Below are 101,721 nucleotides of genomic sequence, written 5' to 3'. Positions count from 1 at the left end.
CCGGGCCGTTGGGGTTGGGGTGTGGGACGTAAAGCGAAGCAGTCCCACACCCCTACCCCTCCGGCCCGTCACTGCACCCGACAGCCCCGCGCAGCGGCACCGCCCGCCGTAGGCGAAACGGCGAGAAACCACCACGATGGGAGAGCCAAAAACGTGGGGCGAACGCCGGCCGCCAGGCCACGGTGGGAAAGCCAACAACGTGGGGGGAACGCCGGCCGCCAAGGCCACGGTCAGCCGAACACGTGGGAGGTCGGACTCTCCGCGCGTCCCGCGCCCGGCGGCATTGCCGGATGGGTGCCGATCAGGACGATGCCGGAGACGATGGCCACGATCCCGGCCGCCTCCCAGGCCAGCGCCCCGGGCGTCACCTGTAGCTGGTCGCCGAGGAAGCCCACGCCGCAGGCGATGCCGGCGAGTGGTTGGGCGGCGGTCAGCGCGGGGAGCGAGAGCCGCAGCGGTGCCGACTCGAAGGCGCTCTGCACCAGCACCAGGGCCAGCACCCCGAGGACGACGATGGCGTACGGCTGCCAGCTGGCGAGCAGGGCGGACCAGCCGCCCTGCCCGAAGTGCTCGCCGCTGATCCGGGTCAGGGCGTCCTGGAGCCCGTAGAGCAGGCCCGCCGCGACGCCGAGCAGGGCGGCCTCCAGGCTCACGTGTACCTGCTCCCGTTTGGCGACGGCGGCCAGCAGCAGGGCGGTGCCCAGCACCATCCCCATGATCAGCCACTGCCACAGGTGGTCGGTGCTCCGGCTGCCGCCCTGCGGGCGCCCGGCCACGATGAAGGCCGTCACCCCACCGGCCAGCAGCCACAGCCCGCCCCATCCGGTGCGGCCGAGCCGCTGCCGGGTCAGCCGCCGTGACAGCGCCATCGCGAACAGCAGATTGGTCGCCAGCAACGGCTCCACGAGGGTGATGTCGCCCATCCCCAGCGCCACCGCACCGAGCGCCATGCCCACCACCATCAGGGCGATACCGGCCAACCACTGCGGCACCCGCACCAGGTCGAGCAGCAGCCGCAGCGAGAGGTAGTCCTTCATCGGCGCGTGCTGTGCGGCGGCCTGTTGCAGTACGAAGCCGAGCCCCAGACAGCAGGCCGCTCCGAGGGCGAGCAGTATCACCGTCACGTCGCACACCTCGTATCGTGCGTGGGCGGGGCTGCGCCCGAGAACAGCCGTCCGACGGCGGGCGCGGGGCCACGCCCGCGGCTCGGCCCCGGTCACCCCCATTCTCTCGCGCGCCCTTGCGTACTGCGCGGTAATCAGACGGTTGACGCGGCAGTCGGGTGCGCTGAGGATCGTGCTCCACGGCGGCCGGCGCGCGCCGGCGTGCCCCGGTGAGGAGAGGCGAAATGGCGTACGACGCTGATGTGATCGTGATCGGAGCGGGGCTCGCGGGCCTGGCCGCCACCGCCGAGCTGGTGGACGCCGGGCGCACGGTGATCCTGCTCGACCAGGAGCCCGAGCAGTCCCTGGGCGGGCAGGCGCACTGGTCCTTCGGCGGCCTCTTCCTGGTGGACTCCCCCGAGCAGCGCCGGCTGCGGATCCGCGACAGCCACGCGCTGGCCTGGCAGGACTGGCTGGGCACGGCAGGGTTCGACCGGCCCGAGGACCACTGGCCGCGCAAGTGGGCCGAGGCGTACGTGGACTTCGCGGCCGGGGAGAAGCGCTCCTGGCTGCACCGGCAGGGCGTCCGGTTCTTCCCCGTCGTCGGCTGGGCGGAGCGCGGCGGCTACGACGCCACCGGCCACGGCAACTCCGTCCCGCGCTTCCACATCACCTGGGGCACCGGGCCCGGCCTGGTAGCGCCGTTCGAGCGCCGGGTGCGGGCCGGCGTGGCCCGCGGCCTGGTGGACCTGCGCTTCCGGCATCGCGTCACCGGGCTGTCGGGCAGCGCGGGCAGTGTGGACACGGTCAGCGGCGAGGTCCTCGAGCCCTCGGACGTGGCCCGCGGCAGGCCCAGCAGCCGCGAGGTGAGCGGCGCCTTCGAGCTGCGGGCCCAGGCCGTGATCGTCACCTCCGGCGGCATCGGCGGCAACCACGAGCTGGTGCGCGCCAACTGGCCCGCCCGGCTGGGCGAGCCGCCCCGGAGGATGCTGTCCGGGGTGCCGGCGCACGTGGACGGCAAGATGCTCGGCATCGCCGAGGCGGCCGGCGGCCGGATCATCAACCGGGACCGGATGTGGCACTACACCGAGGGCATCGAGAACTGGAACCCGATCTGGCCGCAGCACGGCATACGGATCCTGTCCGGCCCGTCGCCGCTGTGGCTGGACGCCCGCGGCAGGCGGCTGCCGGTGCCGCTCTTCCCCGGCTTCGACACCCTGGGCACGCTCGCGCACATCATGCGGACCGGCCACGACCACACCTGGTTCGTGCTCACCCGGAAGATCATCGAGAAGGAGTTCACCCTCTCCGGCTCGGAGCAGAACCCCGATCTGACCGGCAAGAGCATCCGCGAGGTACTGGGCCGGGCCCGGGCGGGTGCCCCCGGGCCGGTGCAGGCGTTCATGGACCACGGCGCGGACTTCATCGTCGAACGCTCCCTGTCCGACCTCGTACGGCGGATGAACGAGCTGACCGAGGAGCCGCTGATCGACGAGGCCGCGCTGCGCGACGAGATCGTGGCGCGGGACCGCGAGATCAGCCACCCCTTCACCAAGGACCTCCAGGTGACCGCGGTGCGCGGGGCCCGGAAGTACCTCGGCGACCGGCTGATACGCACCGCCGCCCCGCACCGGCTGCTCGACCCCCAGGCCGGCCCGCTGATAGCCGTGCGGCTGAGCATCCTCACCCGCAAGACCCTCGGCGGGCTGGAGACCGACCTGGCCTCCCGGGTGCTGACCGAGGGCGGGGCGCCCCTGCCCGGCGTCTACGCCGCGGGCGAGGCGGCCGGGTTCGGCGGCGGCGGGGTGCACGGCTACCGTTCGTTGGAGGGCACCTTCCTCGGGGGCTGCCTCTTCTCCGGGCGCACCGCCGGCCGGGCGGCGGCCCGGGCGGTGGGCTGAGCGGCCCGCGGGGCGGGCCGGGCGATGGGCCCGAAGGGGCCCGCGGGGCGGGCCGGGCGACGGCCTGGAGGGACCGGCGGGGTGGGCCGGGGGAGTGGCGTGGCGGACCGCGCGGAGCGCGCCAGGTGACGGCCCAACCCCGTTCAACGGCAGGCGAGTTGACGGATCCAGCCATTCCTTTTGGCGCCTTGACGCGGAGCTCTGCGTAGCGCTTTGCTGTCCGTGATGACTGGTGCGGTCCAGTCCGTCACCCTCTGCAGCGGCGCGCGCAGGCCCGGCGCCACCCCACCAGGACGACGGGGCGGTGCCCGGACCGTGCGGCGCGCCTTGGAGCCCCCGGACCCGTGATATCCCTCTTCCCTTCACCCGTGCCGCCACCACCAACCCTCCGACGCGCCCGCCACCCCGGCGCCCCGTCCCTCGCCCCCGCCCTGGACGACTCCGAACTGGCCATCGCCGCCGACGCCCTGGCGCTCGGCCAGTGGGCCCGGGTGCGCGCCCTGCTCGCCGAGACCGGCACGGACTGGGACCGGCGCGGCCACCGATTGGCGGTCCTGGCCGTCTGCCCCGGCAGCGCCGCCTGGGCCGGCGACTGGCAGTTCGCCGAACCGGACAGCGGCGACGCCGCCACCCTGCTGGCCCTCGCCACCGTCCGGGACGCCCTGCACGGCGAGCGCAGCGCGGACGCCGCCGCCGAGGCCTGCGAGGCCGCCGCCCGGATGCTGCCCGACGACCCCACGCCCTGGCTCGCCGCGCTGATCCTGGCCCGCCGCATCGGCACCCCCGACGCCCGCGCGCACGCCTTCCGGCAGATCCTGGCCCGCCACCCCGACCACCACCACGCGCACCACCTGATGACCGCGTGCCTGGCCGACCAACACCCAGACAGCGCCGACGACCCCCGGCACCCCGCCCATGAATTCGCCGCCCGGGTCGCGGCCGGCGCCCCCGCCGACTCCCCGCTCGCCCTGCTGCCCGTCGTCGCCCACGCCGAGCGCTACCGCGTACGGGCCGCCGCCGGCCTCGCGCCCCCCGACCCCGCCGACTCCGGCCACTGGTCCACCCGGCACGCCCACCAGCTCCTCCAGGCCGCCGTCGACTGGTGGCTGGAGTGGGAGGGCGAGGACCACCCGCGCGGCAAGATCGACCTCAACTTCCTCGCCCACGCCACGTTCCACGAGGGCCGGACCGCCGAGGCCGCCGCCCTCTTCCAGCGCATCGGCCCGTACCCCACCCGGGCCCCGTGGTCGTACGCGGGCCGCGACGCCGAAGGCGCCTTCCGGGCCGCCAGGGACGCCGTGCTCCGCCGGGTCCGGGACCGTCCGGAGGGCCAGGTGACGAAAGTCTGACGTCGGGGCCCGGACGCTGGCCACGCCGCCCGCACGGTGTTCGAATCGAAGGGTGACCAAGGACCCGAACCCGGCCCGCGCGGCGGGCGGCGGCGAGGACGGGCGCGGCACCCCGGTGGGGCGCCGCGTGGTGCTCGGCATGCTCGCCGCCGGTGCCGCCGGCGTCGCCGCGGCCCCCTTCCTCCAGCGCGCCTGGGACGACACCGTCGGCGCCGTCGCCCAGAAGGACCCCACCGGCCTGTCCGGACTGCTCCCGGCCGGCGGCGGCTTCCGCTACTACTCGGTGACCGGCTCCGTCCCGCACAAGGACGAGCACAGCTACCGCCTCACCGTCGACGGCCTGGTGCGCCACCGCGCCTCCTACCGCCTCGCCGACCTGCGCGCCATGCCGCAGACCCGGCTCGTCCGCGACGTCCAGTGCGTCACCGGCTGGCGGGTGCCCCGCACCCCCTTCGAAGGCGTGCGCCTCGCCGACCTGCTCGACGCGGTCGGCGTCCGCCCCGAGGCCCGAGCCGTCCGCTTCACCTGCTTCGACGGCGCCTACAGCGAATCCCTCACCCTCGAACAGGCCCGCCGCGACGACGTCCTGGTCGCCCTGCGGATGCAGGACCGGCCGCTCGGCCACGACCACGGCGGACCGGTACGCCTCTACGTCGCGCCCATGTACTTCTACAAGTCGGCGAAGTGGCTCTCCGGCATCACCCTCACCGACCACGTCCAGCCCGGATACTGGGAGAACCTCGGTTATGACGTCGACGCCTGGGTCGGCCGGTCGAACGGACGCGACGATGTCCCGACCACCTGAGTGGGCCGCGGCCCGCGGGCGGGTGCCGCGCTTCACCCGCGCCGAACACCGGGTGCACCGCGCCACCGCCACCCTGATGGCCGTCTGCGTGCTCACCGCGGGCTGCCTCTACCTCCCCTTCCTCGCCGAACTCGTCGGCCGCCGCGCCCTGATGGTCACCGTCCACGAGTGGTCCGGCATCCTGCTGCCCGTCCCGCTCCTGCTCGGCCTCGCCTCCCGCGCCCTGCGCGCCGACCTCCGCCGTCTCAACCGCTTCGGCCCGCACGACCGCCGCTGGCTGCGCGCCGCGCTGCGCCGCAAGGGGGGCCGCCCGGCCGGCAAGTTCAACGCCGGCCAGAAGCTCTACGCCGCCTGGATCGCCGGCGCCGTGCTGGTGATGGCCGGCACCGGCCTGTTGATGTGGTTCACCCACCTCGCCCCCCTGGTGTGGCGGACCGGCGCCACCTTCGTCCACGACTGGCTCGCCCTCGCCGTGGTCCTCGTCGTCGCCGGCCACATCGGGAAGGCCTACGCCGACCCCGAGTCCCGCCGCGGGATGCGCACCGGCTCGGTGGACGCCCGGTGGGCCCGGCGCGAGCATCCGCTGTGGGAGCACGGTGACGAGGACGCCACGTCCCGCTGACGGGCGCCGCGTTGGCGCGCCCAGCAGCACGCCCGGAATGCAGAGACCTCTTTGCAGAGAAACCTGTGCAGAGAAACCTGTGCAGAGAAACCTGTGCAGAGAAACCTGTGCAGAGAAGTCTCTGCAATCCTATGCTGACGCCCCATGAGCGATGCCTCCGAGCAGCACCCCGCCCCGCCGTCGCCGGCCGCCCGCCCCGTACGCCGCATGGACGCCCGCAGTCTGCGGGGCCTGGCCCACCCCCTGCGGATGCGCATCCTGGACCTGCTGACCCTCGACGGCCCGGACACCGCCACCGGACTCGGCCGCCGCCTCGGCGAGAACACCGGCACCGTCAGCTGGCACCTGCGCCACCTCGCCGACCACGGCTTCATCGAGGAGGACACCGGCCGCGGCACGAAACGGGAACGCTGGTGGCAGGCCGTCCAGGCCTCCCGCCGCCTCGACACCAACGACTTCCGCGACGACCCCGACAGCCGCGGCGCCCTCTCGGTCTACCTGCACGAAACCGTCCAACGCGACTTCGAGCAGGTCACCACCTACCTCGCCGAGGACTGGGACCCGCGGTGGCGGGACGCCGGAACCCTCCTCCGGCGCGGCGACCTCCATCTCACACCACACCAACTCACGGCCCTCAACGCCGAGTTGGAGCAGGTCATCGACCGCTACCGCAGCCCCGCCGGCGACCCGTTGGCCGACCCGGACGCCCGCCCGGTCCTCGTCCAACTCCAGTCCTTCCCGCGCCGGGAACGGGGCGCGCGATGAGCGGACTGCTGCGCCGCCACCGCGACTTCCGCCTGCTGTGGTGCGGTGAGACCGCCGGCAAGTTCGGGGCCGCGGTCACCACCGTCACCCTGCCGCTGGTGGCCGTCACCACCCTGCGCGCCGACCCCTTCGCCGTCGGACTGCTCAGCGCCAGCAGCTGGCTCCCCTGGCTGCTGATCGGCCTCCCGGTCGGGGTCTGGGTCGACCGGCTGCGCCGCCGCCCCCTGATGGTGGGCTCCGCCGCGGCGTCCCTGCTGCTGTTCACCGCCGTACCGGTCCTCGCCCGCAGCGGAGCGCTCGACCTCGGCCTGCTCACCACCGTGGCCCTGCTCACCGGCGCCGCCGCGGTGCTCTTCCAGACCGCCTACAGCGCCTACCTCCCCACCCTCCTCACCCCCGACGACCAGGCCGAGGGCAACGCGAAACTGCACGGCAGCGCCTCCGCGGCGCAGATCGCCGGCCAGGGCGCGGGCGGCCTCCTCGCCCAACTCGCCGGCGCCGTCAACGGGCTGCTCGCCAACGCCGCCACCTTCCTCGTCGCGCTGCTGTGCCTGCTCGGCATCCGCCACCGCGAACCGCGGCCCACGACCCCCGCCCGCGCCCGGCGCTCCCTCGGCGCGGAGATCGCCGAAGGGCTCCGCCTGGTCGCCGGTGACCGGTGGCTGCGCTCCCTGACCCTCTTCGGCGCCACCTCCAACCTCGCCCTGATGGGCTACCAGTCCCTGCTCACCGTCTTCCTGGTCCGCGAGGTCGGCCTGGCACCCGGCGCCGTCGGCGGACTGCTGGCACTGGCCGGCACCGGCGGCATCGCGGGCGCCCTCGCCGTCCGCCGGACCGCCGCCCGCCTCGGCACCGCCCGGGCGATGCTGCTGTACGAACTGGCCGTACCGGCCACCGCCCTGCTCATCCCGCTCACCACCCGCGGCCCCGGAACCCTGCTGTTCGTCGTGGGCGGCTTCGGCGTCAGCGCCGGCGTGGTGGCCGGCAACATCCTCAAGGTCGGCTTCCAGCAGCGCTACTGCCCGCCGCCGCTGCTCGGCCGGCTCGTCGCCAGCAGCGCCTTCCTCAACTACGGCACCCTGCCGCTCGGCGCCCTCCTCGGCGGCGCACTCGGCTCCGCCCTCGGCGTCCGCACCGCCCTGTGGATCACCACCGCCGGCGTTCCACTGGCCGCCCTCATCCTGCTCTGCTCCCCGGTCCGGACCGTCCGCGACCTGCCGGCGCGCCCCACGGACCGCACGACGGACCGCACCGCGACGGCTCAGCCCGCCGGCAGCTCCTCGTGAGCCGCGCCCGGTGCCTCCGCCGCCGGCAGCGCCACCTCGAAGCGACAACCCGCGCCCGCGTTCCGCACCGTGGCCCGCCCCTGGTGCGCCTCCACGATGCCCCGCACGATCGCCAGGCCCAGCCCCGCCCCACCCCGGCCGTCGGCCCGCGGCGTCCGGGCAGCTCCGCCCCGCCACCCGGTGTCGAACACCCGCGGCAGATCCTCCGGCGGGATGCCGCCGCAGCCGTCCTGCACCGCGACCACCACCCGCCCCTCGACCTGCCGCGCACTGACCGCGACGGTGCCGTCGGCCGGCGTCGCACGGATCGCATTGACCAGCAGATTGCCCAGCACGCGGGTGATCTGCTGGGCGTCCACCCGCACCGGCAGCGGCACCACCCCGCCGTCCACCAGCCGCACCCCGCTCGCCCTCGCCAACGGTCCGGCCCCCGCCAGCGCCTCGTCCACCAGGTCGTACACCGACACCCGCGAGAGCGTCAGCGCCAGCGCCCCGGCCTGGATGCGCGACAGCTCGAACAGGTCGTCGACCATCGCCGCCAGCCGGTCCACCTCGATCCGCATCCGGGCGTGGTAGCGCCCGGCGTCCTCGGCGACACCGTCCTCCAGTGCCTCCGCCATCGCCCGCAGCCCGGCGAGCGGCGTCCGCAGATCGTGCGAGATCCCCGCGATCAACTCCCGTCGGGAGGCGTCCAGCGCCCGCTCCCGCTCCCGCGCCTCCGCCAGCTGCGCGCTGGTCTCCTCCAACGCCCGTGACAGCGCCGCCAGTTCGGCCGTCGGCGGCTCGGCGGGCGCCACGAACCCGCCCTCGCTGCCGACCGTACGGGCCGAGCGGGCCAGCTCCCGGCTGCCCGCCGCGATCCGCCGTCCGAACAGCAGCGCCGCCGCCAGCGACACCACCCCGGACACTGCGACCACCGCCATCACCACGCCCAGGTCGTGCCCCGACAGGAACATCGCCTGGGCGACCGCCACCGTGCCCGCCGCCATCGCGGCCACCGCCAGCGCCGCCACCGCGAACAGCGACAGCGCCACCGAACGCCGCCGCAGCGCCCGGACCGCGGGCGCGGCGAGCAGCCCCGCCAGCGCCGCGCCGAGCGCCGCCAGCGCCACGATCACCAGGAAGTCCGTCATGCCCGGTACCCGCCTTCCGGCAGCGGCCCGCCGCCCGGGCGCGACCCGTCGGCGGGGGAGGCACCGCCGCCCGCGCGGTCGACCTCGTCCGCCGGGGCGACGTCGTCGGCCGGGTCGAAGCGGTAGCCGGCGCCCCACACCGTCGTCACCAGCCGCGGCGCCGCCGGATCCGCCTCGATCTTCTCCCGCAGCCGCCGCACATGCACCGTCACCGTCGACAGATCGCCGAACTCCCAGCCCCACACCCGGTGCAGCAGCTCCTCCCGGGAGAAGACCCGCCCCGGGTTGCGCATCAGGAAGACCAGCAGGTCGAACTCGCGGGCGGTCAGGGAGAGTTCCCGCCCGGCGCGGTCGGCCCGTCGGCCGCCGGGGTCGGCGCGGAGGTCACCGGCGCGCAGCACGGGCGAGGGCGCCGCGGCCGGCGGGGCGGACTCCGCGCGGCGCAGCACCGAGCCGATCCGCAGCACCAGCTCCCGCGGACTGAACGGCTTGGTCACATAGTCGTCCGCGCCCAGCTCCAGCCCCAGGATGCGGTCCGCCTCCTCACCGCGCGCCGTCAGCATCACCACCGGGACCGCAGGCCCGCCGTCCGCGCCCCGCAGCCGGCGGCACACCTCCAGGCCGTCGATGCCGGGCAGCATCAGGTCCAGGACGACCAGGTGCGGGCGGAACACCGCGGCCTGGTCGAGCGCGGCGAAGCCGTCGGCGACGTGCTCGGTGGCGTAGCCGGCGCGCGCGAGGTAGCCGGTGACGACCTCGGCGACGGTCGGATCGTCCTCGACCACCAGGACACGGCGCGGCGGCCCCGGCACGGATGGGGGTCCCCCCTGGCCGAGCGGAGTCGAGGGCTTGGGGGCGGCAGGCGGCACGGAGGGCGGCGTGGCACGGTGCACGGGGTCAACGCACCCTTCGGGGCAGGAACGTCATGCCCCCAGCCAACACCAGTCGGCACCGCGGTGCGCGCCCGGGCTCCCTTCCGTAAGAATCCGGTAACCGGTTCCGCGGGGATCCGGGCCACCCCGCCCGCGCGGGCGCTCGGCGCCCGTCAGCCCGTCAGCCCCTCCCGCACCCGCCGCGACACCGTGATCGCGTACAGGTCGAGCACCCCCGGCGGCTCCGCGAGGCCCGGCCCGCCGGCCCGGATCCAGGCCGCGATGTCCGCCAGCGCCTCGTCGTCGTTGACCAGCCCCAGCCACACCGGGCGCCCGCCCGCGGCCCGGCCCGCCGCCGACGGCTGCACCACCACCACGTTCGCCTGGTCGCACACGTCCAGGCACTCCGAGGCCCGCACCGGCGCCGCCCCGTCCAGCGCGGCCCGCAGCCGCGGTATCTGCCCCTGGTGGTCGACACCCGGAATCTTCGCCGGATCGCCGCAGCAGCAGCCACGGCACACCGTGACCCGGCACGGGGCCGCCGCGGAGCCCGCCCGGCCAGCACGCTCGTTGATCATCCGGCCCATGGTACGCGGGCCACCCGAGGCGGATTCCGGCCGCACCGTGGCATGGGAACGGGCCCCGACGGGATAGAGATCCCAGCATGTCCCTAACCGAGTCCCACCCCCAGCCCGGCTCCGTGGCCCGGACGCACATCCCCGGCCCGACTGGCCTGCCCCTGCTCGGCTCGATGCTCGACCTGCGGCACGACTCCCTCGCCACCTTCCTCCGCGCCCAGCGCGCCCACGGCGACGTGATACGCCTCCAGGCAGGCCCGCCCGGGCTGCGCAGCGTCTTCCACGCCGTCTTCTCCCCCGAGGGCGTCCAGCAGATCCTCGCCTCCCAGGCCGCCAACTTCCGCAAGGACCACCCGCTCTACGAGGAGGTCCGGCAGTCCTTCGGCAACGGCCTGCTCACCAGCCAGGACGACGACTACCTCCGACAACGCCGCCTGGTGCAGCCGCTGTTCACCAAGCGCCGGGTGGACGGCTACGCCTCCGCCGTGACGACCGAGGCCGCCACCCTCGCCGAGCGCTGGCGCACCGCCCGCGACGGCACCGTCGACCTGGTCCCCGAGATGAACCGCCTCGCGCTGCGCACCGTCGCCCGGATCCTGTTCGGCCTGGACGCCGAGGAGGCCGTGGACGCCATCCACCGCTGCGCCCCGGTCATCAACGCCTACGTAGTCCAGCGCGGCTACGTCCCCGTGAAGCTCCCGCGCCACTGGCCCACGCCCGGCAACCTGCGTGCGCGGGCCGCCACCGACGAGCTGAACGCCCTGTGCGACCGGATCATCGCGGACCGCCGGGCCGCGTCCCGGCCGGCCGACGACCCGGTCGGCGACCCGGCCGACCCGCACGGCGACGACCTGCTGTCCTTGCTGTCCGCCGCCGGCAACGACGAGGACGGCACCCTGGACGCCACCGAGCTCCGCGAACAGGTCCTGATCTTCCTGCTCGCCGGGCACGAGACCACCGCCACCTCACTCGCCTTCACCCTCCACCTCCTCGCCCGGCACCCCGACGAACAGGCCACCGTCCGCGCGGAGATCGACCGCGTCCTCGCCGACCGCACCCCCACCGCCGCCGACCTCGACCGGCTGCCGTACCTGACGCAGGCGCTGAAGGAGTCCATGCGGCTGTACCCGGCGGCCCCGGTCGTCAGCCGCCGGGCGGTGGCCGCCACCGAGATCGGCGGGTACCACATCCCGGCCGGCGCCGACGTGGTCGTCGCCTCGTGGGTCACCCACCGCAACCCGGCGCTCTGGGAGGACCCGGAGCGCTTCGACCCGCGGCGCTTCGCACCCGAGCGGGAGGCCGAACGGCACCGCTACGCCTGGTTCCCGTTCGGCGGCGGCCCGCGGGCCTGCATCGGCCAGCACTTCTCGATGCTGGAGTCGGTCCTGGCACTGGCCACCCTGCTCCGCGCCTACGAACTGGAGGCCGTCGACCAGGAGGTGTCGGTGGCCGCCGGGATCACCCTCCAGGCCACCGGCCCGGCCCGGGTACGGCTGCGGCCGCGCGACGGGGCGGGGGAGTAGGACGGGGGCGGGCGGCCCGCCGGCGGTAGTGAACCGATCGCGCCGGGCCGCCCCGCCCACCCGAAGCCCACGCCCCCTCACTCAAACGCAACGAAAATAGCGTTTGCATTTCGGCGGTGCCTCCTCTACGGTCATCACCGGTCCCACCGCCGCCGATTGGAGAAGGCCGTTGCTCTTCTGAGGTCTTGAGACACCGCGCCCGCGCATGCCCCGCATCGCGCGGCCCTGTCTGCGACCTCGGAGTGCCGCACGGCATACCCGGCGAGCCTCGACGTCCCCACCGCGGTGTCTCTGCGCAGCCCCACACCCACCCACGCGCCCAGGAGACCCGTATGTCACAGCCCACCACGCCCGCCGCCGGCCGCTCCCTCGTCTGCACCGGCCTCGGCTTCACCTGGCCCGACGGCACCCCCGTCCTCGACGACTTCCACCTCACCGTCGGCCCCGGCCGCACCGGCCTCATCGGCCTCAACGGATCAGGAAAATCAACCCTGTTGAAACTGATCGCCGGCGAACTCACCCCCACCGCAGGCAGCATCAAGGTCACCGGCGACATCGGCTACCTCCCCCAGCACGCCCCCCTCGACACCCACCTCCGCGTCGACCAGGCCCTCGGCATCGCCCACATCCGCGCCGCCCTGCACGCCATCGAGAACGGCGACGCCGCCGAAGAACACTTCACCACCCTCGGCGACGACTGGGACGTCGAGGAACGCGCCCGCGCCACCCTCGACCAGCTCGGACTGACCGGCATCGACCTCGACCGCACCGTCGGCGACGTCTCCGGCGGCGAATCCGTCCTGCTGCGCCTCGCCGCCCTGCTGCTGCGCCGCCCCGACGTCCTCCTCCTCGACGAACCCACCAACAACCTCGACCGACCCGCCCGGCAACGACTCCACGCAGCCGTCGCCGGCTGGCACGGCATCCTCGTCGTCGTCAGCCACGACCGTGAACTCCTCCAACTCGTCGACCGGATCGCCGACCTCCGCAACGGAGAGATCCACTGGTACGGCGGCAACTTCAGCGCCTACGAGGACGCCCTCGCCATCGAGCAGGAAGCCGCCGAGCGCACCGTCCGCGCCGCCGAGGCCGACGTCCAACGACAGAAACGCGAACTCGCCGACGCCCACGTCAAACTGGCCCGCCGAGTCCGCTACGGCAACAAGATGTACGCCACCAAACGCGAACCCAAGATCGTCATGAACGCCCGCAAACGAGAAGCACAGGTATCCGCCGGCAAACACCGCAACCTGCACACCGAACGCCTCAAAGAAGCCCGCGAACGCCTCGACCAGGCCACCGAAGCGGTCCGCGACGACGACGAGATCCGCATCGACCTCCCGCACACCGCCGTCCCGCCCGGCCGCACCGTCCTCACCCTGCAAGCCCTACGGACCCGCCACGGCACCCACGCCGAGCTGGAGGTCCGCGGCCCCGAACGGATCGCACTCACCGGCCGCAACGGCTCCGGCAAGACCACCCTGCTGCGCACCCTCGCCGGCGATCTCCCCCCACGGAACGGAACGGCACACACCCACGTCCCGCACCGCTACCTCCCCCAGCGGCTGGACATCCTCGACGACACCCGCACCGTCGTCGAGAACGTCGCCCGCTTCGCCCCCGACGCCACCAACAACCGCATCCGGGCCCGGCTCGCCCGCTTCCTGTTCACCGGCGCCCGCGCCGACCAACCCGCCGGCACCCTCTCCGGCGGCGAACGCTTCCGCGCCTCCCTCGCCGCCCTGATGCTCGCCGAACCCGCCCCGCAACTCCTGATGCTCGACGAACCCACCAACAACCTCGACATGGCCTCGGTCCGCCGCCTGGTCACCGCCCTGGAGTCCTACGAGGGCGCCCTCCTCGTCGTCAGCCACGACCTGCCGTTCCTGAAGGAACTCGGCATCACCCGCTGGCTCGCCCTCCACGACGGTGAACTGACCGACACCGAACCGCAGTAACCACCGCCCGGCGGTGCCGGCCGGCACCGGCACCGCCTACCCACCCGACACAAACGACCCGAACAGCGCCAGACTCTCCGCACACTGCGAATGCAACGGCACCGGCAACGCGTCCGGCGCACACCACACCAGCGCATCGAACTTCTCCGGCTCCCCGATCCGCACCCCACCCGGATCCACCCGCACCGCGAACACCACCGCGACCCAGTGCGACTCCACCGGGTCCCCGCGCAGCACATTGCGCACCCCGATCTGCTCGACATCGAGCGGCCGCACCCCGTACTCCTCCTGCACCTCCCGCACCACGGCCGCCTCGAACGTCTCACCGAACTCCAGCGCCCCGGCACCGCAGTCCCACGTCCCCGGCTCGTCCCGAGCCCCCGCGGCCCGCCGCGCCAGCAAGACCCGCCCCGCACCGTCATGACACACGAACACGCACGACACCTTCGGCCGCACACCCACCTCCACCACGACGCTCCCCTCGACCGACCACCCGACTCAGAAGCGCTTCGACTCAGAAGTGCTTCAGCAACTCCCCGAACGCCGACAGCCGCAACACCCCGGCGTCCTTGGGATCGACCTCGGCGTGCTCCAGCACCCACGTGTGGTCATGCGGAATGAACACCGCATTGAGACCCGCCGAACGCGCCGGCAAAATATCCGACTTGGGGGAGTTCCCGATCATCCACGCCGACGACGGCACCACGTCATAGGCCCGCACCAGCTCCTCATACGTGGCCACGTTCTTCTCCGCCACGATGTGCACCCCACGGAAGTTCCCGGCCAGCCCCGACGCCGCCACCTTCCGCTCCTGCTCCGCCACGTCCCCCTTGGTCAACAACACCAACGCGTGTCGCCGCGCCAACTCCGCCAGCGTCTGCGCCACCCCCGCGATCAGCTCCACCCCATCCCCCTCGAAGGCCGCCGCCCACCCGGAGATCCGCGCCGCCTCCCCGGCCGTCACCGCCCGCCCCCGCAACCGCTCCACACACTCCCGCAGACTGTGCAGGAACACCCTGCTGCCGTACCCGAGCGTCACCGCGTTCGCCGCCTCGATCCCGTCGAGCACCTCCCGCACCCCCGCCCGATCGAGCCCCGGACCCGCCATCCAGTCCAGGAACTCGTCGATGACCCGCTCGAAGATCACGTTGTTCTCCCACAACGTGTCATCCGCATCGAAGATCAACATCGGACCGCACCCCTCCCACACACCGACGACCCGCGCACCCTACGCACCCACCCCTCCCACCCGCACCGCAAATACCGCGGGGGGAGACCCCCAGCACCCCCACCTCAGGCCACCGGCCCGCCCTCCCACGCCGCCAACCGCCGCGCACTCTCGAACCGCCGCACCCGCCCGTCCAACGGATCGGTGAACTCCAACACCCTCGCCAACAACTGCAACGGCGCCGAGAAGTCCTCCGACCCACCAGCCCCCGCCACCGCACCCGCCGGATACAGCGGATCATGAAGGATCGGCAGCCCCAGCCCACTCATGTGCACCCGCAGCTGATGCGTCCGCCCCGTCACCGGCACCAGCCGGAACCGCCCCAACCCGCCCCGCCGCGCCACCAACTCCACCCGGCTCTCCGCATTCACCGCCCCCGCCACCTCCCGCGCCGCCGGCACCCCCCGCTCCTTCACGATCCGACTGCGCACCGTCACCGGCAGCGCCGCCGCCCCGTTGTACGCCGCCACCGCCTCGTACTCCTTGCGCACCCGCCGCCCCGCGAACAGCCCCTGATACGCCCCCCGGTCCTCCGGCCGCACCACGAACAGGACCAACCCCGCCGTCAACCGGTCCAACCGGTGCGCCGGCTGCAACGTCGGCACCCCCAACTCCTGCCGCAGCCGCGCCAGCGCCGTCTGCGTCACATGCCGCCCCCGTGGAATCGTCGCCAGGAAGTGCGGCTTGTCGGCGACCACGATCCGCTCGTCCCGATACACCACCCCCACCTCGAACGGCACCACGACCTCCGGCGCGAAATCCCGGTGGAACCACACAAACCGCCCCGCCGCATACGGCTCGCGCCCACTCAGCACCCCGTCCGCCCCGACGAACCGCCCCTCCGCCAACATCTCCGCCACCCGGCCGGCCCCCACCGCCCCCCGGAACCGGTCCACCAGGTGATCCCCCACCGTCCCCCACACCCCACCCGGATCCGCAGGCAACCGCACCCGCACCGGATCCACCCCCGCACGCTGCGGAAGCGGAGCCGACGGAACGGGGGATCTACGTCTCATGGCGGTGGCACACCTCGGCTCGGGCGGCGATCTCTCGGGCAACGGCCTCCGGGCCCGGCGGTGCCCTCACGCCCCGCCCGGAGCACAAACCGCCAAATGCCCGCCTGGGCGGGGCCTAGGCGGGCATCTGGTGATGAAAAGTGTCCGAGGGGGGACTTGAACCCCCACGCCCGATAAAGGGCACTAGCACCTCAAGCTAGCGCGTCTGCCATTCCGCCACCCGGACAAGGTGTCTGCCGATCCGGCCTGCGCCGTTCCGACGTGGAAAACAATAGCAAACCTTCGGCGGTGGTCGATCACCCGCACGCCCGGCCCGGGAAACGCCTGTGACCAGGGCATGTCGGCAACATTGCGGCCTTGGGCACAGCGCCCGGCGGGTGGAGGATGGCAGTGGACCCCCCCGCCGCGGACCGCGCCCCCCCGGCGCGCGACGCGGCCGTGAACCAAGAGGAGGCAGTGTGAGCGAGTCGCAGCCGGCCCGTACGGTCACCGGCGAGGACGAGGTGGTCGACCTGTGCCGGGACCTCATCAGGATCGACACCAGCAACTACGGCGACCACTCCGGCCCGGGAGAGCGGGCCGCCGCCGAGTACGTCGCCGAGAAGCTCGCCGAGGTCGGCCTGGAACCGAAGATCTTCGAATCCCACAAGGGCCGCGCCTCGACCGTCGCCCGGATCGCGGGCGAGGACCCCACACGCCCCGCCCTCCTCATCCACGGCCACACCGACGTCGTCCCGGCCAACGCCGACGACTGGACCCACCACCCCTTCTCGGGAGAGATCGCCGACGGGTGCGTCTGGGGCCGCGGCGCGGTCGACATGAAGGACATGGACGCCATGACGCTGGCCGTCGTCCGGGACCGGCTGCGCACCGGGCGCAAGCCACCGCGCGACATCGTCCTGGCGTTCCTCGCCGACGAGGAGGCGGGCGGCACCTACGGCGCGCGCTACCTCGTCGACAACCACCCGGAGCTGTTCGAGGGCGTCACCGAAGCGATCAGCGAGGTCGGCGGCTTCTCGTTCACGGTCAACGAACAACTGCGGCTGTACCTCATCGAGACCGCCCAGAAGGGCATGCACTGGATGAAGCTGACCGTGGACGGATCCGCCGGACACGGTTCGATGATCCACAAGGACAACGCGATCACCGAACTCTCCGAAGCCGTCGGACGGTTGGGCCGCCACCAGTTCCCGGTACGCGTGACCAAGACGCTCCGGGGCTTCCTGGACGAGCTCGGCGACGCCCTGGGCACCGAACTCGACCCCGAGAACATGGACGACACCCTCGCCAAACTCGGCGGCATCGCCAAACTGATCGGCGCCTCGCTGCGCAACACCGCCAACCCGACCCAACTCGGCGCCGGCTACAAGGTCAACGTGATCCCCGGACAGGCCACCGCCCACGTCGACGGACGGTTCCTGCCCGGCTACGAAGAGGAGTTCCTGGCCGACCTGGACCGCATCCTCGGCCCCCGCGTCAAGCGCGAGGACGTGCACGCCGACAAGGCGCTGGAGACGACCTTCGACGGGGCCCTCGTGGACGCGATGCAGTCCGCACTCCAGGCCGAGGACCCCATCGCACGGGCCGTCCCGTACATGCTCTCGGCCGGCACGGACGCCAAGTCGTTCGACGACCTGGGCATCCGCGGATTCGGCTTCGCCCCGCTGAAGCTGCCGCCGGAGCTGGACTTCGCCGGAATGTTCCACGGCGTCGACGAGCGGGTTCCGGTGGACGGACTGAAGTTCGGCGTGCGGGTCCTCGACCGGTTCATCGACCAGAGCTGACGCCCGCGGTGGCACCCGCAGATCCCCTCAACACGTGCCCCCGGCCCACGGCGCGGGCCCGACCCGTGGCGCGGGCCCAAACCGGCGTGGATTTCCTGCCGTTCGCGCCGGCTTCGCCGAAAAGGATGAACACTCTGATGTGTTCGTAGCTTCAAAGGCCTTTTCCTCGTTGCAGGGTGTGCGGTCCGCGGCATGGGACCGCTTGTGCCCACAAGGAGGAACAATGATCAAGAAGATCGTCGCTGCGGTGACGGTCGCCGGCGGCCTCACGCTCGCCGGCGCCGGTCTGGCCGTTGCCGACGCGGGTGCCCAGGGTGCTGCCGTGCACTCTCCCGGCATCGCGTCGGGCAACGTCGTCCAGGCCCCGGTCCACGTACCGGTGAACGTCTGCGGCAACACGATCTCCGTGGTCGGGCTGCTCAACCCCACCTTCGGCAACACCTGCACCAACAAGTGACTTCTGACGTCAGGTGACGTCGTCATCGCACCCGTAAGGGTCTGATCCGGTTCGGCTCCGAAATGCATGCCATGCATTCCGGAGCCGCTGGGTATTTCGGTGGACGGGTGGCCCCCGTGGACTCACCACGGGCCTCACCACCCGCACGCATTCCTGTAACGCACGAGGCAGGGGAACTACCTATGAGACAGGTCGCACGCAAGGGCCTGATCACCATGGCGGCAGCAGGCGGCGTACTCGCCGCGGCCGCAGGCTACGCACACGCGGACGCCAGGGCCGCCGGAAGCGCGGTCGACTCGCCCGGAGTGGCCTCCGGCAACAACGTCCAGGCCCCGGTCGACGTACCGGTCAACGTCTGCGGCAACACCGTCAACGTCGTCGGGCTGCTCAACCCCACGTTCGGCAACCGCTGCGCCAACGACGCCGGCGGTCACCACCACGGGGGCCACCAGGGGGGACACCAAGGGGGACATCAGAACCACGGTGGGAACCACGGCGGTTCCGGCGCCACCGGCAGCACAGCCCACTCACCCGGCATCGCCTCCGGCAACAACATCCAGGCCCCGGTCCACGTACCGGTCAACGTCTGCGGCAACACCGTCGACGTCGTGGGACTGCTCAACCCCACGTCCGACAACGGCTGCGCCAACGGCTCGCCGGCCACCCCGGGCCACCAGCACCACCCCGGCCACCCGGGTCACCCGGGTCACCCCGGGCACCCCGGGCACCCGGGCCAGCCGGGCACTCCCCACCACCCCGGTACGTCACCCCACTCGGGGAAGGCCCACCACCCGGACACCCCGCACCACGGTGACCGGCAGAACACCCAGCACACCCAGAACACCCCGGGAGTGCGGCCACAGACCGCGCCGCACGCCCAGGCCGCAACGCCCCACGCACCGGGCGCGCAGCTCGCGCACACCGGAGCCGGAGCGCTCGGCTACGCAGTCCCGGCCAGTGCCGGACTGCTGCTCGGCGGCGCGGTGCTCTACCGCAAGGCACGCATCGCCCGCCGATGATCAGCCGCACCTAGCGTGCTGATCACGACACACAGCGCACCCGCGCACCACAGAGCGGGCCCCGTCCCAACGGGGCCCGCTCTTCCCTGCTCACACGCCTGACCGCACGCTCGACCGCACGCCCGTGTGACCACACCCCCGCGCACCTGACCGCAGGCCCATTGAACTCCGCTCACCGCCGAACACCGCTCACACGCCGGAGGCACTCACCACGTGGCGCGCAGTTGGCGGATGATCCGGCGACGCAGCCGCACCTTGCGGCTACCGTCCGGATTCAGGCGCAGTCGGTCCAACTCCCAGTGTCCGTACTCGGCATGGTCGGTCAGCAGGCGAGTGGCGGCCTTCCGGGAAACCCCCCGGGGCACGTACACATCGCAGAATTCGTATTCCGGCATCGCATCTATTGTGCGGGACCGGCCCCGGTACGGATAGCGTCTGCACTATGTCTGATGCTGCGCAGCCCTCCGCTGCCGAGGTACGTGCCGCCGCCGAAGCGGTCAAAGCCGCGCTGGACCGTCACCTCGACGCGGTCGAACGCCGCTCGGGGCAGGACGACCCGGCCGTCTACGCCGCGTTCGACGAGCTCGCCGCGGCCGCCGAGCTCTACGACGAGCTGCTCTACGACACCTACGACGAGGTCACCCCCTTCGAGATCCCCGGGAGCGACACCCTGCCCGCCTACGCGGGCCCCGAGGAACCGAGTGCCCTGAGCGTGCTGATCCGGCGCGACTACACCGTCGCGGAACCGCAGCGGCTACTGCACCAGGCCCAGCGCATCGCCGACCTCGACCCGGACGCCGCCGACGGCGCCGTGGGCAACGGCGCCGATGCCGCCGCGGTCGTCGGCAGCAGCGTGCATGCGGCGCTCGGCGTCCTGTTCGGCGAGTTCGAACCGGACGAGATCGCCTCCCGGCACAAGGAGTTCGGCCTGGAGGAGGGCGACTCCACGCTGTGGGTGGCGGCCACCGACGACCCGGCCGAGCCCGGGGAGTGGCTGTCGGCACCGTTCGATCAGGCGGATCCCCAGCGGGTGGTGTGCCGTTTCGACGTCAGCGCAGTCTTCGACGAGGAACTCGGCGACGACGTGTTGGAGCCGCTCGACCACGAGGGGTGAGGGTCGGTCGCGAGGGGAGAAGGGACGGCGGAGTCTGGGGCTGAGTGATCAGTTCCGGGCTCCGGGTTCCGCGTTTGGGGCTTCGACTCTGTGCTCCGGGCCGGAACCACGAACTCTCGAACTCTGAACCCCGAACTCTGAACTTCGGGCTCACGCCTTGGAATCCTGTACTTCGGGCTCCGGGCTGGGAGTCCCGAGCGCGCGGCCTGTGGCTGGGGGCGGTGTGGGGGCGGTGCCCCTGCACCGCCCCCAGTGTTGTTGAGGCCCTGGCCGACCTCGCCGACCTCGTCGACCTGGCCGACCGGGTCGACCTGTCCGGCATACCCGGGCTGCCCGACTCGGTGCGGCCTCGGGCAGGGGCGGGTGGAGCGGGGTGGGCGTGGTTGGCCTGTGGGGCGCCGCGGTTCCTTATTACGGCAACGATTACGGAGAGTTATTAGTTCCGGGCCTGTTGTTGCCGTCTGTAGTTTGGGTGGGTGAGTGGGTGAGTGGGTGAGTGGATGAGCGGATGAGCGGGTGGGGCGGAGTTATGGGGTTGGTTCGGGGTGGGGGGTTTGGTGCTGGAGGAGGGTGCGCAGGCGGGTGGTGCGTTCCTTGGCGGGGACTTCGGCGACGGCGCGCGGTAGTGCCTGGTCGGCGCCCTGGACGACGGAGAGGTGGCGCTCGCCGCGGCTGAAGGCCGTGTAGACCCAGGCCCGGGTCAGGCCGCCGGCCGCGTCGCCGGGGAGGACGACCACGGCCGCCGGCCAGCGTGTGCCGGCCGCTTGGTGGGCGGTGAGTGCCCAACCGTGGCGTACGGCTCCTGCTCCCACCTGCTCGCGGGGTACGACGACGGCTGAGCCGGCGCAGTCCAGATGGAGACCCGAGGCGTCGGCGCCGGTGACCGTGCCGGGGATCGTACGGCCGGGGGCCGGGGTGTAGGCGATGCGGTCGCCGGGGTCGAAGCCGCCGAAGCGGCCGGGGCCGGGGTTGAGGCGTTCCTTCAGGGCGGTGTTGAGAGCGCGGGTACCGGCCGCGCCGCCGTGGCCGACCGTGATGACCTGGGTCTGGTCGGCGGGGATGCCGAGCGCCCGGGGCACGGAGTCGGCGACCAGTTGGGCGGTGCGGTGCACCGCCTCGCCGGCGTCCCGCACCGGGACGATCACCACTTCCTTGCCGGGCGCCTCGACCTCGCTGAGTTCGCCGATGCCGATGCCCGAGACCAGTTCGCCGATCGGGCCGAAGTCCGGCGTGCGGGAGGAGACCTGGGGGCAGAAGCGCGCCGTGAGGAGGTCGGCGAAGAGCCGGCCGGGGCCGGCGGACCACAGGACGCCGGGGTCGCCGCTGAGGACCAGGCGGGTGCTGTCGGTCAGCGATTCGACGAGCAGCGCGGCGGTTTCCAGGTCGAGTTGTGGGGCGTCCAGCACCACCAGGAGGTCGAGGGCGAGGGCGCCGTCCGCGTCCCGGCCGGGGCCCTGCCGGCCGGAGAGCAGGCCCGATACGGTCACGGCTGCCGCGTCGAGGTCCTCGGCGGGTTCGTTCGGTGCGCTCTCGGTGAGGTGGGCGGCCAGGCGCCGGCGGCCGTCGTCGGTGTGGGCGGCGCCGTAAGCCCGCAGGCCCAGTGAACGGGCCGCGGCGATCAGTGCGGCGGGTTCGGCGCGGGCCGCCTCGGCGCCCGTGTGGGTCACCAGTCCGCTGTGGGCGGCGGCGCGGATCAGCTCTGCGGCGGACGGCGAGGGCGCGGCGACGGCCGCGGCCTCCCAGTCGGCGGCGGAGGGGGAGGGGCGCATGGGGGAGCGGGCGGTGTCCTCATCGGCGTCCGGGGCGTGGATCGCGTCGGCGCCGGCCGGCCCTTCGGCGTTGCCGGTTCCGTCCCCGGCGTTTCCGTCACCGTCCTGGGGGCTGGTGTCCCCGTCCTCGCCGTCGCCGTCCCTGTCCTCGGCGTCGCCGGTGTCGTCGTGGGCGTCGCCGGTGTCGTCGTCGGCGCCCGTGGCGGGGGCCGTCCCCGCGGTCGTGGACGGTTCGGGGGCGGTGGCGGGATCGAAGGTCTCGGAGGGCTCGAAATCGACGGACTCGGAGGGTTCGAAGGTGTTGAGCAGCCGGGCCAGGCCGTCGGCGACGCTCTCCTCGGCCATGGCGTAGCGGTCCAGGCCGAGGAGGACCCGAACCGGCTGTTCCTCGTCCTCGTCGTCGGGTGTGGTGGGGCGGGCCCGGCCCGGTTCGTCGATGGCGTCCTGGAAGACCAGCACCGAGCCGTCCGTGATCGCGGTCTGTAGGGCCTCGTCGGGGTCGGGCACCGAGCGCTGGGCGAGGGCGGCGCGGAGCGCGGCCGCTTCCAGGGCGGAGTGTCCGGCGAGGGCGGCCTGTTCCAGCAGCCAGCCGACCAACGCCTGTGCGCGCCGTTCGTCGCCCGGTCCGGCCGCGGCGCCGAGCAGCGCCCGGGCGAAGCCGTCGGCCTGTTCGGGGCGGACTCCGGGAACGGCGAGCAGCTGCCAGGGGTCTTCGCCGAGGGCCTCGGCGGCCCGCTCCCCGAGCACCTCGGCGGTCCGCTCGGCCAGCGACTCGGGGGCGCCGCCCGCGGCGAGGACCTGCCGTACGCCGTCGAGGCCGGGGGCCGTGGGGCGGGGTGGGGGAGCGGTCGCCGGGACGCCGGCCGGAGTGGTGCCGGCGGGCCCGGGAGCGGTGGCGTCCGGCGCGGAGGGGCGGGCCGGGCCCTCGCCGGCGTCGGTGGCGTGGGCCGGGCGCTGCCGGGTCACCTGCGGTGTGGTCGCGGCGGGCCCGGCCTGCGGTGCGGGGTGGCCACCGGCCGGGGCGTTACCGGCGGGGCCGGCGGCGGGGCCGGCCGGCCGGGTGGGGCGGGGGGCCTCGGTGAAGAAGGAGGCCGCCGAGCGCTCACCGCTCTCCACGGCGCGTACGGCCGCCGCCAGCGCCGCCGCGCTCGCCTTGGCCGGTGCGGGCTGCGTGGTCTGCTCGTTCCCCGCCGCGGCATCCGCGCTGCGGGCGTCCGCGGTCCCGGCCGCGCCCTCCTGCTCGGGCGGGGTTTCGCCGGCGAGGCGGTCGGTACTCACAGCGTGCTCCAGTCGTGATCGGGGTAGCGGTGCACCGGAGCCGACACATCGTCCAGCGCCCGGCAGATTTCGTCAGGAAGACTAAGGGTCTCCACTGACAATGCCGCTCTGAGCTGCTGCGCCGTGCGCGCTCCCAGGATCGGGGCGGTCACTCCGGGGCGGTCGCGGACCCAGGACAGCGCGACCTGGAGGGGGGTGACGGCCAGTCCGTCGGCGGCGGTCGCCACCGCCTCGACGACCCGGCCCGCCGTCTCGTCGAGGTACGGCGCGACGAACGCCGCCAGGTGGTCCGAGGCGCCGCGCGAGTCCGCCGGGGTGGCGTGGCGGTACTTGCCGGTGAGCACGCCCCTGCCGAGGGGGGAGGACGGCAGTACGCCGATGCCGAGGTCGAGCGCCGCGGGCAGCACCTCGCGTTCGATGCCGCGCTGGAGCAGGGAGTACTCCATCTGTGTGCCGGCCAGCCGATTGCGTATGCCGGGCGCGGCGAGCTGCCAGGTCGCGGCCTTGGCGAGCTGCCAGCCGGAGAAGTTCGCCGCCCCGACGTAGCGTGCGCGGCCGCTGGTGACGGCGAGGTCGAGGGCCTGGAGCGTCTCGTCCAGGGGCGTGTGCGGGTCGTGGGCGTGCAGCTGCCACAGGTCGACGTAGTCGGTGCCGAGCCGTTCCAGGGACGCGTCCAGGGCGGCGAGGAGATGGCGCCGGGAGCCGTCGACGCGGCGGTCCGCCTCCAGGACGCTGCCGGCCTTGGTGACGATCACCAGGTCGTCGCGGGGGACGAGGCTCTCCGTGAGCCGGCCCAGGAGGTATTCGGCGCCGCCGTCGGCGTAGATGTCGGCGGTGTCCACGAGGGTGCCGCCGGCCTCCCAGAACGCCTTGAGCTGGTCGGCGGCTTCCTGCTCGTCCGTGTCGCGGGCCCAGTTCAGGGTGCCGAGCCCGAGCCGGGACACGCGAAGGCCCGTTCGGCCGAGGTGCCTTTGCTCCATGGGGCCTGAGATTACGCGCCGTGGCCCGGGATCAGGGGACCTGTGGACAACCCGCCGGTGACGGCTCGCGGCGGTGCGCGCTACAGTCCCCCGCGACAACGACGTTACTGATCGGTAAGGGGAGCGGCATGAGGCTTGGCATCAACCTCGGCTACTGGGGCGCCGGGATGGACTCCGACAATCTCGCGGTGGCGCAGGAGGCCGACCGCCTCGGCTACGCCGTCTGCTGGGCCGCCGAGGCCTACGGTTCCGACGCCGCCACCGTGCTCTCCTGGGTCGCCGCCCAGACCGAGCGGATCGACATCGGCTCGGCGATCTTCCAGATCCCGGCGCGTACCCCCGCGATGACCGCGATGACCGCCGCGACCCTGGACTCCCTCTCCAGGGGCCGGTTTCGGCTCGGCCTCGGCGTCTCCGGGCCGCAGGTCTCCGAGGGCTGGTACGGCGTCAGGTTCGACAAGCCGCTGGCCCGCACCCGCGAGTACGTGGACATCGTCCGCAAGGCGATGAGCCGCGAGCGGCTGTCCTACGAGGGCGAGCACTGGACGCTGCCGCTGCCCGGCGGCCCCGGCAAGCCGCTCAAGCTCACCGTCCACCCCGAGCGCCCGCACATCCCGCTCTACATCGCCGCGATCGGCCCCAAGAACCTGGAGCAGACCGGCGAGATCGCCGACGGCGCACTGCTGATCTTCCCGTCCGCGGACCACCTGGAGGAGACCGCCGTCGCGCACCTGCGCGCCGGCCGGGAGAAGGCGGGCCGGACGCTCGACGGCTTCGACATCTGCCCGACGCTGCCGCTGGCCGTCGGCCCCGGGAACGGTGACGGGGACATCGGCGCGCTCGCCGACATGTTCCGCCCGTACACCGCGCTGTACGTCGGCGGGATGGGCAGCCGGAAGCAGAACTTCTACAACCGGCTCGCCCAGCGCATGGGCTACGAGAAGGAAGCCGCCGAGATCCAGGACAAGTACCTGTCCGGCGACAGGGACGGCGCCGCCGCCGCCATCCCGGAGCGGCTGATCGACCAGACCACGCTGCTCGGCTCCGTCGCGCGGATCGCCGACCGGATGCAGGCCTACGCGGCGGCCGGCGTGACCACCCTGACGCTGGCGCCGGCCGGCTTCACCCTGGAGGAGCGGCTGGCCTCGCTGCGGGCCGGAGTGGAGGCCCTGGAGCGCGCCGGACTGGCGTAGTCGAGGACGGGCCGCAGGGAGCCCGTGGGTGGGCCGGGAGGGCCTGCGGGACCAACAAGGAGGGCCCGGCGCCCGGAGCGCCGGGCCCGGCGGACCCGCGGCCGTGGTGGGGGCTCGGGGGATCCTCCCCGCCACGGCCGTCGGGCTGCACAACGCCACGGTGCGCGGCGGGTTACGCCCCGCCACCGGTCCCGCCTCGTTCCAACGGACGAACGGGCGCCCCCTCCAGTTGCCGCGAACAGCACACACCACTTGACTTTTTCTTTACGGGTGTGTGCATTCGGAGGTGGCTCAGATGTTCTCGGCCCGAAGCCTGTTCCAGGAGATCGTCGACAACGACAACTCCTACCGTCTGTTCTGTTCCATCGCGGCCAGCGGCGAGGCCCAGGGTGGCTGGGAGAACGGCCGGATCGCCGCACTGCTGCCCGCGTCCATGCGCGATCTGGCGCCCAAGGTCACCCGGCACGGCGCCGACGAGGACAAGCACGGACGGATCTTCCAGGCCCTGATGCGCCGCCGCGGACTGACCCCCACCCACGTCCCCGAAGCGACCGACTACACCATGCTGCTGGAGCGCCGGGGCATCGGCCTGGCGCACGACAAGCTGCGCCGCGACGAGCCGCTCACCGAGCTCGACATCATCACCTACCTCGCGCACAGCCGGGTCACCGAGCAGCGCGCCGCCGACCAGATGGTGATGCTCAAGAGGCACTTCGGCGACCACCCCGAGGTGGGCAAGGCGATCAGGATGATCTCCCACGACGAGGACAACCACCTCGCCTACTGCCACGAGGAGCTGCTGCGACTGGCCCGCGCCGGACACGGCCGCACCATCCAGCGGATCCTGCACGACTGCGCACGCGCCGAGATCGCCGTCTACCGGGACGTCAGCCTGGCCGTGATGGACCACATGGGACGCATCCTGCACTGGCCGAAGCCGAAGTCCGCGGTGCTCGCCGCCGCGATCCGGGCGATGTACAGCTACGAGCGGCTGGTCGGCTGGCGGCGGATGGTCACCCTCCGGATGCCCGAGCGGCGCAACGCGCTGGGCGGCCCGACCACCTCCGCACCCGAGTTCGCCTGAGCCGCCGCACCCCCAGAGGCGGTGCGCCGCGCGGGGTCACAGCCAGCCGCGGCGCTTGAACAACCGGTACAGCGACACCTCGATGAGCACCATCAGCACCAGGATCGCCGGATACCCCAGATGCCACTTGAGCTCCGGCATGAAGGTGAAGTTCATGCCGTAGACCCCGGCGATCAGGGTGGGGACGGCCGCCAGCGCCGCCCAGGCCGAGATCTTGCGCATGTCGTCGTTCTGCCGCACGCCCATCTGCGCCAGATGGGCGGAGAGAATGTCCGAGAGCAGTCGGTCCAGACCCTCGACCGACTCGTTGGCGCGGGTGAGATGGTCCTCGACGTCGCGGAAGAACGGCCGCGCGTGGTCGTGGATGAACGGCACCCCCGGGTTCTGCAGGCGCGCCATCGGCTCCGCCAACGGACCCGTCGCCCGCCGGAACTCCATCACCTCACGCTTGAAGACGTAGATCTCGGCGGCGGTGTTCCGGGTGTCCCGCCCCCGTACCGGAGCGAACACCTCCGCCTCCAACTCCTCCAGGTCCAGCTGGAGTTCGGCGGCCACCTCGATGTAGTGGTCGACCACCGCGTCACTGACCGCGTACAGCACCGCGCCCGGGCCGTGCCGCAGGATCTCCGGGTGCTCCTCCAGCCGGTGCCGCACCGCGCGCAGCGGACTGGCCTCCCCGTGCCGCACCGTCACCACGAACGAGTCGCCCACGAAGACCATCAGCTCCGACGCGGTCACCGTGTCGGCCTGCACGTCGTAGGTGATCGGCTTCAGCACCACGAACAGCGAGTCGTCGTAGACCTCCAGCTTCGGCCGCTGGTGCGCCTTGAGCGCGTCCTCGACCGCCAGCGGATGCAGCGCGAACTCGCTGCTGACGAGCGCGAACTCGTCCTCCGTCGGCTCGTGCATGCCCAGCCACATGAAGGAGTGGCCCTCGGCCCGCGCCGCCTCCAGGGCGTCCGAGAAGTCCGTCGCGCACTCCGCGCGGCGGCCCTCCCGGTAGATGGCGCAGTCCACGATCACACCAGGCATTCTCGCGCGTACCCCCGCCACCTGCCAGGAAGACGACCCCGAACGTAGGCTGGCGGTCATGCCCACGCTGATCCTGGTGCGGCACGGCCGCTCCACCGCCAACACCGCCGGCGTGCTCGCCGGACGGACCCCCGGCGTCGCCCTCGACGAACGCGGCGCCGCCCAGTCCGCCGCGCTGCCCGCCCGGCTGGCACGGGTGCCGCTGGCCGCCGTCGTCTCCAGCCCGCTGCAACGCTGCCGGGAGACCGTGCAGCCCCTGCTGGACGCCCGTCCCCGGCTGACGCTGCACATCGAGGACCGGATCACCGAATGCGACTACGGCGACTGGTCCGGCCGCAAACTCGCCGAGCTCAACGACGAGCCGCTGATGGAGGTCGTCCAGCAGCACGCCTCCGCGGCCGCCTTCCCCGGCGGCGAGACGATGCGGGCCATGCAGGCCCGCGCGGTGGACGCGGTACGCGACTGGAACACCCGCGTCGAGGAGACGCACGGCCCCGAAGCGACCTACGCCATGTGCTCCCACGGCGACATCATCAAGGCGCTGGTAGCCGACGCACTCGGCCTGCACCTCGACCTCTTCCAGCGGATCTCCGTCGAGCCCTGCTCGATCACCGTGATCCGCTACACCCGGCTGCGCCCCTACCTCGTGCGGCTGGGCGACACCGGCGACTTCGGCTCCCTGGTGCCCCGGGAGGACGGCGGCAGCGCCGCGGACGCCCGGGACGCGGCCGTCGGCGGTGGTGCGGGCGCAGCGTGATCAGTCCGCGCAGTAGGGTGGTGCGACGGCGCTGCCCGCCACGCCCCTGCCCTCCGCAGGACGTGCAGCGACCGCAGTGACCCCGCAGTCGAGCAATCGGAGCAGGACCTTGTCCCGTCAGGTGTTCTTCTACGACGCGCCGGACCGCTTCGTGGCCGGTACGGTCGGGCTGCCTGGCCGCCGCACCTTCTACCTCCAGGCCACCGCGGCCGGCCGCACCACCAGCGTCGCCCTGGAGAAGACGCAGGTCGCGGCCCTCGCCGAACGCATCGACGAACTGCTCGACGAGGTCGTACGACGCAGCGGCGGCAACGCCCCGGTGCCCGCCGTCTCGCCCACCGAGCTCACCGACACCGCCCCGCTGGAGACCCCCGTCGAGGAGGAGTTCCGGGTCGGCACCATGGCACTGGCCTGGGACGGCGAGGACGAGCGGATGATCGTCGAGGCGCAGGCCCTGGTCGAGCTGGACGCCGACAGCGAGGAGGACCTCGCCGACGCCGAGGAGCGGCTCCTCCAGGACGACGAGCACGGCCCCCCGATGCTGCGGGTGCGCCTCACCGGAACCATGGCCAGGGCGTTCGCCAAGCGGGCGCTGGACGTCGTCAACGCCGGCCGCCCCCCGTGCCCGCTGTGCAGCCTGCCGCTCGACCCGGAGGGACACGTATGTCCGCGCCAGAACGGATACCGACGGGACGCCTGAGCGCCACGGAGCCCGCCGTGGAGCCGGCCGGACCGCCGCCCGACCCCGCGGACCCCCAGGACGCCCCGACGACGGCACCAGAGCCCGCCACGGGCCTGTCCGCCGCCTTCCTCACCGAAGGTGAGCTGACCGTACGCGGCCGCATCCAGGAGGCGTCCAACGCCGTGCTGCTCTGCACGATCGCGTACGACGGCCACACCGCCACCTGCGTCTACAAGCCGGTCGCCGGCGAGCGGCCGCTGTGGGACTTCCCCGACGGCACCCTCGCCCAGCGCGAGGTCGCCGCCTACGAGGTCTCCCGCGCCTGCGGCTGGGACCTCATCCCGCCGACCGTGCTGCGCGACGGCCCGTACGGCACCGGCATGGTCCAGGAGTGGATCGACCCTCCGGAGAACAGCGACGAGGTCCCCGAGCTGCTGGCACTGGTGGAGGGCGACGAACCGGGGCCCGACTGGAAGGCGGTCGGCCACGCCCAGCTCGACGCGGACCGCACCGCGCTGCTGGTGCACGCCGACCACCCGCGGCTGCGGCGCCTGGCGGTGCTCGACGCCGTGATCAACAACGGCGACCGCAAGGGCGGCCACCTGCTACCCGGTGCCGGCGGACGGTTCTACGCCATCGACCACGGCGTGACCTTCCACGCCGACGACAAGCTGCGCACGCTCCTGTGGGGCTGGGCGGGGGAGCCGCTGACCCCGGAGGCGCTAGAGGTCCTGCGAGGCCTCCGGGCGGCGCTTCAGGACGCGGCGGAGCTCTCCGTCCGACTGGCCGACCTCCTCACGGACACCGAGATCGACGCACTGCGGGCACGGGTGGCCGGGCTGCTGCGCAGCGGTCGGCACCCCGAGCCGAGCGGCGAGTGGCCCGCCATCCCCTGGCCGCCGGTCTGATCTCGCGGACGTGCAAAGGCCACCCCGTCCGCGCACCCCTTGCACGTCCGCCTGTCAAACGCAAGACCGCCTTTCCGGCCAAGACCCCTGGTCCGGTTCGTATGCGGAACATCCGTCCGGTTACGCTCAAGGCATGCATGCATGGCCCGCTTCTGAGGTCCCCGCCCTGCCTGGTCAGGGCCGCGACCTGAGGATCCACGACACCGCGACCGGCGGACGGGTAACCCTCGACCCCGGTCCCGTCGCCCGTATCTACGTCTGCGGCATCACGCCCTACGACGCCACCCACATGGGGCACGCGGCGACCTACAACGCGTTCGACCTGGTCCAACGCGTGTGGCTCGACACGAAGCGTCAGGTGCACTACGTGCAGAACGTCACCGACGTGGACGACCCGCTGCTGGTGCGGGCGCAGGCGACCGGCGACGACTGGACCGCGCTCGCCGAACGCGAGACCGCCCTGTTCCGCGAGGACATGACGGCCCTGCGGATGCTGCCGCCCCGCCACTACATAGGCGCGGTCGAGTCGATACCCGGCATCGTCCCGCTGGTGGAGCGGCTCCGTGACGCCGGCGCCGCCTACGAGCTGGACGGCGACATCTACTTCTCCGTCGAGTCCGACCCGCACTTCGGCGAGGTCTCCCGCCTGGACGCCGAAACGATGCGGCTGCTGTCCGCCGAGCGCGGCGGCGACCCGGAACGCGAAGGCAAGAAGAACCCGCTCGACCCGATGCTGTGGATGGCCGCCCGCGACGGCGAACCGAGTTGGGACGGCGGCTCGCTGGGCCGCGGCCGACCCGGCTGGCACATCGAGTGCGTCGCCATCGCCCTGGACCACCTCGGCATGGGCTTCGACGTCCAGGGCGGCGGCTCCGACCTCGCCTTCCCGCACCACGAGATGGGCGCCTCGCACGCCCAGGCGCTCACCGGCCGGCACCCGTTCGCCAAGGCGTATGTGCACGCCGGGATGGTGGCCCTGCACGGCGAGAAGATGTCCAAGTCGAAGGGCAACCTCGTCTTCGTCTCCGCGGTGCGACGGGCCGGCACCGACCCGGCCGCGATCCGACTGGCGCTCCTCGCGCACCACTACCGCGCCGACTGGGAGTGGACCGACGCGGTGCTGGAGGAGGCCGAGCAACGGCTGGCGCGCTGGCGGGCCGCGGTCTCCCGCCCCGACGGCCCGTCAGCCGACGCCCTGCTGGAGCAGATCCGCACGGCGCTCGCCGACGACCTGGACTCCCCGGCCGCCCTCGCGGCCGTGGACGCATGGGCCGCCGCCCAGGAGGCCGACGGGGGGACGGACGAGGGGGCACCGGGGCTGGTGTCGCGGGCCGTCGATGCGTTGTTGGGCGTGGCCCTATAGCCCCACGTCTTTGTCTGCGGCGCCGCGCTTCGTCTCGCCGTTTCGCCTGCGGCGGGCGTTGTGTGTCGGGTGCGGTGCCGCTCCTCCGGACTTCGTCCTGCGGAGCGGCCCCTCCCGTGAGTGGGGGTGACTGATTGTGGGGGCTGGTGCGGTCCGTCCACTGTGCGCAGGTGACCACCGGCGTTCACCCCTACGGTCTTCTTCCCACCCCTCAACGGGAGGGGACGGGCCGGAGGGGTAGGGGTGTGGGACGTAAAGCGAAGCAGTCCCACACCCCTACCCCTCCGGCCCGTCACCGCACCCGACAGCCCCGCGCAGCGGCACAGCCCGCCGCAGGCGCCACGGCGAGAAACCACCACGGTGGGAGAGCCAAAAACGTGGGGCGAACGCCGGCCGCCAGGCCGCGGCGGGACAGCCGACAACGTGGGGGGAGCGCCGGCCGCCAAGGCCCCGGCGGGAGGCCGCAGACGAAAACGTAGGAGGGCTTACCCCTCCTCGGGGTCCTCGTCCTCCGGACGGTTCGGTTCCTTGGGGAGGGGGCGGGGCGGTCGGGTGCGGCCACTGCTCGTGTCGCGGAGGAACGAGCTGTCGGTGAGCCCGCCCTCGGAGGCGACGCCGGGGCCGGCCTGCGGGTCGCGGCGGCGCAGGTAGCGCTCGAACTCGCGGGCGATGGCCTCGCCGGAGGCCTCCGGAAGGTCCGCGGTGTCCCGTGCCTCCTCCAGCGACTGCACGTACTCGGCGACCTCGCTGTCCTCGGCCGCCAGCTGGTCCACGCCCAGCTGCCAGGCCCGTGCGTCCTCGCTCAGTTCACCCAAGGGGATGCTGATGTCGAGCAGGTCCTCCAGACGGTTCAGGAGGGCGAGGCTGGCCTTGGGGTTGGGCGGCTGGGAGACGTAGTGCGGGACCGCGGCCCACAGGCTCACTGCGGGGACGCCCGCATGCGTGCACGCCTCCTGGAGGATGCCCACGATCCCGGTGGGGCCTTCGTAGCGGGACTCCTCCAGATCCAGCCGGCGGGCCAGGTCCGCGTCGGAGGTGACGCCGCTGACGGGGACCGGGCGGGTGTGCGGGGTGTCGCCCAGCAGTGAGCCCAGCACCACCAGCATCTCCACGCCCAACTCATGGGCGAAGCCGAGGATTTCGTTGCAGAACGAGCGCCAGCGCATGCTGGGCTCGATCCCCCGGACCAGGACCAGATCGCGCTTCCGCCCCTTGCCGCGCGCACTGCCGACGCGGACGACGGAGAGCCGGGTCGTCGGCCAGGTGATCTTCCGTACGCCGCCCTCCAGGGAGACGGTGGGACGGTTCACCTGGAAGTCGTAGTAGTCCTCGGCGTCCAGCGCGGCGAAGACCTCGCCCTTCCACTCCCGGTCCAGGTGGGCGACGGCGGCGGAGGCGGCGTCACCGGCGTCGTTCCAGCCTTCGAACGCGGCCACCATGACCGGGTCGATCAGCTCGGGCACCCCCTCCAGCTCGATCACCCAGCGCCTCCTTCCGACCGGTTCGACCGTCTGGGGGCGGCCGCCGGCAGCAGTTCCATTGCGTGCGTCACCAAGACTACGGCGTGCGCGGTGCCGGTCCGCAGCCCCTGTGCACGAACGAGTACCTATACATCCGACCTGTTCGCGTGCTGTTCGCTCAACTCTCCCACGTATTTCGGTACGAGGTCTGGGCGTGGCCCGACACACGGGCCTATACATCGGATGACCCAGAAAGGTCCGATGTTCTGCCGCACCGTTCAGTCCGATGTTCTCCCGCAACATCCCAGGGGCATGCGCATGGCCGTGACCGACACCGTCACCGGGCTCGAGGTCCACGACGTCCGGTTCCCCACCTCGGAGCAGCTCGACGGCTCGAACGCCGTGAACCCCGACTACTCCGCCGCCCACCTCGTGCTGCACCCCGACGGCGGCCCACCAGGACACGGCCTCTGCTTCACAACGTCAACTGCGAACTGTCCGGACTGGTCACCGAGGCCGACTGGGACGCCTGGCGACCGCGGCAGGTCCTGCCCTACGTCCGGCATGTGCTGGACGGACGCCTTCGGCACCGACCGGGTGATGTTCGGCCCCGACTGGCCGGTGCGCCCCGGCCGCTGCCTACGACGACGTCCTCGCCCTCGCCGAGGCCGCCACCGACCGACTCGACGGCCCGGAACGCGCCGCCGTCTTCGGCACCACGGCCGCCCGGGTCTACGGAACCGGAACACCGCAACCGGCAGGAGAAGCACGAGAAGCAGGAGGCCCCGGACCGCTCCGCGTCGGCGTCCGGATTCCGCCAGCCTCGGATCCGCCCGCGCCCGAAGATCGAGTCGTACCGCACCACGACGCGGTGCTCGTCCGGCCCCGACCGGACGACCGACAGACGGCGTTCCGCCACACGACATTTGAAGGGCGACGGGAGACGACGATGACGGCAACGGTGATGACTCCGAAGACGGCACAGAGGGACGGCGGCATCCGGCCGCTCACTGGCAAGGTGGCGCTGGTGACCGGCGGGAGCCGGGGCATCGGCAAGGCGATCGCGCTGCGGCTGGCCGCCGACGGCGCGGCGGTGGCCCTGACGTACCACTCCGGGCGGGAAGCGGCCGAACTGGCCGTCAAGGAGATCGAAGGGGCCGGCGGTCGGGCCTGGGCGGTGCAGGCCGACAGCGGCGACGCGGAGGCGGTGTGGGCCTCGGTGGCCGGCACCGTCGACCGCTTCGGACGACTCGACATCCTGGTCAACAATGCGGGCGTCGGCGTGCTCGGTCCCTTCGAGGGGATCTCCCTGGAGGACGTCGACCGGGTCCTGCGGACCAACGTCCGCGGACCGTTCCTGGCGGCGCAGGCCGCCGCCGCACACCTCACCGAGGGCGGCCGCATCATCTCCATCGGCAGCTGCATGGCCGAACGGGTCGCGTTCCCCGGCGGCACCCTCTACGCCACCAGCAAGGCCGCACTCACCGGCCTGACCAAGACCCTCGCCAAGGAGCTGGGGCCGCGCGGCATCACCGCCAACGTCGTGCACCCCGGGCCCATCGACACGGAGATGAACCCGGCCGACGGCGAGAGCGCCACCATGCAGGCCGAACTGACCGCCCTGGGGGCGTACGGCCAGGCCTGGGACGTCGCAGCCACCGTCGCCCATCTCGCGGGCGACGCCGGCCGCTACATCACGGGCGCCTCCGTCGCGGTCGACGGCGGCTTCGCGATCTGACGACACCCTGCACGCCACACCCGGCATGTCTCTCCGCGCATGTCACACCGCGCACGCCACACCGCACGTCAGGTCAGCGCGACGCATGTCACCGCACGTCGGGTCGGAGTGACGCGCGCAACCACTGCTCCACGCTGGCGATGTGCACCGTCGCCCACGACCGCGCCGCCTCCGCGTCCCGGTCCCGGAGCGCGGAGAGGATCGCCCGGTGCTCGGTGAGGGTGCGGGCCACCGCGTCCTTCTGCGTGAGCCCGCGCCAGATCCTGGCCCGGGTGGTCGGCCCGGACAGGCCGTCCAGCAGCGAGCAGAGCACGGAGTTGCCGGACGCCGCGACGATCCCTCGGTGGAACTCCAGGTCGCAGGCGACCAGGTCCTCCACCGAGGGTGTGGGCCCCAGCGCGTTCAACTGGGCTTCCAGGGCGTCCAGTTCCTCGGCGTCGATCCGGCCGGCCGCCATCGCCGTGGCGGCCGGCTCCAGGATCCGGCGGACGGCGAGGAACTCCAGCACCGTGTCATCGCGGTGGAAGTCCACCACGAAGCTCATGGCCTCCAGCAGCAGTTGGGGGTCGAGACTGGTGACGTAGGTGCCGTCGCCCTGGCGCACGTCCAGGATGCGGATGAGGGAGAGGGCGCGCACCGCCTCCCGCAGCGAGTTGCGGGACAGGCCCAGTTCGGCGGCGAGTTCGCTCTCCTTGGGCAGCCGGTCGCCCGGCCTCAGCGCGCCGGAGACGATCATGCCCTTGATCTTTTCGATGGCCTCGTCGGTGACCGCCATGCCGACCTCCCCGCTGTGACCCGCCCGGTGTCGTCCGGATGCCCATGCCCGCCGCCGGCCTCATCACCACACGGCCGTCGACGCAGACATCCGATGTCTGAGCCACATTATGGCCTCCCGGCCGCGGATGCCTCCTGCGAAACCTCCGCAGTACCTTCCGTGGAGCCCCAAGCACCTCCTGTGGGGCGCCCTGCCCCCCTGCCCCCTGCCCGTTGCCCACCCTCTGCCCGGTGCCCTACCCCTTGCCTGCCTCCCTGCCTCCCTGCCTCCCTGCTTGCCTCCTCCTTGTTTACGGCAACGATTACGGAGAGTGATTGGTTCCGGACGCGTAGTTGCATTGTGATCGCCAGCCGCCTTGGTCCGGACACAAAGACGCCGGGGCGGCCCAGTGGGCCGCCCCGGCGGTGGTGCGGGGTGGTGCGGGGGGCTCCGCCTTGTTGCGCGGCGGAGGGGGAGTCAGTCGGTCAGCATCTCCTTGACCTTGGCGCGGACGTCCTCCGTGTCCAGGCCGCGGATCGTCAGGGTGGTCCGGCGGCGGAGGACGTCGTCGACCGTCTCGGCCCACTCGGTGTCCCGGGCGTAGACGACCTGGGCCCAGATCTCGGGCGCGTCGGGGTGGATGCGCTCGGCCAGGGCCGGGTTGTCGTTGGCCAGGCGGGCGATGTCGAAGGACAGCGAGCCGTAGTGGGTGGCGAGGTGACGGGCGGTGTCCGGGGCCATGCGCGGGCCGGGGGTGCCGCCGTCGACGAGCAGTCGGTGGGCGACCGCGTTGGGGTTGGCGATGCCCGGCAGCGGGAGCTTCTTCGGCAGGTGGGCGATCGGCTCCATGTCGTCGGCCAGCGGGTGGCCGGGCAGCGCGGCGAGCTTGTTCATCACCGTACGGCCGATGTGCCGGAAGGTCGTCCACTTGCCGCCGGCGACCGACAGCATGCCGCCGCTGCCCTCGGTGACGACCGTCTCGCGCTTGGCCTTGGAGGTGTCGCCGGGGCCGCCGGGCAGCACCCGCAAGCCGGCGAACGAGTAGGTGATCAGGTCGCGGGAGAGCTGCTGGTCGCGGATGGAGAAGGCGGCCTCGTCCAGGATCTGGGCGGTGTCCTTCTCGGTGACCGCGACGTCCGCCGGGTCGCCCTCGTACTCCTCGTCTGTGGTGCCGAGGAGCAGCATGTCCTCCCAGGGGAGGGCGAAGGTGATGCGGTACTTGTCGATCGGGGTGGCCAGCGCCGCCTTCCAGGGGGCGGTGCGCTTGAGGACCAGGTGCGCGCCCTTGGACAGGCGGATCGAGGGCGCCGCGTTCGGGTCCTCCATCTTGCGGAGGTGGTCGACCCAGGGACCGGTGGCGTTGAGGACCAGGCGGGCGTTCACGCCGAACTCGTGGCCGTCCGTGCGGTCCTTGAGCTCCGCGCCGGTGACCCGGCCCTGGGTGAAGCGCAGGCCGGTGACCTCGGCGTGGTTGAGGACGGTGGCGCCCGCGGCGACGGCCGCGCGGACCGTCATCAGGGCCATCCGGGAGTCGTTCATCTGGTCGTCGCCGTAGACGGCAACGGCCTTGAGGTTCTCGGTGCGCAGCTCGGGGACGTCGCGCTGGGCCTTGGCCGGGGATATGACGTGGCCGACGCCGTCACCGAACGCGGAGAGCGCGGAGTAGGCGAAGACGCCCGCGCCGAGCTTGGCCGCGCCGTGCGGGCCGCCCTTGTAGACCGGCAGGTAGAAGGTGAGCGGGTTGGACAGGTGGGGGGCCACCTGGCGGGAGACCGCGCGCCGCTCGAAGTGGTTCTCCGCCACCAGCTTGACCGCGCCGGTCTGGAGGTAGCGCAGACCGCCGTGGAGCAGCTTGGAGGAGGCGGAGGAGGTGGCGCCGGCGAAGTCACCGGCGTCCACCAGGGCCACCCGCAGCCCGGCCTGTGCGGCGTGCCAGGCAGTGGAGATGCCCAGGATGCCGCCACCGATCACCAGGAGGTCGTATGTCGCCTTGGAAAGCTGCTCCCGAGTCTCGGCGCGGCTCGCGTGGGAACCGTTGGCCGGGTGCGTCCCGAGTGCCGGGACGCTCTGCAGGGTGCTCATGTTGTGCTCCTCGTCAGCTCTCGTCGTCGAGCCAGCCCATGGTCCGCTCCACGGCCTTGAGCCAGTTCTTGTATTCGCGGTCACGGGTGGCCGCGTCCATCCGGGGGGTCCATTCGGCGGCCCGGCGCCAGTTGGCGCGCAGTTCGTCGGTGCTGGACCAGAAGCCGACGGCCAGTCCGGCCGCGTAGGCAGCGCCGAGGCAGGTGGTCTCGGCGACCATCGGGCGCACCACGGGTGCGTCCAGGACGTCGGAGATGGTCTGCATCAGCAGGTTGTTGGAGGTCATGCCGCCGTCGACCTTGAGTGCGGTCAGGTCGACGCCGGAGTCCTTGGTCATGGCGTCGGTGATCTCGCGGGTCTGCCAGGCGGTGGCCTCGAGGACGGCGCGCGCGATGTGCGCCTTGGTGACGTAGCGGGTCAGGCCCGCGATGACGCCGCGGGCGTCCGAGCGCCAGTAGGGGGCGAACAGGCCGGAGAAGGCCGGTACGAAGTAGGCGCCGCCGTTGTCCTCGACGCTGCTGGCCAGGGTCTCGATCTCGGCGGCGCTGTTGATGAGGCCCATCTGGTCGCGCATCCACTGGACGAGCGAGCCGGTGACGGCGATGGAGCCTTCCAGGGCGTAGACCGGCTGCTGGTCGCCGATGCGGTAGCCGACGGTGGTCAGCAGTCCGTTGTACGAGTTGACCGGCTCGTGGCCGGTGTTCATCAGCATGAAGGTGCCGGTGCCGTACGTGGACTTGGCCTCGCCCTGGTCGAAGCAGGTCTGGCCGAAGAGGGCGGCCTGCTGGTCGCCGAGTGCCGAGGCGACGGGGACGCCGGCGAGGACGCCGCCGGCGGCGTGGCCGTAGACCTCGGCGGAGGACCTGATCTCCGGCAGGACGGCCGCCGGGATGTCCATGGAGTCCAGGATCCGCTGGTCCCACTCCAGGGTGTGCAGGTTCATCAGCATGGTGCGCGAGGCGTTGGTGACGTCGGTGACGTGGTGGCCGCCGTTGACGCCGCCGGTCAGGTTCCAGATGACCCAGGAGTCCATGGTGCCGAAGAGGATCTCGCCGCGGTCGGCGCGCTCGCGCAGGCCCTCGACGTTGTCGAGCAGCCAGCGGATCTTCGGGCCGGCGAAGTAGGACGCCAGCGGCAGGCCGGTCTCGCGGCGGAAGCGGTCCTGGCCGACGTTGCGGCCGAGTTCCTTGCAGAGCGCGTCGGTGCGGGTGTCCTGCCAGACGATGGCGTTGTGGACCGGCTCACCGGTGTTCTTGTCCCACAGGACGGTGGTCTCGCGCTGGTTGGTGATGCCGATGGCCTTGACGTCGGCGGCGGTGATGCCGGCCTTGTGGACGGCGCCGTCGACGACCTGCTGGACGTTGGTCCAGATCTCGGAGGCGTCGTGCTCGACCCAGCCCGGCTTCGGGAAGATCTGCTCGTGCTCCTTCTGGTCGACCGAGACGATCCGGCCGTCCTTGTCGAAGACGATGCAGCGGCTGGAGGTGGTCCCCTGGTCGATGGCCGCAATGAACGGGCCGTGCCCGTGGGAGGAGGTGGTGTGGGTGTCGCTCATGGTGTGCTCCAAGAAGTCTGTGCGGGCGGCGGGGCGGTCGGCTGGCTCAGGCGAAGGCCACCTGGTAGATGCCTCCGGCGATGGCTCCGCCGATCAGCGGGCCGACGACCGGGATCCAGGCGTAGCCCCAGTCTGAGCCGCCCTTGTTCGGCAGCGGCAGCAGCGCGTGCACGATGCGCGGGCCGAGGTCGCGGACCGGGTTGATGGCGTACCCGGTCGGGCCGCCCAGCGACAGGCCGATGCCCACGACGACCAGGGCGACCAGCAGGGTGCCGATCACGCCGACGCCCTTGCCGTTGTCGCTCAGCCCGAGGGTGAGGATCGACAGCACGAGCACGACGGTGGCGATGATCTCGGTGGCCAGGTTCTGCACGGCGTTCCGGATCTCCGGGCCGGTGGAGAAGATGCCGAGCACCGGGCCGGCCTTGGGGGCGGCCTTCGGGTCGACCAGACCCTCCTCGGTCTGGTGGTCGGCCAGCACCTCGGGGTCGGTGAGGTGGGCCCGGAACTGCCCGTAGTAGACGATCCACACCAGTACGGCGCCGATCATGGCGCCGAGCATCTCGCCGGCGAGGTAGACCGGCACCTGGCTCCACGGGATACCGCCCTTGATGGCGATGCCGATGGTGACTGCCGGGTTGAGGTGTGCGCCGGACTTGGCGGCGATGTAGGCACCCGTGAGGACGGCGAAGCCCCACCCGAAGGCGATGGCGACCCATCCGGCGTTGAACGCCTTGGAGCGCTTGAACGTGACGGCGGCGCAGACGCCGCCACCCATCAAAAGCAGTACAGCGGTACCGATGGTTTCGCTGATGAAGATGTCGGAGCTGGACACCCGCGACTCCTTTGTCCTTCGTCCAGGGGAAGGCGAACCCCGGGTCCCTCCGGCGGTTCGCGCCCTCCTAGAGGGCGGTGGTCGGCCCGCGGCAGTGCTCACCATAGCGAATATTGCCGTTAGGTGTTCGGCAATGCCGACCGACGAACGGCAGTTTTGTTGACGGTAAGAACCGCGTCAAGGCTTCCTTGGCGAAAAACTTAGGTGAACTTAAGGTGTAAAAACGGTCAAAACCGCCCCGCACCAAGATCCCGGGACACCGCACGTGCGCAATCCCTCACAGCAGCGATGATTTCCGGCCGCAGCTCGCCCTCCCGGCAGACCCGCTCGACCGCTCCGGTGACCCCCACCGCGCCCACCGGCATCCGCCGCCGGTCGTGGATCGGCGCCGCCACCGACGCCACGCCGTCCCAGGTCTCCTCCACGTCCGCGGCCCAGCCGCGCGCCCGGGTCAGGTCCAGCAGCCCCTCGAAGTCCTCGAGGCCGGTCACCGTGCGCGGGGTGAACGCCGCCCGCTCCGCCTCGACCACCTCGCTGTGCGCCACCGGGTCGTACGCGGAGAGCACCTTGCCCAGCGCCGTGCTGTGCAGCGGCTGCATCGCCCCCACCTCCAGCACCTGCCGGCTGTCGTCCGGGCGGAAGACGTGGTGCACGATCAGCACGCCCTGCTGGTGCAGCACGCCCAGGTAGACCGCCTCGCCGCTGGAGCGGGCCAGGTCGTCGGTCCACACCAGGGCGCGGGCGCGCAGTTCGTGGACGTCCAGGTAGCTGTTGCCGAGCCGCAGCAGCTCGGCGCCGAGCTGGTAGCGGCCCGAGACGGCGTCCTGCTCGACGAACCCCTCCTGCTGGAGCGTGCGCAGGATCCCGTGGGCCGTGCCCTTGGCCAGCCCCAGGGAAGAGGAGATGTCGGACAGCCCCAGCCGCCGCTCTCCCCCCGCGAGCAGCCGCAGCATCGCGGCGGCGCGCTCCAGCGACTGGATGGTCCGTGCCATCGGGCAACCTCCGAAGTTATGCGGTTCGACAATGCTGAACGATATCGGCCCATGCCGACTGGAGTCAGCGAACTGGGCGTTCTTGGTGAACGAACCGGAGTTTGTCAACGATCACGGATGGTGCACGACAGGGGGGTGGTGCAGTGCTGTCCACGGCGTGAAACGGGGAACACGTGTACCGGACCGGCAGCTACGCTGGCCGGGTGCGTCCTCTGCCGGAGGGCGCAAAGCCGACAGCCGTCGCAACCAGGGAGCACCTCCATGGCCTCGAACACGCCATCGTCCATCAGCACATCCCGCATCGAATCCCGCGGCCGGTCCCTGCGGGAGCTGCTGGCCTCGCAGGTCGTGGTCGCCGACGGCGCGATGGGCACCATGCTGCAGGCCCAGGACCCGACCCTGGAGGACTTCCAGCAGCTGGAGGGCTGCAACGAGATCCTCAACGTCACCCGGCCCGACATCGTCCGCTCCGTGCACGAGGCGTACTTCGCGGTCGGCGTCGACTGCGTGGAGACCAACACCTTCGGCGCGAACTTCGCCGCCCTGGCCGAGTACGACATCCCCGAGCGGGTCTTCGAGCTCTCCGAGGCCGGTGCCCGGATCGCCCGCGAGGTCGCCGACGCGTTCACCGCCTCCACCGGCCAGCAGCGCTACGTCCTGGGCTCCATGGGCCCCGGCACCAAGCTGCCCACCCTCGGCCACGCCCCCTACGTCACGCTGCGCGACGCCTACCAGCAGAACGCCGAGGGCATGATCGCCGGCGGCGCCGACGCGCTGCTCGTGGAGACCACCCAGGACCTGCTCCAGACCAAGGCGGCCATCCTGGGCGCCCGCCGCGCCCTTCAGGCCACCGGCGCCGACCTCCCGGTGATCTGCTCGGTCACCGTCGAGACCACCGGCACCATGCTCCTCGGTTCCGAGATCGGCGCGGCGCTGACCGCCCTGGAGCCGCTGGGCATCGACATGATCGGCCTGAACTGCGCCACCGGCCCGGCCGAGATGAGCGAGCACCTGCGCTACCTCTCCCGCAACTCCCGCATCCCGCTCGCCTGCATGCCCAACGCGGGGCTGCCGGTGCTGGGCAAGGACGGTGCGCACTACCCCCTGACGCCCGGCGAGCTGGCCGACGCCCAGGAGACCTTCGTCGCCGAGTACGGCCTCTCCCTCGTCGGCGGCTGCTGCGGCACCACCCCCGAGCACCTGCGGCAGGTGGTCGAGCGGGTCCGCGGTGTCACCCCGCCGGCCCGCGAGGTCCGCCCCGAGCCGGGCGCGGCCTCGCTCTACCAGACGGTGCCGTTCCGTCAGGACACCTCCTACCTGGCGATCGGCGAGCGCACCAACGCCAACGGGTCGAAGAAGTTCCGCGAGGCGATGCTGGACGGCCGCTGGGACGACTGCGTGGAGATGGCCCGCGACCAGATCCGCGAGGGCGCCCACATGCTCGACCTGTGCGTCGACTACGTCGGCCGGGACGGCGTCGCCGACATGGAGGAGCTGGCCGGCCGCTTCGCCACCGCCTCCACCCTGCCGATCGTGCTGGACTCCACCGAGCTGAACGTCCTCCAGGCCGGCCTGGAGAAGCTCGGCGGCCGGGCCGTCATCAACTCCGTCAACTACGAGGACGGCGACGGCCCCGAGTCGCGCTTCGCGAAGGTCACCGCGCTCGCCGCGGAGCACGGCGCGGCACTGATCGCGCTCACCATCGACGAGGAGGGCCAGGCCCGCACCGTCGAGCACAAGGTGGCCGTGGCCGAGCGGCTGATCGCCGACCTGACCGGCAACTGGGGCATCCTCGAGTCGGACATCCTCGTCGACTGTCTGACGTTCACCATCTGCACGGGCCAGGAGGAGTCCCGCAAGGACGGCATCCACACCATCGAGGCCATCCGGGAGCTGAAGAAGCGCCACCCGGACGTGCAGACCACCCTGGGCCTGTCGAACATCTCCTTCGGCCTCAACCCGGCCGCCCGCATCGTCCTCAACTCGGTCTTCCTCGACGAGTGCGTCAAGGCCGGCCTGGACTCGGCCATCGTGCACGCCTCCAAGATCCTGCCGATCGCCCGGCTGGAGGAGGAGCAGGTCACCGTCGCCCTCGACCTGATCTACGACCGGCGCAGCGAGGGGTACGACCCGCTCCAGAAGCTGATGGAGCTCTTCGAGGGCGCCACGGCCAAGTCCCTCAAGGCGGGCAAGGCCGAGGAGCTCGCCGCCCTCCCGCTGGACGAGCGCCTCCAGCGGCGCATCATCGACGGCGAGAAGAACGGTCTGGAGGCCGACCTCGACGAGGCCCTCCAGGAGCGCCCCGCCCTCGACATCGTCAACGACACGCTCCTGGCGGGTATGAAGGTCGTCGGTGACCTGTTCGGTTCCGGCCAGATGCAGCTGCCGTTCGTGCTCCAGTCGGCCGAGGTGATGAAGGGCGCGGTGGCCTATCTGGAGCCGCACATGGAGAAGTCCGGTGACGAGGGCAAGGGCACGATCGTGCTGGCCACCGTGCGCGGCGACGTCCATGACATCGGCAAGAACCTCGTCGACATCATCCTGTCCAACAACGGCTACAACGTCGTCAACCTCGGCATCAAGCAGCCGGTCTCGGCGATCCTGGAGGCCGCCGAGGAGCACCGCGCCGACGTCATCGGGATGTCCGGGCTGCTGGTCAAGTCCACGGTGATCATGAAGGAGAACCTGGAGGAGCTCAACCAGCGCAAGATGGCCGCCGACTTCCCCGTCATCCTGGGCGGCGCCGCCCTCACCCGCGCCTACGTCGAACAGGACCTGCACGAGATCTACGAGGGCGAAGTCCGCTACGCCCGGGACGCGTTCGAGGGGCTGCGCCTGATGGACGCCCTGATCGCGGTCAAGCGGGGGGTGCCCGGCGCGACCCTGCCCGAGCTCAAGCAGCGCCGCGTGCCGAAGCGCGACACGGCGGCGCTGGAGGTGACGGAGCCCGAGGGCGCGGTGCGCTCGGACGTGGCCACCGACAACCCGGTGCCCACCCCGCCGTTCTGGGGCACCCGGGTCGTCAAGGGCATCCAGCTCGCCGACTACGCCTCCTGGCTGGACGAGGGCGCGCTGTTCAAGGGCCAGTGGGGCCTGAAGGAGGCACGCACCGGCGACGGCCCGACGTACCAGGAGCTGGTGGAGTCCGAGGGCCGTCCGCGGCTGCGGGGCTGGCTCGACAAGCTGCAGACCGAGAACCTGCTGGAAGCCGCCGTCGTGCACGGCTACTTCCCGTGCGTGTCCAAGGGCGAGGACCTGATCCTGCTGCACGAGGACGGCACCGAGCGCACCCGCTTCACCTTCCCCCGCCAGCGCCGCGGCCGGCGGTTGTGCCTGGCGGACTTCTTCCGGCCGGAGGAGTCGGGGGAGACCGATGTAGTGGGCCTCCAGGTGGTCACCGTCGGCTCGAAGATCGGCGCCGCCACCGCCGAGCTCTTCGCGGCCAACTCCTACCGTGACTACCTCGAACTGCACGGCCTGTCCGTCCAGTTGGCGGAGGCGCTGGCCGAGTACTGGCACGCCCGGGTCCGTGCCGAGCTGGGCTTCGGCGGCGAGGACCCCGCCGACGTCGAGGACATGTTCGCGCTGAAGTACCGGGGTGCGCGGTTCTCGCTGGGCTACGGTGCCTGCCCCGACCTGGAGGACCGGGCCAAGATCGCCGACCTGTTGCAGCCGGAGCGGATCGGCGTCGAGCTCTCCGAGGAGTTCCAGCTCCACCCCGAGCAGTCCACGGACGCCATCGTCATCCACCACCCGGAGGCCAAGTACTTCAATGCGCGGTAGCCCGGCGCCCGCTTCCCGGGGGAGCCGGGGAGCGGGCACCGGGAGCCGGGCGACCTTCGGGCACCGGTCACGCACGGTGACCGCCGCGATGTGTGCGGCAGGGCCGTCCGGACACCCGTCCGGGCGGCCCTGACCTGCGCCGCCACGCGTTTTCGGGCGTGACGTCGTACACTGGTCGGTCCGGTAGCGGCCGGTCGTTTCCCCCCAACCGGGGATGGCGACCGGCCCTTTCGTCCCCTGGGGGACGGCGTCACGACGGAGGTGGATGGATGACCAGCAGCATCCCCGCGGTCGGCACCCGACTGGCCGAGGCCGGGACCCTCCAGGCGGTGTTCCTCGATCTCGACGGCACGCTCGTCGACACCGAGGGGTTCTGGTGGGAGGTGGAGGCGGAGGTGTTCGCCGAACTCGGCCACATCCTGGACGACGTCCACCGCGAGGTCGTGGTGGGCGGCCCGATGACCCGCAGTGCCGGGTATCTGATTCAGGTCACCGGTGTCGACATCAGCCTGACCGAGCTCAGCGTGCTGCTCAACGCCGCCTTCCTGGCCCGGATCAGGCGCGGCGTCCCGCTGATGCCGGGCGCCCGCAGGCTGCTGGCCGAGCTGGCCGCCCACGAGGTGCCGACCGCGCTGGTCTCCGCCTCGCACCGGGCGATCGTCGACCAGATGCTGTACTCCCTCGGTCCGGAGAACTTCCAGCTCACCCTGGCGGGCGACGACCTGCCGCGCACCAAGCCGCACCCGGACCCGTACCTGACGGCCGCGGCGCGGCTGGGGGCGGATCCGGCACGCTGCGCGGTCGTCGAGGACACCCTGACCGGTGTGACCGCGGGGGAGGCGGCGGGCTGCCCGGTCGTCGCGGTGCCCTCGGTGACGGCGATCCCGCCGGCGCCGGGCCGTACGGTCGTGCGTTCGCTGGAAGAAGTCGACCTGCCATTTCTCCAGGCACTCATCACGGAAAGCCGTTGACGCGTGCACTGAGCGTGCTCCGCGGAAAGCCCGCCGAGAACTGAGGGCAGTGGTCCGCTCATTTTCCGTGACGAATGCACTGACTGAATTGCTGCACTCCCACGGATTCCGGGTTGCGTGACGTTTCTCACGTTCCTGGCCGTCGACAGCGGGCCCGGCAGGTGATCCAGAGGGCCTCTTCGTGGGTTTCTACGGGGGTAAGTGTCCGGGTTGATGAAGCAACGAGCGAATCGTTCCGGCGTCCGGATATCGATCACCCCTGCATGGTTATCCGAGAGCCTTATCGATACAACTCCTTTGTGTCCCAGCGCGGCTGGCCGTTCCTACTAATGTCGACGCGAGCAACACCTCTGCGCTGATAAGGAACCTGCCCACGATGAATCGCAAGACCCTGGTGCTGCCGGCGCTGGCCGGTCTTCTCGCCCCCGTACTCGCTGCCTGCGGCAGCTCGGACGGCGCGGGCGACGGCGGTGATCCCATTGTCGTGGGGGTGGCCACGCCCATCGAGGCCACCAAGGCGGCGCCGGCCCCCCTCGACCCGTCCCAGGCCTACGACGTCGACGCGTGGAACGTGCTGCGCGCCTCGCTCCAGACGCTGATGCGGCTGCCCCGGAGCGGCACCGCGCCGGTGCCCGAAGCGGCCGAATCCTGCGGGTTCCGCGACACCCAGAACGAGCAGTACCGGTGCACCCTGCGCAGCGGCCTGAAGTTTTCGAACGGGCATGCCCTGACGGCTCAGGACGTCAAGTTCTCCATCGAGCGCATGAAGACCATCAACAACACCAACGGCCCGGTGTCGCTGCTCAACGACATCGACAAGGTCGAGGCGCCCAGCGACACCGAGGTGGTCTTCCACCTCAACAAGCCGGACGCCACCTTCCCGCAGAAGCTCACCACGCCCGCCGCGTCCATCGTCGACCCCGAGGTGTACCCCAAGGACCGCCTCTACAGCGGCTTCGACCTGGTCGGCTCCGGCCCGTACACCGTCAAGGTCGAGCACAGCGGCAACCGCATCACCAAGGCCGTCTTCACCAAGAACCCCGACTACAAGGGCGGGATGAAGACGAAGAACGACAAGGTCGAGATGCGGTTCTTCGGCGACTCCGTGTCCACGGAGAAGGCGCTGCGCCGGGGCGATGTCGACGTGATGAACCGCGGTCTGTCGCCCAGCCAGGTCAAGGGCCTGGAGAACGCCCGCGACAAGCACATCACGCTGGAGCCCATGCCGGGTCAGGAGATCCGTTACCTGGCCTTCAACACCAAGGCGCCGGTCGTCGCCAACAAGGCCGTGCGGCAGGCGATGGCGCAGATCGTCAACCGCTCCCAGCTCGTCCGGGACGTCTACTCCTACACCGGCGACCCGCTCTACTCGATGGTTCCCACCGGCCTCACCGGCCACATCAACTCGTTCTTCAACAAGTACGGGAACCCCAACGTCGCGGCCGCCCGCAAGACGCTGCAACAGGCGAACATCACCACCCCCGTGAAGTTCACCCTCACCTACACCACGACCCACTACGGCTCCAGCACCGCCAAGGAGGTCCGGGCGTTGCAGCAGCAGCTCAACGACAGCAAGCTGTTCGACATCAGCGTCAAGGGCGTCGACAGCTGGCAGCAGTTCCGCACGGACGCGCAGGACGGCAAGTACACCGTCTACAACATGGGCTGGTTCCCCGACATTCCGGACGCCGACAACTACATCGCGCCGTTCATCGGCAAGGCGAACTTCCTCGGCTCCCCCTACCGGAACGGCACCATCGAGTCGCAGCTGATCCCGTCCAGCCGCCAGCAGTCCGACCGCAGCGCCGCCGCGGCCGACTTCAAGCAGGCGCAGGACATCATCGCCCAGGACGTCCCGCTGCTCCCGCTGTGGCAGGGCAAGCAGTACGTCGCCGCCCGCGATGACATCACCGGCATCGAGTGGGCCCTCAACTCCTCCTCGGGGCTTCAGATCTGGGAGCTCGGCCGCGGCGTCGCCGACTGAACCCACGCATCCGACCAACCCCCGGCACCACCCCGCCGCGGCGGCCTGCCCGCCGCGGCCCGACAGGCACCACCCAGAATCGTGAGGACCCTTCAGTGAGGAAGCGTGACCAGTGGCTCGCCGCCCCGATCGGAGCGGGGCTGACAACAGCCCTGCTCGCGCTCGCCGGGTGCGGCACCGACGACCCGGGAGCGGCCGGCAACGGCGAGCCCGTGGTCATGGGAATGACGGACAAGGTCGTGGCCACCGACCCGGCAGCCGGTTACGACCCCGGCTCCTGGCTGTTGTTCAACAACGTCTTCCAGTCCCTGCTGAGCTTCCCCAAGGGCGGTACCACCCCCGAGCCGGAGGCCGCCAAGAGCTGCGGCTTCACCGACACCGACAGCAAGGTCTACCGCTGCACGCTCAGGGACGGCCTCCACTTCAGCAACGGTGACGCGCTGACCTCGAAGGACGTCAAGTTCTCCTTCGACCGCACCAAGCGCATCAAGGACCCGAACGGCCCCGCCGTCATGTTCTCGTCCCTCGACAAGGTCGAGACCCCGGACGCCAAGACCGTGGTCTTCCACCTCAAGGCACCCGACGCCACCTTCCCCATGAAGATCGCCTCGGGCGCCGGCTCCATCGTCGACCACGCCGCGTACCCCGCCGACCGGCTGCGCGCCGACGGCAAGGCCACCGGCTCGGGCGTCTACACGCTGAAGGACTACGGCTCCGACCAGGCCGTCTTCGCCGTCAACGGCTCGTACAAGGGCCCCGCCAAGGCGAAGAACTCCGGGATGACCGTGAAGTTCTTCCGCAGCACCGACAAGCTCAAGAAGGCCGTCGAGAGCGGTCAGGTCGACCTCGCCTACCGTGGCCTGGCCATGAAGGACATCGCCCACCTGGGCAACGCCTCGCTGAACCAGCAGCACGGCACCCAGGTCATCGAGGGCGGCAGCGCCGAGGCCATGTACCTGGTCTTCAACCTGAAGGACCCGGTGGCCAAGCAGGCCGGCGTGCGCAAGGCGATCGCGTACCTCCTGGACCGCTCGACCCTCGTCCGGGACGTCTACCAGCGCACCGCCGAACCGCTGTACTCGGTCGTCCCGGCCGGCATCACCGGGCACAACACCGCCTTCTTCGACACCTACGGCGACCGCCCGCAGCCCGACAAGGCCAAGGCCGCGCTGCGCTCCGAGGGCCTGACCGGCAAGGTGCCGCTCACTCTGTGGGCCACCCCGGACCGCTTCGGGCCGGGCACCGTGCCGGCCTTCCAGGAGATCGCCCAACAGCTCAACGCCAGCGGCCTGTTCGACGCCAAGGTGCGCTCGGTGCCCACCGAGGAGTACGAGAAGGGCGTGTCCGACGGCCGGTTCGGCGTCTACGTCAAGGGCTGGATCCCCGACTACCCGGACCCCGACAACTTCACCCAGCCGTTCTTCGGCAAGGACAGCGTGCTGTCCAACCACTACAACTCGCCGGAGATCACCGGGCGGCTGCTGCCCAAGACCGCCGACCAGCAGGACCGCGGGGCCACCAAGCCCACCTTCCGGGAGCTGCAGAACATCGTCGCCCAGGACGTGCCGATCATCCCGATCTGGCAGGGCAAGCAGTACGCGGTGGCCCGTGACGGCGTCACCGGCCTGGAATGGACCCTGGACTCCTCGACCGTCTTCCGCTTCTGGGAGATCAGCAAGGCGGCCGACGCCTGACCGGGCGCCCACAGCACGACGGCGGGGCCGGTCCGGGGGATTCCCGGGCCGGCCCCGCCGTCGTGAGGGCGTCCACAAAGGCCCCTCAGGGCCGTTCTCCGCGCGCCGCGTGCCCTACTGGGCGCCCGGGCGCACCAGCCCGCTCTCGTACGCGTACACGGCCGCCTGCACCCGGTCGCGCAGCCCCAGCTTCGTCAGCACATGGCCCACATGCGTCTTGACCGTCGTCTCGCTGACGAACAGGTCCGCGGCGATCTCCGCGTTCGACAGGCCGCGCGCCACCAGCTTCAGCACCTCCACCTCGCGCTCGGTGAGGGTGTGCAGGGTGTCCGGCACCGGCTCCTCGCCCGACGGCAGGTGACCGGCGTACTTGTCCAGCAGCCGACGGGTGATGCTCGGCGCCAACATCGCCTCGCCCGCCGCCACCACCCGGATCGCCTGCACCAGCTCATTGGCGGGCGCGTCCTTCAGCAGGAAGCCGCTGGCCCCGGCCCGCAGCGCCTCGACGACGTACTCGTCCAGATCGAACGTCGTCAGCACCAGGACCTTCGCCGGGCCGTCCTTCGCCGGACCGGTGATCTGACGGGTCGCCTCGACACCGTCCATCCGAGGCATCCGGATGTCCATCAGCACCACATCGGGTTGCAGCGCCCGCACCTGCTCCAGCGCCTGGAGACCGTCACCGGCCTCCCCGACGACGGCCAGGTCCTGCTCCGCCTCCAGAATCATCCGGAATCCCGTACGCAGCAGGGGCTGGTCGTCGACCAGCAGGACGCGGATGGCCACGAGCTCTCCTTCGTTACGCCCGTTCGATACGGCCGGACAGGCTAGATCGCCTCCATTCTGCCCTGCGGACCCCCGGCGGCGTCCGTCGGGCGCACCTGCAACGGGTATGCCGGGGGAGTGCCGCCGAATTCCGGACAGTGCGCCTGGTGGTCGCACCAGCCGCACAGCTTCGTCGGCCGCGGCCGCCAGTCGCCGGTCTCCGTCGCCAGCCGGATCGCGTCCCACAACGCCAGCAACTTCCGCTCCACGGCCCGCAGATCGGCCTCACTGGGGTCGTACGTCAGCAGGTCGCCGCTGCCCAGGTACACCAGTTGCAGCCGCCGCGGCAGCACCCCGCGCAGCCGCCACACCACCAGGGCGTAGAACTTCATCTGGAACAGCGCGCCCTCGGCGAACTGCGGCCGCGGCGCCTTGCCCGTCTTGTAGTCGACGATCCGCACCTCGCCGGTCGGCGCCACGTCCACCCGGTCGATGAACCCGCGCAGTTGCAGCCCCGACTCCAGCACCGTCTCCACATACAGCTCGCGGTCCGCCGGCTCCAGCCGCGTCGGGTCCTCCAGCGAGAACCACCGCTCCACCAGCGCCTCGGCCTCCGCCAGCCACTGCGCCAGCCGTGCGCCGTCCACGTCGTCCGCGAACAACTCGGCCAGCTCCGGCCGCTTGGCCAGCAGCCGCTCCCACTCGCCGGGCACCATGGCGCGCGCCCCGGCCGCCGTGCGCTGTGCCGCCGGAGCGTCGAAGAGCCGCTCCAGCACCGCGTGCACGACCGTGCCACGGGTCGCCGCCGGGCTCGGCTTCTCCGGCAGCCGGTCGATCACCCGGAAGCGGTACAGCAACGGGCACTGCATGAAATCGCCGGCCCGCGACGGCGACAGCGCCTCCGGCGGCCGCGCCTGCCGTCCGCCGTCCGCCTCCGCACCGGGCACCGCGGCACCGGCCACCGCGGCACCGGCCACCGTGGCACCGGCCACCGCGGCACCGGACCCGCTGCCGCACCCGTCCTCACTCGCGCGCGGGGACCCCACGTCCCCACCCTGCGTATCCGCCCCGGTCTGCTCCGTGCTCCATCCCATGCCGAAAACCCTACGGCCCGCCACTGACAGGCGCGGACGAGCCGTCCCGCGGGGGCCGCGGGAGCAGGGTGCGCCGCACCGCGCCCCGCAGCCGATCCGTCCCTGATGCTCCGCATACCATCGACGCCGGACCCCTTCGCCCTGCATGATCGAGATATCAGGCCGAGCAGGGGCGAATGCCGTATTCGATGAGGGGACGCCGCACCGTGGACGAGAGCGGGAAGCCGCAGGACCCCCAGGAGCCCGCACCGCACCGGGACACCGACGGGCCCAAGGCGCCCCCGCCGGGCAAGAAGGCCAGCGGTGGCGGCATCCTGATGGGCCGTCCCTTCGGCGTGCCCGTCTACGTGGCACCCAGCTGGTTCCTCGTGGCGGCCCTGATCACCTGGGTCTTCGGCGGCCAACTGGAGCGCGTCCTGCCCGAGCTCGGCGTCGCCCGCTACCTCGTCTCGCTCTTCTTCGCCGTCGCCTTCTACGCCTCGGTGCTGGTCCACGAACTGGCCCACACCGTCGCCGCGCTCCGCTTCAAGCTGCCCGTGCGCCGCATCCAGCTCCAGTTCTTCGGCGGCGTCTCGGAGATCGAGAAGGAGACCGAGACCCCCGGCCGGGAGTTCGTCCTGGCCTTCGTCGGCCCGCTGCTCTCCCTCGTCCTCGCCGGCGTCTTCTACGTCGGGATGCACCTCGTCGAACCCGCCACCGTCCCCGGCGTCCTGCTCGCCGGCCTGATGATCTCCAACCTCATCGTCGCGGTCTTCAACCTGCTGCCCGGCCTCCCCCTGGACGGCGGCCGGATGCTGCGCGCCGTCGTATGGAAGATCACCGGCAAGCCCATGAGCGGCACCATCGCCGCCGCCTGGATCGGCCGGGCGCTCGCCGTCACCGTCCTCATCGGCCTGCCGCTGCTCACCCACACCGGCGCCCTGGGCAACGCCCGCCCCGACATCGGCAGCAGCGACTCGCTCACCGACGCCCTGCTCGCCGCGATCCTCGCCGCCATCATCTGGACCGGCGCCGGCAACAGCCTGCGCATGGCCCGGCTGCGCGAACGCCTCCCCGACCTCACCGCGCGCACCCTGACCCGGCGCGCCGTCCCGGTCGAAACGGCCACCCCGCTCTCCGAGGCGCTGCGCCGCGCCAACGATGCCGGCGCCCGCGCCCTGGTCGTCGTCGACCCCCAGGGCACCCCCACCGCCCTGGTCCGCGAGGCCGCCATCGTCGGCGTCCCCGACCACCGTCGCCCCTGGGTCGCCGTCGGCACCCTCGCCCAGGACCTCAAGGACGGTATGCGGGTCTCCGCCGAACTCGCCGGTGAGGACCTCCTGGAGTACCTGCGGGCCACCCCCGCCACCGAGTACCTCGTCATCGAGGAGACCGGCGAGATCTACGGTGTGCTGTCCACCGCCGACGTCGAACAGGCCTTCGTCTCCGCCATGGCCCGCAAGGCCTGACCCGGGGCCCGCGGCTGCGCCCCCGCCCGCCCACTGGTCGGCGGCGCCCCGACGGGCCGGTAGGCTGGTCACATGTCCGAACCGACCGGTGCCGCCCGCCGTCGCGGGCCCTTCAAGGTCGGGGACCAGGTCCAGCTCACCGACCCCAAGGGACGCCACTACACCTTCACGCTCGAAGAGGGCAAGAGCTTCCACACCCACAAGGGAGCCTTCCCCCACGACGAGCTGATCGGTGCTCCCGAGGGCAGCGTTGTCCGTACCACCGGGAACGTCGCCTACCTCGCGCTGCGCCCGCTGCTCCCCGACTACGTCCTGTCCATGCCCCGCGGCGCCGCCGTGGTCTACCCCAAGGACGCGGGGCAGATCCTGGCGATGGCCGACATCTTCCCCGGCGCCCGCGTCGTCGAGGCCGGTGTGGGCTCCGGCTCGCTGAGCAGCTTCCTGCTGCGGGCCATCGGCGACGACGGCATGCTGCACTCCTACGAGCGCCGCGCCGACTTCGCCGAGATCGCCACGCAGAACGTCGAGCGCTACTTCGGCGGCCCGCACCCCGCATGGACGCTCACGGTCGGTGACCTCCAGGACAACCTCTCCGACACCGACGTCGACCGCGTCATCCTCGATATGCTCGCCCCGTGGGAGTGCCTGGAGGCCGTCTCCAAGGCCCTGGTGCCCGGCGGCATCCTCTGCGCCTACGTCGCCACGACCACGCAGCTGGCCCGCACCGTCGAGGCGATCCGCGAGCACGGCACCTTCAACGAGCCGTCGGCCTGGGAGACCATGGTCCGTACCTGGCACGTCGAGGGCCTCGCCGTCCGCCCCGACCACCGCATGATCGGCCACACCGGCTTCCTGCTCACCGCCCGCCGCCTCGCCGACGGCGTGGAGCCCCCGCTGCGCCGTCGCCGGCCCGCGAAGGGCGCGTACGGGGACGACTACACCGGCCCGGGCAAGGACCAGGCAGCGGCCTCCGGGCGCGACTGACGGCCCCCGTCCGGCCCCTGCGCAGCAGGTCCGGACGGGCCACCGAACCACCAGGCGCCGCCGACGAGTTCCCGCCCCGGGAGCCGCCGGCGGCGCCGTCCGCGTTCCACCCCGGGATCTGCACGTTTCCGCTCGGAAAACTCCGGCCCAGCTGGTTCCTTGGTGACCGCTCCTGTGGAACGATGCTGGGCACTCCCACCAGCACAGCACTTCACAGGAGTTACCCCGCGTGCAGCCCTTGGCAGGCCAGGACCTCTTGCACACCCAGCCGCGCCCCATGCACTGGCTCGCCACCGCCACCGCCGTCTCGGCGGTCGTGGCGGCCGCCTCCTTCGTCCAGCCCCCGGACGCCACGGCCACCACCTCCCGCGACGCCCGCGCCGGACAGCGCTCGGCGGCCGCCCCCGACCCGAGCAAGGTGAGGTTCCCCGTCGAGTGCGGCCCCAACCGTCTCGACGTGGTGCAGAAGGCCTCCGGAGACCTCGACGGTGACGGGACGACCGAGACCGTCGCCGCGGTCCGCTGCCACAGCGAGACCGGGACCCCGCCCAGCGGCGTCTACGTCCTCGCGCAGCCCTCCGACCCCAAGGCCGCCCCACGGATCGTGGCGACGCTCCTCGCGCCCGCCCAGCGGCTCACCGTCCAGGAGCTGGGCGTCGAGGGCCGGGCGGTCTCCGCGGGCGTCCTGGGCTACTCCACCCTCGACGTGCCGCGCTGCTGCCCGGACGTGCACAAGAGCGTCAAGTGGCAGTGGCAGGGCGGGAAGTTCATCGAGAGCGAGCTCCCCGTCGCGGCGAGCACCCAGGGTGTCTGACCGGTCGCGCGACGTGCCCGCAGGGGCGCTTTCGAGCGCGTTCCGCTTCCTGCGGGCTACTCAGCGTCCGGGCCGTAGACCTCGACGAGGTCGCTGACCCGGCGGACGTGGATGCAGTCCCCCGGGCACTCCTTCGCGGAGTCCCGCACGTCGTCGAGCAGCTTCAGCGGGACGGGCGTTGTGGCCCCCTTCTCCTGAAGCAGCTCGTCGTCGGTGCTCTTCACATACGCCAGGCCGTCGATGTCGAGCTCGAAGACCTCCGGCGCGTACTGGGCACAGATGCCGTCCCCGGTGCACAGATCCTGGTCGATCCAGACTTCCAGCTCTGGGGCTTCGTCCTGCGCGGTCATCTCGCCTGCCGTTCCTGCGTACGTGAACCGTATGTGTCTAAGTGGCGCCAGCCCTGACGGGTGTTGACCGACTCGACGATACAACCGCTCGCTTTCCGATGTTGTTGGGTGGGTATTCCCTTGGCGTGAGGACGTGCGCACGGGTGAAGATCGGACACACCCCGACAGTCTTTCGATCTAGGGGTTTCAACCTGCACCGGCCCAGGTAGGGTCAGGAAGCGTCCAGCTCCTTGGAGGAGGTGAGGACCGTGGCAGCCCACGACGACGACATCAACCGCGGCATCCGGCCGGGGCGAGGGTCTGAAGATCCAGCCGGCCAGGTTGCCTATCTTGAGCAGGAGATCGCCGTCCTGCGACGCAAGCTCGCCGACTCTCCGCGTCACACGAGGATTCTCGAAGAGCGGATCGTCGAGCTGCAGACCAACCTGGCCGGCGTCTCGGCGCAGAACGAGCGTCTCGCGAACACTCTCCGCGAGGCCCGCGACCAGATCGTCGCCCTCAAGGAAGAGGTCGACCGGCTCGCACAGCCGCCCGCCGGCTTCGGCGTCTTCCTGGAGGCGAACGAGGACGGCACGGTCGACATTTTCACCGGGGGCAGAAAACTCCGGGTCAATGTCAGCCCGAGCGTGGAGACCGAGGACCTCCTGCGCGGCCAAGAGGTCATGCTCAACGAGGCGCTCAACGTGGTCGAGGCCATGGAGTTCGAGCGGGCCGGCGACATCGTCACCCTCAAGGAGATCCTTGAGGACGGCGAGCGCGCCCTGGTCATCGGGCACACCGACGAGGAGCGGGTGGTGAGGCTCGCCGAGCCGCTGCTGGACACCACCATCCGCCCCGGCGATGCCCTGCTGCTCGAATCCCGCTCCGGCTACGTCTACGAAGTCATCCCGAAGAGCGAGGTCGAGGAACTCGTCCTCGAAGAGGTCCCGGACATCGACTACACCAAGATCGGCGGTCTGGGCAGCCAGATCGAGCTGATCCGGGACGCAGTCGAGCTCCCGTACCTCTACCCCGACCTCTTCAAGGAGCACGAACTCCGCCCGCCCAAGGGTGTCTTGCTCTACGGCCCGCCCGGCTGCGGCAAGACGCTCATCGCCAAGGCGGTCGCCAACTCCCTTGCCAAGAAGGTCGCCGAGGTGACCGGGCAGCCCGCGGGGAAGAGCTTCTTCCTCAACATCAAGGGTCCCGAGCTGCTCAACAAGTACGTCGGCGAGACGGAACGGCACATCCGGCTGGTCTTCCAGCGCGCCAGGGAGAAGGCCAGCGAGGGCACCCCCGTCATCGTCTTCTTCGACGAGATGGACTCCCTCTTCCGCACCCGGGGATCCGGCGTCAGCTCGGACGTGGAGAACACCATCGTCCCCCAGCTGCTCTCCGAGATCGACGGCGTCGAAGGCCTCGAGAACGTGATCGTCATCGGCGCCTCCAACCGCGAGGACATGATCGACCCGGCGATCCTGCGCCCCGGCCGCCTCGACGTGAAGATCAAGATCGAGCGTCCGGACGCGGAGGCCGCCAAGGACATCTTCTCGAAGTACCTCACGGAGAAGCTCCCGCTGCACTCCGACGACCTCGCCGAGCACGGCAACTCGCGCAAGGCCGCAGTCAGCGGAATGATTCAGTCCGTCGTCGAGCAGATGTACGCGGAATCCGAGGAGAATCGCTTCCTGGAGGTCACCTACGCCAATGGTGACAAGGAAGTCCTCTACTTCAAGGACTTCAACTCCGGTGCGATGATCGAAAATATCGTAGGACGCGCAAAGAAGATGGCCATCAAGGCCTTCCTCGAACACAACCAGAAGGGCCTTCGGGTCTCCCACCTCCTCCAGGCGTGCGTGGACGAGTTCAAGGAGAACGAGGACCTGCCCAACACCACCAACCCGGACGACTGGGCCCGGATCTCCGGAAAGAAGGGCGAGCGGATCGTCTACATCCGCACCCTGGTCACCGGAAAACAGGGCGCAGACACCGGCCGCTCCATCGACACCGTGGCGAATACCGGCCAATACCTGTAACACCGCTCTCCGGCTGCGGATGTCCTGCACGGGGCGTCCGCAGCCGGACGCTTTTCCGGAAGCACCGAAAAAGCGCTCGTTATGGGCGAGGGACCAGGGAAAACCGGACTGGAGCAATGACTGTAATGATCTCCCCAGGGTCACGAAGGCGTTCTAGGCTCTTCGGTACCGCTGCGTCACGCAGTGCGGGCGCGGGGCACGCACCCGGAACGCAGGCACCGCGGTATGTGAGCGCCGACCCCATCAGGGGGCGCCGCCGGGCAAGGAGGGCCGCATGACCGTACGGCGAGTAATGGGCATCGAGACGGAGTACGGGATCTCCGTCCCCGGCCACCCGAACGCCAATGCCATGCTCACCTCATCCCAGGTCGTCAACGCCTACGCGGCCGCGATGCACCGGGCACGCCGTGCCCGCTGGGACTTCGAGGAGGAGAACCCGCTGCGGGACGCCCGCGGCTTCGACCTCGCACGTGAGAACGCGGACGCCAGCCAGCTCACCGACGAGGACATCGGTCTGGCCAACGTGATCCTCACCAACGGCGCCCGGCTCTACGTCGACCACGCGCACCCCGAGTACAGCGCCCCCGAGGTCACCAACCCGCGCGACGCCGTCCTCTGGGACAAGGCCGGCGAGCGGATCATGGCCGAGGCCGCCGAGCGGGCCGCCCAGGTCCCCGGCGCCCAGCCCATCCACCTCTACAAGAACAACACCGACAACAAGGGCGCCTCCTACGGCACGCACGAGAACTACCTGATGAAGCGGGAGACCCCGTTCTCGGACATCGTGCGGCACCTGACCCCGTTCTTCGTCTCCCGGCAGGTCGTCACCGGCGCCGGCCGGGTCGGCATCGGCCAGGACGGCCACGAGCACGGCTTCCAGCTCACCCAGCGCGCCGACTACTTCGAGGTGGAGGTCGGCCTGGAGACGACCCTCAAACGGCCCATCATCAACACCCGCGACGAACCGCACGCGGACGCGGAGAAGTACCGCCGGCTCCACGTGATCATCGGCGACGCCAACCTCTCCGAGATCTCCACCTACCTCAAGCTCGGTACCACCGCGCTCGTCCTGTCCATGATCGAGGACGGCTTCATCGCCGTCGACCTCGCCGTCGACCAGCCCGTCCGCACCCTGCACCAGGTGTCGCACGACCCCACCCTGCAACACCTGATCACGCTCCGCAGCGGCCGTACCCTCACCGCCGTACAGCTCCAGATGGAGTACTTCGAGCTGGCCCGCAAGTACGTCGAGGACCGCTACGGAGCGGATGCGGACGACCAGACCAAGGACGTCCTCACCAGGTGGGAGGACGTGCTCGGCCGGCTGGAGAACGACCCGATGAGCCTGTCCGGCGAGCTGGACTGGGTCGCCAAGCGCGAGCTGATGGAGGGCTACCGCCGCCGCGACGGTCTGGACTGGGACGCCGCCCGGCTGCACCTCATCGACCTCCAGTACGCCGACGTACGTCCCGAGAAGGGCCTGTACAACCGTCTGGCGGCCCGCGGCAGGATGAAGCGCCTCCTGGACGAGCCCGAGGTCCAGCGGGCCCAGCAGCGGCCTCCAGAGGACACCAGGGCGTACTTCCGCGGTCGCTGCCTGGAGCAGTACGCGGACGATGTCGCGGCCGCCTCATGGGATTCGGTCATCTTCGACCTGCCCGGCCGGGACTCCCTGCAACGCGTCCCGACCCTGGAGCCGCTGCGCGGGACCCGGAAGCACGTCAAGGAGCTGCTGGACCGCTGCCGGACCGCAGAAGAGCTGGTGAGAACGTTGTCCGGCCGCTGAACCACGACAGGTGCACGACAGAATTCGCGGCGATCCATCGCTGATCCACGGCTGAAATCGCCGCGGTGCGGGAATCATCGAGGTGACTCCCGGGCGTTGCAGCAAGTGCAGGGCCGATGTCGGACCCTGCTTGTAGGGTCGGATCTTGAAAGTCACATCGAGCGGGGCGAACCGAGCGGGGTGAGGGTATGGCGACCAAGGACAGCGGCGGCGGACAGGCGAAGGCCACGCGTTCCACCGAGGAGGTCGAGGAGCAGGCGCAGGACGCGCAGGTCTCCGAGGACCTCAAGGAACGCCAGGAGAAGTTGTCGGACGACGTGGACTCTGTGCTCGACGAAATCGATGATGTGCTCGAAGAGAACGCGGAGGATTTCGTGCGCTCATTTGTGCAAAAAGGCGGGCAATAGCAGACATGCCGGACTCGCTCGGTAAGTGGTGCACCGGGTGCAAGCAGCAGCTACCGCTCACCTCGTTCGCCGCAGACAAGAACCGGCGTGATGGTCTCCAAGTGCGTTGCCGGGGGTGCGTGGCACAGTACAGTGCCGCGCGCTACCGGCGCCGCCAGGCGGCTTTGGGCAAGACGGTCCGTGAAAGGGCGGACGCCCCAGCTGGGTACAAACAGTGTCGTAGGTGCGGAGACGTCAAGCCGCATAGCGAGTGGCACCGCAACGCAACCGCTTCGGATGGACTGTCGACGCGCTGCAAGGCGTGCCGGGCCGTCGAGAGCCGGGCGGGCCACCTCAAGCGCGCGTACGGCTTGACCGAGGCCGAGCGCGAGGAACCGCTCAGCAAGCAGTACGGACTCTGCCCGATCTGCCTCAAGGTGCCCCCGGAGCATGTGGATCACGATCACAAGACGGGTAAGGTCCGAGGCGTACTGTGCTTCAACTGCAACACCGCACTCGGCCACTTGAAAGACGGCCGTGATGCGTTGCGCAGAGCCATCGAATATCTGGAAGGAAAAGTGTGGAAGCCAATACTCGAAGCACCGGGCGTCTACCTGCCGCCTTCCTGACGCCCGGATCCTCCTCGTTCATGGACTTTCTCGGCGCGCACGCGCCCGGTCTGCTGCCGGGCAACCGTCCGTTGCCGCCAGTGCAGGGTGCCATCGAGGCGCCGCATGGCACGACGATCGTGGCCGCGACGTTCCCCGGCGGCGTGGTGCTCGCCGGTGACCGGCGGGCGACGATGGGCAACGTCATCGCGCAGCGCGACATCGAGAAGGTCTTCCCGGCCGACGAGTACAGCGCGGTCGGCATTGCCGGCACCGCCGGTCTCGCCGTCGAGATGGTCAAGCTCTTCCAGCTGGAGCTGGAGCACTTCGAGAAGGTCGAGGGCGCCCAACTCTCCTTGGAGGGCAAGGCGAACCGCCTGTCGACGATGATCCGCAGCAACCTCGGGATGGCCATGCAGGGCCTGGCCGTGGTGCCGCTGTTCGCCGGCTACGACCTCGACCGCGAGAAGGGCCGGATCTTCTCGTACGACGTGACCGGCGGGCGCTCGGAGGAGCACGGCTTCACGGCGACGGGCTCCGGCTCGGTGTTCGCGCGCAGCGCGCTGAAGAAGCTCTTCCAGGAGGACTTCACGGAGCACCAGGCCGCCACGGCCGTGGTCCAGGCGCTGTACGACGCGGCTGACGACGACTCGGCGACCGGTGGGCCGGACCTGGCGCGGCGGATCTACCCGATCGTCACGGTGATCACCGAAGAGGGCTTCAAGAGGCTCTCCGACGACGAGGTTTCGGAGATTGCCAGGGCCATCCATGAGCGCCGCCTCGACCAGCCGGACGGCCCGCGGGCCGCGCTGCTCTGACGGGACGGACGTTCCGCAATGCCGCCAGTGAGAGAGCTTTTGACAGGAAGGGACGGATAGCCGGTGTCGACGCCGTTCTATGTCTCACCCCAGCAGGCCATGGCCGATCGCGCCGAGTACGCCCGCAAGGGCATCGCGCGTGGCCGCAGCGTCGTGGTGCTCCAGTACACCGACGGCGTGGTCTTCGTCGCCGAGAATCCCTCCCGTGCCCTGCACAAGGTCAGCGAGATCTATGACCGGATCGCCTTCGCCGCGGTCGGTAAGTACAACGAGTTCGAGAACCTGCGGATCGGTGGTGTGCGCTACGCGGATCTGCGGGGGTACACCTACGACCGCGAGGACGTGACCGCGCGCGGCCTGGCGAACGTCTACGCCCAGACGCTCGGCACGATCTTCTCCAGTGCCGCCGAGAAGCCGTACGAGGTCGAGCTGATCGTCGCCGAGGTCGGCAGTGCGCCGGAGGAGGACCAGATCTACCGGCTGCCGCACGACGGCTCGATCGTCGACGAGCACGGTTCGGTGGCGGTGGGCGGCAATGCGGACCAGATCAGCAGCTATCTCGATCAGCGTCACCGGGACGGGATGACGTTGTCGGAGGCGCTGAAGCTGGCCGTGGAGTCGCTGTCGCGGGACACCAACGGCGGTGAGCGCAGGCTGACCGCCGAGCAGCTGGAGGTGGCGACGCTGGACCGTACGCGGCCGCAGCAGCGCAAGTTCAAGCGGATCCTGGGCCGTCAGCTGTCCCGTCTGCTGGAGGAGGGCGAAGGGGCGGGAGCCGAGCAGCCGGCGGCGGGTGAGGACGCGGGTGCCGCCGACGAGGCCGGTGCCAAGGCCGTCAAGGGCAGCAAGGGAGCCAAGGGCGCCAAGGATGCCGAGGAGTCCGGCGACACGGGCGCCAAGGGCTCGGAGGGCAAGGGCGGCACCGCTGCGGACGGTCCCGAAGGGGAGCCGCTGCTCTGATCGACCGTTGCCGGGCCGGCTGCCCGGTGTGCGCGCCCCGGTGGTCACCGACCGCCGGGGCGCGCGGCGTTGTCGGGGGTGGCCGGCGGCGGCGCGGTGGAGCCGCGGGTGACCAACTGCACCGGGAGGGTGGGGGGCTGGGCGGGGCGACCGTCGAGGGCCGCCATCAGGGCCCGCATGCCCGCTTCGCCGAACTCCTCGGCGGGCAGCCGTACGGTCGTCAGTTCGGGTTCGACGGCGACCGCGAGGGCGAGGTCGTCGAAGCCGGTGACGGAGATGTCGTCGGGGACGCGCAGGCCGAGGCGGCGGACGGCCTTGCAGGCGCCGGCGGCGATGATGTCGTCGTCGCAGAGCAGGGCGGTGGGGCGGGGGCCGGGGCCGGTGAGGGCGGCGTGTGCGGCCCGTAGTCCGGCGTCGACGCCGAGGGCGGTGGGCTGCCGGTGCAGCCGGGTGCCGGGGACCTGGGCGAGGGATGCGGCGACGGCGCGGGAGCGGACGTCGAAGGTCCAGGACCGCACGTCGGCCGCGAGGTGGGTGATACGGCGGTGGCCGAGGGCGGTCAGATGGTGGGTCAACTGCCGTGCGCCGTCGGCGATGTCGAGGTTGACGGTGGCGGTGGCGCGCTCGTCGTCGGGGTCGCTGTCGAGCATGACGAGGGGGAGGTCCGCCGCGCGCAGCGCGGTGAGGGCCTCGGCGGCCATCGAGGAGGCGAGCACGCCGTCGAGGGTCGCCGCGGCGGAGTCGAAGGGGTCGCGGGCGGGGCCGATGCCCTGGGGGGAGGGGTAGAGGACGACGCCGAAGCCGTGGTCGGCGGCGACCCGGGCCGCGCCGGTGTAGACGCGTGCGAAGAACTCGGTGGTCAGGGCCGGGACGACGAGCAGCACGGTGCGGGTGTGGCCCATGCGGAGGCTGCGGGCGGCGAGGTTGGGGCGGTAGCCGAGATCACGGGCGGCGGCGCGCACGGTGTCGGCCGTGCCGGGGGAGACCCGGCCGCGCCATTTGTCGCCGAGGACGAGGGAGACGGTGGCCTGCGAGACGCCGGCGGCGCGGGCCACGTCCCGGCTGGTGGCGCGGGTGGCGGCCGGACGGTGGGTGGACGGGGTGTCCTGGTCGTGGGTCACCGGGGGTGCGCTCCTCGCGTTCGGCCGCTGCGGGGTGGACCGTGGGGTGCCGCCATGATACGTATAACGGCGAGGTTATACGTAACACGTCCGGCGTCGGCCCGGGCGGGAAGGGGCACCGATGGCCGCGGGATATGCGGAGCTGCTCAGGACCCGGTACGCGCTGCGGCTGCTGACGGGGACGCTGGTCGGACGGCTGCCGAACGCCACGGCGGCGCTGGCGGTGGTCCTGTTCGTACGGGCCGAGGGCGGCGGCTACGCGCTGGCCGGTGCGCTCACCGCGGTCTACGCCGTCTGCAACGCGGTCGGCCAGCCGCTGCTCGGCCGGGCCGTGGACGTACACGGGCAGCCGCGGGTGATGCTGCCCGCGTCGGTGCTCTCGGCTCTCGGGATGGCACTGCTGGTCGTGGTCGGCCCGGAGGGGCGGTGGCCGGCCTTCGCGGCCATGGCGATCGCCGGTTTCTTCACCCCGCCTCTGGAGGGCGGGCTGCGGGCGCTGTGGCCGGGGGTGCTGAGGCGTCCGGAGCGGGTGCACGCCGCGTATGCGCTGGATGCGGTCGCACAGGAAGTCATGTTCGCGGTCGGGCCGTTGCTGGTGACGCTGTGCGTGGCGGCCTGGTCGGAGGGGGCGGCGCTGCTGGTGATCAACGGCATCGGGGTGCTCGGCGCGCTCTCCGTCGTCGTCTCGGAGCCGTCCCGGCGGTGGCGCAGCGGGCCGCGCGAGGCGCACTGGCTGGGGGCCCTGCGGTCGGCCGGGATGCTGGTGCTGATCGGCGCGTTCTTCTTCGTGGGGCTGGCGCTGGGGTCGATAGCGGTCGCGGCGGTGGCGTACGCCGACGAGCACGGCGGTGGGATGGTGTCCAGCTGTCTGTTGTCCGCGCTCGGCGTCGGTGCGCTGGTCGGCGGTGTCGTCTACGGTGCGCGGGAGTGGCCGGGGTCGCCGGAGGGGCGGTTGCGGCTGCTGGTCGGGCTGCTGGCGCTGGGGTACCTGCCGCTGGCGCTGGTGCCCGGTGTGGCGGTGATGACGGTGCTGGCCGGGGTGGCGGGGGTGTTCCTGGCGCCGGCGCTGGCCTGTGCGTTCGTGGTGGTGGACCGGCATGCGCCCAAGGGCACGGTGACGGAGGCGTTTTCGTGGCTGGTGACGACGTTCGGTGTCGGATCGGCGGTGGGTACGTCGGTGGCGGGGGCGATGGTGGAGCGCGGTGGGGCGGCGGCGGGTTTCGCGGTGGCCGGTGCGGGTGGCCTTGTCGCGCTGTCCGTCTTTTTGTCGACGAAGCGATTTCTTGGCGAACCGGTCCGACCCACGGTGGATGCGGGCCCGGCGGAAAATGATCGAAACGGGGCCGTCGAACCCGGTTTCAGAGCAGGCCATCAGGCGTAATGTTCAGTCATGGACCGCCGCATTTTCGGGCTGGAGAACGAGTACGGCGTCACGTGCACGTTCAGGGGACAGCGCCGACTGTCGCCTGACGAAGTGGCGCGGTACCTCTTCCGCCGTGTCGTGTCATGGGGCCGCAGCAGCAATGTGTTCCTGCGGAACGGCGCCCGCCTGTACTTGGACGTGGGTTCGCACCCGGAATATGCAACTCCCGAGTGCGACAACGTGACCGAGTTGGTCACCCACGACAAGGCCGGTGAGCGCATTCTCGAAGGCCTGCTCGTCGACGCCGAGCGCCGCCTGCATGAGGAGGGAATCGCGGGCGACGTCTATCTCTTCAAGAACAACACCGATTCGGCGGGAAACTCCTACGGATGCCACGAGAATTACCTCGTTGCCCGGCACGGTGAGTTCTCCCGGCTCGCGGACATCCTCATTCCGTTCCTCGTCACCCGCCAGCTGCTGTGCGGTGCGGGCAAGGTGCTACAGACTCCAAGAGGCGCCGTCTACTGCGTGAGCCAGCGCGCGGAGCACATCTGGGAGGGCGTCTCCTCGGCGACCACCCGCTCCCGCCCGATCATCAACACCCGGGACGAGCCGCATGCGGACGCCGAGCGGTACCGACGACTGCACGTCATCGTCGGTGACTCCAACATGTCCGAGACGACGATGATGCTCAAGGTCGGCGCGACGGACCTGGTACTGCGGATGATCGAGGCCGGTACGGTCATGCGCGATCTGACGCTGGAGAATCCGATCCGGGCCATCCGTGAGGTCAGCCACGACATCACGGGACAGCGCAAGGTGCGGCTGGCCAGCGGGCGGGAGGCGTCCGCGCTCGAAGTCCAGCAGGAGTACTACGAAAAGGCCGTGGACTTCTGCGACCGCCGCGGAATCCGCACCGGCACCGTCGAGCGGGTCCTGGAACTGTGGGGCCGAACGCTGGAGGCGATCCGGGACGAGGATCTCGACCGCATCTCGACCGAGATCGACTGGGTGATGAAACACCAGCTCATCGAGCGCTACCGCGCCAAGAACAACATCACCATGTCCCACCCGCGGGTGGCGCAGATAGACCTCGCGTACCACGACATCCACCGCCGTCGGGGGCTCTACTACCTCCTGGAGCGGAGGGGGCAAGCGGCGCGGATCTGCAACGACTTGAAGATCTTCGAGGGCAAATCGGTGCCGCCGCAGACGACTCGGGCGCGGCTGCGCGGCGACTTCATTCGCCGGGCCCAGGAGCAGCGCCGTGATTTCACGGTCGACTGGGTGCACCTCAAGCTCAATGACCAGGCGCAGCGCACGGTCCTGTGCAAGGACCCGTTCCGTTCGGTGGACGACCGGGTGGAGAAGCTGATCGCCGGGATGTGACCCGCGGGGAATGCGGAGGTGTGCCGGGAGCGCGCGTGGCTCCCGGCACATTGCTGTGTTGTGCCGGGGAGGGCCCATAGGGACAGGTCGTAGAGTGACGGACACTGCCCACACCCCACGAGCCCGAGTTGGACTGATGAACCTCATGAAAAACACCCGTCGCGCCGCCGCGGCAGCGCTGACTGTGCCCCTCCTGCTGTTCACCGCCGCCTGCGGGTCCGACGACGGCAAGGGCTCGTCCGGCGAAGCCGTCGTCAAGGTCGAGGGCAAGGCGGGCGCGGAGCCCAAGATCACGGTACCGAAGGGCGCCAAGCCGTCCGACACGGCCGTCACCAAGACCCTCATCAAGGGCGACGGCGCGGTCGTCAAGAAGGGCGATGTGGTCCGGCTGGACTTCTCGGCGCGGACGATGAAGGGCGACAACCTGGGCAGCACCTGGACGCCGCAGCCCGGTGCCAAGCCGGGGGCCGCGCGCACCCAGGTCGTCAGCGAGGTCAGCGACCAGGCGGCGCAGCGGATGCTGCCGCAGAAGGTGATGGCCGCGGTGGCCGGGCAGAAGGTCGGCAGCCGGTTCGAGGTCGAGGGCACCGCGAAGGCGCTGATCGGCGAGGGCCTGAACCCGCAGTCCGGCGTCAAGCCGGGGGACGGCCTGGTGTGGGTTGTCGACGTGGTCGGTGCGGAGAAGGTCGACAAGAAGGCGAAGGCCGAGGGCACGCAGGCGGCGCCGGAGAGCGGGATGCCGGAGGTGAAGGCCGAGGGCGACAAGGCCGCGACCATCACCATCCCCAAGGGCGAGAAGGCTCCCGAGGACCTCAAGGTGCAGGTCCTGATCAAGGGGAAGGGTCCCGAGGTGAAGGCCGGGCAGGGGCTGATCGCCCAGTACACCGGTGTGAAGTGGGAGAACGGCAAGAAGTTCGACTCGTCCTGGGACCACGGTGGTGCGACCGCGTTCCAGATCGGCACCGGGCAGGTCGTCCAGGGCTGGGACAAGGCGCTGGTCGGCAAGCACGTGGGTGACCGGGTGGAGATCGTGATCCCGCCGAAGCTGGGTTACGGCGCGGACCCGCAGAACGAGCTGGCGAAGAACACCCTGGTCTTCTCGGTCGACATCGTCGGCACGGTCTGACGGAGGCCACGCCAAGATCTGCAAGACTGGCCCGGTAATCGTAAAGATTCGCAAGTAGGAGCGCATTCGTGAACATCGACAAGCCCGAGATCGACTTTCCTGAGGGCCCGGCTCCCACCGAGCTGGAGATCGTGGACCTGACGGAGGGCGACGGGCCGGTCGCCAAGGCCGGGGACATGGTCTCCGTCCACTACGTCGGCGTGTCCTTCAGCACCGGCGAGGAGTTCGACGCGAGCTGGAACCGCGGCAAGCCGCTCGAGTTCCAGCTGGGCGCCGGCCAGGTCATCGCCGGCTGGGACCAGGGTGTGCAGGGCATGAAGGTCGGCGGCCGTCGCCGGCTGACCATTCCGCCGCACCTGGCGTACGGCGAGCGCGGCGCGGGCGGCGGTCGGATCGCCCCGAACGAGACGCTGATCTTCGTCTGCGACCTGGTCGCCGTCTGAGGACCGCTGCCGGTCGCGGACGGCGACCGGTGGGCTCCCTCCGAGGCCCGTGCCACCCCTGGCACGGGCCTCGGCTTTTGCCGCACGCACCCCGAGCGGTACGGTCAACGGTCGGGAGTTCAACGAGAAAGGGCGTCGATGGCCATTGCCAAGGCCGAGCGGCTGATGAACCTGGCGCTGTGCCTGCTGGGGACGCGACGCCCGCTGACCAAGCGCGAACTCAGGGGGTCCATCGAGGCGTACGTCGAGGCCTTCGGGTCGGGGAGCGGTGCGGCGCACAGCGAGGACTCCTTCAACCGCATGTTCGAGCGGGACAAGGACGACCTGCGCGAGCTCGGCCTGGTCATCGAGACCGTCGAGGGCATCGAGGGCGACATCGGCTACCTCGCCCGCCGGGACAGCAACCGCCTGCCCCCCATCACCCTGGACGCCGAGGAGGCCGCCGCCCTCGGGCTGGCCGCCAAGGTCTGGCAGCAGGCCCGGCTGGCCGGCGCCGCCAGTGGCGCGCTCCAGAAGCTGCGGGCGGCCGGGATGCCGCTGGCCGCGGACGGCGAGGAGTACGACACGGGCCAGCCGCACAGCGCCCTGGAACCCCGTATCCCCACCCATGAGGCCGCCTTCGAGCCGCTGATGCTGGCCTGCCGCGACCGCCGTCCGGTCGTCTTCGACTACCGCAAGTCGACCGCCGCGCACCCCGAGCAGCGGCAGGTCGAACCCTGGATCCTGGAGTGCTGGCGCGGGCACTGGTACGTCGCCGGCTTCGACCGCGACCGCAAGGCGGAGCGGGTCTTCCGGCTCTCCCGGATCACCGGCAAGGTCCGTTCCCGGCAAGGGAAGTTCACCGCGCCGGTGCCCGATCACGTCACCGTCCGCGAAACGGTCGAGAGCTGGGCCGGGGAGACCGCCACCGGCACCGCCCGGATCAGGCTCCGCGCCGAGCACGGCTATCCGCTGCGGGCCCGTGCGCTCTCCGTCGACGACCTGGGCGACGGCTGGGACGAGCTGGAGATCCCCTACGGCCACGGACTCGACGCCTGGCTGGTGGAGTTCGGGCCCGACGTGGTGGTACTGGAACCCGCCGAGCTGCGGGCCGATGTCATCGACCGGCTGCGCGCCGTGGCCAAGGGCTGAGAGGGACGGGAAGCGGACTCCATGGCTACCAACGCGATCGACCAGACCCGCCGGATGCTGTCGCTGGTGACGTATCTGCGGGAGCGCCCCGGTGCCCGGGTGGGCGACGTCGCCCGCGCCTTCGGCATCACCGAGGACGAGCTGATCGCCGACCTCGACGTCCTGCCGATGTGCGGTACCAGCTTCCGCGGCGGCGACCTGCTGGACATCGACACCGACGGCGACCGGATCTGGTGGCACAACCCCGACGACGTCGCCGAACCGCTCCGGCTGGCCGCCGACGAGGCGACCGCCCTGCTGGTCGCGGCCCGCGCGGTGGCGACCCTGCCCGGGCTCCGCGAGGGCGACCGGCAGGCGCTGCTGCGGGCCACCGCCAAGCTGGAGGCGGCGGCCGGTGAGGCGGCCGGCGCCAGCTCCCGGCTCTCGGTGACCTTCGAGTCGGAGGGCGGCGTCTTCGCCGACGTCGACCGGGCGATCGCCGAGCGGCGGCGGCTGTGGCTGCGCTACTACTCCCCGGCCCGCGACGAGCTGACCGAGCGAGAGGTGGACCCGATCCGGCTGTTCGCCGTCGGGCACACCTACATGGAGGCCTGGTGCCGCCTCTCGGAGGCCCGGCGCACCTTCCGGCTCGACCGGGTCGCCGAGATCAAACTGCTGGAAGCGCCCGCCGACCCGCCGCCGATCGAGCTGCGGGACCTGTCGGAGGGCCTGGTGCAGCCGGCCGCCGAGGACCCCGAGGTGTTGATCGAGGTCGGTCCGGGCGGCCGCTGGGTCGCCGAGTACTACCCCCACGACAGCGCCGAGGAGCTCCCCGACGGCGGGTTGCGCATCACCCTGCGCACGCCCGATCCGGCCTCGCTGCGGCGGCTGGCGCTGCGGCTGGGCCGGGACGGCCGGATCGTGGCGCCGCAGGCGCTCGCGGACAGTGCGCGGCGCGCGGCGGAGCAGGCGCTCGCGGCGTACGGCGCGTGAGCGCCGCGGGCGATCGGGCGGGGCGCGGGGCGCAGCGAGAAGGAGGAGGCAGCGAAGGATGACGACCACGATGGCCGGCGCAACCGCTCCGGTGCTCTTCAAGGCGGCGTGCCCGGACTGCCGGGGCCGCTTCGAACTGGACTCGGGCGCCTTCCGGCTGGCGATCGGCGCCAGCCGGAAGACCACCTTCTACTCCTTCACCTGCCCCGACTGCGGACGGGCGGTGCGCAAACCGGCCGGGGAGCGGATCGTGGAGCTGCTCACCGGTGGCGGGGTGCGCACCCTGCGGCTCCACACCGGCTGACCGATAGGCTCGCCCCATGCTCTGGCCCATGATCGCAATCGCCCTCGGCTTCCTCGGGATCGCCGTCCTGGGCGTCCTCGCCGCCCGTGTCCTCGTCGAGGTGCGGCGGCTGGCCCACCAGGTCGGGGCGGTCTCGGAGCGGATCCAGCGGGCGGCACAGGATCTGGAGCGGGCGGCGGTGCCGCTGGCCTCCCGGATGCACCAGGTCGGCCGGGACTGACCGGCGCCGGGCCGCCCGGCCGAGACGTCGCCGCAGGCGCCGGCACTCTGCTGTCGCGGGGCACGGAGAGGTAGGCTGCATCCGCGGTTCAGACAGCGCGGCGGTCGGGGCAACCAGGAGGATGCAAGGGGATTGCCCGGCGTTCACCACCGAACGTTACGATCGCTTCCGCACCAGGACGCCAGTCCGACCCATCGGCAGGCACCACAGCAGACGCCGCCCCGGCGAGAAGGTAGTCGCACATGCTCAGCAACCTGAGGGCCCCCGAGATCATCCTGATCCTCGTTGTCATTGTGCTGCTGTTCGGCGCGAAGAAGCTTCCGGACATGGCGCGTTCGCTCGGCAAGTCCGCTCGTATCCTCAAGAGCGAGGCCAAGGCGATGAAGAAGGACGGTGAGGCGGACGGCGGTGCCGCGACCACGTCCGAGGCTCCCGCCGAGGCCGCCCAGCAGGCCCCTCGTACGATCCAGGCGGCCCCCGGTGATCTCAGCAGCTCGCGCCCCGTGGCCGAGCCCACGCAGACCACCAAGCAGGGCTAACCGAACCGATCCCGTCGCCCCGCCCGGTTCGGGACGGCTGATGCACGAGACGAGGAAGTGGGTTGCTCAAGTCTGCCCGCAAGCAGGAGAAGGACCCCGAGGGGCGGATGCCGCTCGCGGCGCACCTGCGTGAGCTGCGCAACAGGCTGCTGAAGTCGGTGTTGGCGATCTGTGTGGTCACCGTCGTCGCCATGTGGCAGTACGACGCGATCGCCCACTTCATCACCGGGCCGGTCATCGATGCGGTCGGCTGCGGGCGCGGCAGCGTGACCGCTCCGCGCAGCCACCCGTGTGCGGAGGTCACCGCCAACGGTCTGCTGGCGCCGTTCACCATCCTGCTCAAGCTGTCCCTCACGGTGGGCGTCGTCGGCGCCAGCCCGATCTGGCTCTACCAGCTCTGGGCCTTCCTCGCACCGGGTCTGCACCGGCACGAGAAGAAGTACGCGCTGAGTTTCGTCGCCGCCGGCGTGCCGCTCTTCCTCGGCGGCGCCTACCTCGCCTACGCGGTGCTGCCGACCACGGCGGGCGCCCTGGTCGGGCTGACACCCGACGACTGGGCCAACCTCTTCCCGGCCGACGAGTTCTTCGACATCGTCACGCGCATGATCGTGGTCTTCGGCCTCGCCTTCGAGCTGCCGCTGCTGCTGGTGCTGCTCAACTTCGGCGGGGTGGTCACCGGGCGCCGGATCATGAGCTGGTGGCGGTTCATGGTCCTCGGCATCACGATCTTCGCGGCCGTCGCCACCCCGACCGGTGACCCGCTGACCATGTCTCTGCTGGCCGCCCCGATCGTGGTGCTGTACTTCGGTGCCGCCGGCATCTGCCTGTTCAACGACCGCCGCCGCCGGCTGGGCAACCCGGACGCGGGGCTGAGCGATGACGAGGCCTCCGCGCTGGATCTGACGCCGTCGGACGTCGGGGAGATCGAGCCGGTGTCGTCCCGGCGGATGCTGCCGGGGCAGAGCAGTCGGGAGCCGGGTGACGACGGGTCGCACGGCCACGGCGGCTTCGACGACGTGACGTGACGTCCGTGACCTCAGGTGGCGGCCCCCGCGCTCGATGAGCCGGGGGCCGTCCCCGTTGCCGGGTGGCCCGGGGCCCGCCCGGGTAAAGCCCCGACATAAAGATCGGGTCGTTGTCAGAGGTGGCCGGTAGTCTCGTAAGCACGATGACCGAGGACATGTCCCCTGCTGAGCGCTATGCCGCCGCCAAGCTCCGGGCGGCCGAGCAGGCCACCGCACTCGCCCCTTTCCGGGAGTTGTACGACTTCGATCTGGACCCGTTCCAGGTCGAGGCGTGCCAGGCCCTGGAGACCGGGAAGGGCGTGCTGGTCGCGGCCCCCACCGGATCCGGCAAGACGATCGTCGGCGAATTCGCCGTCCACCTGGCTCTGGAACAGGGCCGTAAATGCTTCTACACCACGCCCATCAAGGCGCTGTCGAACCAGAAGTACCAGGATCTGGTCAAGCGGTACGGCGCCGACAAGGTCGGCCTGCTGACCGGCGACAACAGCGTCAACTCCGAGGCCCCGGTGATCGTGATGACCACCGAGGTGCTGCGGAACATGCTGTACGCCGGTTCGCAGTCGCTGATCGGTCTCGGCTATGTGGTGATGGACGAGGTGCACTACCTCTCCGACCGCTTCCGCGGCGCCGTCTGGGAAGAGGTGATCATCCACCTCCCCGAATCCGTGACGCTGGTGTCGCTGTCCGCGACGGTCTCCAACGCCGAGGAGTTCGGTGACTGGTTGGACACGGTTCGTGGCGACACCGCCGTGATCGTCTCCGAGCACCGCCCGGTGCCGCTGTGGCAGCACGTCCTCGCCGGTCGCCGGATATACGACCTGTTCGAGGAGCGGGACGGTCAGGGCGGCGGCCGCCGGGAGGTCAACCCGGACCTGGAGCGGCTGTCCAGGATGGAGAACAGCCGGCAGACGTTCGGCCGGGACAAGCGCCGGGGCCGCGCGCTGCGCGAGGCGGACCGCGAGCGCGAGCGGCGGCAGCGCGCCCGGGTCTGGACGCCGAGCCGGCCCGAGGTCATCGAACGCCTCGACAACGAAGGCCTGTTGCCGGCGATCACGTTCATCTTCAGCCGCGCCGGCTGTGAGGCGGCCGTGCAGCAGTGCCTCTACTCGGGCCTGCGGCTCAACGACGCCGAGGGCCGCGAGCAGGTCCGTCGGATAGTCGAGGCGCGGACGGCCGGTATCCCCGACGACGATCTCCATGTGCTGGGCTACTTCGAATGGGTGGAGGGCCTGGAGCGGGGCATCGCGGCGCACCATGCGGGCATGCTGCCGACCTTCAAGGAGGTCGTCGAGGAGCTCTTCGAAAAGGGGCTGGTCAAGGCCGTCTTCGCCACCGAGACGCTGGCGCTGGGCATCAACATGCCCGCGCGCTCGGTGGTGTTGGAGAAGCTGGTGAAGTGGAACGGCGAGCAGCACGCCGACATCACCCCCGGCGAGTACACCCAGCTGACGGGTCGGGCCGGCCGCCGCGGCATCGACGTCGAGGGCCATGCGGTGGTGCTGTGGCAGCGGGGGATGAATCCGGGCGCGCTGGCCGGTCTGGCCGGGACGCGGACGTATCCGCTGCGGTCGTCCTTCAAACCGTCGTACAACATGGCGGTCAACCTCGTCTCGCAGTTCGGCCGGCATCGTTCGCGGGAGCTGCTGGAGATGTCCTTCGCGCAGTTCCAGGCCGACAAGTCGGTGGTCGGGATCTCCCGGCAGGTGCAGCGGAACGAGGAGGGGCTGGCGGGCTACCGCGGCTCGATGACCTGCCACCTCGGTGACTTCGAGGAGTACTCCCGGCTGCGGCGCGAGCTGAAGGACCGGGAGACCGAGCTGGCCAAGCAGGGCGCGGCGCAGCGTCGGGTGGCGGCCGCGGCGGCGCTGGAGAAGCTCAAGCCCGGCGACGTCATCCACGTGCCGACCGGGAAGTACGCGGGTCTGGCGCTGGTCCTCGACCCCGGTATGCCGTCGGGGCGCACCAACGGCCACCGCGGGTTCGACGCGCACGACGGCCCGCGGCCGCTGGTGCTGACCGCCGAGCGGCAGGTGAAGCGGCTGGCCTCGATCGACTTCCCGGTGCCCGTGGAGGCGCTGGAGCGGATGCGGATCCCCAAGTCGTTCAACGCCCGCAGCCCGCAGTCGCGCCGTGATCTGGCGTCCGCGCTGCGGACGAAGGCGGGGCACATCGCGCCGTCGCGGCACCGCAAGCAGCGCTCGACGGCGGCCGACGACCGCGAGATCGCCCGGCTGCGGACGGCGATCCGCGCGCACGCCTGCCACGGCTGTGCCGAGCGGGAGGACCACGCCCGCTGGGCCGAGCGCTACCACCGGCTGCTGCGGGACACCCGGCAGCTGGAGCGCCGTATCGAGGGCCGGACGAACACCATCGCCCGCACCTTCGACCGGATCTGCGCGCTGCTGACGGAGTTGGACTACCTCGAAGGGGACACGGTCACCGACGAGGGCCGCCGACTGGCCCGGCTCTACGGCGAGCTGGACCTGCTGGCGAGCGAATGCCTGCGTGAGGGCGTCTGGGAGGAGCTCGGCCCGGCGGAGCTGGCGGCCTGCGCCTCGGCGCTGGTGTACGAGGCGCGGCAGGCGGACGACGCGGTGGCGCCGAAGCTGCCGTCCGGCAAGGCGCGGGACGCGCTGGGGGAGATGGTCCGCATCTGGGGCCGGTTGGACGCCCTGGAGGACGAGCACAAGATCAGCCAGGCGGAGGGCGTCGGCCAGCGCGAGCCGGACCTCGGCTTCGCGTGGGCGGCGTACCGGTGGGCCTCCGGCTTCGGCCTGGACGAGGTGCTCCGTGAGGCGGAGATGCCGGCCGGTGACTTCGTCCGCTGGTGCAAGCAACTGGTCGACGTCCTCGGGCAGATCGCGGCGGCCGCCCCGCCGGGCGGCTCGGTGGCGCGCAACGCCCGCCGGGCGATGGACGGGGTGCTGCGGGGCGTGGTGGCGTACTCGTCGGTGGGCTGAGCGGTCCGGGCCGGGGCGGGTGTCCCGGCGTGCGACGGTGACGGCGACGGTGCCGCGCTCCCGCGACGGGAGCGCGGCACCGGCTTTTGGTGGCCCCATGGCCGTCGGTCGCCGGCGAGCCGCTGATGGGCCGCTCGTCGTGCGGTGCGTGACGGGGCGTCGAGCGGGCGGCCGGGTGCGCGGGGTGACGGAGGTGACGGATCGTCAACTCGTCGTGCCCGCTGTGCTGGTCGTGCCGGCTGTGCCTGCCGTGTTCGCCGTGTCCGTCGAGTACCCGCCGTCGACCCCGCTGGGCCCGACCCGCCGCCGTGCGCGGAGTCGGACGGCCGCCCGGAGCCCGATGAAGAGCAGGACGCCGAAGGGGGAGAGGAGCACGGTCAGCACCAGCAACGGCCCCATCACCAGCGGATGGATCCCCAGCGCACGGGCCTCGCGGTACATCCACTGGCCCAGGAACAGGTCCCAGGCGATCACCTGGGCCCAGAGGGCGCCGGCCCCGCCGGAGAGCCGCATCAGCTCCTGGAAGCCGGCCAGGTCGGGACGGCTGACCGCGGCCCACAGCTGCGGGAACACCGGTACGGCCAGGGCGAGGTAGACCGCGATGACCGGCAGCAGCGGCAGCGGGGAGGCGGCGATCCGGTCGGTCCACCGCCGGCCGGGGGCCAGGATCAGCAGCGCCCAGAACGGCGCCGCGAGGACGAAGGCCAGGTCGAAGAGGGTGCTTTCGGTCATGCGGTCAACTCCGTTGCGGGGGTGTCCGTTGCGGGGGTGGGGGAGTGCGGCTCGCCGATGGCCGGTGCGGGTGGGGGCGCGGCGCCCTCGCCGCGCTTGCCGCCCTCGTCGCGGTCGTCGTGGTCGTGGTGCTCGGTCGCGGGGCGCCGCAGCGCCGCGTACGCCCCGGCCGCCGTGGCCGCCGCGAGGGCGCCCAGTGCGCCCAGCGTCGCCCCGTCCGGGTGGATCAGTGCCTGGCCGCGCAGCGCCTGCCAGGTGACCAGCGTCAGCAGCCCGGCGGCGAGGCCGGCCGCGACCAGCACCAGGCGCAGCCGTACCCGCTCGCCGCGCAGTCGGGGGAACCGCCTGGCCAGCGCCTCGACCCCGTACAGGAACAGCGGCAGGGCCTGGAGGGCGTGCATCCCGACGAAGTGCGGGATGCGCAGATCGCCGCCGGTGGTGTTCCAGCCGGTCAGCGGCATGGCCGGGCCGCCGTCGGGGACGCCGACGCTGTGCGCGCCGACGATGGTGGACAGGCTGCCGGCTGCCCGCTGCTCCGGTGTGGGGATCAGCATCAGGCCGCCGAGCAGCAGCCCGGCCAGGGCGAGCAGCAGTCCGAGGCGGATCGCCCAGGTGGTGGCCCGGTCGCCCAGGCGGGCCCGGCAGAGCAGGGCCGCGATGACCAGGGTGCTCGTCCACAGCACCACGATGGTGAGGCCCATCGCCGCGAACAGGCCCCGGTCCAGGGGGGTTTCGATGTTGAAGTGGCTGCGCCGGCCGCGGAGGGTCTGTCCGGTGATGATCGCCATCTCGACCAGTCCGGTCACCACGATGGCGTGCGCCGCCCATGTGCCGGCCCGGCTCGGGGTGGCACGCCGGGACAGCATCCAGGCGAGCGTCAGGGCGTAGGCGAGGAAAGACACCGCGAACTTCAGCGGCTTGAACCAGATCGGCGCCCCGACCAGCACCCGGTCGTCGACGATCAGGCCGACGGCGGAGACGACGGCCAGTGCGGCCATCGCCCAGGCGAAACCGAGCAGCGAACGGTATCTGGACATAAGGGCCCCCAGGCAGAATAGATAGTGGAGCTTTCCGCTATCTGATAGCTGGACTATCTATGATGGGTGGGCGAATTGGCAAGACCGGGAGCGGGCGGGGGCTCCCGGGGAGATGGGTGCCGGGGCTCGGTCCCGGCCCGGGAAAAGGTGGCGGATGCGCATCGGGGAGCTGAGTCGGGCGACAGGGGTCGCGATCCCGACGATCAAGTACTACGTCCGGGAGGGACTGCTGCCCGCGGGCCGGCTGACCAGCCCCAACCAGGCCAGCTACGACGACGGTCACGTCCGTCGACTCCGGCTGATCCGTGGGCTGATGGACGTCGGCGGACTCTCCGTCTCGGCCGTCCGCGAGGTGCTGGCCGCGGTCGACTCACCCCAGGGGGAGGTGCACGAGATCCTCGGTGTGGCGCAGGACGCGATCACCCCGAAGCCGGCCGCCACCCCGGACGGCATCGAGGACGCACGCCGGCAGGTGGCGGAGATGATCCGCCGGCGCGGCTGGCGGGCCACTGCGGACAGCCCCGCCGGCGAGGCTCTGGCCGCTGCGCTGGCCACCTTCCGGGGCATCGGGCACGGCACGTTCGAGGAGATGGTGGACGACTACGCGGACGCCTGTGAGCGGGTGGCCGCCGCCGATCTGGCCTGGGTCAGCCGCTATGCGGAGGTCGACGGCCTGGTGGAGAGCGTGGTCGTGGGGACCGTGCTGGGCGACACGGTCCTGATGGCCATGCGCCGGCTGGCGCACGAGGACGCGTCGGCGCGGCAGTACGAGACGGGACCGGGAGGCGCCGGGAAGGCCGGCGGTGCGGCGCCGGGTGGTGCGGCACCAGGTGGTGCGACGCCGGGTGGTGCTGCGCCGGGTGGTGCTGCGCCGGCCTGAGCCGGCCTGAGCCGGCCCGGGGCGTCCGATGGACGTCAGGGCACCAGGGGGCCGTCCAGGATCCGGCGGCCGGCCCGCTGGTCGCCCTCCCAGGCGAAGGCCGGCGCGCCGGCCGGTATGCGCCCCCAGAGCAGCAGCAGGAGGTCCGGTGCGGTGCCGGCGAGCGTCGCGACCGGGGCGCCGGGGCCGTAGGTCCACGACGCCCCGGTGTCCGTGGCCTCCAGGCGCAGCGCGTACGACGGCGGGGCCGCCCGGCCGCGCGCCGTCTGACGGGGCGCCAGCGTGTCGCACACCTCCGCCACCCCCTCGCCGGCCAGTTCCGGATCGAGCGGGCCGGCCGTGCCGCGCGCGTGTTGGGCGTCCCAGCGGTGCACCAGCGCCTCCAGGCAGCGACGCCGCTGCCAGAAGCCGACGGTGTGTGGTGGGTGGAACGTCCAGGCCGTGGTGGTGGGGTCGGTGTTCAGCGCCGCCCACAGCGTGGCGGACGCCTTGTCGAACCACCGCAGCAGACCGGCCGGATCGTCCGGCGCCGCCGGGGACGGGACGTCCCCGCGCCGCTCGGTGACGGCCGACGCCGCCCGGAGGTTCCCGTGCGCCAGGTGCGCGGCCAGCTCGCCCAGCGTCCAGGGCGCGCAGTGCGCGACCGGGGCGGACAGGTCGCCGTCGAGGCAGGCGCGGAAGGCGTCCAGCTCGCGGCGCAGATGGTGCAGCAGGGCGGTGGCGTCCATGCCCCGAACGTAGCCGACGCCACTGACAGCGACCGCCCCGGCGGCCGGGGCCGGATCGCCGGGCGCACCGAGGAGTTGACGGTGGGTCAGGAGGCCGCTGCCGGCGTCGTCTCCTGTTCGGCCTCCACCTGCTGGTTCCAGTCGCGCTTGGCGGCCTGCCAGCCGTCCTCGTCGTGGCCGGCGCGCCAGTAGCCGGAGAGGGACAGGTCCTCGCGGGGGACGCCGTGCTCGACGCGGAGAAGGTGTCGGAGCTCCTTGACGAAGCCGGCCTCGCCGTGGACGAACGCCTGGACCCGGCCGGGCGGGAAGGCCAACGCCCGTACGGCGGCGACCAGTTCGCGGCCGACCGGCGCGGAGCCGCGGTGCAGCCAGGTGATCCGGGCGCCGGCCGGAGCGTCCAGCTCCTGCTCCTCCTCCGCTCCTGCGACCTCGATGAACGCGTGCACGGGGACACCGGCGGGCATCCGGGCCAGGGAGGCCGCGATGGCCGGGAGGGCGCTCTCGTCGCCCGCCAGCAGGTGCCAGTCGGCCGTGAGGTCGGGGGCGTACGCGCCACCGGGGCCGAGGAGGAAGACCTCGTCGCCCGGCTCGGCGGCGGCCGCCCACGGCCCGGCCAGGCCCTCGTCGCCGTGCACCACGAAGTCCACGGTCAGCTCGCGGCTCCCGGCGTCCCAGGCGCGCACGGTGTACGTACGGGTCCTGGGCCACCGGTTGCGCGGGAATTCGGCGCGGATCTGCGCGATGTCGAACGGCTCGGGATACTGCACGTCGGGCAGCGGGAAGACCAACTTGACGTAGTGGTCGGTGTACTCGCCGGCCGTGAACTCCGCCAGCCCGTCGCCGTCGAGCACCACCCGGACCATGTGCGGGGTGAGTCGCTCGGTGCGCTGCACCCTGGCGCGGTGCACTGTGGGCTTCTTGCGGGACGGACGCTCTGCTGCCACGGCAACTCCCCTGACGCGAGGTTTGTTAGGTACACCTAACCTAACAGGTCATCGGTGAAGCGTGACGAGCAGGCGCTGGAGGGCGCCGCCGAGGCCCCACTGCGTGGCCAGGGCGTCCAGGCGCTCGGGGTCCGCCGGCTCCACCGGGAGGGCGTGGTCGACGTCGGGGACGGCGACGTCGGTGGCCACCTTGACGACCTTCGGGGCGACCGCGAGGTACGGGCGGGCCTCCAACAGCCGCGCGCGCTGGGCGGGGGTCACCTTCGAGGCGGGGTCCTCGGCGGCGGCCATGATGCCCGCGAGGTCGCGGTAGCCGGCCAGCAGCTTGGCGGCGGTCTTCTCGCCGATCCCCGGTACGCCCGGCAGGCCGTCGCTGGGGTCGCCGCGCAGCAGCGCCAGATCGGCGTAACCGGGGCCGTCCACGCCGTACTTCTCGTGCAACAGCGCCTCGTCGGTGATCTGTAGCGTGCCGACGCCCTTGAGGGGGTACAGGACGCGGATGCCGCGCCGGTCGTCGACGAGTTGGAAGAGGTCGCGGTCGCCGGTGACGATGTCGACCGGGCCCGGTGCCCGTGCGGTCAGGGTGCCGATGACGTCGTCCGCCTCGTAGTCGGCCGCACCGATCCGGGCGATGCCGAGCGCGTCCAGGACGTCCTCGATGATCGGGACCTGGGGCGAGAGGGTGTCGGGGATCTCCTCCTCGTCGGGCTCGGCGGAGCCGGCCGGGGCCTCCTCGGCGACCCGGTGCGCCTTGTAGGAGGGGATCAGGTCGACCCGCCACTGCGGGCGCCAGTCGAAGTCCATGCAGGCGACCAGGTCATCGGGGTGGTGGTCCTGGACGAGCCGGGCGATGAAGTCCAGCAGGCCGCGTACCGCGTTCACCGGCGTGCCGTCCGGGGCCCTGACCGATTCCGGTACCCCGAAGTAGGCGCGGAAGTAGAGAGAGGCGGTGTCGAGGAGCATCAGGCGTCGAGTCACATCCCGCATGATGCCGTATGCCCCAAACGTCACACGGATGTGATCCGGAACACCGATGTGTTTGCGCCGGATAAAGGAGGGCAGGCGCGCAAACCGGAGTGGACCCGGTGGAGACGACATGTCCCCACCGGCGCCAGACGGGCCGAACCCGTCCCGCTCCACGACCTGCCTGCGGGGGTGGCAGGTCGTTTTACGTGCGACAAGAGAGGTATATGTGTCCAGGCTGCAAGCCGAGCATCTGTACAAGGTGTTCGGCAGACGACCCGAGGACGCGGTCCGCAAGCTCGAAGCCGGCGCCGGCCGGGACGAACTGCGGGCCGAAGGCACCACCGCCGCCGTGATCGACGCCTCGATCGAGGTGGACGAGGGCCAGATCTTCGTCGTCATGGGGCTGTCCGGATCCGGCAAGTCGACGCTGCTGCGCATGCTCAACGGGCTGCTGGAGCCGACCGCGGGAACCGTCCGGTTCGACGGCCAGGACCTCACCTCGCTCAGCGACAAGGAGCTGCGCCGGGTCCGCTCCGAGAAGATCTCCATGGTCTTCCAGCACTTCGCGCTCTTCCCGCACCGCAGCGTGCTGGAGAACGCCGCCTACGGCCTGGAGGTGCAGGGCGTACCGCGCGCCGAGCGCGAGCGACGCGCCACCGAGGCGCTCGCCCTCACCGGCCTCGAGGGCTGGGAGAAGTCCTGGCCCGACGAGCTGTCCGGCGGTATGCAGCAGCGCGTGGGCCTGGCCCGGGCGCTGGCCACCGACGCCGACCTGCTGCTGATGGACGAGTCCTTCAGCGCGCTCGACCCGCTGATCCGCCGCGATATGCAGGACCAGCTGCTGGAGCTCCAGAAGACGCTGAAGAAGACCATCGTCTTCATCACCCACGACCTCAACGAGGCGATGCGGCTCGGCGACCGGATCGCCGTGATGCGCGACGGCCGGATCGTCCAGACCGGCAGCGCCGAGGACATCCTCGTCCGGCCCGCCAACGACTACGTCGCCTCCTTCATCCAGGACGTGGACCGCAGCCGGGTGCTGACCGCCGGTGCGGTGATGGCCGAGGTCGGCACGGTGCTCGGCAGCACCACGCCGGAGGGCGGGAAGCTCGGCACGGCGGCGGAGTTCCGCGCCGCGGCCCCGGCGACCGTCGGCCTCGACACCCCGCTGGTGGAGCTGTTCGCGCCGTGCGCGCAGAGCAGCGTGCCGGTGGCGGTGGCCGACGAGAAGGGCGCGCTGGTCGGTGCGGTACCGGCCGAGCGGCTGCTGGCGGTGCTCGGCGAGCCGGGAGCCGACCAGGGCCCGGCCACGGCCGCCGGCCGGCCCGCCCGGCGCGCGGCCGAGGCCGCCGCGGGGACGCCCGGGGACGAGCCCGAGGGCAAGGTGATCGCCAGTGCCTAGGATCCAGATCGGCAGCTGGGCGAACGACGCCGTCAACTGGCTGCGGGACAACCTCGACTGGCTGTTCACCCTCATCACCACGGTGCTGAACGGCCTCTACGACGCCATCCACACGGTGCTCGCCGCGCCCGAGCCGCTGCTGCTGGCCGGCATCCTGGCGGTGCTCGCCTGGTGGCTGCGCGGGCTGCCGGCCGCGGTGCTCACCTTCTTGGGCTTCGCCCTCATCGACTCCATCCAGCAGTGGGGCCCGACCATCGAGTCGCTCTCGTTGGTGCTGGTGGCCTGCCTGATCACGGTGGTGGTCGCGGTGCCGCTCGGCATCTGGGCGGCCCGCAGCCGGGTCGTCGGCGGTGCGCTGCGCCCGGTGCTGGACCTGATGCAGACGATGCCGGCGATGGTCTACCTCATCCCCGGCATCCTCTTCTTCGGCCTCGGCGTCGTGCCCGGCATCGTCGCCACCATCGTCTTCTCCATGCCGCCCGCGGTCCGGATGACCGAGCTCGGCATCCGGCAGGTCGACGAGGAACTCGTCGAGGCCGCCGAGGCGTTCGGCACCCACCCGCGGCGCACGCTGCTCCGCGTCCAGCTGCCGCTGGCGCTGCCCACGATCATGGCCGGCATCAACCAGGTCATCATGCTGGCGCTGTCCATGGTCGTGATCGCCGGCATGGTCGGCGGCGGTGGTCTGGGTTCCTCCGTCTACAACGCGATCAGCTCCGTCAACGTGGCCCTGGGCGCCGAGGCCGGTCTCGCGGTGGTCATCCTCGCCATGTACCTGGACCGGATGACCGGCGCGCTCAACCAGCGGGTCTCCCCGCTCGGCCGGCGCGCGCTGGCCAAGGCGCAGGCCTCGCTCGGCGGGCTGAAGTTCCTGCACTGGCGGCCCGCCACCTCGGTGGCGACGGTCGGCGTGGTGGTGCTCGCGCTGCTCGCCGGCGGGCTGTCGCTGTTCGGGCAGCACGACGGGCAGGGCGGGGGCGGCAACGGCCGTCCGGTCCGCCTGGGGTACGTCAACTGGGACGAGGGCAAGGCCACCACGTACCTCTGGAAGGAGATCCTGGAGCAGCGCGGCTACAAGCCCACGGTGCAGGCCCTGGAGGCCGGCCCGCTGTTCGCCGGGCAGGCCCGCGGCGACATCGACGTGCAGACCAACGCCTGGTTGCCGACGACCCACGCCTCGTACTGGAAGAAGTACCGGGACCAGCTGGAGGACCTCGGCGCCTGGTACGACAAGACCTCGCTGGAGATCGCGGTCCCCTCCTACGTCAAGGGCGTCAAGACCCTGGACGACCTCAAGGGCCGGGCCGGCGAGTTCGGTGGCAGGATCACCGGCATCGAGCCGGGCGCCGGCGAGATGAAGATCCTCAAGGAGAAGGTCCTCAAGGACTACGGCCTGGACGGCGCGTACAAGGTCCAGGAGTCCAGCACCGCGTCCATGCTCAGCGAGCTGGACCGGTCGATCCGCCAGAAGAAGCCGATCGCGGTCACCCTGTGGTCGCCGCACTGGGCGTACGACAAGTACCCGCTGACCAAGCTGAAGGACCCCAAGGGCTCGTTCGGCTCCGGTGACAGCCTGCACCTGCTCGGCCGCAAGGGCTTCGCCAAGGACGAGCCCGAGGTCGCCCGGTGGATGAAGGGCTTCCACCTGGACGAGAAGCAGCTCACCAGCCTGGAGAACGACGTCAAGAGCGCCGGTGAGGGCCATGAGCAGGACGGTGTGCGCAGCTGGCTGAAGAAGCACCCCGGCCTGGTCGACAGGTTCGCGCCGGCCGGCAGGGCCACGTACGCCAAGGGCAGGGACGCCGGCAAGGCGCCGAACATCGGCTACCCCGCGTGGGACGAGGGCATCGCCACCACCTACCTGTGGAAGAGCGTGCTGGAGAAGCGCGGCTACCGGCCGAACATCCGCAACCTCGACATCGGGCCGATGTGGACCGGGCTGTCCACGGGGCAGATCGACGTGCAGACGGACGGCTGGCTGCCGGTGGCGCAGAAGCAGTACTGGGACAAGTACCAGCAGGACCTGGTCGACGTCGGGGCGTGGTACGACAAGACGTCGCTGGAGATCGCCGTGCCGTCCTACGTCAAGGACGTGAAGACCCTCGACGACCTGCGGGAGCACAAGGACGAGTTCCACGGCAAGATCATCGGGATCGAGCCGGGGACCGGCGAGATGAAGCGGCTCAAGGACACCGTGGCGCCTGCCTACGGGTTGCAGGACTTCGAGGTCACCTCGGCCGGCACCAGCGCGATGCTGGCGGAGCTGGACCGGGCGTACCACAAGAAGGAGCCGATCGCGGTGGTCCTGTGGTCGCCGCACTGGGCGTACAGCAAGTACCACCTCACCAAGCTCGCGGACCCCAAGGGCAGCTGGGGCGCCAACAACCAGATCAAGACGCTCGGCAACAAGAGCTTCCCGAAGAAGTTCCCGGAGTTCTCCGGCTGGCTGAAGAACTGGAAGATGAGCGCCGACGAGCTCGGCAGCCTGGAGAAGGCCGTTCAGGACGCCGGCAAGGGCCATGAGAACGAGGGCGTCGAGAAGTGGATCGACGACCATCCGGGCATCGTCGACGAGATGGCGCCGGTGAAGTAGGCGAAGTAGGTGAAGTAGGCGCCCACGGCGCGGAGTTCACCCCCCGGTGCGAGCCCCCGTCCGACCGCTTGGGTTCCAGTGGTCGGACGGGGGCTCCCCGCTGTTCCCGCCGGCTCCCCGCTGGTCCCGCCGGCGCACCGTTGATCTCGCAGGCTCCCCGCTGTTCCTGTCGGCGCACCGCTGTTCTCCCACGCTTCCCGCTGTTCACTCGGGCCCCGTACGCCTCGTGCGCCCCGTCACCTGACCGGCCGCGGTCGCCTCGCGGGGCGGGGCGGCGGATGGTTCGCTGAGGGGCGTGATGTCCGCCCGCCCCGCCGTCGTCGCCCTGATCAGCGCCGCCGCGCTGGGCCTCGCCGCGCCCGTCGCCTCGGCCCGGGTCGAACCGGATCCGATGGCGGCCGGGCAGCGGGTGAGCATCAGCGACGGCCGGCAGTGCGTCGCCGCCCGCAGCGCGCGGGCGGCCTCGGCGCTCTTCGGCTCGGTGGTGCTGCGGCCGGACGAGCGCGGACTGGCCGCCGACGCCCGGGTCGCCGAACGGGCGACGCCGGGGCGCTATCAGGTCACCATCGAATGCGCGCCGGGCGGAGCGACGTTCACCGAGACCGTGACGGTGCGCAACGGACGGGTGGAGGGGGTGAACATGGTGCAGGCAGCCGGTGGTCTGGCGTTGTTCCTGTTGGCCGGCAGCGCGGCGTTCCTGCTGCGCCGGCGTGGCGTCGTCGGACGTTCCTGAGAAGCGGGCCGTGGGCCGTGTGCCGGCCGTACCGTGGACGGATGACCTCTCACAGGCCCGTCCGGCGGGTGGTGTCGCTGGTGCCCTCCCTCACCGAGGCGGTGGCCGCCTCCGCCCCCGAGCTGCTGGTCGGCGTCACCGACTGGTGCAGCCATCCGGCGGGGCTGGACGCCGCCCGGATCGGCGGCACCAAGAACCCCGACACCGCGGCCGTCGCCGCCCTGGCGCCCGACCTGGTGATCGCCAACGAGGAGGAGAACCGCCCGCCGGACCTCGCCGCCCTGCGGGCTGCCGGGCTGGAGGTCCTGGTGACCGAGGTGCGGACGCTGGACCAGGCGTTCGGCGAGCTGGCGCGGGTCCTGGTCGGCGCCTGCGGGCTGCCCCGGCCCGGGTGGCTGGACGCCGCCGAGGCCGCCTGGCGGGACCTGCCCGTGCGGCGGGACGGGCCGGCCGCGGTGGTGCCGGTCTGGCGGCGGCCGTGGATGGTGCTCGGTCGGGACACCTTCGCCGGGGACGTCCTCGCCCGCCTCGGCGTACGGAACGTCTACGCCGGCCACGCCGAGCGCTACCCGCGCATCCCGCTCGCCGAGCTCACCGCCGGCCCCGCCGAGCTCGTCGTGCTCCCCGACGAGCCGTACCGGTTCACCGCCGACGACGGCCCCGAGGCGTTCCCGGGCCTGCCCGCCGCGCTGGTCGGCGGCCGCCATCTGACCTGGTACGGACCGTCGTTGGCGCAGGCCCCCGGCGTCCTGGCCCAGGCGCTGGCCGCGGCCCGGTAACGCCGCGCCGCGGGACCGGCCGCCCCGCCGGACGGGGCCCGGACGTGGCCCGGACGGAGCCGCCCTACGGCTGCACCGGTGCGGGCGCCGTGAGCAGCCGTCCGTGCACCAGCCCGCTCGCGGTGCGGCTGCCGGCCACCGCCACCGCCGTCACCAGGACGGCGAACAGCGCCACGGCCAGCCAGCCGAAGGCGTGCACACCGGTGTGCCGGGCCAGTCCGGCGGCTCCCGTGACGCAGGTCCCGAGCGGGAAGGTGAAGCCCCACCAGGTCATCGCGAAGCCCATGCCGTTGCGGAAGGCCCGGACCACCAGCGCCGCCGCGATGGCCAGCCACAGCAGCGCGAAGCCCATCACCGGCACGCCGTAGAGGACCGCGAAGGCGCCCATGGCGTGTGCGGTGCCGGTGTCCACGACGCCGGGGGCGACGCCGGCGAGGTTGTTCACCGCGGTGGTGGACTGCCCGAGCGGGCCGAGGACGAGGAAGAGGGTGGGGGTGAGGGCGAGCGGCAGCGGACCGTGGTGGAGGAGTCGGGACAGCACCAGCGGGAGCACCAGCAGCGTGGCCAGCAGGGACATCCCGAACAGGGCGTAACAGGCCAGCAGCAGGGCCTGTCGCCACTGGCCGGGCGGCAGATGGGGCACCAGGGCGGGGCCGAGGGCGGCCGAGACCATGGGGGCGACCAGCGGGAGGATCCAGACGGGGGTGGCGCTGCCCGGCTCGATGCGGTGCCGGGTCACCATCAGGTACGGGATCACCGCCGCGCCCACGAGGCCGATGAGGGTGCCCAGGCTCCACAGGACGATGTCGGCGGCGAGGGCGGCGGGCTCACCGATGACGTCCCGGCCCACCGCGAGGGTGCCGCCGCCGACCGCCATCAGCGCCATGGCCAGACAGCCGTAGAACGGGGCGACGGCCGGGTCCAGGAGGTGGCGGCGCGCCTGGTCGGCGTGGCGCAGCCAGTGGACGGCGCGGGCCGCCAGCAGCATCAGCAGCATCACGGCCGACAGCGCCCAGACGAGCTGGTAGGCGGCGCGCAGACCGGGGGCGGCGAGCGGGAGGGCGGCGCCGGCGTTGGCGACGATGGCGGTGCCCATGACGGCGGCGTACCAGTTCGGCCCCAGGTGACGGACCGGGCTGTGCGGCCGCGGGGCGGCGGGGGCGGGGCGGGAAGGTGCGTGCGTGAGGGTTGCCATGCGACCAGCGTCGTCCCGCCGCGCGGCGCTCACCAGGCACCTTGCGTCTATGAGGGCATAAGCTGAGGTTATGTGCAGGGGGACTTATGGGTGCTGAGATCGAGCCCACCGCCGTACCGCTGTCGCACCGGGTGCCCGACCTCGGTGCGCTGGAGCTGCTGCTCGCCGTCGCCCGGCTGGGCAGCCTGGGGCGGGCCGCTCGGGCCCGGGGGATCAGCCAGCCCGCGGCCAGCAGCCGGATCCGGTCGATGGAGCGGCAGCTGGGGGTGGCGCTGGTCGAGCGGTCGCCGCGCGGCTCCCGGCTGACCGACGCCGGGGCGCTGGTGACGGACTGGGCGCGACGGGTGGTGGAGGCGGCCGAGGCGTTCGACGCGGGCGCGCAGGCGCTGCGCGGGCAGCGCGACTCCCGGCTGCGGGTCGCGGCGAGCATGACCATCGCCGAGTACCTGCTGCCCGGGTGGCTGATCTCGCTGCGGGCGGAGCTGCCCGGGACGGCCGTGTCGCTGCTGGCGGGCAACTCCAGTGCGGTGGCCGAGCGGCTGTTGGCCGGCGAGGCGGACCTCGGGTTCGTGGAGGGGCTCCAGGCGCCGGCGGGGCTGGACGGTGCGGTCATCGGGCACGACCGGCTGGTCGTGGTCGCCGCGCCGTCGCACCCGTGGACCCGGCGCCGCGGTGAGCTGACCCCCGCCGAACTCGCCGGGACCCCGCTGATCCTGCGGGAGCGCGGCTCCGGCACCCGGCAGGTGCTGGACGCGGCGCTGGCCGGGCACGGCGGGCTGGCCGAGCCGCTGCTGGAACTCGCCTCGACCACCGCGGTGAAGGCCGCGGTGGTCAGCGAGGCGGCGCCGTCGGTGCTCAGCGAGCTGGCGGTCGGTGAGGAGCTGAACGCCCGGCGGCTGGTGGAGATCCCGGTGCGGGGGCTGCGGCTCGGCCGTGATCTGCGGGCCGTGTGGCGGGCCGGCCAGCGGCCCGCGGGCCCGGCCCGTCATCTGCTGGGGCTGACCCGCGGGACGTCCTGAGCCGGAGCAACGTCGGGCGGCCGGGGGCGGGTTGACCGGCGCACGGCCGGCGGCCGGGTCCTCGGGAACCGCATTGATCGCGCCACACCGGAATCGCTAGGGTGTGCGAATCGGTGTGGCGTCGACCGCGCCCACCTCGACCACAAGGGGGAACAACCGCATATGAGGCTCAAGTTCATGGCACCCGCCGTCGTCTCGGCGGCGCTGGTCGGTACCGCCTTCATCGGCGGTACCGCCACGGCCGCCACGCCCGGAGCGGCGCGACAGGTCGTGGCGGCCGGGACCGCGTCGGCTTCCTGCGTCTCCGCGGAGGCGCAGGAGAGCGTGAAGATCCGCAAGGACAAGAAGGTGAGCAGCACCGCGCTCGGGCTCTTCCCCAAGGGCGCGAAGGCCTGCACGGTCGGCTCCAGTCAGACGGGCGGCTCGTACAACCTCTGCAAGCACCGGGACAACACCTGGACGAAGATCTCGTACCGGGGCATCCGCGGCTGGATCCCCTACTACTGCGGGGCCAGGGAGCTCTGAGCCGGCCGGTCACTCCTCCGGGGACGTCCCCCGCGCCGCCGCCACCAAGGCGTCCATGACGCGTGGGTCGTCCCCGGCCTCCGGGTGCCACTGCACCCCCAGCGTGAAGGCCCGGCCGTCCGGCAGCTCCAGCGCCTCGACGGTGCCGTCCTCCGCGTAGGCCGAGACCAGCAGCCCGCTGCCGAGCCGGTCCACCGCCTGATGGTGGTACGTCGGTACGGAGACCGGCTCGGGCAGCGCGCGACTGAGCAGTGTCCCCGGGACCGGCTTGACGTCGTGCCGGTCGAAGACCCCGGGCGGCCCGGCGTGCCCGTCGAGGTGCTGGACGAGCGTGCCGCCCAGCGCCACGTTCAGCAGCTGGAGCCCGCGGCAGATGCCCAGCAGCGGCACCCCGTCGGTCAACGCGGCCTCGATCAGCGCCAGTTCCCAGGCGTCTCGGTCCAGGGACGGCGGACCGGTCCTGGGGTGCGGCTCCGCGCCGTAGCGGGCCGGCGCCACGTCCGCGCCGCCGGCGATCACCAGTCCGTCCAGCCGGGCCACCGTCGCCGCAGCGGTCGCCGGGTCGCCGGGCGGCAGCAGCGCGGCGAGGCCGCCGGAGCGCTGGACCAGCCGGGGATATCCGGCCGGGACCAGCGCGGCGGGCAGACTCCACACGCCCCAACTGGCCTCCTGCTGGTAGGTGCTGATGCCGATGAGCGGCTGGGACACGGATCCTCCGATGGGGTGCTGATGCGTTCCGGCGCGGCTTGTCAGAATTCCAGCTCGTGCTCGATGGCGGCCAGCTCCTCCGCCGTGCCCTGGACCTTCGGGCCGGTGAACCACTTGCGGGCCGACACCAGCCACCAGGTGCCGGCGAAGCCGAGGACCAGGAGGACGGCGAGCGGGGTGTAGTTGAAGGTCTCCGCCGTGACCGGGCTGGTGGTCGGGAGCATGAAGAGGACGGAGATGACCAGCGTCCAGCCGACGGCGATGACGCCGACGGGCTTGCTCCAGCGGCCGAGGTGCCAGGGCCCGCGCTGGAAGCGGTCGCCCTGGAGCAGTCGGAGGATGACCGGCAGGACGTAGGCGATGTAGAGGCCGATCACGGCGATCGAGGTGACGGCCGCGTACGCCGTGGCGTTCCACAGGTACGGCAGGCCCAGCAGGAAGGCGCCGCCGGCGGCCAGCCACACCGCGTTGGTCGGGGTCTTCGTCCGCTTGTTGATGCGGTGCCACAGGTGCGAGCCGGGCAGCGCGCCGTCCCGCGAGAAGGCGTAGATCATACGGGAGTTGGCGGTGACCGACGACATGCCGCAGAAGAACTGGGCACCGATGGCGACCAGCAGGAGCAGCTTGCCGCCGGTGGCGCCCAGCGCGTCGATGAAGATCTGCGCCGGGGGCACACCGGTCTTGCTGGCCAGCGCACCGTCGTAGTTCTGGATGGCGAAGGTGATGCCGACCAGCAGGACCCAGCCGGCGACCAGGGAGACCAGGATCGACATCACGATGCCGCGGGGGCCGGCCTTGGCCGCGTCGTGCGTCTCCTCGGTCATATGCGCCGAGGCGTCATAGCCGGTGAACGTGTACTGCGCGAGCAGCAGCCCCAGCAGCCCGACGTAGAGGGTGGAGTGCCAGCCGGTGTTGTTGACGAAGTGGGTGAAGACGAAGGAGGCGGACTGGTGCTTCGAGGGCACCACGACCAGGGCGCCCACGATGACCAGCACCCCGAGGATGTGCCACCACACGCTGACGTTGCTGAGGAACGAGGCGAGCTTCACGCCGAAGGTGTTCAGCAGGCCGTGGGCCAGCAGCACGAGGCCGAACAACATGATCGTGTGCACCGGGGTGGCGGCGAAGCCGAACTGGAGGTCCAGCAGCGCGTTCAGGAAGGACGCGGCGCCGAAGTCGACCCCCGCGGTCACCGCGACCTGGCCGAGGAAGTTGAACCAGCCGGTGAACCAGGACCACGCCGGGCCGTGCGAGGGGGCCAGCTTCGCCGCCCAGTAGTACAGGCCGCCCGCCGTCGGGTAGCTGGAACAGACCTCGGCCATCGCCAGGCCGACGAACAGCGTCATCACGCCGACCACCGGCCAGCCCCAGACGATCAGCGCGGGCCCGCCCGTGTTCATGCCGAAGCCGTACAGCGTCAGACAGCCGGAGAGGACCGAGATGATCGTGAACGAGACGGCGAAGTTCGAGAACGCCGACATCGAGCGGGCCAGCTCCTGGGCGTAGCCGAGCTCGTGGAGGCGCTGTTCGTCGCTGGAGCGCTGAGGGGGTTGTTGTTCCTGGTCTGGGTTCGTCGCGTGCTCGTTGATGGACACCACGCCTCCGAGGGACTCGATAATCCGCGGCGGGTACGGCCGTGGGCGAACCGCTACCAGCCCCGCAACAAAGGTATGGGCCGATACCTTTGTCTCCGGGTGGGCCGAGCGCAAGACCCCGAGGGGAAAATCTCGTAACAGGCGGGTTTCTAGAACCTCACGAGTCCGGCAAGCCCTACGAAAGGAAGCCGCGCAGCAGTGCCGCCGTGCCGGCGCAGTGCTCCCGCATCACCTCGCGCGCGGTGTCCGCGTCGCCGTCCAGCACCGCCCCGACCAGCGCCTCGTGCTGCTGCTGGGAGTGCTCCAGATTGCGTACCAGCAGGGGGATGCAGTCGAGGAGGTCGTTGACGGTCGCCCGCACCGCGGCGTACTGCGTGGCGAGCGAGGGGGAACCGCACAGCTCCGCCAGGGTGAGATGCAGCAGGGTGTCCTGTCGGCGGTATTCGGCCAGCGGGGCTTCGTGGGTCGCGGTGAGCGCGGAGCGCAGTCGGTGCGCCTGCTCCTGGTCCAGTCCGTGCGCCGCGCACAGTCCGGCGGCGCCCGCCTCCAGCACCTCGCGGAACCGCAGGGTGTCCTCCAGGTCCACCTTCTCGATCCGCCGCCGCAGCTCCTCCTCGGCGCTGCCCCGGCTCACCTCCGGGCGCCGCCGGACGAAGGTCCCGCCGTACCGGCCGCGGCGGCTCTCGACGATGCCCTCGTCCGTCAGTACCTTCAGGACGTCGCGCAGCGTCACCCGGCTGACTCCCAGCCGGTCGGACAGTTCCCGCTCGGACGGCAGTCGCTGGCCCTGCGGCACCAGTCCGAGGCGGACGATCTGGAGTATCTGCTCCAGTGCCTCCTCGAACCCGTTGCCCGCCCGGACCGGCCGCAGCACCGGCGCCAGCCGGTCCACCGCGGCGGCCTCGTCAGCCTCGCTCATCGGACCCCCTTCCCATTTAATGGTCCATGTGCATACCTTATGCCATCCGGCTGTACCGACAGGAGGCTTCCCGTGGCTGACCGTACGCCCCCGCTGTCCGTCGACGAGCTGAGAAATCTCGTCGACACCGGGGAGATCGACACTGTCGTCCTCGCCTTCACCGATATGCAAGGCAGGCTCCAGGGCAAGCGGTTCGCCGCCCGCTTCTTCCTCGACGAGGTCCTGGAGCACGGCACCGAAGGATGCAACTACCTCCTCGCCGTGGACGCCGACATGAACACCGTGGACGGCTATGCGATGTCCTCCTGGGAGCGCGGCTACGGCGACTTCGCCATGCACGGCGACGGCGCCACCCTGCGCCGCACCCCCTGGGACGCCGGTACCGCGCTGATGATCGCCGACCTGGGCTGGCACGACGGCTCGCCCGTCGTCGCCTCCCCGCGCCAGATCCTGCGCCGCCAGCTCGACAGGCTCGCCGAGCACGGCTGGACCGCGTACGCCGGCACCGAGCTGGAGTTCATGGTCTTCAAGGACACCTACGAGGACGCCTGGGCCCGCGGCTACCGCGATATGAACCCGGCGAACAAGTACAACGTGGACTACTCGCTCCTGGGCACCGGCCGGGTCGAGCCCCTGCTGCGCCGCATCCGCAACGAGATGGGTGCGGCCGGCATGACCGTCGAGTCGGCCAAGGGGGAGTGCAACCTCGGCCAGCACGAGATCGCCTTCCGCTACGACGAGGCCCTCACCACCTGCGACCAGCACTCCATCTACAAGACGGGCGCCAAGGAGATCGCGTCCCAGGAGGGCATGGCGCTCACCTTCATGGCGAAGTACGACGAGCGCGAGGGCAACTCCTGCCATATCCACCTCTCGCTGCGCGACGAGGCCGGACACCCGGTCCTCGCCGACGGCGACGGCGCGTACGGCATGTCGAAGCTCATGCGGCACTTCCTCGCCGGGCAGATCGCCGCCATGCGCGAGTTCACCCTCCTGTACGCGCCGAACATCAACTCCTACAAGCGCTTCCGGCCCGGCTCCTTCGCGCCCACCGCCGTCGCCTGGGGCCCCGACAACCGCACCTGCGCCCTGCGCGTCATCGGGCACGGCCAGTCCCACCGCTTCGAGAACCGCCTCCCCGGCGGCGATGTGAACCCCTACCTCGCGGTCGCCGGCATGGTCGCCGCCGGGCTGCACGGCATAGACAACGAGCTGGAGCTGCCCGAGGCGTGTACCGGCAACGCCTACTCGGGCGACGCACAGCACGTGCCCACCACCCTGCGCGAGGCCGCCGGACTGTGGGAGAAGTCCTCGATCGCCCGCGCCGCCTTCGGCGACGAGGTGGTCGAGCACTACCTCAACATGGCCCGCGTCGAGCTGGACGCCTTCGACTCCGCCGTCACGGACTGGGAGCGCTTCCGCTCCTTCGAGCGCATGTAAGGAACCACGCTGTGTCCTATGGTTCGCACGAGCTGAAGATCCTCAACCCGGCCACCGAGGAAGTGGTGGCCACCGTCCCGACCACGTCCCCCGAGGAGGTCGACGCCGCGGTCCGCCGGGCCACCGCGGCGCAGGAGGCCTGGGCCGCGGTGGCACCCGGCGACCGGGCCCGGATCCTGCGCCGCTTCGCCGACGTCGTCGACGCCCATATCGAGCCGCTCGCCGAGCTCGAACTCAAGGAGGCCGGGCACCCGCTGGGCAACGCCCGCTGGGAGGCGGGCAACGTCCGCGACCTGCTGCACTACGCCGCCGGGGGAGTGGAGCGGCTCACCGGCCGGCAGATCCCGGTGGCCGGCGGACTGAACATCACCGTCCAGGAGCCGCTCGGCGTGGTCGCCGTGATCGCCCCCTGGAACTTCCCGATGCCGATCGCGGCCTGGGGCACCGCCCCCGCTCTGGCGGCCGGTAACGCCGTGCTGCTCAAACCCGCCGAGACCACCCCGCTCACCGCGCTACGGCTCGCCGAACTGGCCCTTCAGGCCGGGCTCCCCGAGGGCCTCTTCCAGGTCCTGCCCGGCGAGGGCCCGGTCACCGGCACCGCACTGGTCGACCACCCCGGCGTCGCCAAGGTCGTCTTCACCGGCTCCACCGCCACCGGCCGGCAGATCGCCGCCCGCTGCGCCGCGCAGACCAAGCGGCTCACCCTCGAACTCGGCGGCAAGAGCCCCAACATCGTCTTCGCCGACGCCGACATCGAGGCCGCCGCGGCCGCCGCCCCCGGCTCCTTCCTCGACAACACAGGCCAGGACTGCTGCGCCCGCAGCCGGATCCTCGTCCAGCGCTCCGTCTACGACCGCTTCCTTACGCTGCTGGAGCCCGCGGTCAAGGCGTTCACCGTCGGCGACCCGGCCGACCCCGCCACCCAGATGGGCCCGCTGATCTCCGCCGCTCAGCGCGAGCGGGTCCGGTCCTACGTCCCCGAGGACGTCCCGGCCGCCATCCGCGGCGAGGCCCCCGCCGGCAAGGGCTTCTGGTACCCGGCCACCGTCCTGGAAGGCCGCCCCGAGGACCGCACGGCCGTAGAGGAGATCTTCGGCCCGGTCGCCGTCGTCATCCCCTTCGACGACGAGGCCGACGCGGTACGCATCGCCAACGCCACCGACTACGGGCTGTCCGGTTCCCTGTGGACCCGCGACGTCGGCCGGGCGCTGCGCGTCTCGCGCGCCGTCGCGGCCGGCAACCTCTCCGTCAACTCCCACAGCAGCGTGCGCTATTGGACCCCGTTCGGCGGGTTCAAGCAGTCCGGCCTCGGGCGCGAACTGGGCCCGGACGCGCTCGCCGCCTTCACCGAGACCAAGAACATCTTCATCAGCACCGAGGAGCGCTAAGTGACCGACCAGACCGCAGTGTGCCGCCGCCTCGTCGGCCGCACCGCCGTGATCACCGGAGCCGGCAGTGGCATCGGCCTGGCCACCGCCCGCCGACTCGCCTCCGAAGGCGCCAACGTCGTCTGCGCCGACATCGACGACAAGGCCGGCAAGGCAGCCGCCGAGGAGGTCGGCGGCATCTTCGTCCAGGTCGACGTGACCGACTCGGAGCAGGTCGAGGCGCTCTACAAGACCGCCTTCGACACCTACGGTTCGGTCGACATCACCTTCAACAACGCCGGTATCTCCCCGCCCGACGACGACTCCATCCTCACCACCGGACTCGACGCCTGGAAGCGGGTCCAGGAGGTCAACCTCACCTCCGTCTACCTGTGCTGCAAGCACGCCCTGCCGTACATGCAGCGGCAGTTCGAGCAGACCGGGCGAGGCGGCTCCATCATCAACACCGCCTCCTTCGTCGCCGTGATGGGCGCCGCCACCTCCCAGATCAGCTACACCGCCTCCAAGGGCGGCGTGCTGGCCATGTCCCGCGAGCTGGGCGTGCAGTTCGCCCGCGAGGGCATCCGGGTGAACGCCCTGTGCCCGGGACCGGTCAACACCCCGCTGCTCAAGGAACTCTTCGCCAAGGACCCCGAGCGCGCGGCGCGCCGCCTGGTGCACGTCCCGGTCGGCCGGTTCGCCGAGCCCGAGGAGATCGCGGCCGCCGTCGCCTTCCTCGCCAGCGACGACTCCTCGTTCGTCAACGCCGCCGAATTCCTGGTCGACGGCGGTATCGCGGGCGCGTACGTCACCCCGCTGTAATCACGTGTTGTTCACTTCCGGGTAAGCGCCACGGTGGCCGGACGTCGCCCGACGCCCGGCCGCCGTACGCTAGCGTCCGCCTTCGGTTCTTCGTTCGACGGGAGTACGTTCCATGCGCAACAAGCGTCGCTGGCTGGCAGCGGGTGCTGCCCTCGCGGTCGCCGGAGGCGGCGTCGCGGCCGCCCAGACCGCCACGGCAAGGCCGGCACCGAGCCACTGTCCCACCCTCAACGTGTCCAAGGGCTGGTACGGCGACAACCGTGCCAAGCTCCAGAAGATGATTGACGAGCGCGGCAGTTGCTCGGGATCCGGGGGCGCGCGACCGGTCGCGACCTTCGACTGGGACAACACCGTCGTCAAGAACGACATCTCCGACGCCACGCTGGCCTGGATGCTCCGGCACGACAAGGTGCTGCGCCCGGCGAGCTGGAAGGCCACCAACAAGTGGCTGACCGACGACGCCGCCCGCGCGCTCACCGAGGCCTGCGGCACCTCCGTGCCCGCCGGCCGGCCGCTGCCGACGTCGACCGACACCGGCTGCACCGACGAGATCCTCGACGTCTACAACGACGAGCGGACCTCCGGCGGCAAGGAGGCGTTCGCAGGGGAGTGGAACCACCGGCGCACGGTCCCCTCGTACGTCTGGATCACCCAGCTGTTCGCCGGGCACACCCCGGAAGCCCTGACCTCGTACGCTGCCAAGGCGCGCAAGGAGAACCTCGCCGCGCCGATCGGTACGGAGCAGACGGTCGGCACGCACAAGTGGGCCGGATACGTGCGCTACTACGACCAGCAGCGCGACCTCATCGGCACCCTCAAGAAGGCCGGCTTCGACGTCTACATCGTCTCCGCCTCGGCCGAGCCGCTGGTCCGCGCCTGGGCGCCCGGCGTGGGCATCGACCGCGACCACGTCATCGGCATCCGCAACATCGTCCGCGACGGCAGGCTCACCACCGGCGTCCAGGGCTGCGGCGACGTCAAGGACACCCACGGCGAGGTCCTGACGTACATGGACGGCAAGCGCTGCTGGATCAACCAGGAGATCTTCCACGTCAAGGGTGCCAAGGCCTGGCAGCAGCAGGACCCGGCGCACCGCGCCGCCTTCGCGGCGGGCGACGCCGAGACCGACGTGACGTTCGTCGGCGACGCCACCGCCGGCCACCTGGCCATCAACCGCAACAAGACCGAGCTGATGTGCCGGGCGTACGACAACGCCGACCACCGCTGGATCGTCAACCCGATGTTCATCGAACCGAAGAAGCGCAAGACCGAGCCGTACCCGTGCGCGACCGCCGGCGCCGTCCGGCCGGACGGCACGCTCGGCCCGATCCACCGCGCCGACGGCTCGGTGATCCCGGACCAGCAGGACACCGTCTACTGAGCCCGCCGGAGGGCCGCGCCGGATCAGAGGAAGGTGCGGCCCTCCCCGCGGTACGTCGGCACCGTGTCCACCACCCGGTCCCCGTCGACCAGCCGCAGCCGGTCGAACCGCTCGCACAACTCGCCGGCCTTCGCGTGCCGGAACCACACCTTGTCGCCGAGCGCCAGCCCGTCCGCGGCCGGCCCCAGCAGCGGCGTCTGCACCTCGCCGGGCCCCTCCTGCGGGTCGTAGCGGAGCCCGGCCGGCAGATACGGCACCGGCAGCCGGTCGGGCCCCGCCGCCCCCGACGCCGGATAGCCGCCGCCGAGCACCGTCACCACGCCGGGACCGGGCCGGCGCACCACCGGCTGGGCGAACAGCGCTGCCGGACGCCCGCGGAACGAACGGAAGTTGTCGAACAGCCGCGGCACATACAGCCCCGAACCGGCCGCGACCTCGGTGACCGCCGCCTCCGCCGCGGTGTGCTGCACGCTGCCCGTCCCGCCGCCGTTGACGAACTCCAGTCGCGGCGCCACCTCCCGCACCGCCCGCACGGCCTCCCAGCGCCGCTGCGCCAGCTCCTTGCGCGCCGCCGCCTGCATCACCCGGATCGCCCGGGAGAACAGCGGCTTGCCGGCCACCTCGTCGCCCACCCCGGCCAGATGTCCCTCGTACGCCATCAGTCCCACCAGCCGGAAACCGGGGCGGCGCACCACCGACCGGGCCAGCGCGGCCAGTTGGGCCGGTGCCCGCAGCGGCGAGCGCCGGGCGCCGACCCGCACCGTCCGGCCCACCGGCCGGTAGGAGGTGTCCAACTCCAGGCACACCCGCACCTCCTCGCCGCCGAGCGCACCACCCGGTCGGGCGGCGTCGATCAGATCCAGCTGTGCCGGGTCGTCGACCATCACCGTCACCGCGGCCGCGAGTTCGGCGTCGGCGGTCAGTTCGGCGAAGCCCGCCCGGTCCACCGACGGGTACGCCAGCAGGACGTCGGCGAAGCCGGAGCGCGCCAGCCACAGCGACTCCGACAGCGTGAAGCTCATGATCCCGGCGAAGCCGTCCCGCGCCAGCACCCGCTCCAGCAGGGCCCGGCAGCGCACCGACTTGCTCGCCACCCGGATCGGCTTCCCCCGGGAGCGGCGCACCAGATCGGCCGCGTTGGCGTCGAAGGCCTGAAGGTCGACGACGGCCAGGGGCGCGTCGAGGTGGGCGGTGGCCCGGTCGTAACGGGCTTTGTCGCCATACGCGTCGGCTGTCTGCGGGGGCATGGCCGCAGCCTGCCAGACCGTCCCCCACTGCCAAAAGGGCGTGGGAGGTACCCCCAACCACTGGGTAGGGGAGAGATCCCGACAGAGTGGACACCGGGCCGCCACGGGTTGCCGCACCGACGCCGCCAGCCCGTAGAGTGGCTCGACACCGCAACCAGCAGGTCAGCGGCGTGTTGTCCGGATACGAACCACCCTGCCCCGATTGCTGATCGGGCCCGGCGGGGGCGGCGTGAGGGGGAGCGCGGGTGAGCACCGACGCAGATTTCGCCGATGCGCGACAGATCCCACCCATACCCCCGCGGCCGCCCCGGCAGCCCGCGGCGGCCGCCCCGGACGAGGACCCCCGGACCACCGCGCTGCGCCGCCGGGTCCCGGCCGAGCCGTCGGTGCCGCCGCCGTCCGCCCCGACCGTCCCCCCGCTCCCGACCGCACCCCCCGGCCGAGCCGCGGCCACCTCCGCCGGTGGCACGCCGCCGCCCGGCCCCGTGCCGCCCGCCGGCCCCTCGGGCCCGGCCGTCCCGCCGCGCCCCACCGCACCGCCGGCCTTCCCCGGTCCCGCCACCCCGTTCGGGCAGGGGCGGCCCCCCTCGGCCGCGGCCCCGGCCCCTCCGCCGCCCCCGGCCGGCCACCCCGGCACCTTCCGCGACACCGCCGCCTTCCACCTGGCCAACAGCCAGGACGCGTGGAACGCCACCCACGAGCGCGCCGCGAGCAGCGCGCCGCAGCCCGACTGGACCCGAACTCCCCGTCCGCCCCGGGGAGTCGGCGGCCTGCCCACGGCGCCCCCGCGCCGGACCACGGCCGTCCGCCGCCCCGGCGCCCGGGTGATCGCCGCCGCGGCCTGCCTCGTCCTCGGCATCGGCCTGATCGGCGGTGCGGCGGCCGGCAGTTGGCTCACCGACGACTCCGACGACGGCCCGCCCAGCCCCGAGGTCGCCTTCCACAAGGGCCGCGACGCCTGGCACAACACGCCCGTCGACACCCTCTTCCCGCGCGTCGTCGAGGGCCTGGGCGTCGGTCCCGGAGGCGCCGACCGGACCTGGACCCGGATCGCCGTCGCCCCCGACGGCGACTGCGCCGGCGCCTACGACCCCGAGCTCGGCCGGGTGCTCGCTCGGGCGGGCTGCGTCCGCCTGCTGCGCGCCACCTACACCGACGCCACCCACACCAGCCTCATCACCGTCGGCGCCCAGACCGCCAAGGCCGACCAGTCCGGCATGCTGGCCCTCAACACCCACTTCAGCACCAAGAGCCTGGGCGACCGCACCGACCAGATGCCGCTGCCCTACGCGCCCAAGGGCACCCCCGCCGAGGGCTTCGGGCGCGCCCAGCGGGCCAGTTGGACCGTCCGGGTGCTCACCGACATCCCGGTCGTCGTCTACGCCGTCTCCGGCTTCGCCGACGGGCGCACCGTCACCGAACCGCAGCCCGCCGCGGCCGCGACGCGGGCCGGCGCCACCACCGCCCCGGCCGAGTCCGGCCTCGGCCACGACGCCAAGGACCTCGCGGACCGCATCGAGGCCGACTTCCGCTCCGCCTCCGGCGTCCCTTCGCAGACCACGGAGTCGTCACCTTGAGGAAGCCCCGGCAGACCCTGCTGCGCTGTGCCACCGCACTCGCCTCCGCCGCGCTCGCGGTGCTGCCCGCGGTACCGGCACGGGCCGACGCGATCCGCGCCCAGGAGTGGGGCCTCCAGGCCGTCCACGCCCAGCAGGCCTGGCGCACCACCAAGGGCGCCGGCGTCACCGTCGCCGTCCTGGACACCGGCGTCGACGCCAACCACCCCGACCTCGAAGGCCAGGTGCTCGCCGAGAAGGACCTGGTCGGCTTCGGCGCCGGCCCGGGCGACGCCGCCTGGGCCCGGCACGGCACCGGCATGGCGAGCGTCATCGCCGGCCACGGCCACGGAGCGGGCAACCAGGACGGCGTCCTCGGAATCGCCCCCGAGGCCAAGATCCTGCCGGTCCGCGTCATCCTGGAGGACAACGACGCCCAGCGGGAGCGGGCCCGCACCGAGAAGGCCGGGGCGCTCGCCGACGGCATCCGCTGGGCCGCCGACCACGGCGCCGACGTGATCAGCATGTCGCTGGGCGACGACAGCGAGACCGCGCACCCCGAGCCGCGCGAGGACGCGGCCATCCAGTACGCCCTCAGCAAGGGCATCCCCGTGGTCGCCTCCGCGGGCAACGGCGGCGACAAGGGCAACCACGTCTCCTACCCCGCCGCCTACCCCGGCGTCATCGCCGCCACCGCCGTCGACCACCTGGGCGAGCGCGCCCACTTCTCCACCCGCCACTGGTACGCCACGGTCAGCGCCCCCGGCGACGACATCCTCATGGCCGGCAACGGCGACGGCTACCTCTCCGGCTGGGGCACCAGCCCCGCCGCCGCCTTCGTCTCCGGCGCCATCGCCCTGATCCGCTCGGTGCACCCCGACCTCAGCCCCACCCAGATCCGCCGGCTGCTCACCTCGACCGCACAGGACGCCCCCCAGGGCGGGCGCGACGACGACCTGGGTGCCGGCCTGATCGACCCGGCCGCCGCCCTCAAGGCCGCAGCCGACCTCAAGCCCACTCCCCAGAGGCCGTCCCCCGCCGCCTACCGCGACCGCTACTTCGGCCCCGGCCCCACCACGGACGCCTCCGACGACACCCCCGTCAACTGGCTCCCATGGGTCGCCGGCACCGGGGGCCTGGCCCTCGTCGCCGCCGCCTGCTTCCTCTGGCGCACCCGCACCCGTACCTGACCGGCGGTCGACCACCCCACGACGTGCCGCACACCCGAGCCGATACGCTCGCGACGTGCAGAAGAACATCCCCAACCCCGGCTTCGCCGACGACGACGGCTCCGCCGACCCCGCGCTCGCCGCGGCCCTGGCGGCGTACGACACGGACCGGAGCACCGAACCCCGGCTGCTGTCCGCGCTGGCCGGCGCCCGCCTGCTCGTTCCCGTCGTGGCGGTGCTCGGCGAGGTGGAGACGGGCCCGGACGGCCTGCGCCGCGAGAAGAGCAGCGATATGGCCGTCCCCACCCTCCAGGCCCCGGACGGCCGCCGCGCCCTGCCCGCCTTCACGTCCACCGCGACCCTGCAACGCTGGCGCCCGGACGCCCGCCCGGTGGCCGTCCCGCTCCATCAGGCGCTGCTGGCCGCCTCCCACGAGCAGGCCGACACCGTCGTCATCGACCTGGCCGGACCGGTCACCTACCAGCTGACCGGCCCCGCCCTGCGCGCCCTCGCCGAGGGGCGTACGACCGCCGACCCGCTCGCCGACCCGGCCGTCACCGACGCCCTGCGGTCCCTGCTCGCCGCCGAGCCCGCCGTCCTCGTCGCCCACCTCGCGCCGTCCGCCGCGACGGACGCCACCCTCGCCATCGGCCTGGCCGCCGACGCCCCGACCGCCGAGGTGGCCCAACGGCTGGCCCAGGCCCTGGCCGCCGACGAGGTGCTGCGCGCCCGGCTCGTCCGGGGCCTGGACCTGGCCCTTCTGCGGCCCGGCGCCACCGCGGACGGCGAGCCGCTCTACCGGCGCTGACCCGCCGCCCCGAGACGTCGGCGGCCCGGGCCGCCGACGGGCGCGTTCGTCTCCGCGGCCGCACAATGCGAGGAGAGCTCAAGATCCACGCGAGGAGAGCCCCTCATGGAGACAACGGAGACGGAAACCGAGCCCGGAACCGCCACGTCCACGGTCGTGAGCCGCGCCATCGTGTGCGAGTTCCTCGGCACGCTGCTCCTGGTGTTCTTCGCCGTCGGCTCGGCAGTGCTGGCGGGCGAGTACATCGGCACCTTCGGCATCGCCCTGGCCTTCGGCTTCACCATGCTGGCACTGGCCTACGCCCTCGGCCCGGTCTCGGGTTGCCACATCAACCCCGCGGTGACGCTCGGCATGCTGCTGGCCCGCCGGATGGCGCTGCGCACGGCCATCGAGTACTGGATCGCCCAGGTGGTCGGCGCCATCGTCGGTTCCGCGCTGCTCTTCCTGGTGGCCAAGCAGGTCCCGGGCCTTCAGACGCACGGCGCCTTCGGCACGAACGGCTGGGGCGACCGCTCGGCGGTGCACCTCAACCTCGGCGGAGCGTTCGTCGCCGAGATAGTGATGACCTTCCTGTTCGTCTTCGTGGTGCTGGCGGTGACCCACAACATCGCCCTGTTCGGCTTCAACGGGGTCGCCATCGGCATGGCGCTGGCCACCGTCCACCTCATCGGCATCCCCCTGGACGGCACCTCCGTCAACCCGGCACGCTCCATCGGCCCGGCCCTGTTCGCCGGCGGCGCGGCCCTCACCCAGCTGTGGCTCTTCATCGTGGCCCCACTGATCGGCGGCGCAATCGCCGCCGTCGTCCACCAGATCACCCACCCGCCGAACGAAGAGTCCTAACCTTCCGCTGCGCTTGGCTGCCCGCCCACGTTGTTGGCTTTCTCTCCGTGGCGCCTGCGGCGGGCTGTTGCCGCTGCGCGGGGCTGTCAGCTGCGGGTGCGCCCCTCCGGACTTCGTCCTGTGGTCCGCCCCCTCCCGTGGATGGTGGGGAAGAAGACCGGTGGGGGTCCCTGTAGACCGTCGTGTGCGCGCACGAGCCCTCTCACACCCGCCCCCACGACCGTCTTTCCTCCCACTCACGGGAGGGGACGGGCCGGAGGGGTAGGGGTGTGGGACGTAAAGCGAAGCAGTCCCACACCCCTACC

At 71.7% G+C, this 101,721-nt stretch carries 89 protein-coding genes, 1 tRNA gene and 1 pseudogene; 59 read left to right on the top strand and 32 right to left on the bottom strand.

Going from position 1 to position 101,721, the window contains the following annotated elements:
• Positions 1 to 230 precede the first annotated feature (230 nt).
• Positions 231 to 1,124 carry a DMT family transporter gene (locus tag AB0C96_RS28660; protein ID WP_362921187.1) on the bottom strand — a complete coding sequence of 298 codons (894 nt, stop codon included), beginning with the start codon at positions 1,122 to 1,124 and terminating at the stop codon, positions 231 to 233.
• 224 nt (positions 1,125 to 1,348) lie between these two features.
• On the opposite strand from AB0C96_RS28660, the gene AB0C96_RS28655 reads away from it, so the two are divergent.
• From AB0C96_RS28655 to AB0C96_RS28630, 6 genes are all read left to right on the top strand, one after another.
• Positions 1,349 to 3,004, top strand: a complete 1,656-nt coding sequence (locus tag AB0C96_RS28655; protein ID WP_362921186.1) for an FAD-binding dehydrogenase — start codon at positions 1,349 to 1,351, stop codon at positions 3,002 to 3,004.
• A gap of 368 nt (positions 3,005 to 3,372) precedes the next feature.
• On the top strand, positions 3,373 to 4,353 hold the full coding sequence (locus tag AB0C96_RS28650; RefSeq protein ID WP_362921184.1) for a hypothetical protein: 981 nt from the start codon (positions 3,373 to 3,375) through the stop codon (positions 4,351 to 4,353).
• Positions 4,354 to 4,405: 52 nt separating this feature from the next.
• Positions 4,406 to 5,158, top strand: a complete 753-nt coding sequence (locus AB0C96_RS28645) for a molybdopterin-dependent oxidoreductase (RefSeq protein WP_362921182.1) — start codon at positions 4,406 to 4,408, stop codon at positions 5,156 to 5,158.
• A complete protein-coding gene (locus AB0C96_RS28640; protein WP_362921181.1) occupies positions 5,142 to 5,780 on the top strand; it encodes a cytochrome b/b6 domain-containing protein in 639 nt (212 codons plus the stop codon). The genes AB0C96_RS28645 and AB0C96_RS28640 overlap by 17 nt, the downstream gene beginning before the upstream one ends.
• Positions 5,781 to 5,987: 207 nt before the next feature.
• Positions 5,988 to 6,545, top strand: a complete 558-nt coding sequence (locus tag AB0C96_RS28635) for a helix-turn-helix domain-containing protein (RefSeq protein WP_362921192.1) — start codon at positions 5,988 to 5,990, stop codon at positions 6,543 to 6,545.
• Entirely contained in the window at positions 6,542 to 7,831 is a 1,290-nt protein-coding gene (locus AB0C96_RS28630) for an MFS transporter (RefSeq protein ID WP_362921179.1), read from the top strand. Before AB0C96_RS28635 ends, AB0C96_RS28630 begins: the two co-directional genes overlap by 4 nt.
• Here the strand turns inward: AB0C96_RS28630 and AB0C96_RS28625 are convergent.
• The 3 genes from AB0C96_RS28625 to AB0C96_RS28615 all read right to left on the bottom strand — a co-directional run bounded on the left by AB0C96_RS28625 (position 7,807) and on the right by AB0C96_RS28615 (position 10,414).
• Positions 7,807 to 8,964 carry a HAMP domain-containing sensor histidine kinase gene (locus AB0C96_RS28625; protein ID WP_362921177.1) on the bottom strand — a complete coding sequence of 386 codons (1,158 nt, stop codon included), beginning with the start codon at positions 8,962 to 8,964 and terminating at the stop codon, positions 7,807 to 7,809. The genes AB0C96_RS28630 and AB0C96_RS28625 overlap by 25 nt on opposite strands.
• Positions 8,961 to 9,776: a response regulator transcription factor gene (locus AB0C96_RS28620; RefSeq protein ID WP_362921175.1), complete on the bottom strand. Its 816-nt coding sequence runs from the start codon at positions 9,774 to 9,776 to the stop codon at positions 8,961 to 8,963. The genes AB0C96_RS28625 and AB0C96_RS28620 overlap by 4 nt, the downstream gene beginning before the upstream one ends.
• Positions 9,777 to 10,009: 233 nt before the next feature.
• Positions 10,010 to 10,414, bottom strand: coding sequence for a (2Fe-2S) ferredoxin domain-containing protein (locus AB0C96_RS28615; protein ID WP_362921173.1), 405 nt, complete (start codon positions 10,412 to 10,414; stop codon positions 10,010 to 10,012).
• 86 nt (positions 10,415 to 10,500) lie between these two features.
• Between AB0C96_RS28615 and AB0C96_RS28610 the strand changes: the two genes are divergently transcribed.
• The gene (locus tag AB0C96_RS28610) at positions 10,501 to 11,937 is read left to right on the top strand and encodes a cytochrome P450 (protein WP_362921172.1); all 1,437 of its coding nucleotides are present in this window, start codon (positions 10,501 to 10,503) and stop codon (positions 11,935 to 11,937) included.
• A gap of 332 nt (positions 11,938 to 12,269) precedes the next feature.
• The gene (locus tag AB0C96_RS28605) at positions 12,270 to 13,895 is read left to right on the top strand and encodes an ABC-F family ATP-binding cassette domain-containing protein (protein ID WP_362921170.1); all 1,626 of its coding nucleotides are present in this window, start codon (positions 12,270 to 12,272) and stop codon (positions 13,893 to 13,895) included.
• A 36-nt stretch (positions 13,896 to 13,931) separates the two neighbouring features.
• Here the strand turns inward: AB0C96_RS28605 and AB0C96_RS28600 are convergent, their stop codons facing one another.
• From AB0C96_RS28600 to AB0C96_RS28585, 4 genes are all read right to left on the bottom strand, one after another.
• Positions 13,932 to 14,330: an NUDIX hydrolase gene (locus AB0C96_RS28600; RefSeq protein ID WP_362921169.1), complete on the bottom strand. Its 399-nt coding sequence runs from the start codon at positions 14,328 to 14,330 to the stop codon at positions 13,932 to 13,934.
• Between the two features lie 79 nt (positions 14,331 to 14,409).
• Positions 14,410 to 15,084 (bottom strand): HAD family hydrolase, encoded by a 675-nt coding sequence (locus AB0C96_RS28595; protein ID WP_362921167.1) that lies wholly within the window; start codon positions 15,082 to 15,084, stop codon positions 14,410 to 14,412.
• Between the two features lie 104 nt (positions 15,085 to 15,188).
• Positions 15,189 to 16,139, bottom strand: coding sequence for a pseudouridine synthase (locus AB0C96_RS28590; protein WP_362921166.1), 951 nt, complete (start codon positions 16,137 to 16,139; stop codon positions 15,189 to 15,191).
• A 141-nt stretch (positions 16,140 to 16,280) separates the two neighbouring features.
• Positions 16,281 to 16,365 (bottom strand) — tRNA-Leu (locus AB0C96_RS28585).
• Between the two features lie 232 nt (positions 16,366 to 16,597).
• Between AB0C96_RS28585 and AB0C96_RS28580 the strand changes: the two genes are divergently transcribed.
• From AB0C96_RS28580 to AB0C96_RS28570, 3 genes are all read left to right on the top strand, one after another.
• The gene (locus tag AB0C96_RS28580) at positions 16,598 to 17,923 is read left to right on the top strand and encodes a M20/M25/M40 family metallo-hydrolase (RefSeq protein WP_362921164.1); all 1,326 of its coding nucleotides are present in this window, start codon (positions 16,598 to 16,600) and stop codon (positions 17,921 to 17,923) included.
• A 223-nt stretch (positions 17,924 to 18,146) separates the two neighbouring features.
• Entirely contained in the window at positions 18,147 to 18,380 is a 234-nt protein-coding gene (locus tag AB0C96_RS28575) for a chaplin (protein WP_362921162.1), read from the top strand.
• A gap of 182 nt (positions 18,381 to 18,562) precedes the next feature.
• Complete coding sequence (locus AB0C96_RS28570; protein WP_362921160.1) at positions 18,563 to 19,399, top strand: chaplin; 837 nt, start codon at positions 18,563 to 18,565, stop codon at positions 19,397 to 19,399.
• 206 nt (positions 19,400 to 19,605) lie between these two features.
• On the opposite strand, the gene AB0C96_RS28565 is transcribed toward AB0C96_RS28570, so the two are convergent.
• Positions 19,606 to 19,794, bottom strand: coding sequence for a DUF5703 family protein (locus tag AB0C96_RS28565; protein WP_006607658.1), 189 nt, complete (start codon positions 19,792 to 19,794; stop codon positions 19,606 to 19,608).
• A gap of 47 nt (positions 19,795 to 19,841) precedes the next feature.
• Between AB0C96_RS28565 and AB0C96_RS28560 the strand changes: the two genes are divergently transcribed.
• Positions 19,842 to 20,513: a hypothetical protein gene (locus AB0C96_RS28560; RefSeq protein ID WP_362921158.1), complete on the top strand. Its 672-nt coding sequence runs from the start codon at positions 19,842 to 19,844 to the stop codon at positions 20,511 to 20,513.
• A gap of 527 nt (positions 20,514 to 21,040) precedes the next feature.
• Here the strand turns inward: AB0C96_RS28560 and AB0C96_RS28555 are convergent.
• Both AB0C96_RS28555 and AB0C96_RS28550 read right to left on the bottom strand, forming a co-directional pair.
• Positions 21,041 to 23,560: a helix-hairpin-helix domain-containing protein gene (locus AB0C96_RS28555; RefSeq protein ID WP_362921156.1), complete on the bottom strand. Its 2,520-nt coding sequence runs from the start codon at positions 23,558 to 23,560 to the stop codon at positions 21,041 to 21,043.
• Positions 23,557 to 24,540, bottom strand: a complete 984-nt coding sequence (locus AB0C96_RS28550) for an aldo/keto reductase (protein WP_362921154.1) — start codon at positions 24,538 to 24,540, stop codon at positions 23,557 to 23,559. The genes AB0C96_RS28555 and AB0C96_RS28550 overlap by 4 nt, the downstream gene beginning before the upstream one ends.
• Before the next feature lie 128 nt (positions 24,541 to 24,668).
• Between AB0C96_RS28550 and AB0C96_RS28545 the strand changes: the two genes are divergently transcribed.
• Positions 24,669 to 25,733, top strand: coding sequence for an LLM class F420-dependent oxidoreductase (locus tag AB0C96_RS28545; protein ID WP_362921152.1), 1,065 nt, complete (start codon positions 24,669 to 24,671; stop codon positions 25,731 to 25,733).
• A gap of 295 nt (positions 25,734 to 26,028) precedes the next feature.
• Positions 26,029 to 26,817, top strand: a complete 789-nt coding sequence (locus AB0C96_RS28540) for a ferritin-like domain-containing protein (RefSeq protein ID WP_362921150.1) — start codon at positions 26,029 to 26,031, stop codon at positions 26,815 to 26,817.
• A gap of 36 nt (positions 26,818 to 26,853) precedes the next feature.
• On the opposite strand, the gene corA is transcribed toward AB0C96_RS28540, so the two are convergent.
• Positions 26,854 to 27,849: a magnesium/cobalt transporter CorA gene (gene corA / locus AB0C96_RS28535; RefSeq protein WP_362921148.1), complete on the bottom strand. Its 996-nt coding sequence runs from the start codon at positions 27,847 to 27,849 to the stop codon at positions 26,854 to 26,856.
• Positions 27,850 to 27,907: 58 nt separating this feature from the next.
• Here corA and AB0C96_RS28530 point away from each other — a divergent pair, with 58 nt between their 5' ends.
• The 4 genes from AB0C96_RS28530 to mshC all read left to right on the top strand — a co-directional run bounded on the left by AB0C96_RS28530 (position 27,908) and on the right by mshC (position 31,559).
• The gene (locus AB0C96_RS28530) at positions 27,908 to 28,606 is read left to right on the top strand and encodes a histidine phosphatase family protein (RefSeq protein WP_362921147.1); all 699 of its coding nucleotides are present in this window, start codon (positions 27,908 to 27,910) and stop codon (positions 28,604 to 28,606) included.
• 109 nt (positions 28,607 to 28,715) lie between these two features.
• Positions 28,716 to 29,306, top strand: coding sequence for a DUF3090 domain-containing protein (locus AB0C96_RS28525; RefSeq protein WP_362921145.1), 591 nt, complete (start codon positions 28,716 to 28,718; stop codon positions 29,304 to 29,306).
• A complete protein-coding gene (locus AB0C96_RS28520; protein WP_362921143.1) occupies positions 29,270 to 30,196 on the top strand; it encodes an SCO1664 family protein in 927 nt (308 codons plus the stop codon). Before AB0C96_RS28525 ends, AB0C96_RS28520 begins: the two co-directional genes overlap by 37 nt.
• A gap of 133 nt (positions 30,197 to 30,329) precedes the next feature.
• A complete protein-coding gene (gene mshC / locus AB0C96_RS28515) occupies positions 30,330 to 31,559 on the top strand; it encodes a cysteine--1-D-myo-inosityl 2-amino-2-deoxy-alpha-D-glucopyranoside ligase (protein ID WP_362921142.1) in 1,230 nt (409 codons plus the stop codon).
• Positions 31,560 to 32,044: 485 nt separating this feature from the next.
• On the opposite strand, the gene AB0C96_RS28510 is transcribed toward mshC, so the two are convergent.
• Complete coding sequence (locus AB0C96_RS28510; RefSeq protein WP_362921140.1) at positions 32,045 to 33,040, bottom strand: PAC2 family protein; 996 nt, start codon at positions 33,038 to 33,040, stop codon at positions 32,045 to 32,047.
• Between the two features lie 303 nt (positions 33,041 to 33,343).
• On the opposite strand from AB0C96_RS28510, the pseudogene AB0C96_RS28505 reads away from it, so the two are divergent.
• Positions 33,344 to 33,499: pseudogene (locus AB0C96_RS28505) on the top strand (fuconate dehydratase); the annotation flags it as partial.
• Between the two features lie 484 nt (positions 33,500 to 33,983).
• Entirely contained in the window at positions 33,984 to 34,757 is a 774-nt protein-coding gene (locus AB0C96_RS28500; protein WP_362921139.1) for a 3-oxoacyl-ACP reductase family protein, read from the top strand.
• Between the two features lie 88 nt (positions 34,758 to 34,845).
• Here the strand turns inward: AB0C96_RS28500 and AB0C96_RS28495 are convergent, their stop codons facing one another.
• From AB0C96_RS28495 to AB0C96_RS28475, 5 genes are all read right to left on the bottom strand, one after another.
• Positions 34,846 to 35,532, bottom strand: a complete 687-nt coding sequence (locus AB0C96_RS28495; RefSeq protein WP_362921138.1) for a FadR/GntR family transcriptional regulator — start codon at positions 35,530 to 35,532, stop codon at positions 34,846 to 34,848.
• Between the two features lie 456 nt (positions 35,533 to 35,988).
• The gene (locus tag AB0C96_RS28490; RefSeq protein WP_362921137.1) at positions 35,989 to 37,593 is read right to left on the bottom strand and encodes a glycerol-3-phosphate dehydrogenase/oxidase; all 1,605 of its coding nucleotides are present in this window, start codon (positions 37,591 to 37,593) and stop codon (positions 35,989 to 35,991) included.
• Between the two features lie 13 nt (positions 37,594 to 37,606).
• Positions 37,607 to 39,148: a glycerol kinase GlpK gene (gene glpK, locus AB0C96_RS28485; RefSeq protein WP_362921135.1), complete on the bottom strand. Its 1,542-nt coding sequence runs from the start codon at positions 39,146 to 39,148 to the stop codon at positions 37,607 to 37,609.
• 46 nt (positions 39,149 to 39,194) lie between these two features.
• Positions 39,195 to 39,983 (bottom strand): MIP/aquaporin family protein, encoded by a 789-nt coding sequence (locus AB0C96_RS28480; RefSeq protein ID WP_362921133.1) that lies wholly within the window; start codon positions 39,981 to 39,983, stop codon positions 39,195 to 39,197.
• A 227-nt stretch (positions 39,984 to 40,210) separates the two neighbouring features.
• Positions 40,211 to 40,975, bottom strand: coding sequence for an IclR family transcriptional regulator (locus AB0C96_RS28475; RefSeq protein ID WP_362921131.1), 765 nt, complete (start codon positions 40,973 to 40,975; stop codon positions 40,211 to 40,213).
• Positions 40,976 to 41,236: 261 nt separating this feature from the next.
• Here AB0C96_RS28475 and metH point away from each other — a divergent pair, with 261 nt between their 5' ends.
• From metH to AB0C96_RS28455, 4 genes are all read left to right on the top strand, one after another.
• Entirely contained in the window at positions 41,237 to 44,758 is a 3,522-nt protein-coding gene (gene metH / locus AB0C96_RS28470; RefSeq protein ID WP_362921129.1) for a methionine synthase, read from the top strand.
• 269 nt (positions 44,759 to 45,027) lie between these two features.
• Positions 45,028 to 45,729, top strand: coding sequence for an HAD family phosphatase (locus AB0C96_RS28465; protein ID WP_362921127.1), 702 nt, complete (start codon positions 45,028 to 45,030; stop codon positions 45,727 to 45,729).
• Positions 45,730 to 46,105: 376 nt separating this feature from the next.
• A complete protein-coding gene (locus AB0C96_RS28460; protein WP_362921125.1) occupies positions 46,106 to 47,713 on the top strand; it encodes an ABC transporter substrate-binding protein in 1,608 nt (535 codons plus the stop codon).
• 95 nt (positions 47,714 to 47,808) lie between these two features.
• Entirely contained in the window at positions 47,809 to 49,407 is a 1,599-nt protein-coding gene (locus AB0C96_RS28455) for an ABC transporter substrate-binding protein (protein WP_362921123.1), read from the top strand.
• Between the two features lie 114 nt (positions 49,408 to 49,521).
• On the opposite strand, the gene AB0C96_RS28450 is transcribed toward AB0C96_RS28455, so the two are convergent.
• Positions 49,522 to 50,193 carry a response regulator transcription factor gene (locus AB0C96_RS28450; RefSeq protein ID WP_018087782.1) on the bottom strand — a complete coding sequence of 224 codons (672 nt, stop codon included), beginning with the start codon at positions 50,191 to 50,193 and terminating at the stop codon, positions 49,522 to 49,524.
• A gap of 41 nt (positions 50,194 to 50,234) precedes the next feature.
• On the bottom strand, positions 50,235 to 51,266 hold the full coding sequence (locus AB0C96_RS28445) for a RecB family exonuclease (RefSeq protein WP_362921121.1): 1,032 nt from the start codon (positions 51,264 to 51,266) through the stop codon (positions 50,235 to 50,237).
• Between the two features lie 206 nt (positions 51,267 to 51,472).
• Here AB0C96_RS28445 and AB0C96_RS28440 point away from each other — a divergent pair, with 206 nt between their 5' ends.
• From AB0C96_RS28440 to AB0C96_RS28430, 3 genes are all read left to right on the top strand, one after another.
• A complete protein-coding gene (locus AB0C96_RS28440; protein WP_362921119.1) occupies positions 51,473 to 52,714 on the top strand; it encodes a site-2 protease family protein in 1,242 nt (413 codons plus the stop codon).
• A 72-nt stretch (positions 52,715 to 52,786) separates the two neighbouring features.
• Positions 52,787 to 53,698 (top strand): tRNA (adenine-N1)-methyltransferase, encoded by a 912-nt coding sequence (locus AB0C96_RS28435; RefSeq protein WP_362921117.1) that lies wholly within the window; start codon positions 52,787 to 52,789, stop codon positions 53,696 to 53,698.
• A 229-nt stretch (positions 53,699 to 53,927) separates the two neighbouring features.
• On the top strand, positions 53,928 to 54,512 hold the full coding sequence (locus AB0C96_RS28430) for a hypothetical protein (RefSeq protein ID WP_362921116.1): 585 nt from the start codon (positions 53,928 to 53,930) through the stop codon (positions 54,510 to 54,512).
• Between the two features lie 56 nt (positions 54,513 to 54,568).
• Here the strand turns inward: AB0C96_RS28430 and AB0C96_RS28425 are convergent, their stop codons facing one another.
• Positions 54,569 to 54,862 carry a ferredoxin gene (locus AB0C96_RS28425; RefSeq protein ID WP_362921114.1) on the bottom strand — a complete coding sequence of 98 codons (294 nt, stop codon included), beginning with the start codon at positions 54,860 to 54,862 and terminating at the stop codon, positions 54,569 to 54,571.
• Between the two features lie 248 nt (positions 54,863 to 55,110).
• Between AB0C96_RS28425 and arc the strand changes: the two genes are divergently transcribed.
• The 6 genes from arc (at position 55,111) to prcA (ending at position 61,435) form a co-directional block, all read left to right on the top strand.
• Positions 55,111 to 56,877, top strand: coding sequence for a proteasome ATPase (arc, locus tag AB0C96_RS28420; RefSeq protein WP_362921112.1), 1,767 nt, complete (start codon positions 55,111 to 55,113; stop codon positions 56,875 to 56,877).
• 274 nt (positions 56,878 to 57,151) lie between these two features.
• A complete protein-coding gene (dop, locus tag AB0C96_RS28415) occupies positions 57,152 to 58,663 on the top strand; it encodes a depupylase/deamidase Dop (protein WP_362921111.1) in 1,512 nt (503 codons plus the stop codon).
• Between the two features lie 188 nt (positions 58,664 to 58,851).
• Positions 58,852 to 59,070, top strand: coding sequence for a ubiquitin-like protein Pup (locus AB0C96_RS28410; protein ID WP_362921110.1), 219 nt, complete (start codon positions 58,852 to 58,854; stop codon positions 59,068 to 59,070).
• A 5-nt stretch (positions 59,071 to 59,075) separates the two neighbouring features.
• On the top strand, positions 59,076 to 59,678 hold the full coding sequence (locus tag AB0C96_RS28405) for an endonuclease VII domain-containing protein (RefSeq protein ID WP_362921108.1): 603 nt from the start codon (positions 59,076 to 59,078) through the stop codon (positions 59,676 to 59,678).
• Positions 59,630 to 60,475 carry a proteasome subunit beta gene (gene prcB, locus AB0C96_RS28400; RefSeq protein WP_362921107.1) on the top strand — a complete coding sequence of 282 codons (846 nt, stop codon included), beginning with the start codon at positions 59,630 to 59,632 and terminating at the stop codon, positions 60,473 to 60,475. Before AB0C96_RS28405 ends, prcB begins: the two co-directional genes overlap by 49 nt.
• Before the next feature lie 63 nt (positions 60,476 to 60,538).
• The gene (gene prcA, locus AB0C96_RS28395) at positions 60,539 to 61,435 is read left to right on the top strand and encodes a proteasome subunit alpha (protein WP_362921106.1); all 897 of its coding nucleotides are present in this window, start codon (positions 60,539 to 60,541) and stop codon (positions 61,433 to 61,435) included.
• A 44-nt stretch (positions 61,436 to 61,479) separates the two neighbouring features.
• On the opposite strand, the gene AB0C96_RS28390 is transcribed toward prcA, so the two are convergent.
• Positions 61,480 to 62,556, bottom strand: coding sequence for a LacI family DNA-binding transcriptional regulator (locus AB0C96_RS28390; protein ID WP_362921104.1), 1,077 nt, complete (start codon positions 62,554 to 62,556; stop codon positions 61,480 to 61,482).
• 121 nt (positions 62,557 to 62,677) lie between these two features.
• On the opposite strand from AB0C96_RS28390, the gene AB0C96_RS28385 reads away from it, so the two are divergent.
• From AB0C96_RS28385 to AB0C96_RS28335, 11 genes are all read left to right on the top strand, one after another.
• Positions 62,678 to 63,937: an MFS transporter gene (locus AB0C96_RS28385; protein ID WP_362921102.1), complete on the top strand. Its 1,260-nt coding sequence runs from the start codon at positions 62,678 to 62,680 to the stop codon at positions 63,935 to 63,937.
• Positions 63,938 to 63,946: 9 nt separating this feature from the next.
• A complete protein-coding gene (gene pafA, locus AB0C96_RS28380) occupies positions 63,947 to 65,308 on the top strand; it encodes a Pup--protein ligase (RefSeq protein ID WP_362921100.1) in 1,362 nt (453 codons plus the stop codon).
• A 136-nt stretch (positions 65,309 to 65,444) separates the two neighbouring features.
• Positions 65,445 to 66,434, top strand: coding sequence for an FKBP-type peptidyl-prolyl cis-trans isomerase (locus AB0C96_RS28375; RefSeq protein ID WP_362921099.1), 990 nt, complete (start codon positions 65,445 to 65,447; stop codon positions 66,432 to 66,434).
• Between the two features lie 68 nt (positions 66,435 to 66,502).
• A complete protein-coding gene (locus tag AB0C96_RS28370) occupies positions 66,503 to 66,877 on the top strand; it encodes an FKBP-type peptidyl-prolyl cis-trans isomerase (RefSeq protein WP_362921098.1) in 375 nt (124 codons plus the stop codon).
• A 138-nt stretch (positions 66,878 to 67,015) separates the two neighbouring features.
• Complete coding sequence (locus tag AB0C96_RS28365; RefSeq protein ID WP_362921096.1) at positions 67,016 to 68,008, top strand: WYL domain-containing protein; 993 nt, start codon at positions 67,016 to 67,018, stop codon at positions 68,006 to 68,008.
• Positions 68,009 to 68,029: 21 nt separating this feature from the next.
• Positions 68,030 to 68,980 carry a WYL domain-containing protein gene (locus tag AB0C96_RS28360; RefSeq protein WP_362921095.1) on the top strand — a complete coding sequence of 317 codons (951 nt, stop codon included), beginning with the start codon at positions 68,030 to 68,032 and terminating at the stop codon, positions 68,978 to 68,980.
• Between the two features lie 58 nt (positions 68,981 to 69,038).
• Positions 69,039 to 69,284 (top strand): hypothetical protein, encoded by a 246-nt coding sequence (locus AB0C96_RS28355; protein WP_362921094.1) that lies wholly within the window; start codon positions 69,039 to 69,041, stop codon positions 69,282 to 69,284.
• Between the two features lie 16 nt (positions 69,285 to 69,300).
• On the top strand, positions 69,301 to 69,504 hold the full coding sequence (locus AB0C96_RS28350; protein ID WP_362921093.1) for a hypothetical protein: 204 nt from the start codon (positions 69,301 to 69,303) through the stop codon (positions 69,502 to 69,504).
• A 242-nt stretch (positions 69,505 to 69,746) separates the two neighbouring features.
• The gene (gene tatA, locus AB0C96_RS28345; RefSeq protein ID WP_362921091.1) at positions 69,747 to 70,043 is read left to right on the top strand and encodes a Sec-independent protein translocase subunit TatA; all 297 of its coding nucleotides are present in this window, start codon (positions 69,747 to 69,749) and stop codon (positions 70,041 to 70,043) included.
• A gap of 62 nt (positions 70,044 to 70,105) precedes the next feature.
• Complete coding sequence (gene tatC / locus AB0C96_RS28340) at positions 70,106 to 71,068, top strand: twin-arginine translocase subunit TatC (RefSeq protein ID WP_362921090.1); 963 nt, start codon at positions 70,106 to 70,108, stop codon at positions 71,066 to 71,068.
• A gap of 143 nt (positions 71,069 to 71,211) precedes the next feature.
• Positions 71,212 to 74,028, top strand: a complete 2,817-nt coding sequence (locus tag AB0C96_RS28335; RefSeq protein ID WP_362921088.1) for a DEAD/DEAH box helicase — start codon at positions 71,212 to 71,214, stop codon at positions 74,026 to 74,028.
• A gap of 204 nt (positions 74,029 to 74,232) precedes the next feature.
• Here AB0C96_RS28335 and AB0C96_RS28330 read toward each other — a convergent pair whose 3' ends face one another.
• Positions 74,233 to 74,760 (bottom strand): ABA4-like family protein, encoded by a 528-nt coding sequence (locus AB0C96_RS28330; protein ID WP_362921086.1) that lies wholly within the window; start codon positions 74,758 to 74,760, stop codon positions 74,233 to 74,235.
• The gene (locus tag AB0C96_RS28325; protein ID WP_362921190.1) at positions 74,757 to 75,758 is read right to left on the bottom strand and encodes a hypothetical protein; all 1,002 of its coding nucleotides are present in this window, start codon (positions 75,756 to 75,758) and stop codon (positions 74,757 to 74,759) included. Before AB0C96_RS28325 ends, AB0C96_RS28330 begins: the two co-directional genes overlap by 4 nt.
• 193 nt (positions 75,759 to 75,951) lie before the next feature.
• Between AB0C96_RS28325 and AB0C96_RS28320 the strand changes: the two genes are divergently transcribed.
• Positions 75,952 to 76,677, top strand: a complete 726-nt coding sequence (locus tag AB0C96_RS28320) for a MerR family transcriptional regulator (RefSeq protein ID WP_362921085.1) — start codon at positions 75,952 to 75,954, stop codon at positions 76,675 to 76,677.
• 35 nt (positions 76,678 to 76,712) lie between these two features.
• Here AB0C96_RS28320 and AB0C96_RS28315 read toward each other — a convergent pair whose 3' ends face one another.
• The 3 genes from AB0C96_RS28315 to AB0C96_RS28305 form a co-directional block, all read right to left on the bottom strand.
• Positions 76,713 to 77,405: a maleylpyruvate isomerase family mycothiol-dependent enzyme gene (locus tag AB0C96_RS28315; protein ID WP_362921083.1), complete on the bottom strand. Its 693-nt coding sequence runs from the start codon at positions 77,403 to 77,405 to the stop codon at positions 76,713 to 76,715.
• An 86-nt stretch (positions 77,406 to 77,491) separates the two neighbouring features.
• Positions 77,492 to 78,349 carry a siderophore-interacting protein gene (locus AB0C96_RS28310; RefSeq protein ID WP_362921082.1) on the bottom strand — a complete coding sequence of 286 codons (858 nt, stop codon included), beginning with the start codon at positions 78,347 to 78,349 and terminating at the stop codon, positions 77,492 to 77,494.
• 48 nt (positions 78,350 to 78,397) lie between these two features.
• A complete protein-coding gene (locus AB0C96_RS28305; protein ID WP_362921189.1) occupies positions 78,398 to 79,312 on the bottom strand; it encodes a 5'-3' exonuclease in 915 nt (304 codons plus the stop codon).
• A 229-nt stretch (positions 79,313 to 79,541) separates the two neighbouring features.
• Between AB0C96_RS28305 and AB0C96_RS28300 the strand changes: the two genes are divergently transcribed.
• The 4 genes from AB0C96_RS28300 (at position 79,542) to AB0C96_RS28285 (ending at position 84,822) form a co-directional block, all read left to right on the top strand.
• Positions 79,542 to 80,717 (top strand): glycine betaine/L-proline ABC transporter ATP-binding protein, encoded by a 1,176-nt coding sequence (locus AB0C96_RS28300; RefSeq protein ID WP_362921080.1) that lies wholly within the window; start codon positions 79,542 to 79,544, stop codon positions 80,715 to 80,717.
• Positions 80,710 to 83,310, top strand: a complete 2,601-nt coding sequence (locus AB0C96_RS28295; RefSeq protein WP_362921078.1) for an ABC transporter permease/substrate binding protein — start codon at positions 80,710 to 80,712, stop codon at positions 83,308 to 83,310. The genes AB0C96_RS28300 and AB0C96_RS28295 overlap by 8 nt, the downstream gene beginning before the upstream one ends.
• Positions 83,311 to 83,608: 298 nt before the next feature.
• A complete protein-coding gene (locus tag AB0C96_RS28290; protein WP_362921076.1) occupies positions 83,609 to 84,043 on the top strand; it encodes a hypothetical protein in 435 nt (144 codons plus the stop codon).
• Positions 84,044 to 84,084: 41 nt separating this feature from the next.
• Positions 84,085 to 84,822: a helical backbone metal receptor gene (locus AB0C96_RS28285; protein ID WP_362921075.1), complete on the top strand. Its 738-nt coding sequence runs from the start codon at positions 84,085 to 84,087 to the stop codon at positions 84,820 to 84,822.
• A gap of 64 nt (positions 84,823 to 84,886) precedes the next feature.
• Here AB0C96_RS28285 and AB0C96_RS28280 read toward each other — a convergent pair whose 3' ends face one another.
• Entirely contained in the window at positions 84,887 to 86,017 is a 1,131-nt protein-coding gene (locus AB0C96_RS28280) for a TDT family transporter (protein WP_362921073.1), read from the bottom strand.
• An 86-nt stretch (positions 86,018 to 86,103) separates the two neighbouring features.
• Here AB0C96_RS28280 and AB0C96_RS28275 point away from each other — a divergent pair, with 86 nt between their 5' ends.
• Positions 86,104 to 87,036: a LysR family transcriptional regulator gene (locus tag AB0C96_RS28275; RefSeq protein ID WP_362921071.1), complete on the top strand. Its 933-nt coding sequence runs from the start codon at positions 86,104 to 86,106 to the stop codon at positions 87,034 to 87,036.
• A gap of 177 nt (positions 87,037 to 87,213) precedes the next feature.
• A complete protein-coding gene (locus AB0C96_RS28270) occupies positions 87,214 to 87,561 on the top strand; it encodes a hypothetical protein (protein WP_362921070.1) in 348 nt (115 codons plus the stop codon).
• Positions 87,562 to 87,570: 9 nt separating this feature from the next.
• Here the strand turns inward: AB0C96_RS28270 and AB0C96_RS28265 are convergent, their stop codons facing one another.
• From AB0C96_RS28265 to AB0C96_RS28255, 3 genes are all read right to left on the bottom strand, one after another.
• Positions 87,571 to 88,269 (bottom strand): gamma-glutamyl-gamma-aminobutyrate hydrolase family protein, encoded by a 699-nt coding sequence (locus AB0C96_RS28265; protein WP_362921069.1) that lies wholly within the window; start codon positions 88,267 to 88,269, stop codon positions 87,571 to 87,573.
• Positions 88,270 to 88,310: 41 nt separating this feature from the next.
• The gene (locus tag AB0C96_RS28260) at positions 88,311 to 89,864 is read right to left on the bottom strand and encodes an amino acid permease (RefSeq protein ID WP_362921068.1); all 1,554 of its coding nucleotides are present in this window, start codon (positions 89,862 to 89,864) and stop codon (positions 88,311 to 88,313) included.
• A gap of 175 nt (positions 89,865 to 90,039) precedes the next feature.
• Complete coding sequence (locus tag AB0C96_RS28255) at positions 90,040 to 90,783, bottom strand: FCD domain-containing protein (RefSeq protein ID WP_362921067.1); 744 nt, start codon at positions 90,781 to 90,783, stop codon at positions 90,040 to 90,042.
• 72 nt (positions 90,784 to 90,855) lie between these two features.
• On the opposite strand from AB0C96_RS28255, the gene AB0C96_RS28250 reads away from it, so the two are divergent.
• The 4 genes from AB0C96_RS28250 to AB0C96_RS28235 all read left to right on the top strand — a co-directional run bounded on the left by AB0C96_RS28250 (position 90,856) and on the right by AB0C96_RS28235 (position 95,793).
• Positions 90,856 to 92,223, top strand: a complete 1,368-nt coding sequence (locus tag AB0C96_RS28250) for a glutamine synthetase family protein (RefSeq protein WP_362921065.1) — start codon at positions 90,856 to 90,858, stop codon at positions 92,221 to 92,223.
• Between the two features lie 11 nt (positions 92,224 to 92,234).
• Complete coding sequence (locus AB0C96_RS28245) at positions 92,235 to 93,611, top strand: aldehyde dehydrogenase family protein (RefSeq protein WP_362921063.1); 1,377 nt, start codon at positions 92,235 to 92,237, stop codon at positions 93,609 to 93,611.
• Positions 93,612 to 94,412 carry a 3-oxoacyl-ACP reductase gene (locus AB0C96_RS28240; protein WP_362921062.1) on the top strand — a complete coding sequence of 267 codons (801 nt, stop codon included), beginning with the start codon at positions 93,612 to 93,614 and terminating at the stop codon, positions 94,410 to 94,412. It begins immediately after the preceding gene.
• A gap of 112 nt (positions 94,413 to 94,524) precedes the next feature.
• Positions 94,525 to 95,793, top strand: coding sequence for a haloacid dehalogenase-like hydrolase (locus AB0C96_RS28235; RefSeq protein ID WP_362921060.1), 1,269 nt, complete (start codon positions 94,525 to 94,527; stop codon positions 95,791 to 95,793).
• A gap of 23 nt (positions 95,794 to 95,816) precedes the next feature.
• On the opposite strand, the gene AB0C96_RS28230 is transcribed toward AB0C96_RS28235, so the two are convergent.
• The gene (locus AB0C96_RS28230; RefSeq protein ID WP_362921058.1) at positions 95,817 to 97,040 is read right to left on the bottom strand and encodes an amino acid deaminase/aldolase; all 1,224 of its coding nucleotides are present in this window, start codon (positions 97,038 to 97,040) and stop codon (positions 95,817 to 95,819) included.
• Positions 97,041 to 97,285: 245 nt separating this feature from the next.
• Here AB0C96_RS28230 and AB0C96_RS28225 point away from each other — a divergent pair, with 245 nt between their 5' ends.
• The 4 genes from AB0C96_RS28225 (at position 97,286) to AB0C96_RS28210 (ending at position 101,416) form a co-directional block, all read left to right on the top strand.
• Positions 97,286 to 98,617, top strand: a complete 1,332-nt coding sequence (locus AB0C96_RS28225) for a hypothetical protein (RefSeq protein ID WP_362921057.1) — start codon at positions 97,286 to 97,288, stop codon at positions 98,615 to 98,617.
• Positions 98,614 to 99,786 carry a type VII secretion-associated serine protease mycosin gene (mycP, locus tag AB0C96_RS28220; RefSeq protein WP_362921055.1) on the top strand — a complete coding sequence of 391 codons (1,173 nt, stop codon included), beginning with the start codon at positions 98,614 to 98,616 and terminating at the stop codon, positions 99,784 to 99,786. The genes AB0C96_RS28225 and mycP overlap by 4 nt, the downstream gene beginning before the upstream one ends.
• A gap of 55 nt (positions 99,787 to 99,841) precedes the next feature.
• Complete coding sequence (locus tag AB0C96_RS28215) at positions 99,842 to 100,573, top strand: SseB family protein (RefSeq protein ID WP_362921054.1); 732 nt, start codon at positions 99,842 to 99,844, stop codon at positions 100,571 to 100,573.
• A gap of 105 nt (positions 100,574 to 100,678) precedes the next feature.
• Positions 100,679 to 101,416 carry an aquaporin gene (locus AB0C96_RS28210; RefSeq protein ID WP_362921053.1) on the top strand — a complete coding sequence of 246 codons (738 nt, stop codon included), beginning with the start codon at positions 100,679 to 100,681 and terminating at the stop codon, positions 101,414 to 101,416.
• Positions 101,417 to 101,721 lie beyond the last annotated feature (305 nt).

The organism is Streptomyces sp. NPDC048506, assembly GCF_040651315.1.
Taxonomy (GTDB): Bacteria; Actinomycetota; Actinomycetes; order Streptomycetales; family Streptomycetaceae; genus Streptomyces.
This window is presented reverse-complemented; position numbering and strand designations above follow the sequence as displayed.

Coding starts and splice junctions, on each gene's coding strand:
- AB0C96_RS28385 (WP_362921102.1), top strand. CDS start 62,678: ATGGCCGCGGGATATGCGGAGCTGCTCAGGACCCGGTACGCGCTGCGG.
- AB0C96_RS28335 (WP_362921088.1), top strand. CDS start 71,212: ATGACCGAGGACATGTCCCCTGCTGAGCGCTATGCCGCCGCCAAGCTC.
- AB0C96_RS28595 (WP_362921167.1), bottom strand. CDS start 15,084: ATGTTGATCTTCGATGCGGATGACACGTTGTGGGAGAACAACGTGATC.
- AB0C96_RS28305 (WP_362921189.1), bottom strand. CDS start 79,312: ATGCTCCTCGACACCGCCTCTCTCTACTTCCGCGCCTACTTCGGGGTA.
- AB0C96_RS28570 (WP_362921160.1), top strand. CDS start 18,563: ATGAGACAGGTCGCACGCAAGGGCCTGATCACCATGGCGGCAGCAGGC.
- AB0C96_RS28445 (WP_362921121.1), bottom strand. CDS start 51,266: ATGGGATGGAGCACGGAGCAGACCGGGGCGGATACGCAGGGTGGGGAC.
- AB0C96_RS28290 (WP_362921076.1), top strand. CDS start 83,609: ATGTCCGCCCGCCCCGCCGTCGTCGCCCTGATCAGCGCCGCCGCGCTG.
- AB0C96_RS28590 (WP_362921166.1), bottom strand. CDS start 16,139: ATGAGACGTAGATCCCCCGTTCCGTCGGCTCCGCTTCCGCAGCGTGCG.
- AB0C96_RS28270 (WP_362921070.1), top strand. CDS start 87,214: ATGGCACCCGCCGTCGTCTCGGCGGCGCTGGTCGGTACCGCCTTCATC.
- AB0C96_RS28635 (WP_362921192.1), top strand. CDS start 5,988: ATGGACGCCCGCAGTCTGCGGGGCCTGGCCCACCCCCTGCGGATGCGC.
- AB0C96_RS28520 (WP_362921143.1), top strand. CDS start 29,270: ATGTCCGCGCCAGAACGGATACCGACGGGACGCCTGAGCGCCACGGAG.
- dop (WP_362921111.1), top strand. CDS start 57,152: ATGACCGTACGGCGAGTAATGGGCATCGAGACGGAGTACGGGATCTCC.
- AB0C96_RS28540 (WP_362921150.1), top strand. CDS start 26,029: ATGTTCTCGGCCCGAAGCCTGTTCCAGGAGATCGTCGACAACGACAAC.
- pafA (WP_362921100.1), top strand. CDS start 63,947: ATGGACCGCCGCATTTTCGGGCTGGAGAACGAGTACGGCGTCACGTGC.
- AB0C96_RS28630 (WP_362921179.1), top strand. CDS start 6,542: ATGAGCGGACTGCTGCGCCGCCACCGCGACTTCCGCCTGCTGTGGTGC.
- AB0C96_RS28365 (WP_362921096.1), top strand. CDS start 67,016: ATGGCCATTGCCAAGGCCGAGCGGCTGATGAACCTGGCGCTGTGCCTG.
- AB0C96_RS28500 (WP_362921139.1), top strand. CDS start 33,984: ATGACTCCGAAGACGGCACAGAGGGACGGCGGCATCCGGCCGCTCACT.
- AB0C96_RS28490 (WP_362921137.1), bottom strand. CDS start 37,593: ATGAGCACCCTGCAGAGCGTCCCGGCACTCGGGACGCACCCGGCCAAC.
- AB0C96_RS28280 (WP_362921073.1), bottom strand. CDS start 86,017: ATGGCAACCCTCACGCACGCACCTTCCCGCCCCGCCCCCGCCGCCCCG.
- AB0C96_RS28315 (WP_362921083.1), bottom strand. CDS start 77,405: ATGGACGCCACCGCCCTGCTGCACCATCTGCGCCGCGAGCTGGACGCC.
- AB0C96_RS28360 (WP_362921095.1), top strand. CDS start 68,030: ATGGCTACCAACGCGATCGACCAGACCCGCCGGATGCTGTCGCTGGTG.
- AB0C96_RS28325 (WP_362921190.1), bottom strand. CDS start 75,758: ATGGCCGCACTGGCCGTCGTCTCCGCCGTCGGCCTGATCGTCGACGAC.
- AB0C96_RS28625 (WP_362921177.1), bottom strand. CDS start 8,964: ATGACGGACTTCCTGGTGATCGTGGCGCTGGCGGCGCTCGGCGCGGCG.
- AB0C96_RS28530 (WP_362921147.1), top strand. CDS start 27,908: ATGCCCACGCTGATCCTGGTGCGGCACGGCCGCTCCACCGCCAACACC.
- tatA (WP_362921091.1), top strand. CDS start 69,747: ATGCTCAGCAACCTGAGGGCCCCCGAGATCATCCTGATCCTCGTTGTC.
- AB0C96_RS28435 (WP_362921117.1), top strand. CDS start 52,787: ATGTCCGAACCGACCGGTGCCGCCCGCCGTCGCGGGCCCTTCAAGGTC.
- AB0C96_RS28495 (WP_362921138.1), bottom strand. CDS start 35,532: ATGGCGGTCACCGACGAGGCCATCGAAAAGATCAAGGGCATGATCGTC.
- AB0C96_RS28575 (WP_362921162.1), top strand. CDS start 18,147: ATGATCAAGAAGATCGTCGCTGCGGTGACGGTCGCCGGCGGCCTCACG.
- AB0C96_RS28640 (WP_362921181.1), top strand. CDS start 5,142: ATGTCCCGACCACCTGAGTGGGCCGCGGCCCGCGGGCGGGTGCCGCGC.
- AB0C96_RS28255 (WP_362921067.1), bottom strand. CDS start 90,783: ATGAGCGAGGCTGACGAGGCCGCCGCGGTGGACCGGCTGGCGCCGGTG.
- AB0C96_RS28545 (WP_362921152.1), top strand. CDS start 24,669: ATGAGGCTTGGCATCAACCTCGGCTACTGGGGCGCCGGGATGGACTCC.
- AB0C96_RS28565 (WP_006607658.1), bottom strand. CDS start 19,794: ATGCCGGAATACGAATTCTGCGATGTGTACGTGCCCCGGGGGGTTTCC.
- AB0C96_RS28320 (WP_362921085.1), top strand. CDS start 75,952: ATGCGCATCGGGGAGCTGAGTCGGGCGACAGGGGTCGCGATCCCGACG.
- AB0C96_RS28475 (WP_362921131.1), bottom strand. CDS start 40,975: ATGGCACGGACCATCCAGTCGCTGGAGCGCGCCGCCGCGATGCTGCGG.
- glpK (WP_362921135.1), bottom strand. CDS start 39,148: ATGAGCGACACCCACACCACCTCCTCCCACGGGCACGGCCCGTTCATT.
- AB0C96_RS28355 (WP_362921094.1), top strand. CDS start 69,039: ATGACGACCACGATGGCCGGCGCAACCGCTCCGGTGCTCTTCAAGGCG.
- AB0C96_RS28210 (WP_362921053.1), top strand. CDS start 100,679: ATGGAGACAACGGAGACGGAAACCGAGCCCGGAACCGCCACGTCCACG.
- AB0C96_RS28610 (WP_362921172.1), top strand. CDS start 10,501: ATGTCCCTAACCGAGTCCCACCCCCAGCCCGGCTCCGTGGCCCGGACG.
- AB0C96_RS28410 (WP_362921110.1), top strand. CDS start 58,852: ATGGCGACCAAGGACAGCGGCGGCGGACAGGCGAAGGCCACGCGTTCC.
- AB0C96_RS28375 (WP_362921099.1), top strand. CDS start 65,445: ATGAACCTCATGAAAAACACCCGTCGCGCCGCCGCGGCAGCGCTGACT.
- mshC (WP_362921142.1), top strand. CDS start 30,330: ATGCATGCATGGCCCGCTTCTGAGGTCCCCGCCCTGCCTGGTCAGGGC.
- AB0C96_RS28425 (WP_362921114.1), bottom strand. CDS start 54,862: ATGACCGCGCAGGACGAAGCCCCAGAGCTGGAAGTCTGGATCGACCAG.
- metH (WP_362921129.1), top strand. CDS start 41,237: ATGGCCTCGAACACGCCATCGTCCATCAGCACATCCCGCATCGAATCC.
- AB0C96_RS28235 (WP_362921060.1), top strand. CDS start 94,525: ATGCGCAACAAGCGTCGCTGGCTGGCAGCGGGTGCTGCCCTCGCGGTC.
- AB0C96_RS28275 (WP_362921071.1), top strand. CDS start 86,104: ATGGGTGCTGAGATCGAGCCCACCGCCGTACCGCTGTCGCACCGGGTG.
- AB0C96_RS28350 (WP_362921093.1), top strand. CDS start 69,301: ATGCTCTGGCCCATGATCGCAATCGCCCTCGGCTTCCTCGGGATCGCC.
- AB0C96_RS28615 (WP_362921173.1), bottom strand. CDS start 10,414: ATGATCAACGAGCGTGCTGGCCGGGCGGGCTCCGCGGCGGCCCCGTGC.
- AB0C96_RS28465 (WP_362921127.1), top strand. CDS start 45,028: ATGACCAGCAGCATCCCCGCGGTCGGCACCCGACTGGCCGAGGCCGGG.
- corA (WP_362921148.1), bottom strand. CDS start 27,849: ATGCCTGGTGTGATCGTGGACTGCGCCATCTACCGGGAGGGCCGCCGC.
- AB0C96_RS28405 (WP_362921108.1), top strand. CDS start 59,076: ATGCCGGACTCGCTCGGTAAGTGGTGCACCGGGTGCAAGCAGCAGCTA.
- AB0C96_RS28460 (WP_362921125.1), top strand. CDS start 46,106: ATGAATCGCAAGACCCTGGTGCTGCCGGCGCTGGCCGGTCTTCTCGCC.
- AB0C96_RS28560 (WP_362921158.1), top strand. CDS start 19,842: ATGTCTGATGCTGCGCAGCCCTCCGCTGCCGAGGTACGTGCCGCCGCC.
- AB0C96_RS28550 (WP_362921154.1), bottom strand. CDS start 24,540: ATGGAGCAAAGGCACCTCGGCCGAACGGGCCTTCGCGTGTCCCGGCTC.
- AB0C96_RS28655 (WP_362921186.1), top strand. CDS start 1,349: ATGGCGTACGACGCTGATGTGATCGTGATCGGAGCGGGGCTCGCGGGC.
- AB0C96_RS28605 (WP_362921170.1), top strand. CDS start 12,270: ATGTCACAGCCCACCACGCCCGCCGCCGGCCGCTCCCTCGTCTGCACC.
- AB0C96_RS28230 (WP_362921058.1), bottom strand. CDS start 97,040: ATGCCCCCGCAGACAGCCGACGCGTATGGCGACAAAGCCCGTTACGAC.
- AB0C96_RS28285 (WP_362921075.1), top strand. CDS start 84,085: ATGACCTCTCACAGGCCCGTCCGGCGGGTGGTGTCGCTGGTGCCCTCC.
- AB0C96_RS28330 (WP_362921086.1), bottom strand. CDS start 74,760: ATGACCGAAAGCACCCTCTTCGACCTGGCCTTCGTCCTCGCGGCGCCG.